This is a genomic window from uncultured Hymenobacter sp., assembly GCF_964243305.1.
Taxonomy (GTDB): Bacteria; Bacteroidota; Bacteroidia; order Cytophagales; family Hymenobacteraceae; genus Hymenobacter.
The window spans coordinates 1-90492 of record NZ_CAXTEF010000005.1 but is presented as its reverse complement, the minus strand read 5'-3'; the positions used below and the strand labels follow the sequence as shown (position 1 = coordinate 90492).

Here is a 90492-nt window from a genome sequence, read left to right as displayed (position 1 = left end):
GATGCGTCGGCCTGAATGCGCGGCAAGTTAGCGCATCGCCGTAGCTCCTACCCCCTCAGATTTCACCAACTCACTGCTTCACCATTTCACCACTCACTATTTCCCCCCGCAGCGCCAGCAGCTCGCGCGCGCTCTGGAAGGCATTTTCGCTGGGCTTGGCGCCCGCAATCATGTGGGCAATTTCCTTGATGCGCTCGTCCTGACTCAGTTCGCGGATGCGGCTGATGGTGCGGTCGGCGCGGTCCTCCTTATACACGAAGTAGTGCACGTCGCCGGCCGCCGCCATCTGCGGCAGGTGCGAGATAGCCACGAGTTGGTGCTTGTGGGCCATCTGCTGCATCATGCGGCCCACTTTCACGGCAATCTCGCCGCTGATGCCAGTATCGATTTCATCGAACACTATCGTGGGCAGGGCGGTCTTATCGGCCAGCATGTACTTGATGCACAGCATCAGGCGCGAAAACTCGCCGCCCGATGCGGCCTTGCTCAGCGTCTGCGGCGCGGCGCCCTTGTTGGCGGTGAAGAGGATGTTGACTACGTCCGTGCCGCTCACGGTCGGCGCGCCGGTGCGGTGCTCGACCACAATGCGGGCGTGGGGCATTCCCAGCTCAGAAAGCAAAGCGCTTAGCTCTTTCTCGAACTTCGGAAACGCCTTGCGCCGGCTCTCCGAAAGCCTACCCCCTTGTTTTGTGACAGCGGCTAATGCGCCGTCGGTGTCCTTGCGCAGGCGGCTGATTTCCTTGTCCAGGTTCAGCACCGAGCCGACTTTCTGGCGCAGCTCCTCGCGCTTTTGCAGTAGCCCGTCCAGGTCGCGTACCTGGTGCTTGCGCTGAAGTGTGTAGAAGGTGTTGAGGCGGCTTTGCAGCTCCTCGGCGCGGGCGGGGTCGCCCTCGGTGCGGCGTTCGGCGGCTTCAACCTCCTCGGCAATGTCGTGCAGCTCAATCAGGCAGGAGTCGAGGCGCTGCTTCAGCTCCTTGAGCGGGCCGGCGTAGCCCGCGACCTGACCCAGCAGCACGGCGGCGTCCTTCATGCTGCCGGCGGCGCAGTACTCGCTTTCGGTCAGGGAGTTGAAGGTCTGGGTGAGCTTGTACTTGATTTCCTCCGCGTGCTCGAGCTGCTTCACTTCCTGCTCCAGCGCGTCCTGGTCTTCATTATCCAAGCTGGCGTCATCCAGCTCGCCGAGCAGGAAGCTGTTGTAGTCCAACTCCTTGCTGGCCTGCGCCACTTGGTCTTCCAGCATTCTCAGGTCGGCTTCCAGCTTGCGGAACTGCCGGTAGGCAGCGCCGTATTGCGTGCGCAGCGGCACGAGCCCGCTGTACAAATCCAGCAGATTAAGCTGAAAAACCGCGTCGCCGAGCAGCAGCGTGTCGTGCTGCGAGTGGATGTCCATCAGGTTCGCCCCAATCTTGCGCAGCGCCTCCAAAGTCACGGGCGTGTCGTTCACGAAGGCGCGCGACTTGCCCGTGGGCGCAATCTCGCGCCGCAGGATGCAGGCCGCGTCGTAATCCAAATCCTCGGCCTCGAAGATGTCCTGCAACTGGTAGTTGGCAATGTCGAACTGTCCCTCAATCACGCACTTGCGCTCGGTGTTGAACAGCATCCGCGAGTCGGCCCGGTTGCCGAGCAGCAGCCCAATAGCGCCCAGCATGATGGACTTGCCGGCCCCGGTTTCGCCAGTGATAATGTTGAGCAGCGGCGAGGGCCGCAGCTCCAGGCGCTCAATCAGGGCGTAATTCTCAATGCGTAAATCGACTAACATGAATCGCAGATGATGCAGATGAAGCCGCCGATGTCGCAGATGACCGCCTGACGGAAGATGCGAACGATGGCATAATGCTAATTTATTTGACAATTAATTGTCCATAAAATTAGCAAACAAAAAGTGTTTGCTTCCAAATTCCGCTTTTCCCTACCCCCCCTTAATAATCAAACCTCAAGTCAAACCTCGCCTATGTGCGGCCTGACCTATGACCTACTTAATCTATACTGGCCTTAGCTTTAATCGCGTTGCCTGTATCCTATCCGTCAGGCGGTATGTGCGTTATCCCTTTTCATCCGCAGCATCTGCGATTCAGCGGGAAAGGACGGACTGATACTTAGCCGCGTTCTGTGTGTCAACTTCTGAGAGCATCGTCACGAGCTGCTGCTTCTGCTGCTGGTTGGGACTGGTGCGGAAGATGTTGGCGATTTCGTCGGCCTTAGCATCGAAAAAATAGCGGGCAAAGGCGGTATTGGGACGCAGCAGCACGGCTTTTTGCACCCCATTGAGGGCCGTGAACACGGCGGTGCGGGCGGCGTCGGGGTTTTCGATGAACGTGTCGAGGCCCAAGCGATAATAATCATAGAGGCCGCTGCGGAAGGCTTCGAGCTGCGGGTCGCTGAGCGTATTGAGCAGCGAGGCGCGGTTGCGCGAGGTGGGGCCGGCATCGCGCCAGCCTTCGTCCGGCTCACCGGTGGTCGAGCTTTGCGAAGCCGAATAGGTGAGCACGTTGCGGGCCTGGTCGTAGTAGGGCGTGCCGCCGAGGCGGGTAAAGGTGTCGCGGTCGAGGCCAATGGCGAGGTAGGCGTAGAAGCCCAGCAGCGACGAGAGGTTGGAAACGAAGCTGTTAGGCGAAAAATCCAGCGGCTGCTGCGGCGTATAGTTGAACGCGAAATTGCGGTCAACCAGGCTGATGACGTTGGTGTCATAGCCCGTGCCATACACCGGCCGGGTCGAAACCAGTCGCATGGTGGCCTTGTAGTAGCCGGTTTGCGGAATCTCGGTGATGCCCACGAACACCTTGAGGCGGATGCGCTCTTCGGGCCGGTAAGCCTGCGTGGTCCAGGAGCGGGTGTTCAGGAACGACTGCATGTCGTTCTGCATCTGGTTGATAAGCGAGGGGTCGGTCACGGTCACATTCTGGGTCGTGACCGTGACCTGGGCCAGCAGCTCCTGGGCGCGGGCGGGGGGGGTGGGGAGCAGCAGCAATAGCGGCAGCAGCAGGCTCCAGGCCCGGCAAAAGCGCCTGAGCGGCGTCGCAAGCAAGATTTTCATCATAATTCAGTTCGGCAAACTGGCCAGCACCAACTGCACCAGCGCGCGGGCCAGGTCGGTTTTGGCCTGCAACTCAAAGTTACGCACCCGGCCGGCGCGGTCCAGCACCTGCACCTTGTTTGTGTCGTGGCCGAAGCCCGCGCCCGCGTCGCGCAGCGAGTTGAGCACCACCAAATCGAAGTTTTTGCGGTGCAGCTTGCCGCGCGCGTGCGCCAGCTCGTCGGTGGTTTCCAACGCGAAACCCACCGAAAATTGTTCGGGCCGCTTGCTCTGGCCGAGCGTGGCGGCAATGTCGACGTTCTTAATCAGTTCCAGCGTGAGCGTGTCGCCAGATTTCTTGATCTTCTCGGCTTCGAGGCGAGCCGGGCGGTAGTCGGCTACGGCGGCGGCAAACACCCATACGTCGGCGCCGGGCGCGGCGGCGGCGGCGGCGGCGAACATCTCGGCGGCCGTCTCCACCCGTTGCGTTTGAATCAGGGGGGTAGGCGGGTCCGGCAACTGGCTGGGCCCGCTGATGAGCGTCACCTCGGCGCCGGCCGCCGCGAAGGCCTCAGCCAGCGCGTAGCCCATCTTGCCCGTCGAGCGGTTGCCCAGAAAGCGCACCGGGTCGAGTGGCTCATAAGTTGGGCCGGCGGTGATGAGAACGCGCATTTTTTAATGAGGAATGAAGAATAAAGAACTGGCACTGATGACGCCGCTGAAGCAATTTCTCATTCTTCATTCTTCATTCTTAATCCAAAAAATCCTTCCAGCTCGCGCACGATTTCTTCCGGCTCCTGCATCCGGCCGGGCCCGGCCAGGCCGCTGGCCAGCTCGCCGCTGGGCGAGTCGAACACGTGGTTGCCGAAGGAGCGCAACCGGGCCAGGTTCTGCGCCACGGCCGGGTGGGCAAACATGTCCAAGTCCATCGCCGGCGCCAGAAAAACCGGACAGCGCGCCGATAAATACACGGCACTCAGCAAGTTGGGGCAGAAGCCGTTAGCCAGTTGCGCGAGCGTATTAGCACTGGCCGGCGCGATGATATAGGCATCAGCCCACAGGCCCAGTTCGACGTGATTGTGCCACTCGCCGGTCGCTGCGTTACGCAAAAAGCCCGTCAAGACGGGCTTTTTGGAGAGCGTGCCCAGCGTGAGGGGCGTGACGAAGGCGGCGGCTGATTCGGTTAGGATGACCTGCACCTCGGCCCCGGCTTTCATCAGCAGCCGCACCAGCGTGGCCGATTTATAAGCAGCGATGCTACCGCTCACGCCCAGCAGCAGGCGGCGGCCGGCAAGAGACGAGGCGTTGGTCATGCCAGAGGGGGTAGGAAATTGAGTACTCTATAGAAAAAGTAAAAACCGTCATGCTGAGCTTGCGAAGCAGCATATCACGTTGGAACGAGGCGGTAATTAACCGTTCTGGCCTCGCTCCAACGTGATATGCTGCTTCGCAAGCTCAGCATGACGGTCTATCTAGTTTACCTCTAGCGCTGCTCGCGCGAGGCCGTGGGCTGCGGCTGCTCTTCTTCGATTTCGGGCGTGTGGAAGTGGATTTCGCCGTTGATAAACTCCTCAATGGCCAGGCTCGTGGGCTTGGGCTGGCGCTCATACTGCTTGGAAATCTCGATTTGCTCGCGGTTCTCGAACACTTCTTCCAGGTTGTCGACGGTGGTAGCGAACTGAGCCAGCTTCTCGTTCAGCTCTTCTTTTAAGGTCACCGAGAGCTGGTTGGCGCGCTTCGAGATGATGGAGATGGCCTCGTATACGTTGTTGCCGCTTTCCGTGGTGATGTCGGCCAGGTTGCGGGTGATAATGGAATTGGAGACGGGAGCTTTCATGGGTCTGATTTGGTGCTGATGCTGAGTTAGTTGCTAGTCGCCGCCGCGGCGGCGGCCGGGGTAGGCTTGAGCTTGTCGAGCTGCCGGCGCGTGTCGTCGTACATGGCCTCGGCGGCCTTGAGGTTCTTGCTTTTGGGATAGCCGTCGAGGAAGCGCTGGTAGAAGCTTACTACCTCCAGGTACCGCTCGCGCTGCTTTTCCTCGATGCTTTCCTGGGACCAGGCATACTGGGCGCTGATGCGCAGAAAGTCGGCCTGCTCGGCGAAGACCGAGGCCGGGTACTGCTGCTGGAAGTTGGTCAGCGCCACCACAGCGGCCTGGTTGTAGCGCAGCTGGTAGTAGAGGCGGGCGCTTTCGAAGGCTTTGTTTTCGAGCTTGCGCTGCAGTTCCTGCGACATGTTCTCGGCCTCGGGCCGGTACTGGCTGGTGGCGTAGCGGTTCAGAAACTCCTGAATCGACTCCAGCGCGGCGGTGGTGTTGGTCTGGTCCAGCTCGAAGCCGGGCGAGTCGCGGAAGAGCGACTTGGCGTGCAGAAACGTGGCCTCCTCGACGTAGGGCGAGTTGGGGTAGGTTTCGGTGAACTGGTTGAAATAGAAGGCGCTCAGCACGTAGTTGCGCTGCTTGTAGTTGGTGTTGGCGAAGTAGAACTGCGCCTTCTCGGCCTCCGGCCGGCCCTTGAGCAAGGGAATCATTTCCTCCAGCAAGGTGCCGGCCCGAAAGTAGTCGCCCTTGTCGTAGTACTTGATGGCGGCCTCGTACTTCTTGTTGACGTCGGTGCTCTTGAGCAGCTTCTGGTAGCTATTAGAGCAGGCGCCCAGCCAAAGCGTGGACACCAGCATGAGCACCAGGGAAAGGCGGGGAAAGGACATAGGAAGGGCAAAGATAAGAGATAGCGCCCACGCTGCCATAGGCCGGCCGGAGGGGGGTAGGAAGCGCTTTGTTCCCTACCCCCTGCCCTACTGATTAGCGTTTGGCGGCGGGGGTTGCACCAGTACCCGGTGTGGTGGCCGTTTTGGCGACGGGCGTCGCGGCGGGCTTAGGTTTGGGAAGGGGGGTAGGGAGTGCCCGGCGGCGCGGCGCGGCTTTGGGCGAGGTCTTTTTTGGGGCCGCTTTCTTTTTGGTTTTGGGCCGGACGGCGCGGCGCAGGTCGCTGGCAAACTGCTGGCCCAACACCGTGCGCCGGCTGGGCCGTTCCGCCAGCCGCCAGCGGAAGCCGCGCAGCTGCTTGTCGGGCTCCTTCAACTCGTGGGGCGGGATGAAGCTCGCGTCAGGATTCGTCAGGAAAGAGATGGTTTGCAGCTTGCTCTCGGCGAAGCGCAGGCGCATGGTAGCCGACACGGCCTTGTTGACGCCGGTGGTGGCCGAGTCGCCCTCGATGGCATAATACAGGCTTTCGGCGTTGCCGAGCACGTCGATGCGGCGCAGCTTGTTATCCTGGAAAAAGGCCGTCATGTTGCGGCCCTTCACCTGGTTGTAGTTCAGCAGCGTGTCCTGACTCACGCTGAAGGCGTTGGCGTAGAGCCGCATCTGGTCGATTTGGCCCTTTCTGGAGCGAATCTCCATGCTGTCGGCCGTGAGCTGATTGCGCTGCTGCCAGAGCACCGGGTCCTTATTCAAATAGATGATGCTATCCTGCCGGTCGTAGGTCAGCGAGTCGCAGCGGCCTTGCAGCGCGCCGCGAAAAATCTGCACTTTGGGGTAGGCATACAGCACCGATTCGCCTTGCCGGCCGCCGCGGGGCTCCACGCTCAGCAGCGTGTCGGCGGCCAGGTAGAGCGTGTCTTTCTGAGAAATGTTGCGCAACACCGGCCGGCCGCCATAGAGCTTGGTGCGGCCCAGCGCCCGCCAGTAGCGGCCCACATCGCCGCGCAGGACCAGGTTATCTTTCTTGGAAATCAGGGTGACGTGGCCGTTGGCGACGCCGTAGAAAGTGGCCTCATCGTACACCAGCCGGTCGCCGCCGAGCAGGTAGTTGGGGGTTTGCAGCTTGGCGTTTTTCTCGAAGTTCGAGACCTTGGTAATCGTATTATACGTGCCCTTTTCGGCGTACAAGTCGCCCTGCCGGCTTTTGATGCGCGTGGGGCCTTCGAAGTAGGCAATCTTGCTGATGGTGTTGAAGCGCAGCGTGTCGTTGGTCAGCTCGGTGCGCTCGCCTTTGGCGTCAATCGTGACGAGGCGCACGGCGCGCCGGAACACGAACACCTTGCTGGCCGTGCTGTAGAAGCCCTCCTGGCTGTCGAGCGTGTTCTGCGGGTCGGTGAGGTGGCCGCCGGTGTTGTAGGAGGCCACCTGCCGGTTGAGGTCGTAGTCCAGCTCGTTGGTGGTCAGGGTCATGCGCGGGTCGCGCATCACCACGTTGCCCCGCATCCGGGCCGTGCGGGCGTCGCCGTTGTAGAAGCCCCGGTCGCCGGTGATGGTCACGGTGTCGTTTTGCACCACGCGCACATTGCTGAAGGCCTCAACCTCATTGCGCTCCAGGTACTGATAAGCCGAGTCGCAGGACAGAAACGTGTCTTCCTGCTTGAAGCGCACCTCGCCAATCACCTTGCGAATCTCGACCCCATTAAAAGTGCCGCCGACCAAACTCTTGGTGAACAACAGCTCGATGCGGGAGCCTTTGGGCGGCGGGGGAGGGGTAGGGGCCGCGGCCGGCGCCTTGGCGGGCCGGGCCGGCGGGCGGGAAGCCGGGCGCTGCGCCAACAGCGTGAGCGGCAGCAACAACCAAAGCAGCAGAGAGGAGACGCGGGCGGCGACGGACATGCGGGGGCCAAAGGTACGGCGGGGTCGGGGCGTAACGCTCATCTTTGCGGGCTAGTGCCCTACCCCCCGCTTGTCATCCTGAGCTTGCGAAGGACCTTCTCCTGTGAGAACAACGCAGTGGCCAATTGATTACTGCAAATTGTTCTTCGGTGAGAAAGTCCTTCGCTGCGCTCAGGATGACAGCGGGGGGTAGGCCTCCTGATTCTCTTATCTACTATGCTCGACCAAGTCCGTGCCTTCATCCAGGAAAACCAGCTTTTTGACCTCGAAAACGACCCCGTATTGGTAGCTGTCAGCGGCGGCCTGGACTCCGTAATCTTGCTCGACGCGCTGCACCGGCTGGGGGCGCAGGTGGCCGTGGCGCACGCTCACTTCGGCCTGCGCGGTGATGAGGCCGATGCTGACGAGCAATTCGTGCGCCAGCTGGCCAAGCGCTACGGCCTGCCCTACTTCGCCGAGTTTTTCCAAACCAAAACTTTCGCTGAGAAGGAAGGCATCTCGACCCAGATGGCGGCCCGCCTGCTGCGCTACGAGTGGTTTGAGCGCGTGCGCCAGGAGCAGGGCCTGGCCGTCATCGCCACCGGCCACCACCAGCGCGACGCCGCCGAAACCATGCTCCTGAACCTGACCCACGGCACCGGCCTGGCCGGCCTGCACGGCATCCGGGCCCGGAATGGCTACGTGGTGCGCCCGTTGCTGGGGGTCGGGAAAGACGAGCTGCACGACTACATGGCCGAGCGCCGCCTGACCTGGCGCGAGGATGACTCCAACGACTCCTCGCTCTACCAGCGCAACCTGCTGCGCCACGAGGTGCTGCCCGTGCTGCGCGAAATCAACCCCAACCTCGATAACACGCTGCAAACCACGGCTGAGCGCGTGAGCGGCGCCGAAGAAATTGTGCGCCAGTACATCGAGCAAACCCGGCAGCAGGCCCGCCGCGACGCGCCCGAAGCGGTGTACCTGAGCATCGCCACGCTGCAAGCCACCACGGCCACGGTGCTGGTCTTGCACGAGCTGCTGCGGCCCTTCCACTTCTCCTACGCCGTGGTGCGCGACATCGCGGCCTCATTCAAGTCCACGGCCGGCCGGCAGTTCGACTCGCCCACCCACCGCCTGGTCAAGGACCGCGACCAGCTGGTTATCACCCCGCGCCGGCTCACGCAGTTCGGCACGTTTCAACTGGCTGAAAACCAGACGGATTTGCTGGCTGACGGCCTGCGCCTGCGGGCCGAAACGCACGCGGCGGCCGGCTTCGAGGTGCCGCGCTCCCGCAGCACGGCCGCGCTCGATGCCGATAAGCTCAAGTTTCCGCTCACGCTGCGCCGCTGGCAGGAAGGCGACTGGTTTATGCCATTAGGTTTAAAAGGCAAGAAGAAGCTCAGCGACTTTCTGATTGACCAGAAAGTGCCGCTCAATTTGAAAGATGACGTGCGGGTGCTCACCTCGGCGGATGGCAAAATCTGCTGGGTGGTCGGCTTCCGGGTCGATGAGCGCTTCAAGGTGAGCGAGGAAACGGCGCAGGTGCTGACCGTGCAGCGGCTGTAACTGGCTGGGCGGAGGCGTCGAATGCAGGTTTTTTCTTACATTCCGGCTGTTCTACTTGCCCGTCAAGCTTGCTTACACATTCCTGCCTATGCGACGCCTCTGTTTTGCTACAATGCTGGCTGGCTTAACTGTTTCGGCTGCCGCTGCTCAAACCACCCCTACCCTGCCCGCCGACCAGTGCCGCATCGAGGCCACGTACCGGCTCACCTACCGGTCGGATTCGACTAATCCGGCAACCCACGCCGAGCCGATGCGGCTGCAAATGGGCAGCAAGCTCTCGCGCTTTGAAAGCCTGAACGCCGTGCGCGAGGACTCGCTGATGGACGCGGCGCTTGCGCGAGCGGAGAAAAAAGCTGGCCCGGACGGCGTGATCCACTTGAATCTGGAGGGCGCCGGGCTGGAAGGCTTACGGACGAACTTCAAGGAAGTCATTTTTAAAGGGCCGGCGGCGGGGCAGCTGGCCGTGTACGACGACATCGGTACCGTGACTTACGTGTATCAGGAACCAGCCGCGGCGCTGGCCTGGACCATTACGCCGGCCACGGCCAGCGTCGCTGGCTACGCCTGCCAGCGGGCCACGGCCGCGTTTGGAGGCAGGAACTGGGAGGTGTGGTTCACCCGCGAAGTGCCCGTAGCCGATGGACCGTATAAGTTCGCCGGCCTACCCGGCCTTATCGTCAAGGTGGGGGATACGCGGGGCCATTACCGCTACGAGCTGCTGAAACTGCGGCGCCTACCGGCGCCGCTGGCTATGGCCCTGCCCAAGCCGGGCGCCCGGCCCATTGCCAAAGCCGAATTCGGGCGGGGCAAGACCGAATACGAGCGCACGGCGTTTGAGCGGTTGCTGGCCAACGGCAACATCCGCTTCGGCAACGGCACGCCCGAGGAAACCGAAGTGGCGCGGCAGCGCGTCAGGGCGCGGGCCAAGAAGCCGACGAATCCGCTGGAGTTGCGGTAAATAGAAGCGCCGCGCTGGTGAGGAGCCGGCAGCCGCCGCAAGCTCAGCCGATATAATTAATCGGGCTACTACTTAGACTATTAGGGGTAAGGACACAATTATTTTGGCCTACCGGTTAGGATAAATCGTTTTTTTTCTAACCTTCACTAGCACCAAAGCTGACCGCGTAACCTTGTGATAATGAGACGTACAGCGGCTGGCGCGGGTGCAAGCCGGTAGCGGGTTGGCAGCCCATTTTTCATGCGACGGCGCTTGGCGGGCTCTGCTCCCCGGCCGTCTGGTAGTGCAGGCCTTTGATGCCGGGGCCTTCGGCGTCACAAGTCACCTTACAACCCAACCAATTACCATGAAGAAGTACCTATTAATGGCTGCGCTGCTGTGCGGCACCTCGTTCGCTAGCATGGCTGGCACAGCAAAAAGCGTCACTCCCAAGGTGCGTAAGCCCAATTACGCAATTCTTTTCTCAATGTGTGGCCAAACCACCATCGCTATCGGAAAAGATAGAGCTGAAGCATTAGAGGTTGTTGCAGCACTCGCTGAGGCCTACTGCTAAACTATAAGACCTCTAGCAGCATTAAAATTAAAGAGCAGATAGTTATTTAAAACTGTCTGCTCTTTTCTTTCTAAGAACTTTCTAACACACTTAATATGAAACTCTCGCTCAGCTTTCTCATTTATTTGGCAGTGATGATTTCCACGACAAAGGCACAACCTGTTAAAGCACCATTTGTAGCCGAGAAAGCTGAAATTCTATGCATTTACAAACTCAGCTATCAACCTGATTCATCAAATACTCAACGAAGGGAGGAGATGATGCGCCTTGTAATTGGCAAATCAACTTCCAGATTCGAGAGTCAAGGAGCTTACCTTTCTGATTCAATACAGCATTCTATGGCTGACTTGCCTGATAATCAGGCAAACACTCAGATGTTGGTAGATAAGTTAGTTGCCGTACCGTATTCCAGATTTGGTTTCAAAATTATCAAAAGTCGTCCCACTAACTTGATTTATTCCTACGATATGATATCGACTAAACTATACACTTATTTGGACGAGTTCCCAATCGCAAAATGGAAGGTCAGCTCGGAAAGAAGCGTCATTGCAGGATATAGCTGCCAAAAAGCTACCATTGCTTTTGCAGGCCGAGTTTTTGAAGCTTGGTTCACGCGAGAAGTTCCAGTTTCAGATGGTCCTCATAAATTTTATGGTTTACCTGGCTTAATAGTGAAGGTCAAGGATGTTAAAAACCATTATATTTTTGAACTAACAAGCTTGAAGAAGCTTAATCAAATCTTGACCACGGCTCTACCTAAACAAGCAGCTCTAACAACTAAAGCAGCACTGCTTCAAGGTAAAAGAAACCACTATGCAAACCTTCACATCACGGCGATGGCTTTGACATCAAAAGGCAGTGCGAATTCACCAGAGCTACGAACGTCCGAACAAAACCGTATAATGAAAAAATTTAACAACTCTTTAGAATTGCGGTAACTTATTTTGCCTTCATTTTTTAGCTTTTCCGAATGACAAAGATTGGAACAGCTCTCAAATGCTTGGTGCTACTACTCAGCCTCTCTCAACGCCTACTTGCCCAAACCATCCTCACCGGCACGGTGCGCGACGCGGCGGGCAAGCCGCTGGAAGGCATCCTGCTGGAAGCCGAAACCAAAGCCCAGCCGCCGGCCACGGCCTTCGTCATCTCCGGCGCGGATGGCAGCTTTACGCTTTCCCTACCCCCCACGCCGGCCAGCGACTCGCTGCAACTCTCGGCCCGCGCCCTGGGCTACGCCGCGCAGCTGCTGCGGCTGGCGAACCGCACGCAGCTGGTGGCGCTGACCCTGCGCGAGGAAGTTACGCAGCTCAAGGAAGTGACGGTGCAGGGCGCGCCCATCACGCGGCAGGGCGACACGCTCAGCTATAAGGTCGCGGCGTTCAGCAACAAGCAGGACCGGGTAATTTCGGACGTGCTCAGGAAGATGCCGGGCATTGAGGTGGCCGGCGACGGGCAGATTTCCTACGAAGGCCGGCCCATCAGCTCCTTTAATATCGAGGGGCAGAACCTGCTGGAAGGCCGCTACACAATGGCCAGCGACAACCTGCCGGCCAATGCGGTGCAGAGCGTGCAGGTGCTGGAAAACCATCAGCCCATCCGGGCGCTGGATGGTAAAATCCGGCCCGAAGCGGCGGCGCTTAATATCAAGCTCAAGAAGAAAGTCACTGCTACCGGGCAGGCGCGGCTGGGCGCGGGAGTAGGCAATACGCCCACCTCGGCGCTCTGGAACGCGAACGTGTCGCCGATGCTGTTCACTAAAAAGCAGCAGCTCATTGATACGTATCAGACCAATAACACCGGCCAGGACGTGGCTACCGAACTGAAGCCGCTGACGTTGTCCGACTTGCAGCAGCGCAGCGAAAGCAGCAATCAGAAACCTGACCTGACCCGCATTCAGGGCTTGGGGCAGCCGCCGGTGGCAGCCAACCGCTACCTGTTCAACCAAGTGCATTTGCTCAGCGCCAACCATCTGGTTTCACTCAGCAAGGATAATCAGCTGCGGGTGAATGCGTCCTATCTGCACGACGCGCAGCGGCAGCGCGGCAGCTCCCGGACGTTCTACTACCTGCCCGACAACCAGACCGTCACGTTGACGGAAGAGAAATTCAACCGTCTATATTTTAATAGCCTGCAAGCGGATTTAGCGTTTATTAAAAACGTCAAAACTTACTATCTGAAAAACACGCTCAGCCTGGATGGTCGCTGGGATTCGCAGCGCGGCGATGTGTTCCGGGCAGAGGAGGGGGTAGAGATTCGGCAGGCGGCGCGCAACCCATTCGGAGCGGTTACGAACCGGCTGGGGCTGGTGCGGCCGTGGGGGGTAGGGCGCACGGTGCAGGCCTCGTCACTAGTTTTTTATACCAACAGTCCGCAGCAACTCGTGGTAAATCCCGGCCCGTTCGCCGAGGCCCTGACGGACGGCGCGGCCTACGACGAAGCTCGGCAGCGGGCGCAGCTGGGGTCGTTTTTCACCAGCAACTCGCTGGGGCTGACTATTAGCCGGCGGCAGTTGGCCTATTCCGGCACGGTGGGCTTCTCGCAGGAAGTTCAACAGCTAGCCGCAACGCTGGAAACTGCGCCGGCTCCGGAGCCGGCCGCGACCGATGCGCTGTTGCGCAACAACCTGCACTGGGCGCGGGGCCGCTACTACCTGCAACCCGAAATCAGCTACAAGGCCGAAAGCTGGAACGCCAGCTTGGAGGTGCCGGTGAGCTATTACGACTTCCGGGCCCGCGACGCGGCGCTGGCGGCCGGGCAGCGCTTGCAAGTGGTGGTAGCCGAGCCGCGCCTGAGCTTGCGGCGCGACCTTGGGGCGCTTTGGTACGCCGCGGCCGGCGCCGGTCTCAGCAACCGTTTCGGCGAAATTGGGCAACTTAACTACGGCTACATTCTGCGCGATTACCGCACCTTGCAGCGCAGCGACGCGCCCTTACCCCGCAGCCAGGGCCAGAGCTACAATGTGGGACTCTACTTCAAGAATCCGCTCAAGTCGCTGTTCTTCAACGCCAGTTACTCGTTTTCCTCTACGCTTAACAACCAGCTTATTAGCAGCGTAGTGGGAACTAATGGCGCGCTTACAACGGTGGCCCTGGACCAGGACAACCGCCGCCTGACGCACTCGCTAGTCAGCAGCGTCAGCAAGTTCATCAGTCCCTGGAAAACCAATCTGAGTCTGCAAATCGTGGGTTCTGCCAGTCAGCAGCCGCAAGTGCTCAACGAGGTATTAGCTCGAACTCGCAGCCAGAGCCTGACGACTAGCTTCAAAGCCAGCGTGTCGGCATTTGAGTGGGGCAGCCTGGAATACAACGCCTCTCTGACAGCTCTGCGCAGCCGCGTGGCTGATGCGCCGGCCCAGCCGCTGGTGCTGCTGCAAGACCACCACGCCGTGCTGAGCGTGTTTCCGGTGGGCCGCCACCAAGTGTCATTGGCCGCTGATTACTACGCCAGTCAGGGCCCGAGCCCGACGGTACGGGCCGTGTTTGCCGACCTAACCTACCGCTACGTGCTGCCCACGGCCCGCAAAATCGACCTGGAAGTGCGCTGGAGCAATGTTTTCGACACCCGGCAGTACCAGTACAGCTACGTGAGCCAGTTCATCCTGGCCCAAAGCACTTACCAGTTACGGCCAGCGCAGGTGCTGGCCTCAGTGCGGCTCTCGCTGTGAAAGGAGGGTAGGGAAATAGGAAAGGCTGGTAAACATGGCCCGCTCTACCCTAAACGCAGGGGGTAGGGCGCGTTGTCTGCCCGAAATTCGGGCTGTAGTTTTACGGCTCTCTCTCTCCCTCTCAACCCATAACCCTACCCCCTCCGATGAAAGTAACCGTAGTCGGCGCCGGCAACGTGGGCGCCACGTGCGCCGACGTGCTCGCCACCCGTGAAATTGCTAACGAAATTGTGCTGGTTGATATCAAGGAAGGTATTGCCGAAGGCAAAGCCCTCGACATCTGGCAGAAAGCGCCGGTCATCGGCTACGACTCCCGCACCGTGGGCGTCACCAGCGACTACGCCCGCACGGCCGGCTCCGAAGTCGTCGTCATCACCTCCGGCCTACCCCGCAAGCCCGGTATGAGCCGCGACGACCTGATTTCGGTCAACGCCGGCATCGTCAAGTCCGTGACCGAGCAGGTCGTTCAGCACTCGCCCGATGCTATTATCATCGTCGTCAGCAACCCGCTCGACGTGATGACCTACCAGGCGCACCTGACGGCCAAGCTGCCGCGCGAGAAAGTGTTCGGCATGGCCGGCATCCTCGACACGGCCCGCTACCGCGCCTTTTTGGCTGAGGCGCTGAACGTCAGCCCCAAGGATATTCAGGCCGTGCTCATGGGCGGCCACGGCGACACGATGGTGCCCCTGCCCCGCTACACCACCGTGGGCGGCATCCCGGTCACCGAACTCATTGGCAAAGCAGAGCTGGATGCCATCGTGCAGCGCACGGCCGTGGGCGGCGGCGAATTGGTCAAGCTCATGGGCACCTCGGCCTGGTACGCGCCCGGCGCGGCAGCGGCCCAGATGGTGGAAGCCATCGTGCGCGACCAGCGGCGGGTGTTTCCGGTGTGTTTGGAGCTGCAGGGCGAGTACGGCATCAACGGCGTCTACCTCGGCGCGCCGGTCATTCTGGGCAAAAACGGCGTGGAGCGCGTGATTGAGTTGCAACTTAACGACGAGGAAAAGCAGCTGCTGGAAACCTCGCGCGGCCACGTCAAAGAGGTAATGGAGGCGCTGGACAAGCTGGGCTAGGCAGCGTAGGTATTTTAAGGTTTGAACAGTAAAAAGCCCTGCCGGAGATTCTGGCGGGGCTTTTTTCGTAATCTTGGTGCGCTGTTAGTTTTGAAAGAAGCCAGATACTTTTACGCTTGTCTTTCTATCGGTTGATGAGTGCAAAATAGAAAATAGCTGGAGGTAAGGCAAACAATATACATACTACCATTTTAGATGAAGCATCAATGGCTGAGAGATATATCAAAACAATTCCAATTAAGAACAAGGGTATAGTAAAAATTAAAAAACAGGGATTAAAGCTCAATACAGACGCAAGTATTAAGCAAGTTAACCCAACAACATGTTTCCTATTTCTAACACTCATTTTCACGCCCGGCTCAGCTTGCGCATCACACTCTCACGGGCAACGCGGGGACTGTTCTTCGCCTCGCGCATCATCAAAGCCAAGCCCAAATCCTCTTTCTCTTTTTCCGAAAGCACTTTCGCCTCGATGCTCATTTTCTTGAACATCGCCGTCAGCAGAGCGAAATCCTCATTAGAGGAAGGCGTAATCAAGAAGAATTCCATAATATGTAGGGTAAGGGCAGTTAGAATACGTAAAAGCTACTGGGACACCGGTGTTTCCTACCCCCCTACTGCTGGCTGGCCCGAAACAGCTTCTGCTTTTCCTCTTTCGACAAACTTTCGTAACCCGAGCGCGAGATTTTATCCAGAATTAAATCAACCTCCTCGGCGGCGGGCAGGCCGGGAATGGCCGCTTTCTTGGGGGTAGGGCCGGCGCTGACCGAGCGGCGAGCGGCTACGGGCTCGGGGTAAGAGGCGCGCATGGTGGGCTTGGGGGCCAGCAGGCGCGCAAACCAGTCGCCCACGGCCTGCACCGGGCGGCCTAAGTCGCGGCCGGCTTGCAGCTGCTTGATGAACACGTAGCCCAGCAGCGCGCCGCCGAGGTGCACGATTTCGCCGCCCGCATTGCCGCCGTTGATGCCCGCCAGCGAAATCAGGACCACTGCCACGGCAATCCACTTAATCTTGACCGGGCCGAGCAGGAGCAGCATGAAGGTGTAATCAGGCAGCAGCGTGGCCGCCGCCACAATGATGGCCGTCACGGCGCCCGAAGCGCCCAGCACGAACTGCCCGGCGGCGGCCGAAGGCTGCAAAACCGGAATCAGGTTGTAGCTGAGCAAATACACGGCGGCCCCCACCATCGCCCCCAGAATGTAGAGACTTACAAGCTTGCGGTCGCCAAGGTATTCCCGGATGAGCTGACCGAACCAGTAGAGATTCAGCATATTAAACAAAATATGAAAGAATCCCTCGTGAACGAAAGCGTAAGTCAGCACCGTCCACGGATGGCGAATCAGCACCCCTAAATTAGCAGAGAGAGCTACCTGCCGCATGATGAGCGCATAAACCGGCTTGGTTTGCGAAAGGGTGGTAATGGCACCCAGCAGCACGACGGCCGCGAACACCAGCACGTTGAGCACGATGAGTTGCTTGAGCGCATTGTCGCGCTGCCCAAATACCTGCCGGATATCCTGAATAATACTCATAATTAACTACGTAAAAAGGCCCGCGGGCCGGTTTGGCAAGCACTCAAAATTAATAAAACTGGCCCCTACCCCGCTCCCACACCTTGAGGATAACAAAGCCGATGACCAGGCCGCCCAGGTGGGCGAAGTGCGCTACGTTGTCGCCGGGCGTGCGGTGCACGCCGGAATACAGCTCGTACATGGCGTAGAAGAACACGAGGTACTTGGCCTTGATGGGAAAGGGAAAGAAGAGCAGAAACAGCTCGGTGTTGGGAAATAGGTAAGCAAAGGCAAACAGAATCCCGAACAACGCGCCTGACGCGCCGAGCATTCCGCCGTTGCGCGAGTCGCGGGTCTGAGTCACGACTTCGTCGATAGTCTGGGTCGTGGAGGCAATCAGCTCCTGGCTTTGCGGATTGCGCTGCAAGGCGGCAGCCACGGATTCATAGCCGTGCGCATCGGGTAGATATTGGCGGAAAAACTCGGCAAAATCGCCGCCCGACGGGTTGCGATGATACTCCTGGCGGGCCTGCTCCATGCGGTTGATTTCGTAAAAGCGCACGCCTTCGTACAGCACGCCCGCCCCGATGCCGCACACCAGCCAGAAGGTCAGAAACCGCTGGGCGCCCCAGCGCTGCTCCAGCAGCGGGCCGAAGGAAATCAGGCCGAACATATTGGAGAGAATGTGGCCCCAGCTGCCGTGCAGAAACATATACGTCACAAACTGCCAGGGCTGCAAGTAAGGCGAGCCGATGGGATACAGACTGCCGAGCTGAGTGAGGCCGGGCAGCAGGCTGGTTTGAATTAAAAACAGTATAACGTTCGCAATGAGCAGGTTGCGAACGGTCGGGGTCAGGTTGAACATGGAAGTGGGGGTGGGCGCGGCGTTATTTTTGCGCCAGGAAATTTAATCTGTCACGCTGAATCCCGCGAAGCATTTTGCCGGGTGAGAACGAGCAGTAATCAAATGGCTACTGCGTCGCTCGGCGGGGATAAGATGCTTCGCGGAACTCAGCATGACAGAGAAGCCAGACGTTAGGAGTAAGGTTTTGCCCTACGCCTTACGGAAAAAGTCGCTGAGCTGCTGCCCATCGAGCAAGACCAGCGTCCGGCGGCCGTCGGGGGTGTAGGCGGGCACCTGGCAGGCGAAGAGGCGGTCGGCCAGCGCGTTCAGCTCAGCTTCGGGCAGGCGCGTGTGGCTGGTGGCAGCGGCCACGCGCCGGGCCAGGGCGCGCGCCAGCTGCTCGCGGCGGTCAAGCTTGAGCGGGCCAGGCCCGGTGCGAAACTGCTCTACCAGGCCCTCGAGCAGCTCTTTTTCGCCCTGCGCGGGCATCCCGGCCGGAATGGCTTCCACGGCCACCGTGAGCTTGCCGAACTCCGAAAACCGGAAGCCCAGCGCGTGCAGCGGCTCGGTCAGCTCCTGGAGCACGGCAAAGTCGGCGGGCGAAAACGAGACGGGCCGCGGAAAAAGCAGCGCCTGCGAAGCGCCGCCGCTCTGCGCCTGGGCCGCGGCGTATTCTTCGTAAAGAATCCGCTCGCGGGCCGCTTCCTGGTCAATCAATAAGACGCCCGACTTGACCGGCACGAGCACGAAGCGGCCCAGCGCCTGCACCGCGCGGCTGCCGGGACCGTGGCTGCCTTCGCGGGCGGGCAGCAGCGGTGGTGCGCCGGCGGGCGCGGCCGGTTCCCTACCCCCCCCTGCCAGCCCAAGGCCCGGCAGGGTTTCCGGCGACAGGTCGTCGCCCGCTTCCAGGCGCGGCGCCAAGGTCTCCGAATCGGGAGCCGGGACAGGCGGCGCGGACTGGCCCAGCTCCTTGTAAAACGCCTCCAGCTCGCGGCGGGCCTGCTCGGTGGGGCGCGGCGGCAGGGACCGGGGGGGGGGGGTAGGAACTTCGCGGCTGCCGGGGCGCAAGCTGCTGGGTTGCGGGATATCATGCCCGGTGCTGCTGCCGGAGCCGCGGCGGCTGTTGGCGGCATCGGCCGAGGTGCGCAGCGGGCGGATGGGGGCAAAATTCACGTCGCCCTCGAAGTCGAGCGAGGGCGCCATATTGTGCAGGCCCAGGGCCTGCTTCACGGCCGCGCGCAGCACGGCGTACACGGTTTTCTCGTCCTCGAACTTGATTTCCGTCTTCGTCGGGTGCACGTTAATGTCGATGGCTTTAGGGTCCAGCTCCAGAAACAGGACGTAGAACGGGTGCGTGTCCTTGGGCAGCAGGCCCTCGTAGGCGGCCAGCACGGCGTGGTTGAGGTAGGCCGAGCGGATGAAGCGGTTGTTGACGAAGAAGAACTGGTCGCCCCGGCTTTTCTTGGCCGCCTCGGGCTTGCCGATGAAACCGCGCACGGTGATGAAGGGCGTGATTTCCTCGCAGGCCGCGAGCTGCTCCTTATACGTGTTGCCCAGCAGGGCCACGATGCGCTGGCTGAGCTTGCCGGCCGGCAAGCTGAACACTTCCAGCTCATTCTGAAACAGCGAAAACGCAATCTGCGGGTTAGCGAGCGCCACGTGCTGAAACTCGTCGAGCACGTGGCGCATCTCCACGGCGTTGCTTTTGAGGAAGTTGCGCCGGGCGGGCACGTTGAAAAACAGGTTCTTGACGCTGATGCTGGTGCCGTCGGGGCCGGCGGCCGGGCCCTGGCTTATCACCTGCGAGCCCTCCACGACGAGTTGCGTGCCGGTGTCGTGCTCTCGCTGCTTGGTTTTGATTTCGACCTGCGCCACGGCCGCAATGCTGGCCAGTGCCTCGCCCCGGAAGCCCAGCGTGCGGATGCGGAACAGGTCCTCCGTGCTGCGGATTTTGCTCGTCGCGTGGCGCTCCAGGCTCATGCGGGCGTCGGTGGGCGTCATGCCCGCGCCGTTGTCTACCACCTGCACGAGCTGCTTGCCAGCCTCTTTCACAATCAGGCGCACGGTGGTAGCGCCGGCGTCCACGGCGTTTTCCAGCAGCTCCTTCACCACCGAGGCCGGGCGCTGCACCACCTCGCCGGCCGCAATCTGGTTGGCCAGGTATTCGGGCAGCAGCTGGATGATGTCGGGCATGGGGGTAGGAAGGTATTGGAAACTGAATCTTACGCTCCGTCCTGTCATGCTTCGCAAGCTCAGCATGACAGAAGAGAAAGGGTAGGAACGGCCTGAAACCGGGCGGCGTGGTTTTTGCCGACGGCCCGCCGCGAGACGGTTTACGCCTTCGGGTCAAAACCTGCCCCTGCCGAAACTGCGTACCTTTACACCACTATTCGGCGGACCAGCGGTAAGCCAACCCGCCGCCTGGCGGCGCGGTTCCAGTGGGCACCGGGCAAAAGTAAGGTCTTTTCCGGTCCTTCATTTTCTTTAAAAAAACCAACCCTCTGGGGCTGATGCAGACCAAATACCGGCTAGGCCTTCTTTCACTTTTAATTGCTGCCACGGGCCTGCTGCTTTCCTTCGCCAAGCCGGCGGCCGGCCGGCGCGGCCTGCTGCCTGACCCACTGCCCGCCTCCCCGACCGAGATGGCCTGGGTGGATAGCGTTTTCAACTCCCTCACGCCCGACCAGCGCCTGGGCCAGCTGTTTATGGTGGCTACCTACTCGAACCGCGAGCGCGCCCACGCCGACCGCATTGAGCGGCTCGTGCGCAGCCAGAACATTGGCGGCGTGATGTTCTTGCAAGGGGGTCCCAAGCGGCAAGCCCTGATAACTAACCGCTTGCAGGCCGCCGCCAAGGTGCCCTTGCTCATTGCCATTGATGCCGAGTGGGGCCTCGACATGCGCCTCGATTCGAGCCTGCACTTCGCCAAGCAGATGACGCTGGGGGCGATGGACGACGAGAAATACGTGTATCAGATGGGCCGCGATATTGCCCGCAAGCTGCGGGCGCTGGGCGTGCACATCAGCTTCGCGCCAGTGATTGATGTGAACTCCAACCCTGACAACCCGGTGATTGGCAACCGCTCGTTTGGCGAAAACCAGGACCGCGTGGGGAAGCTGGGCATTCAGTACGTCAAGGGCTTGCAGGACAATGGGGTGATGGCCGTGGCCAAGCACTTTCCCGGTCACGGCGACACCGACACCGACTCGCACGTGGCTTTGCCGGTCATCAACACCGATATGGCCCGGCTGATGAAGGTCGATTTGGTGCCCTTCCAGCAGTCGTTCGAGGCCGGCGTGATGGGCGTGATGGTGGCCCACCTCTACATGCCGCTCTTCGACACGACCGACGCCAAAACCACGACCCTCTCCAAGGCGCTGGTGACGGATTTGCTCAAGGAGCAAATGGGTTTTAAAGGTCTGGTTTTCACCGATGCGCTCAATATGAAGAGCGTGAGCCGGCTCTACAAGGACGGTGAGCTGGACGCAATGGCCCTGGCCGCCGGCAATGATGTACTCCTATTTTCCGAGGATGTGCCGGCCGCCCTGCTGCGCATCCGCGAGGCGGTGGCGGCGGGCAAGCTTAAGCAAGAGGACATCGACCTGCGGGTGAAAAAGATTCTGCGAGCGAAATACTGGGCGGGCCTGGCCAAGCCCAGGCCGGTGAACCTGAGTACGCTGCGCGACAGCCTCAACCAGCCCGGCAGCCGGGTGCTGGCCCAGCGCATCTTCGAGCACGCCGTGACGGTGGTCAAGAACGACGGCCAGCTCCTGCCCTTTCGCCGCCTCGACACGCTGCGCATCGCGGCCGTCACCATCGGCGAGCCGGCCGAAGGGCCCTACGCCACGATTTTTGGCAAGTACCAGGCCGGGCCCATCGTGGCCGTGCCCAACCGCTACGCCGACGACTCAACCTACAGCCGCATCCTGCGCCGGCTCGGCGACGCCAACGTGGTGGTGGTCAGCCTGCACAATATGAACAACACGCCCGCCCACTCCTACGGGCTGGGCGAGGGCGCGCTCCGGTTTATCAAGCAGCTGCAGGCCGACAAGCGCCGCAAAACGGTGGTCGTAGCAATGGGCAACGCCTACGCCCTGAAGTTTCTGGAAGACGCCCGGACGCTGGTTTGCGCCTACGAGGATCACTATCCGGCGCAAATCGTGGTGCCGCAGGTCTTGTTCGGCGCCCTGCCGGCAGTAGGCAAGCTGCCCGTCACGGTTTCGGCCACGCTGCCCGTGGGCACGGGCATCCCTACCCCCTCGCTGCGCCGCCTACGCTACGGCACGCCGGAAAGTGAGGGGCTCAGCTCCAAGGTGTTGGCGCAGATTGACAACATCGCCCTCGAAAGCCAGACTTATGCCGCCGCGCCCGGCTGCCAGGTGCTGGTGGCCCGCAACGGCACCGTAATCTTCGACCAGAGCTACGGCTACTGCACCTACGACCAGAGCCAGCCCGTGACCAGCAGCACCTTGTACGATTTGGCCTCCGTGACGAAGGTGGCCGGCACACTTCAGGCGGTGATGTATCTGAAGGACCAGGGCAAGCTGAGCCTGGACGAGAAAGTCTCGACCTACCTGCCCGAACTCCAGCGCACCAACAAGCGCGAGATGACCGTGCGCAGCGTGCTGCTGCACCAGGCCGGCCTCAAGCCCGGCATCCCGACCTGGGAGCGCACCGTGACCAGCGGCGGTGCCCTTAAGCCCACCTTCTACGCCAGCACCCGGAGCGACGACTTTCCGAACGAAGTGGCGCCCGGCGAATACTCGACCAAGGCGGCCGACGACTCGGTCTGGGCCTGGACCATGCGCAGCTCGCTGCTGCCCAAAGTGAAGGGCAAGTATCCGGTCGAATATTCGGACCTGAGCTTTCTGGTGATGAAGCGCCTGAGCGAGAAGCTGCTCAAGCAGCCGCTGGAAGAGTTTCTGCAAGCGAGCTTCTACGCGCCGCTGGGCCTGGGCAGCATGACCTACAATCCCTTGCAGCGCTTTCCCAAGAGCTGCATTGCGCCCACGGAAAACGACACCTACTATCGCCGTGAGCAGCTGCAAGGCTCGGTGCACGACCAGATGGCGGCGCTGGTGGGGGGGGTAGGCGGCCACGCCGGCCTCTTCGCCACGGCCAACGACCTGGCCGTGCTCATGCAGATGAACCTGCAAAACGGCCGCTACGGCGGCATCACGTACTTCCAGACCCCGGTCGTGACCGAGTTTGCCCGGCCCGCCGCCGGTAGCCGCCGCGGCCTGGGCTGGGACCACGGCACCCCCGAGCAAGGCGAAGGCCACGGCCCCACCAGCAGCCGCTCGCCAGCCAGCACCTTCGGCCACACCGGCTTCACCGGCACTTGCGTGTGGATGGACCCCGAGAACGGGATTCTCTACATCTTCCTCTCCAACCGGGTGTACCCCGACGCAGGCAACAACAAGCTGCGGCAGTACAACATCCGCACCCGCATCCACGACGTGATTTATAAGGCGCTGGCGGCGGAGCAGAAGTAAGGAAGCAATTGGGTTTGTCAGAAATCCCTACCCCCCGGTCATGCTGAGCCTAAGCGAAGCATCCTATCGCCGCTGAACGAGACAGTAATCACCTTATTAGTACTCGTTGGGACGTGATAAGATGCTTCGCAGGCTCAGCATGACAGAGGGAGGGTAGGGATGCAACTATGCAGCGCAGCTATTCCTATTCCCTGACCGCCCAACATCGGCCGCTCTACGTAGTTAGCCAGAACAGCCGAGCTTTTATCCGTTGCGGCCACTTCCCCCATGAACATCGGCATTGTTTGCTACCCCACGTTTGGCGGCTCCGGCGTGGTGGCCACGGAACTGGGCAAGGCCCTGGCCCAGCGCGGGCACCGGGTGCACTTTATCACCTACAACCAGCCCGTAAGACTCGACTTTTTTAACGAAAACCTCTTCTACCACGAGGTCTACATCCCGACCTATCCGCTGTTTCAGTTTCCGCCCTACGAGTCGGCGCTGGCTAGTAAGATGGTCGATATTACGCAGAACGAGAAGCTCGACGTGCTGCACGTGCACTACGCCATTCCGCACGCCTCGGCCGCGTTCATGGCCAAGCAGATTCTGCGCGCCCGCGGCGTGCACGTGCCGGTCGTAACGACCCTGCACGGCACTGATATCACCCTCGTCGGCAAAGACGCCAGCTACGAGCCGGTCGTCACGTTCAGCATCAACCAGAGCGACGGCGTGACGGCGGTGTCGGACGATTTGCGCCGCGAAACCTACGAGTATTTCACCATTGAGAAGGAGATTGATGTCATTCCCAACTTCATCGATTTAACTCGGTTCAAGAAGCAGGATAAAGGCCATTTCCGCGCCGCCATCGCGCCGGAGGGCGAGAAGCTGCTCATCCACACCTCTAACTTCCGGGCCGTGAAGCGCGTCGAGGACGTGCTGCGCATCTTCGCCGGCGTGCGCGAGCAGATTCCGGCCAAGCTGCTGCTCATCGGCGACGGCCCCGACCGCACGCGCATGGAAAAGCTGGCCCGCGACCTCAACTGTCAGCGCGACATCCGCTTCCTGGGCAAGCTCGAAGCCGTGGAGGAAGTACTCAGTGTCAGCGACTTATTTTTAATGCCTTCGGAAAACGAGAGCTTTGGCCTGGCTGCCCTGGAGGCTATGGCCTGCGAAATCCCGGTTGTGAGCACCAACGCCGGCGGCATCCCGGAGCTGAACGTGCACGGCGTGACGGGCATGATGAGCGACATCGGTGACGTGGCCGACATGGTGAGAAACGCCCTTTTCGTGCTCGACGATGCGAATCTACCCCGCTTCAAGCAAGCGGCGCGGGCGCGGGCCGAGGAGTTTGCGGTGGAGAATATCGTGCCCCGCTATGAGGCCTGCTACCAGCGGGCCATTGATGCGGTGCTTAATGAAGAATTAAGAATGAAGAATGAGGAGTTGTCGCCAAGTTAATTCTTCCCTCTTCATTCCTAATTCTTCATTAAGCGCTGGCGTCTAAAACAGCCCCGCCGCCTCTTTTTTCACCACGAACAGCGCCTGCGCGGTGGGCTCGGCCGCGTCGGTCATCAGGCCTTCCAGGATGCGCTTAGCCAGTTCGGGGCCGCGGGCCTGCTGCTGGTTGGGCGTGGCGTGGTAAGCGCGGTTCACCATCGTGAGCACGCTTTCTTTGGCCTGCTTGACCAGCTCCCAGGCGTCGGCCGACACGTAGAGCTGCTGGGAGAGGTTGTGCTCGTACTCGGCCCGGATTTCCTGCTGCAAAACGCGGTGGTAGTCGGCCACGGTTTGGCCGGCGCTGCTCAGGCGCACGAGGATGTTGTTGGGCGAGATGCGCTCCAGAAATAGCACGATGCGCTCGTAGGCTTGCAGGCGGATAGGCAGCGTGGTTTTGGAGCTTTCTAACCGCAACTCAATCAGGCGGCGCTGCTGCTCGCGCTCCAGAAATTGCCGGAACAGCAGAAAGATGGCGCCGGCCACGATGAGGGCGGGCAGGATGATTTTGAGCAGGTCGAAGAGGTAGGTAGTTGAATCCATGCGTAATGCTAATTTTTAAGTGGCGGATGTAGCGATAAAATGAAGTGATGAAGTGATAAGGGAGTGCAATCGAAAATAAGAACGGTATGGTCCGGCGTGCCAGCCAGGTGAGCGGCGGGCAGTCTGACGCAAACTTACGCCGTGAACTGCCGGCCCCCAAGCGCTGTTTTACTCCCGACCGCAGGCTTCGAGCCGCGTCGTATATTTGTTTCTCTCTTCGCTCTAAATCTACTTTTCCTATGGCCGCCGTTGCCACGCTCGCCCCCATCAGCCTCACCGACCGCGCCGTGGTCGAGGTGAAAAATATCATTAATGAGAAGAACGTTCCGGCCGACTACGGCCTGCGCATCGGCGTGCAGGGCGGCGGCTGCTCGGGCATGAGCTACCTGCTCGGCTTCGACAAGGCCAAGGACGCCGATGAAATCTATGACCTCGATGGCCTCAAGCTCATCATGGATAAAAAGCACGCCATGTACGTGCTGGGCATGGAAGTCGACTTTCAGGACGGTCTCAACGCCCGCGGCTTCGTCTTCAACAACCCGCAGGCCAAGAGCACCTGCGGCTGCGGCTCGTCGTTCTCGGCTTAAAATCGCAGATGGTGCTGATTAACCGAGATGCCGCTGATGCCGGCGTCAGCACGAAGCCTCGACCTTGCGGTTGGGGCTTTTTCTTTTACTTCACGGCCGCCCATTCCCTACCCCCCTCTCACCCGTAAAGCCCACCGGGTGCTGGCGGGCGGAGTTACGGGCGCGATTCCCTACCCCCCTCTTCTGTCTCAGACCCCTGACCGATGCGCCCATTGTTTTCACTGTTGCTTCTGCTTATTGGCTATGGCGCGTCAGCGCAGGCGTTCACCAAAGTAGAAATAGCGCGCTGGCAGCAACAGGCGCGGCAGGTGCAAATTACGCGCGACAACTGGGGCGTACCGCATATCTCCGGGCCAACTGACGCCGATGCCGTGTTTGGCCTGCTCTACTCGCAGTGCGAAGACGATTTCGACCGCGTGGAGATGAACTACCTCGACGCCATCGGCCGGCTGGCTGAAGTCGAAGGGGAAGCGGCCCTTTATCACGATTTGCGCGCCCGGCTCTTTCTGGATTCGACGCAGGCGCTGGCAGTCTATAAAAAAAGCCCGGCCTGGATGAAAAATCTGCTCAACGCCTTTGCCGACGGCACCAACTACTACCTCTACTCGCACCCGACGGTGCAGCCCCGGCTGCTGCGCCGCTTTCAGCCCTGGATGCCGCTCATGTTCAGCGAGGGCAGCATTGGCGGCAACATCAGCGTGGTGCCGCTCGACCGGATTAAGGCGTTTTACAGCCAGAAAAAGTCGACCTCCTGGCAGCGGCCACAGCTGGAAGAGCTGGACCGGGAGCCCGTCGGCTCCAACGGCTTTGCCATCGCGCCGGCCCGCAGCGCCAGCGGCCACGCGCTGCTGCTCATCAACCCGCACACATCCTTTTATTTCCGCTCCGAAGTGCAGATGACCAGCCAGGCCGGGCTGAATGCCTACGGCGCCGTCACCTGGGGCCAGTTCTTTATCTACCAGGGATTTAATGAGCACTGCGGCTGGATGCACACTTCCAGCCAGGCCGATTCAATGGATGAATATCTGGAGACCATCGTCCAGAAAAACGGCAAGTTTTACTACCAGTACGGCGGCAAGCAGCGGCCCGTGCAAACCGAAATCCTGGCCCTACCCTATCGCCAGAACGGCCAGCTGCTACGCAAGGAGTTCACCATTTACCGCACCCATCACGGCCCCATCGTGGGGCAGCAGGCGGCGGGCAAGTGGGTCGCGGTGCGCATGATGAATGAGCCGCTGGCGGCGCTCTCGCAATCGTATTTGCGCACCAAGGCCCGGGACTACGCCAGCTTTAGAAAGGTGATGAAGCTCAACGGCAACGCTTCCAACAACACCGTTTTTGCCGATTCCAAAGGCACCATCGCCTACTGGCACGGCAACTTCATGCCCCGGCGCGACCCGAAGTTTGACTGGAGCCAGCCTGTGGACGGCGCCAACCCCGCGACCGAGTGGCGCGGCCTGCACGGCGTGGACGAGTTGGTACAAGTACGCAATCCGGCCAGCTGCTTTATTCAGAATTGCAACTCGACGCCCTTCACGGTATCTGGCCCGGCCAGCAGCCCGGTTAAGGGAAAATATTCTGCCTACATGGCGCCCGACGCCGAAAACTACCGCGGCCTGAACGCCGTGCGCGTGCTCAGCCAGAAGAAAACTTTCACCCTCGACACGCTCATCGCCGCCGCCAACGACCCGCACCTGACCGCCTTCGACGAGCTGCTGCCGCCCCTGCTCAGCGCCTACGACGCCCAAGCCGCCAGCGCCGCCCCCGCCGACGACCGGCCGTTGCCGGCCGTGAGCGAAGCAATTGAATTCCTGCGCGCCTGGGACCACAACTACGCCCAAAACTCCGTAGCCCAAACCGTGGCCATTTACTGGGCCGAAAAGCTGCAAGTCCTGGCCCGCGCCCGCGTGCCGGCTGAGCAGCGCCCTGACTACCTGAGCTTCACCGCCTTCACCATCAGGCAAACTACGCCGCAGGAGAAGCTGATGGCCCTGACCGAAACCCTCGCCGACCTCACCCGCGACTTTGGCACTTGGCGTATCGCCTGGGGCGCGATAAACCGCTACCAGCGCCTCACGGGCAAGGTTCAGGAGACTTACGACGACCAGCAGCCCAGCCTGCCGGTCGCCTTCACGTCCTCGGCCTGGGGCTCGCTGGCCGCCTTCGGGGCTAAAGCCTACCCCCCGGCCACGAAGAAACGCTACGGCTACGTCGGCAACAGCTTCGTGGCCGTAGTCGAGTTTGGCCCGCGCGTACGGGCCCGCTCCGTGGTGACCGGCGGCCAAAGCAGCCGGCCCGGCACCCCGCACTTCACCGACCAGGCCGAGCTGTACACCGCTGGCCGATTTAAAGACGTATTATTTTACCCCGAAGACCTGCGCGCCCACACCGAAAACACGTATCACCCCGGCGAGTAGCCTTGCCGTTAGCGCACTGCGAGACCCTGCGTTTAACCCTGCAAAACACTGCGTGAAATAACGCCCGCACCTATTCCCTACCCCCTCATGGAAATCAAATACCTCTCCGACGCCAAGGGCAACCTCACTGGCGTATTCATCGAAATTGAGGAATGGCGCCGCCTGCAAAAGCAGTATAATATCAGCGAGGAAACTCCGGCCGACTCCAGCACCCGGCTCCAGCAGGAGCTGGCCGAAGCGCTGAAAAAAGCCAAGCTCGGCGAATAGCCCTACCCCCCTCTTACCGCCCGAAGTCATCCTGCACCCGCACGATGTCATCCTCATCCGAGGGCTGCTGGGCGTCGGTGTGCTGCCAGATTTCGGCCAGCACGCCCCAGTTGTGCAGGCCCACGAGCCGGTGCCGCTCGCCCTGCCGCAAAATTACGCGCTCGCCCACTTGGTAGCTTTTCACCTCGCCCTGCTCGTCGGTGTCGCTGATGGCCACGCCCACCGGGCCCTGCACTACCTGCCAGATTTCGGCCCGGCGATGATGGTACTGCCACGAGAGCCGCTGCTGCGGCGCCACGAGCAATACCTTGGGGCTCAGCTTGCCCGAGATGCGCAACTGGTCCACGGACAGGCCATTAAAATACGTATCGGCAAACTGCTGGGCCTGGTTTTCGTCAATTACGAAAAAGCCGCCCCAGGGCCGCGTTTGGTCTTGCTGGGCGATGGTGAAGCCCTGCTGCTGAAGCTGCGCGGCGACTTGCTGGAACAGGGCTTGCTTTTGGGTGTCAGAGTTGGACATTAAATGTACTGTGAAAAGTAATACTTAGGTGTTTTTAGCCGGCAATTTACACTTGCGTACGCCAAACGCGTTCCAATTGCTTCTTCGATTGTTCCACGGCAAACCAAGTTGATTGGTCAGATTCATCAGGGTAATCAACTGATTGGTGATACGGATTTTCAGCCATGATGTAATGAAAATAAAATTGCTCACCCATTTTCAACTTGGGTATTTGAGTAACTAATCCGCACGTGGTAATACTGGTCACTTCTATCTCGAAATTTAACAGAGGTGACTTGAATCGTTCAGGCATGTAATCTTGAATAGAAGCTCTATAGGCCATTGATTCCTCATCTTCTGTTCCCAAATGCATTTGCCGAATGCTATTTTCAAATTCAATTGCAATTAGGTTTTGACCTGTTGCCTGACTGCGTTGCACTGTCGAATCCTTGTCAATCAATGTCATGCTAATAGCTAGCTGTTCTTCATTAGCATTGTGTTTAGTAATATAGAATAGCCACGCAGTGGCTGATTCAACCTGCATCTTATTTGGCAACCAATCTAGTAAAGGAGAACATTATTTAATGAGTATTTCATGTCCTACGGTAGTGAGTACTCCGCTTTTGTGCCCTTTCTGCAACAATTGCTTGCTTGAACTCACTAGCAATTCTAGTAGTCCAAGCTGAGAACAATAGATTTCTTTAAACACACTTGAATAGTTCATTTAATGCACCTTAAGCACTACCCTTGTGATTCCTTAGTACGTCTTGGCCGCATCTTCTGGCACGACGACCACAAAGTCGGCCACGTCGGCGTTTTCCTTAGCCAGCGTCTGCAACTGCGCCTGCGTCACCACGCTCAAGGTTTTTACATGAAGTTTGGGCGCATACTGGCGCAGGTAGGCCACGATACCGTCGTGACGGTCGGAGTGGTAGGAGCCATTGAAGTGGAGCAGGGTTTGGCCCGGCTGGCGGCTGGCCCCCCGGATAAAATGGGCCATTGTGGCATCTTTCAGGGCCTGCGCCTGGATGATGTTCTGGGCGCCCCCGCCGCCGTGGGCCGCGCTGCCGCCAAACATGGCGGCCATGTTTTTATAGCCGGGCAGGTCGTAGTCTACTTTGAGGGGTAGGGGCGCGAGCAGGGCGCGGTCGGCGGCGGGCAGCTTGTCCAAAGCTTTCAAGCTGCCCTGGGCCACAGTGCGGGCGAAGGGGCGCGGGGCGTTGGTGCCAACGACCGGAATGCGGCTGGCGCGCGCGAATTGCAGCAGCGGACGATAATCAGTTTCGTAGTTGGGCCAGGGCCGCGACTGGCGCTCGAAAGCCGTATCGGCCAGCGTGCCGGCGGCGTACTGCGCCACCAGCGGCTGCACGTCGCGCTCAAACATCTCCATCCCCAGCACCAGCTGGCCAGGCTTTTTCAGCTTCTGCAAGTCCTTGGCGACTTGCAATTCCAGCCAGTGCGTCAAAGCGTCATTGTGTTGCTCGCCGAAAAGCACCACGTCGGCCTGAGTCAGTTCGGTCAGCATCTGGTCGTAGTCGGCCGCCTGGCCTTGGGCCGTAAAGAGGCGGTAGGCGGGCCGGTCAGCAGCCATCGTGAAGCTGAGCAGGGGTAGGAAAAACAGCCAGCGAAGGGGTCGGAGGAAAGGAGGCATAGAATCAATCCGCGGGCAAAGCAACGCCAGGCCGTCGCTCGCTCGCTTCCTGAAGAACGACGCCCTAACGTAATCGTTCCGCCGGGGGTGGACGCCTGGCTTTGCCCAGCCCGACCGACGCATTCCCTACCCCTTATAGAACAGCCACTTCGACAGTTCGCCGTAAGTGATTTTCTTACCGTACATCAGGATGCCGACCCGGTAGATACGCCCCGCCAGCCAGGTCGTGAACACGAAGCCACCGATGAGCAGCGCCATCGACAAGGCCAGCTGCCAGGCTGGCACGCCGCCAAAAGGCAGCCGCATCATCATGGCAATGGGCGAAGTGAATGGTATCATCGACATCCAGACGGCCACCGAGCCGTTCGGATTGGTTGTCAGTACGGCCTGGCACACCACGAACGTGAGCACAAGCGGCATCGTGACGGGCAGCATAAACTGCTGCGAATCCGTCTCATTATCGACGGCCGAGCCGATGGCGCCAAACAGCGCCCCGTAGAATAGATAGCCGCCCACGAAGTAAAACAGAAAGCAGCCCAGCACCAACGGCAGGTTCAAATCGCCCATGCTCTTGCTGAACTTGGTCAGCAGCGTGGCCTGCTCCTGCTGCACCTTGGCTTTTTCCGCCTGGCTCAGCACGGCGCCCGTGCTCATGGCGGTGGTCTGGCTCAGGCGCTGCTGCGTCATCTTGGCCGGGCTCATTGAGCCGGCAAAAACCGCCGTGATGGCCGACGAAAGCAAAATCCAGAGCCCGAGCTGCGTGAAGCCCACGGCCGCAATGCCCAGAATCTTGCCCATCAGGAGCTGAAACGGCTTAACCGTCGAGATGACGACCTCGACAATGCGGTTGGTTTTTTCCTCCATCACGCCGCGCATAATCTGGATGCCGTACATGAAAATGAAAATATAAATCAGGAAGCCGGCCGCGTAGGCCACGCCGGTGCTCGCGCCGGTGCTGGCGGCCCGCTCGCCCTGCTCGCTCAGGCTGATGGTTTCCAGCTCCACGTTGGCCTCGAGGCGGTCGAGGGTTTCGCGCTTGATGCCAGCCTCCGTCAGGCGCGCGCCCTCAATCTGCTTGTTGATGGCCCGGCGCACGTCGCGCTCCAGCGAGAGCCCTACCCCCTGCCGCGAAAACAGCTGAAACCCCGCCGGCTGGTCCAGCCTGAACGGCGGCACATACAGCAGCGCATCGTACTTGCTGGCTTTGTAGGCGGCCTTGGCCCGGCTTAGCTCCGCCGGCACGGCTACGTAGCGGACTTCCGACTGCGGCGCCGGCAGTTCCCCCTTGAAAATGTTGCCCGCGTCGGCCACAGCCACCACTTTGTCGTTGTCCGACAGGCGGGCAATGAGCACCGGCACCGCAAACAAAGCCACCGTGAGCAGCGGCCCAATCAGCGACATGATGATAAAGCTTTTCTTGCGCACCCGCGTCAGGTATTCGCGCTGAGCAATGAGTAGAAATTTGGAGGCCATGAGTTGATAATTTTCTGTTTATTAAACACTTCTTTATTTCCTGTCATGCTGAGCCTGCGAAGCATTTTATCTCCACAGAACGACGTAGTAACTACTTAATCAATGCTCATCTAAGCGTGGGAGAATGCTTCGCAAGCTCAGCATGACAGGATTTCTCGTTTCGATTAAAAATCAAACCGCCTCCTCTACCAGCGTTTCCGGCATCGTTTCCTTCACGCGCCGAATAAATATTTCATTAATACTCGGAATTTGCTCCCGAAAAGCGTGCACTTCCACCTGGCCAATTAAATAGCGCAGCAAGTCGTTGGGCGTTGTGCTGGCGTGCAGCCGGATGCGGTCATAGAAAAAGCCGTTCTCCCGCTCCTGGTGCTCAATAACCTCGAAGTCAGGATGAAACACGATTAGCCGGCCCTTGCCCTCTACCTCGTACGTATCGGTTTTAAACTGATTGCGAATTTGCTTCACCGGCCCATCCAGCACTTTGCGGGCGCGATTAATCAAGGCAATATTGTCGCACAGCTCCTCCACCGACTCCATGCGGTGCGTCGAAAAAATAATGGTGGCGCCCTGCCGCCGCAATTCCAGGATTTCGTCTTTAATTAAGTTAGCATTAATCGGGTCGAAACCGGAAAAAGGCTCGTCCAGAATAATTAATCTGGGGTCGTGCAGCACGGCGGCAATAAACTGCACCTTCTGCTGCATTCCCTTGCTTAAATCCTCGACGTTTTTATTCGCCCATTCTTTAAGCTCAAACCTATCGAGCCAGGCGCGAATGCGCTGCGTGGCGTCGGCGCGCGTGAGGCCGCGCAGCCGCGCCAGATAGAGCAGCTGCTCGCCCACTTTCATCTTTTTATACAGCCCGCGCTCTTCGGGCAAATAGCCGATTTGGGCAATGTGCTCCGGGTTCAGCTTCTGCCCGCGAAACCGGATTTCACCCGAATCCGCCCCCGTAATCTGAGTGATGATGCGGATGAGCGAAGTTTTGCCCGCCCCGTTGGGGCCGAGCAGGCCGAAGATGCTGCCCTCCGGAATGCTCAAACTCAGGTCTTCGAGAGCGACGTGGGCGGCGTACACCTTGCGCACGTGGATGGCTTCGAGCAGGGGGGGTAGGGAATTGTTCAACACGGGAAAGACGAGTTTGGAGCAGAGAAGAGAGGCCGATAAAAGCGGTTAAATGTAGCGGGTTGGCGCCGGCAAATTGCAACAGGTCAGCGCGAAACGCTCGGTGCCGACTCGTCCAACTCAGCCAAGCTTTGTTCGAGGCGGTCGAGGTGCTGGCCGTAGAGCTTTTGCAGCCACCGGCTTGTCACCCAGCGCATTACAAAATACATTGCAACGCCAATCACGGCATGAACAGCACCCAAAATGCCTAGGCTTGCCCATAGTTTCGGCCCCGACGGCTGCCGCATAATGCTCCCTATCATGAAATATAAGCCGATTCCAAATGGCACGGGCCAACTCCACATGGAAAGCAAATAGTAGAGCTGCATCAACGCCCGAATATTCTCGATTTGGCGCCGGACGTTCTGGCTAACTGAATTAGCAGTATCACGCAAGCGCCTGATTATCTGCATCTGGCGCGTGTAGTAAGGCAACAGCAGCAAACAGAGTAGCAGCAGCCAACTCAGCATGATGCGGACGTAGCTATCCTTTGTTAAGAGCAAGACAGCGAGGCCAATCAGCATGAATAGCACCGTCAGGCCGGATTCCAGCCACACGCTGCGCTCCAGGCGGGCAATGGGGCTGCCGGAGCGGCGGGATATTAGCTCGCGCAGGGCCGTCTCACTAAGGGTTGGCGCGCCGGGCGGGGGTAGGGCCTGCTGCCAGCGGGCGCGGAGTTCATCGAGTTCCATCAGGCGGCGTGGGGGATGAGATGGCGAAGTTTTTCCTGCACGCGGTGCATTTTCACGCGCACGTTATTCTGCGTAATGCCGAGGATGTCGGCCATTTCCTCGTAGCTGCGGTCTTCCAAGTAGAGCAGCACAAAGGCTTTGTCCACGGCCGAGAGGTGCTCGATGGCGCGGTAGAGCCAGGCCAGCTCGTCGGGGCCGTAGGCCGAGTCGGGGCCGGTTTCGGGCAGCTCCGGCAGGTGTTCGCCCAGGCGAAGGGGGGTAGGGCACCGGCGGCGGCGGCGCAAGCTGCTGATGGCCACGTTCAGGGCCACGCGGTAGAGCCAGGTGCTGATTTTCACGTCGGGCCGCGGCACGTAGCGCGGCCAGGCGCGCCAGAGCTGTACCGCAATTTCCTGGAGCAAGTCCTGCCGGTCGTCGGCGTCCTGCTCGTAGAGGCGGGCCACGCGGCGCAACAGCGGCTGGTGCTGCTGAAGGGTGCTCAGGAAGTCGGCGGTCGGCGCGGGGGTACTCATGCGGGGCGGCGGGTTCGGCTGCTTTATCGGCGGGGGTTGGCGGGCATTACAGGGAGTAGGGATTTTTTTGTTCTGGCGACTTTAGCCCGCAGAGGGCGCAGAGGGTTGCGCAGCTGACGCAGAAGCAGACGGCATGAAAAAGCCCGCCGAAGCTAATCGGCGGGCTTTTGTAATACACTGAAGGGACGTCATGCTGAGCTTGCCGAAGCATCTCGCGTGGTGGGCTAACCCAATCGTTCAGTGATGCAAGCGAGATACTTCGCAAGCTCAGCATGACATTCTAATGACTACTGGAAATACTCCTTCACTTTCTCGAAAAAGCCTTTCTCATTCTTGCCCGGATGCGGCGTGAAATTATCCGAGTCGCGCAGCTTTTCCAGCAGCTCGCGCTCCTGGCTGGTCACGTTCTTGGGGGTCCAGACATTAAGATGAATGAGCTGGTCGCCTCTGCCATAACCATTTAAGTCCTTGATGCCCTTGCCGCGCAGGCGCAGGATTTTGCCGGGTTGCGTACCGGGGTCCACCTTGATTTTGACCTTGCCCTCGATGGTCGGCACCTCCAGGCTCGCGCCCAAGGCAGCATCGACGAACGAGATGTACTGCTCGAACATGATGTTGTTGCCGTCACGCTTGAGGAATTCGTGCGGCTCTTCCTCAATCTGGATGAGCAGGTCGCCGGGCACGCCGCCGCGCTCCGGGAAGTTACCCTTGCCGCCCATGCTGAGCTGCATATCGTTGGCCACGCCAGCTGGAATGTTAATTGGAATGACTTCTTCGTGCAGCTGCCGGCCTTCGCCCTTGCACACCTCGCACTCGGCGGTCACGGTTTTGCCCTCGCCGTTGCAGGTCGGGCAGGTGCTGCTGCTCACCATCTGGCCGAGCATGGTGTTCACCACGCGCTTCACCTGGCCCTGGCCCTGGCAGGTGCCGCAGGTTTTGAGGTCGGTGCCGTTTTTGGCGCCGGTGCCGGCGCAGGTGTTGCAAGCTACGTAGCGCTTCACCTTGATTTTCTTCTCCACGCCGTTGGCGATTTCCTCCAGGTCGAGCTTGAGCTTGATGCGCAGGTTCGAGCCCTTGCGCACGCGCCTACCCCCCTGCCCGCGCCCACCGCCGCCGAAGAAGCCATCGAAGCCACCGCCTCCGAAGATATCGCCGAACTGCGAGAAGATGTCCTCCATGTTCTGCGGCCCGCCCCCGCCACTGGCCTGGTGGCCAAACCGGTCGTAGCGCGCCCGCTTGTCGGCGTCGCTGAGCACCTCGTAGGCCTCAGCCGCCTCCTTGAACTTGTCCTCGGCCGAGGGGTCGTCGGGGTTTTTATCGGGGTGGTATTTAATCGCCATTTTGCGGTAGGCCGACTTTATCTCGTCGCCCTGCGCCGTTTTAGCGATGCCTAATACTTCGTAATAATCACGCTTGGTTGCCATTGTCTATTCGTTATGTAGGGTGCGGGGCTGGCCCCCGCCCGGCGTCCGTGCCGCTTAGTTATTCCCACGATTAATGTTCATGCGCCGGGCGGGGACCAGCCCCGCACCCTACTGCCCCAACACCACTTTCGCGTGGCGAATCACTTTCTCACCTAAATAATATCCTTGCTCCACGGTATCAACAATCTTGCCCTTCAAGTCCTCACTGGGCGCCGGAATCTGGGTAATGGCCTCGTGCAGCTCCGGGTCGAAGGCAGCGCCCTGGGCCTCCATCGCCGTCAAACCCTTCTGCTGAAGCGTTTTGTTAAGCTTGTTATAGATAATGGCAATGCTCTCGCGCACGGTGTCGGCGTCCTGCGTGTCGCGCACGGCGGCGCGGGCGCGGTCGAAGTCGTCGAGCACCGGCAGCAGGGCGGCCATTAGCTCCTGGTTGGCGGTTTTGTAAAGGTCCATCCGCTCCTTGGTAGTGCGGCGCTTGTAGTTCTCAAACTCGGCGGCCTGGCGCAGGTATTTATCTTTCAACTCGGCCAACTCGGTGTTGGCGCTGTCGGCTTCGGGCTGCGGAGCGGCGCCGGTGGCCGTCATGTTCGGGTCGGTAAGTTCGTCGGCCATTTCGCCAGCTACGTGGGTGGCGTCGGCGGTCAGGTTGTCGTCCTGGGGCAGGTTGTTCTCGGGCGTCATATCGGGAAAGAATCGTCGGAAAGGGTTTTTCACGGGGTTTGCCGTTGCGTAGGAGCGCGGGCGCAAGGAGTTTGCCAAAGGGCAGGCGGCTGCCAGTTTGGCGGTGTAGCGTGGAGTTTCACTTCGCGACGAGTGTAGTTACTATCTTCCGACTATAATTCCATCATTGCTCTAGTCATGAACTCAGACCTCTACCCGCGCTGGCACAATGAGCTACTTGCCAAAAAACAATTGCCCGCGCCGCCTAAGGCACAATCAGGCCTCCATGTTCTAGCCATTATAGGTTTATTGTATGTAGGATTTGTATTTACAATCTCATTATGGGAATGGCTTACTATCGGAGTTATAAAAGACAAAGCCAAGATTCAAGATTACCACTTTGGTACTGAAGTAATGATGAGTGAAGGCGGCCAACACTACGCCTCGGCAGAAGTTTATGCGCAGTCAACTTTTGAAACGGCTATCATTACACTTCCTATTCTATTGCTTTTTATCCTAGCTATCAAAAAGCCAATAAGAATGCACCAAGTACTTGCTGTGGGTTCAATTCCAGCAGTTATGTTAATAGTCAGGCTATTTAATTTGTAGTTCGACGCGAGAAATAGAATTTCGCATTACTCGTGCAATGCCCCCCAAATCATATCCTTTAGCTGCGTGATTCCCTTATTTGCCAGGCTGGAAATGAAAATAGCCGGCACATCCGGCGGCAGCGCCGGGCGCATCTCGGATTCCAGTTCCTCGTCTATCATATCGGCCTTGGTGATGGCGAGCAGGCGTTTTTTGTCCAGCAGCTCGGGGTTGAACTGCTCCAGCTCGCCGAGCAGAATCTGGTATTCGGCGGCAATGTCCTTGCTGTCGCAGCTTATCATGAACAAGAGCATGGAGTTGCGCTCGATGTGGCGCAGGAAGCGCGTGCCCAGGCCGCGGCCCTCGGCGGCGCCCTCGATGATGCCGGGAATGTCGGCCATCACGAAGGATTTGTAGTCGCGGTAGGCCACGACGCCCAGGTTGGGCACCAGGGTCGTGAAAGCGTAATCGGCAATCTTAGGCTTGGCGGCCGACACGACCGAGAGCAGCGTGCTTTTGCCGGCGTTGGGGAAGCCCACAAGGCCCACGTCGGCCAGCAGCTTCAGCTCCAGGATGACCTGCTCCTCAATGGCGTCCTCACCAGGCTGCGCGTACTGCGGCGTCTGGTTCGTAGCCGATTTGAAATGGTCGTTGCCGAGGCCGCCGCGCCCGCCGGGCACCAGAATCAGGCGCTGCCCGTGCTCGGTGATTTCGAGCTTCTGCTCGCCAGTCTCGACGCTTTTGGCCACGGTGCCCAGCGGTACTTGGATGACAATATCCTCACCCTGCTTGCCGGAGCGCAGGTTTTCGCCGCCGCCCTCGCCGTCCTGGGCGAAGAGGTGCTTTTTGTATTGCAGGTGCAGCAGGGTCCAGAGCTGCTCGTTGCCTTCCAGGATGATGTGGCCGCCCCTACCCCCGTCGCCGCCGTCGGGACCGCCGTTGGGCAGGCCCTTGGCGCGGAAAAAGTGGTGCGAGCCAGCGCCGCCCTTGCCGGAGCGGCAGTTTATTTTAACGTAGTCGATGAAGTTGTTGCTGGCCAAGGGGGGTAGGGATTAAAATTAAATAAGTCATCCTGAGCAAAGCGAAGGACCTTATCTTGCTAGAACATTTTGCCGGAACGAATGAATCGTTCTGACGCATGTTGTTCTGAGGTGATAAGGTCCTTCGCTTTGCTCAGGATGACAGACGATTATAGATTATAACGTACGCTACGCTTTTACTTCGTCGGTTGCCGCTATCGGCGACTCAATCACGGGCCGCTGGTGCTGGTCGATTATCTGACAAATCTGCCCGAAGATGCTTTCAATCTCGCCGATACCGTTGAGGGCGTGGAACTTGTGCTGGTTGGCGTAGTAGCCGGCGACTTGGGCGGTTTCGGTGTTATAGACGTTCACGCGGCGGCGGATTTTGCTTTCGTCCTGGTCGTCGGGGCGGTTGCTGGTTTTGCCGCGCTCCAGCAGGCGCTTTACCAGTTCTTCTTCGCCTACTTCGAGCGCCACCATGCACGAGACCCGGGTCTGGTGCTGGGCCAGGAGCTGGTCGAGGCTCTCGGCTTGCGGGACGGTGCGCGGGAAGCCATCGAAGATGAAGCCGGCAGCTTCTTTTTTTTCCTGCAAGGCGCTGTCAATCATGCCAATCACTACCTCGTCGGGCACCAGCAGGCCCTCGTCCATCAGCTTTTTCGCCTTCAGGCCCAAGACTGTACCCTGCGTGATTTGGGCCCGCAGCAAGTCGCCGGTGCTCAAATGAACCAGATGATAGTGGGCAATCAGCTTCTGGCTTTGCGTTCCTTTGCCGGCGCCGGGCGGGCCGAAGAGCACGATGTTGAGCATGAACAGAGAGGGTTAGCGCGGTGAAGGGGGGTAGGGAAGCAAGTTACTGATTCGGCCGCAAAGCTACGCCCGGTCGGGCGGAGCCGTATAGCGTGGACTCTGTTAGTCCGCGAGTGCGCCTGAAACGCTGTTCTATTGTATCGTTCGACTCGCGGACTACAAAGTCCACGCTACTTCACACGGCCACGTACACGTCGGGCAGGTTGCGGCCCAGCCCATCGTAATCAAGACCGTAGCCGACGATGAAATCATTCGGAATTTCCCGGCCCACGTAGCGCAGGTGCAGCTCGTGCTGCAAGCTGGCAGGCTTGAAAAACAGCGTGGCCACTTCCAGCGAGGCCGGCGCTTTCTCTGTCAGTTGCGTCAGCAGCGCCTGCATGGTGTGGCCTGTATCCACAATGTCTTCGAGGATGATGACGTGGCGGTCGCGCACGTCCTCGTGCAGGCCCAGCAGCTCCTTCAGCTGGCCGGTGCTCTGGGTGCCCTCGTAGGACGCGACGCGGATGAAGGCAATTTCGCAGTCCACGGTGACGTGCTTGAGCAGGTCGGCGGCAAACATGAACGCGCCGTTGAGCACGGCCACGAACAGCGGGCAGCGCCCAGCGTAGTCCGCATTGATGCGGGCGGCCACGGCTTGCACGGCGGCGGTTAGCTCGTCGGCGGGCAGGTAGGAGGTAAATTCTTTCTCGTGCAGCGAAACTGTCTGAACCACGGATTTATCGGATTAGGCGGATTGGTCGGATTTCGAGGACGATTCGGGCTGAGCGGACGCCAGGCGGGCATAGGCGGCGTTGGCGCCGGCAAGGGGGGGTAGGGATTGGGAGAAGCACAAAGGCCGCCCGCTAGGGCAGCAGGCGGCCTTTCAGAACTCTGCAAAACTAATCTAATCGGATTGTATCGAACAATGAATTAATTTCTGAAACCGATTCCCAAAGCCAACTCGTCCTCAAAATCCGATTAATCCTTCTAATCCGATAAATCCGTGGTTCAGACAGCGGACAAGAACCTTTGGCTCGCGGGAGGGGGGTAGGGAATTCTCAGCGCACCTCGCGCAAGAGCGTAAAAATAACCCGCGCGGCCGGCGGGGCCGGCGTTTCAGCGTAGCGCGCGCGAGGCCGGGTGGGCAGCTCCTGCTGCACCTTGCCGGTGGCGGGGGCCTCCACCACGCGGCCGGGCACGGCAATATGGGGCGCAATCACCAGGCTCACGATGCTCATCAGCTTGATGAGAATGTTCATGCTCGGGCCCGACGTATCCTTGAACGGGTCGCCCACGGTGTCGCCGGTCACGGACGCTTTGTGGGCGTCGGAGCCCTTGTACTCCATCTTGCCATTGACGAGCACACCTTTTTCAAACGATTTCTTGGCGTTGTCCCAGGCGCCGCCGGCGTTGCTTTGGAAGATAGCCATCAGCACGCCGCTCACCGTGACGCCGGCCAGCAGGCCGCCGAGCACCTTGGGGCCAAACAAAAAGCCAAAAAAGATAGGCGTGAGCAGGGCAATGGCGCCGGGCAGCAGCATCTCGCGGATGGCCGCGTTGGTCGAAATAGCGACGCACTTCTCGTACTCCGGGCGGGCAGTGCCTTCCATGATGCCCGGAATCTCGCGGAACTGCCGGCGCACTTCCTGCACCATCGCCATCGCGGCGCGGCCCACAGCGGCGATAGCCAGGCCCGAGAAGATGAACGGAATCATGGCGCCCACGAACAAGCCGGCCAGCACGTCGGCGTTGCTGATGTCGATGGTGTCGATGTTAGCCGTGCCCATGAAGGCCGCGAACAAGGCCAGCGAGGTAAGCGCGGCCGAGGCGATGGCGAAGCCCTTGCCGGTGGCGGCGGTGGTGTTGCCCACGGCGTCGAGAATGTCGGTGCGCTCGCGCACTTCCTTGGGCAGTTCGCTCATCTCGGCGATGCCGCCGGCGTTGTCGGCAATGGGGCCGAAGGCATCAATGGCCAGCTGCATGGCGGTGGTGGCCATCATGCCGGCGGCGGCAATGGCCACGCCGTAGAGGCCCGCCGCCTTGAAGCTCAGCACAATGCCGGCCGCCAACACCAGAATCGGCAGCACCGTCGATTCCATCCCCACGGCGATGCCGCCGATGACGGTGGTGGCGTGGCCCGTGCTGCTCTGCTGCACAATGCTGTTCACCGGGCGCTTGCCCATCGCGGTGTAATACTCCGTGATGATGCTGATGAGCGTGCCCACGACGAGGCCGACGACCACGGCGTAGAACACGTGCAGCGCATCAAACGACACGCCGCGAATGGTGAAGTTGCCGGCCGGCAAAATCCACATAATCAGGAAATAAGACGCGATGCCTGACACGATGACGGCAATGTAGTTGCCCAGATTCAGGGCCGCCTGCACGTTGCCGCCCTCTTTCACCCGCACGCACAGAATACCGATGAGCGAGGCCATAATGCCCATGCCGGCAATGGCCAGGGGTAGGAAAATCGGCGACAAGCCGCCGAAGTTATCGTTGAGCTGCGTGAGACTGGTGCCGGCCAGATTCACCTCGCGGCCCAGCACCATCGTGGCCAGAATCGTGGCCACGTAGGAGCCGAACAGGTCGGCGCCCATGCCGGCTACGTCACCCACGTTGTCGCCCACGTTGTCGGCGATGGTGGCCGGGTTGCGCGGGTCATCCTCCGGGATACCGGCCTCGACTTTGCCCACGAGGTCGGCACCCACATCGGCGGCCTTAGTGTAGATACCGCCGCCCACGCGGGCAAACAGGGCGATGCTTTCGGCGCCGAGCGAGAAGCCAGTGAGCACCTCCAGAGCGCGTTCCATCTCGATGCCGTTGGCGCCGCCCTTACCTTCAACAAACAGCTTATAGAATACAATAAACAAGGAGCCCAAACCCAGCACGGCCAGGCCCGCTACGCCCATGCCCATCACCGAGCCGCCCGAAAACGACACGTTCAGTGCCCGGCTCAGGCTGGTTTTGGCGGCTTGGGCGGTGCGCACGTTGGCCTTGGTGGCAATCCGCATCCCGATGTAGCCGGCCAGAGCCGAGAACACTGCCCCAATCAGAAAGGCGATGACGATGATAGGACTGGAGTTGGCACTCGTGCTGCCCAGGTAAAACAAAAAGGCGCCGGCAATCAAGCCAAACAGCGCCAGCACTTTATACTCGGCCCGCAGAAAGGCAATGGCTCCGTCGGCGATGTAGCCGGCGATGGTGCGCATCTTCTCGTCGCCCGCGTCCTGCCGGCTCACCCAGCCGGCGCGCAGCCAGGTGTAAATCAGCGCAAAAATGCCCAGGGCGGGCACAGCGTAAAGAAAATTCGGCATAGAAGGGCGAAAAGGAATTTGGTTAAAAGAAGAAAAAATGGTTTTGCCCCGGCAAAATAGCCGATTGGGCGCGGAATCCCGCACGCCGGTCAGATTCCGCGCAGAAAACGCACCGCCAACCGCTCCGTGCCCAGGTAGAGCAGGTAGCTGCCGGCCGTGACCAGCGGCACCGCCAGCCAGTAATACCGCTCGTAGACCACCGGCGCCGGCACGAAATGGGCTAGTCCGGCCAGGCACAGCAGCAGCAGCGGATAATGATAGAGGTAGAGCGAAAAGCTGAAGATGCCCAGCTCGTGCAGAACCCGAATCAGCGGGTTGCGGCGCGGCACCCAGCCAGCCAGCAGCACCGACACGCTCAGCACCGCCAGCAGTGCGGCCAGGGGGTAGGAAACCGACCTGATTTGCAGCGCCGCGGTTTGGACCAGGGCCAATGCGGTGGCGCCCAGAATAACTACCGCCGCCAGTTTGCTGCGCCCGTGCAGCCGGCGAAAAAACGCCAGCCAGGCGGGCTGCTTCACCACTAGGTCGTAGAGGCCGACGCCCAAGGCAAAGAAAGCATTGTAAGTCAGGGCGTAGGTTAGCAGCCGGCCCAGCTCCCAGCCCGCCAGCGCCGCAGTCACGCCCCCGGCGTACAAGCCCACGGAAACCAGGAAGTAAAGCCGCACGGAGCGAAATGCCAGCGGCACTGACAGGTAGAAGAGCGCCTCGGGCAGCAGTGACCAGTACACGGGGTTGTAGCTAAAAAACCCGCGCTGAAGGGGTAGGAAAGCCAGCACCCGGCTCCACTCCGGCGGACTGAACGGCCGCAAATCAGCCCAGGCGGCCCGCAGCACCGGCGCCAGCTCCCGCCCCGAAGCCGCTCCCATCAGCGCCGGGTGCTGGTGCATCAGGTAAGCCAGCACCCCGAAGCTGAGCAGCAGCGAAACCAGGTAGGGCGGGTAAATGCGCGCCACGCGGTTGAGGTAGAACTGCCCCGCCGGCCGGGGCCGGCGCAGCTGGGCGTGCCGAATGAAAAAGCCCGACAGCACGAAAAAGAACATCACCATCTCCTGCCCGGCCGAGCTGAGCACATCAGCGCCGAAGGCCATGTACTCCCCTACCCCCCACCCAGCCCACGGATGCGCCGCCAAGTAGGCCCTACCCCCCGCCCAGAGAATGCCCTTGGCATGAAAGACGACGACGTAGAAGGCACAAAAGCCCCGCAGGGCGTGCAGAATATCCAGTTCCTGATAGCTGAGGAGCTTGAAATCGACAGGGTCGGCGCGGCGGGCTTCTAAGATTGAGCTGATGACGGGGGGGCGGGAGGGTGGTCCCGTGGTGGCCCGTTTAACGGCAGAATTGCACCAGAGATTATAATTTTTCCAGCAAAACCCGGTAGAGCGCCAGCATACTCTCGATGTCGCGCTTGTCTACCAGCTCGTTAGGTGAGTGCACATTATCTTCCGGCGCACCCACAAAACACCAGTCCCAGGGCTGGGCCGCGCGCTGCAGCTCCTTGGCGTCGGAGCCGCCGCCGCCCTCTACTTCCAGCTGAAACGGGATGCCAGACTGCTCGGCGATGCGGCGGATGCGCTCGACGTAGGCGCGGCGCGGAATGAGCGAGTCGCGCAGGGAGATGGCGCAGCCCCGGCCGGGCCGCACGCCTTCGCTCACCCAGGTAATATCCGAAATCAGCGCCTGGCGCACGCCGTAGTTTTCATATATATACTGAGCCAGGTAAGCTACCGAGCCGCCGCCGTGCTCTTCCCAGCACGAAAACGCCACAATACCATTTTCCAGCGTCTCGCACAGGCGCAGGGCATTCCACACCCCGAGGCGATTGTCGAGGTAGCAGCTTTGCACGGTAGTTGCGGTGGCGCGGAAGTCGCAGCGGAACGTCAGCTCCGTGCCGCGCTCAATTTCGCGGCTGAACTCATAGCCCAGGGCGCCGGTTTCGGCATCTACCGTCAACTCACAGTCAATTTCGCCTTGTCCGTCCCGTCCCACCAGCCGATAGCCGGCCTCCGCCCGCGGCCCGCCAATCGGCACCAGCTCGCGCCCGTAGCGCACCATGAAGCCGATGCTGTCGAGGTGGGCAAATACGGCCGTGCGCGGCTCGCCGAACACCAGCAGAATACAATCCTGAAACCGGGCATCGTCGGCCAGCACCTGGGGCTGCACGCGCCAGCCGGCCTGCTCGCGGCGCACGTAGTCGAGGAGGAAGGCGGCCAGGGCAGCCTCGTTGCCGGAGGGCGCCGGAAACTGGCAGAGCGTGCGCAGCAGTTGCATGAAAGTCGGAAAGGGGGGCCGCCAAAGCTAGGGCAAAGTCCGTACTTTTGCCGCTCTATCTCTATTATGCGTCGATTTATAAGCTCTGGTTTGCTGCTATTCGTACCCCGCCCTACCCCCTCCCCGCTGGGCGTTGTGCTGCTGGTCAGTTTGCTGCTGGCGCTCGCGCCCCGGCCCGGCCGCGCGCAGGTGCTGGACACCACGCGCCAGGTGCCGCCCATGCGCACGGTCGAGATTGACAATGTGGACGTGCTGCCCGGCGCCGTCGATACCAAAGGCTGGCTGCTGCTCGACCAGGACATCCAGACCGAGCTGGAGGGTGCCGTGCATAACCTCTACAACTTCAAGTACGACAAGGCCGAGAAGCAGTTCCGCTCCCTGCGCCGCCGCTACCCGCAGCACCCGATGCCGTATTTCCTGATGGGCCTGAGCACGTGGTGGAAGATTCAGCCCACCAGCTTCGGCACCAAGCAGTACGACAACATCTTCTACGCCTACATGGACACGGCCATCACCAAGGCCGAAATCCTGCACAAGGCCGATGACAAGAACTACGAGGCCAGCTTCTTCCTGGCCGCGGCCTACGGCTTCACGGCCCGCCTGCATTCGGAGCGCCGCGACTGGCGCAAGGCTACGGTGAGCAGCAAACGCTCGCTGGAGTATTTGCAAAAAAGTCAGGAAGCCAACGGGCTGAGTCCGGAGTTTTTGTTTGGGCAGGCCTTGTTCAACTACTACGCCGTCTGGATTCCTGATAATTATCCGCTGCTCAAGCCCGTGCTCCTGTTTTTTCCCAAGGGCAATAAGGCATTGGGCCTGAACCAACTACGCACGGTGGCCGCCAGGGGCTTCTACACCAGCGTCGAGGCCAAGATATTCCTCACCCGCATTCTCAACAACGAGGAAGGCAATTCAGCTGAAGCCATGCCCGTGGCCCGGCAGCTGGCCCAGGAATACCCCGACAACGCTTATTTCCAGCGCTTCTACGCCCTGCTTACCTTCCGCGAGGGCGAGTTTGTGGACTGCGAGCGCACGAGCCGCAAGATTATCGACAATCTCAACCTGGGAATGCCGGGCTACGAGGGCATCAGCGGGCGCTACGCCACGTACTTCCTGGGCTACTTCATGGAAAACAAGTACCGCGACTTGGCCAAGGCCAAGGACTACTACCAGCGGTGCATTGTCTTTTCCGAAAGCACCGGCGACACCAAAGGCGGCTTCTATTTGTTTGCCCACACCAACCTGGCCCGCATCGCCGTGCGCGAAAAGGACATGGCCGCTGCCCGCCGCTACTACGACGTGGTGGCCGACAAAGCCGAGCGCAAATCCGAGCAGGCCCGCGAGGCCAAGGCATTTCTGAAGAAAAAGTCCTAAGCTAGCTGCGTTGCCAGGTTAGCTATTTCCCTACCCCCTCCAAAGCCGTGGAGCTGAAAGACCTGTTTCTGACGCCGTTCTACCTGGTCCTGCTCTACCTGCTGGCGTATGCCGTGCGGCCCAGGGTAACCAACAAGTACACCCGGCCCTACTTCATTCCGGCCCTGACGCTCAAGTTTGTGGGCGCCATCGGGCTGGGCCTGATTTACCAGTTCTACTACGGCGGCGGCGACACGTTCAACTTTTTCTCCGGCGCCAAGGGCATTCATCTGGCCTTCGACAAGTCGTTTCAGGCTGGCCTCAAGCTGCTGCTCACCAGCGGCAAAGTCTATGACCCCGTGACGGCGCCTTACACGGCGGGCATCCTCTGGTATCAGACCGGCGGGGCCGAGTACCTGCTGATTCGCATTGCCGCGACGCTGGGCTTTCTGTGCTTCAACACTTACACCGTCGTGGGGCTGCTCTTCGCCTGCCTCAGCTTTTCGGGCGTGTGGATGATGTACATCACATTCGTCAAGTACCGCCCGCAGCTCTACCAGCAGCTGGCCTGGGCGGTGTTCTACCTGCCGTCGGTGTTCTTCTGGGGCTCTGGGCTGCTCAAGGACTCGCTGTGCCTGGGTGCGCTGGGCTGGGTGTTCTATGCCTTCTACAAGGGGGCCATCCAGAAGCGCAGCATTGTGCAGTGCGTCATCATCGGGCTGCTGGCGGCTTACCTGCTGGCGGGGCTCAAAATCTACATTTTGCTCTGCTTTGTGCCCGCAGCCCTGCTCTGGGTATTTAATGAAAATAATGCCCGCATCAAAAACCCCACGGCGCGGCTGCTGGCCAAGCCCGTGTTTTTTGGGCTGGGGCTGGCCGTGGCTTTTGTCGCCGTCACCAACCTCACCAAGGGCAACGACCAGTACGACCTCAACAAAATCGGGGAGCGCAGCAAGATTAACTCCGACTACCTCTACCGGGTGAGCGTAAGCCAGAACGGCTCGGCTTACAACCTGGGCGCGCAGGACGGCACCGTCGGCGGCATGGTCAAGCTGGCGCCCAAGGCCATCGGCACGTCCTTGTTCCGGCCCTTTTTGTGGGAAGCCCGCAACCCGGTCATGCTGCTCTCGGCCCTGGAAGCCGCCTTTTTCCTGGTTTTCACGCTGCGCATCTTCTTCCGCACGGGCGTCATCGCCACCATCCGGCTGGTGGCCCAGACGCCGCTGCTCACGCTGTGCTTCGTGTTCGCGCTGGCCTTTTCGGCGTCGGTGGCCATTTCCAGCTCCAACTTCGGCACCCTGGTGCGCTACAAGATTCCGATGATGCCCTTCTACCTGGCGGGCCTGTACATCCTCGAAAGCCTGGCCCGCACCCCGGCCCGGCCGCGGCCAGCCGCCGCGACTGCTGCCGCTCGCCCCAGCCGCCCGCAGCTGGTGCCGGCCGGCTGATTGGCCGGCTGAGGTGGGGGCGCCTACCGGGTGGCGGCCGGCCAGTGCCAGCCCCGGCCCAGTGCCCGCAGCACGCCCCGCTGCCAGCGCGGCCGGGCCTCCCAGCGGTCTTTCTGCTGCGAGGCCGCCACCACCGGCAGCGCGGCAAACTCCGTCAGCACCTGGCCAAGGGGCTGACCGGCAACGCGAGTAAAGAACGCCGCCAGCACCGGCCGAATATCTTTCATGTGCCAGTAGTGCAGCACGTAGGGCGCCACCTCCAGCACTGGCCCGGCCCCGGCCAGGCAGTAGCTGAACGCGAACTGCTCCACCACGTGCGACGGATTCACGCGGTAGAGCGTGTCGGTCAGGTGCAGCACCTGCGTCAGCAGGGCGGCGTGGCCGGCACTCAGGCCAATGGCGCCGGCATTGTACATGGCCGTGGCCGGCGACACGGCCGCCCATTCCGGCGCCGGATGCGCCATCAGGTAAGCATACACTGCCTGGTGCAGCGGCACTCTGGATTGGGAAAGCACGCCCTCGCGCACGTGCATCACGCTCTGCCCCCGCGCCAGCGCCGCGAAGAGAGGCGCCTCATCCCGCAAAAAGTACGTGTCGGAATCGAGATAGAGCACGTTGCCGCCGTAGTTGGTCAGCGCGTGTTGCAGCAGCTCGATTTTAACCCGGTGCACGAAGTCGATATCGCCCCGCCAGGCCCGCCACTCGGCGGCCCGGATTTCCTCGTAGATAACGCCGGGCGCCTCGCCCAGCACCCGCTGAAAATAAATGGATTGATCGGTATAAATCAGCACCGTAGCCCGCTGCTCAGCGGGCTGACTCTGCTTGCGCAGCAGATACGACAGCACGCTGCCCAACACCTCATTCTTGAAGGTATGGTCGCCGTGCGCCATGTAAAGCAGGTAGTTAGGCTGACTCATGGGGCGTTGGTATGCTAATGCTTAAAAACTAGGCTGAAATTCCCTACCCCCCTCCCCTCCCGCAAGGCCCCGGACGGCGCCGCCCGCGTCAGCTGAACAAGGCCAGAAAATTCGCCGCGTTGGCCTTCACCGAATAGTGCTGCTCGATGGTGGCGCGGGCGGCCTGGCCCAGGCGCTGCCGCAGGTCCGGGCCGGTTTGGGGGGCCAGCAGCTCGCGCAGGCGGGCATCCCAATCGGCGGCACTCGCGCAGACGTAGCCGTTCTCGCCGTCCCGCACGACTTCGGTGTTCATGCCGACCGGCGAGACCAGCGCCGGAATGCCCAGCGCCATGTACTGCAAGGCCTTAAAGGCGCACTTGCCCTGGGCCCAGGGGTCATCCTCCAGCGGCATGAGCCCGACGTGGAAGCTGAGCAAATCGGCGATTTCGGTGGCCTTGCGCCAGGGCACGAAGCGCGCCGAGCGCAGCGGCAGCTCGGGGTCCTGGTTGGAGATAACCCGAAACTCAAATTCCAGTCCTTCGGCCTCCAGCCGGGCCAGCACCGGCACCACCGGCGCCAGGTATTTGAGGGTGGAGTGGGTGCCGGTCCAGCCGATAACGAGCGGGCCGGGCGCGGCCTGCTCGCGCACCTGGTTGTGCAGGAACTCGGTGTCGATGGTGGTAGGATTCACCACCACGCTCGGGTTGAACTGCCGGGCGTAGGCGGCCAGGTAGGCATTGCCGCAGGAGTTGCGGTAGGCCCAGCGGCAAATGCCGGCCACTTTGCCGTGCCACTTCAGCCCGGCGGCCAGGCTGTTCACGGCCGAGGTATTGGCAATCCAGATGGCGTCGTCGAAGTCATAGATAACCTTCTTTTTCAGCACCTTGGCCAGCAGCCACTCGAACACGGGCGGCCCCAGCGGCGCAGCTTCGCGGTGAATGAACACGAAATCATACGGCCCGGCGCCTAGCACCTGCCTCAGCCGCCGGCCCAGCCCGCGAGCTATGCCCCAGGCCTTGGCCACAGCCTGACCGGGTTGGTACAGGATGCGCCAGGTGGCCTCGTCCAGAAACGGCGCCAGCTCATAGGTGTGTCCGTGCGCCCGCAGCCGGTCGAGGTACTGCTCGAAGCGGAAGCGCTGGGATGGCGCCTGACCGGGGGGGTAGGGAATCAGAAACAGGATGCGCACGGTGGGCTGCTTGCGGGGAGTAGAGCTGATTAAAGCTGCTGAAAAATGCCGTCGGCCACGCTCACGAACTGGTCGAGGCCGCGGTAGGCGATGCCGGCGGCGCGGCAGCGGGCGCGTAGCGCGGCCTTGTCTTCGGCCAGAAAGGCGGCTACCTGCGGCGCCACGCGCCGGGCCTCGGCCGGCGTAAAGGCCTCTACCACTACGCCCACGTGGTCGCGCACGGCCACCAAATCATCCTCCGACACGCCCCGGCATACTAAGTAAGGCAGGCCGCAGCACAGATACTCGCCCACCTTGATGGGCGAGCGAAAGCGCTGCGAGGGCAGCGGCGGCACGGCCACAATGCCCAAGTCAGCCGCCGAAATGTAGGCCGGTACCTCCTCGTAGGCGCTGCGGGTGATGGTGACGCGCTCAGCGGGCAGGCCAGCCGTCGCCATGAGCGTAGCGATGCGGGCGGGCGGGTCGGGCGTGGCGACGAGGAAGTGCAAATCCGGCAGCTCGTCGAGCAGGGCCCGGAACAGCTCGCCGATTTCCCGGTCGTAGTACAGGTCGCCAAACTTGCCCAGGTAGAGCACCACGGGTTGGTCGGTGGGCAGGCTGTGGCGGGCGCGAATGGCGGCCCTACCCCCCTCCGTGAACTCAAACCGGCTCTCATCGACGCCGGTAGGCAGGCGGTAGGCGCGGGCCGGCGACTGCCAGGCATCGAGCCGGTCTATCATGTGCGAGGTGCCGGTGGAAAGCAAGTCGGCGTGGCGGCCCACCAGCCCCTCCACGTAGTGCAGGCCGCGGTAGGCCAGGCTCCGCTCGCTCCAGATGCCGCAGTCGAGCATAAACTCGCTGTGCGGCTCATATTGATAGCCGAAATACTTCAGGCCCAGCGCTTTGGCAATGATAAAGGCGAAGGAGCCCGCCACGGTGCACATGGCCAGAATGCTGCGTGAGCCACTCAGGCGCAGCTTGGCGCAAAGCAGCATCCCCAACGTGAGGTCGTAGGATTTCTTGAGCAGCTTGAAGCTCCCGGAGTGCCAGGTCAGTGGGTGCCAGTGGATGTTGGCCGCCGCCCAGGTCTGCTGGCGCTCCGCGCGTTGCGCGGCCGTGAGCGGGTACTGCTCCTGCTCGTAGGTAATCAGCTCGAAGCGTAAATCGGGCTGGCGGGCGGTCATCTGCACCAGCAAGGGCAGCAGATTGCCCTTGAAGAGTGGGTCGTCGGCACTATTATAGACGTAGACGATAACCGAACGGATACTTTTTTCTGGACTATTCATAACGCTGATAAAACCTATAAAACGGCCGCCGAGTCTTGCAGCAGCGCCTCCCAGCGCGCCATCGCCGGTTCGGGGCCAAAGTCGGCGGCGCGGCGCCGGGCCTGCGCCACGTAGTGCGCCCGGCGCTCCGGGTTGCCAAGCAGCTCGCCCAGGCCGGCCACCCAGGCTTCAAGGCCGGCTTCAAAGTCGGGGGCGCCGGGCCGCAGCACCGGCAGCAGCAGCCCGAACTCGGCCCACTCGGCCTCGGCGGCGTACTGCGTGGCGGGCGTAGCGGGCGCCAGAATCTCGCGCGGGCCGGTGGGACAGTCGGCGCTGGCCACGGGCAGGCCGCAGGTCAGGGCCTCGCACAAACCCATCGGGAAGCCCTCAGTCAGCGAGGGCAGCACGCTCACCGCCGCCCGACGCAAATACTGAAACGGGTTGCTCCGAAAGCCCAGCAGCACCACGTCGCAGTCGGCCAGGGCGGGTTGGCCGGCCGGGGGGGGGGTAGGGACTCTAGATTCTGCCGGCGCGGTGCCATCCCAGACCTTCAGGCCCAGCGCCTGCGCCTCGGCTACCAGCGCGGCGCGCTGCGTGCCGTTGCCGAGCAGCAGCAGCCGCAGATTGGGCTGGCCGCCGGCGCGCAGACGGGCGAGCACGGGCAAGAGCACGAGCGGGTTTTTCTCGGCGTCGAGCCGGCCCACGGCCAGCAGCACCGGCCCGGCCCGGAACAAGGCTTCCTCGGACGGATCGGGCAGCGGCTCGGCGGCTTGCGCCAGCACCTTGTCGGGCTCCAGGAAGTTGTTGATGGTGGTCACCTGCCGGGGGGGTAGGCCCAGGTAGTCTATCATTTCCTGGCCTAAATCGCGGCTCACTGTCACCACACGGTCGGCCCAGCGGTAAAGCGTGGGCATGAGCCAGCGCCGCCGCAGCCAGCCCACGGCGCCCCGGTAGCCGGGGTCGTGGCGCTTGGAGTTGTGGATGCAGAGCATGATTTTGCCTGTCCCCCGGCTGAGCAGATTTACGTAATCGGCGCCTTCCAAATGACTGATGCACACGTCGATGCGTAAGTCGTGCTTGAGCTGCCGCACCTGCGCCACCCGGCGCCGCAGGGCTTGCAGCTTGCTCAGCGGCGAGGCGCCCGCGGCGGGCGCCTCCAGGATAATCAGCTCGTGCTGGGTGGGGAAGGCCACGGCGCGGGTGCGGGTCTGGAACACGCACTCGCGCACGTGGTGGCCGGCGCGGGTCAGCTCGCGGGCCTGGTCGTGGAACACCCGCTCGGCCCCGCCGAAGCTGAGCTGGGGGATGAGCAGAAGGATATTTTTGGGCGAATTGGTCTTCAAAATCAAATTTAAAAATGCCGCAGCACCCTATTTTTCAGCCAGAACTTGAGCTGGAGCGGCGCCGACAGCGGGTAGGCGCGGCCCAGCGCGTGGCGCCCGAACTGGGCGTAGCTATCGACCTGGCGGTCGGCGTTGTGGTAGCAGATCCAGAACCAGCGCTGGGCCAGCACCTGGCGCAGGGCGGCCGGCTCGGCGTAGCTCAGCCGCTCGTTCTGGGCGGCCAGGCTCAGCAGCCAGGCGTGAGCCTCGGCCAGAGTAATATCGCCCAGCACGAAGGGGTAGTGGGCGATGGTGTTGTGCACGTGCAGCTCGCGCGCCGACACCACGAAGCCGGCCCGCGCCAGCACCTGCGCCCGGATAAGGCTGGCCTTGGCCGTCCGGCGGGCGTGCACGTCGGCTTTGTGGGCGTCGGGAAAGGTGCGGTAGCGCAGCAGAATCTCGGGCTGATTCTCGATGACGGCCACCTGCGCTACCCGCGCAATCCACTCGTAGTCTTCGCCGAAGGTGTCCTGAATCTGCTCATCATAAGGCAGCTCGTGCTCTCTGAGCAGCCGGCGCCGGAAAAACACCGTCGGGTTGCCCACCGGCATGTTGAAAAGCAGCGCGCTGCGCACCTCGGCTGGGCTCACCGGGTACTGATAGACAAGGTCAGTAGCGCCGAAGGTTTGGAGAAAGCCGCTGGTCAAATCCACGTCGGGGCGATGTTCCAGAAAGTTTACCTGGGTTTGCAGGCGGTGAGGCAGGGCCACGTCGTCGGCGTCCATCTTGGCGATGTAGCGGCCCCGGGCCAGGGCGTGGCCGCGGTTGTCGGAGTGGGCCCGGCTGCGGTTGCGCTCGTTGACAAGCACAGTCAGGCGGGCGTCGCAGGCGGCGTAGCGACGGGCGATGGCCGCGCTCTCATCCGTCGAGCAGTTATCGATAACCAGCAGCTCAAAGTCCCGGAAGGTCTGGCTCAAAATGCTTTCGATGGCCTCGCCCAGATAAGGGCCGCCGTTGAAGACGGGCAGAATCACCGAAACCAGCGGCGCGGCGGGCGATGACGACGGGTGGGTCATGGCGCGGGGGGTAGGGCGATGGGGGCCGGGTGAGCTTGCAGGCGGACCTGCAGGGCCTTGGCATGGGCAAAGATGCGAAACGCTTCCCGGCGGCGGCTCCAGCCGGCCCGCAGCCGGTAGAGCAGGCGCATGGTCTCGAAGGCAGCCGGGTGGGCCGGGTCGTGCAGGTGGCGGCGGTACTCCACCAGGCGGCCGGGCGGGTTCATCAGCTGCCTCAGGGCCCAGGCCAGCCAGCGGTAGTAGCGGCGCCGGAAGCCCGCCGCGTCGAGCGTGGGCTCGCGCTGCAAAAAGTAGGACACCGTGCTGTGCAGGCTGGAGAGGGCCGTGCCCTGCCCAATGCGCAGCAGGTACTCCCAGGTCAGGCGCTCCCGGAACATGAAGTGGCGCAGGCGCAGCCGCGGGTCGTACCAGAGGGCGTAGCCGGCCAGACGCATGGCGTCGCCCAGCTCCACATCCTCGCCGCTGACGATGATTTTGCCGCGCTTGGTGGAGGTAGTGAAGGCGAAATCATGGGCCCGCAGGTGGCGCCAGGCCGCGCGCCGCACCACCGAACCCGCCCCGTAGAGGTAGGCGCCGGGCTCGCGCAACGGGCCCGGCTGCGGGGCCTGCGGCCCCACCGCAAACACAGCCCGGAACTGCTCGAACCAAGCGGGCGGCGCCACCTCAAACTCGGCTTCGGCGCAGGCGCCGAGAATGCCGATTTCGGGGTGGGCATCCATCACGGCCTCCACCTGGCCCAGGTAGTCGGGGTAGAGCCAGTTGTCATCATCCACGATGCAGACGTACTCGTGGCCGGCCTCATCGAAGCCGCGGGTCAGGGCGTTCTCCTTGCCGGAGCGCGGCTCATTGAGCACACGCAGCGGGGCCGGGGCGCCAAGTTCGGTCCAAAGCGGCGAGGCCGCGGCCAGCGTGTCGTCGGTGCTGGCGTTGCTGACCAGCAGCACCTCCCAGGCCAGGCCGGCTGGCGCCTGCTGCTCGGCCACGTGGCGCAGCGTCTCGGGCAGGCGCGCCGCGCCGTTGTAGGTGCAGATAAGGATGGTGACACCGGGACGGGCAGGGCTCTCCAACATAGTGATAGTAGGCGCTTGGGCTGCTAGTGACCGCTGAGAGGGGGGTAGGGGCCGGCGGCTTCAACGCAAGTCAGTGGTTAAAGATGCTGGATGGCGCGGGCCCCGAACTTGAGCCACTGCGCGGCGGTGAGGGAGAAATGCGCGGCTAGCGCGCTGCTCCTAAACTGCCGGATGCTGCCCAGCCCCGGCTGGGCATGAGTGTAGCACACCTCAAACCAGCGCTCACCCAGGCCCCGCCGCAGGGCTGCCGTCTCAAACCAGGGCTGCTCGGTGTTGTGGTGCAGCAGCTTGCGCAGCCAGGCGTCCACTTCGGCCAGCGTGATGTCGCCCAAGGGGCGGTCGAGCAGGGAAATGGCGTTGTGCACCTGCAGCTCGCGGGCGGTGTGGGGCAGGTTCCAGGCGCTGAGCAGTTGGGCCCGCACCTGGTCGGCCACGGCGGCCCGCTCGGTCAGAATCTGGGTTTTACTCACGCTGGGCGGCACCCGGTAGCGGACCAGGGCGGCTGGCAGCGTGGCCACGTGCAGCTGGCGCAGGTAGCGGGCAAAAAAGTCGTAGTCCTCGGTTTGGCGCAAGGTCGCGTCGTAGCGCAGGCCCTGCTGCTCAAACAAGCCGGTGCGCAGCATCACCGTGGGGTTGCCGGTGGGCAGCGTGAACAGGGTCATCACCCGCGCCGCGGCGGGCGTAGTGGGGTAGCGGGCCAGGTAACGGCTGCTCTCGAAGTTTTGCAGCCAGGTGCCCACCACGTTCACGGCCGGGTTCTGGTCCAGAAATGCCACCTGCCGGGCCAGCCGCTCGGGGTGGCAGAGGTCGTCGCCGTCCATTTTGGCCACGAACTCGCCCCGCACGTGAGCCAGGGCCGCGTTATCGGTGCCGGCCCGGCCCAGGTTGCGCGGGTTCTGAATAAAGCGCAGCCGCGGGTCGCGGATGGCTTGCACTTTCGCGGCCGTCTCATCAGTCGAGCAGTCGTCGAGGACCAGCAGCTCAAAATTCGCATACGTCTGGCCCAGCAGGCTCCCGATGGTTTCGGTGATGTGAGCGGCCACATTGTATACGGGCAGCACCACACTCACCCTGGGCGGCGGAGACGGCGGCGGGGCGGCGGACAACGAGGCGGACACGAGCAGGCTTGGAAGCAAAATAGCGGGCGCCGGAAAAAAGTCCGGGACGGTTGGAAGTACAAAATTGGCGATAAATGCGGGAGCCGGCGCGCCGCCCGCCGCCGGGGGCAGCTGCACATTCAGGGCCAGTTGCGGCGCGGGCGGCCCCTACCCCCCCGCAAAAAACAGAGCGTTATTTATTCGCCGTGCCCAGGACAGGGCCACGCGCTGCTCATTGAACCACCCGATCAGGTCATAATAGGGCAGCGAGCGGCCGAACTGCACCAGCCCGTCGGTAGAATACTGCGGCACGACCACCGCCGAGCCAATGCCTGCCTGGGGCCGGGGCAGCAGCGTGAGCCGCGGATAAGGCAGGGCCTCGAAGCGCTGCACCAGTTCGGGCGTGGCGTAGTCCTTGCCGCCGTCGAACTTGAGAAACAGGTTGTCCCAGTTGACGCGCCCGGCCCGGCGGGTCCATTTTTCCCGCGCTTCGGCTTCGGAATGGTAGTGCAGAAACTGAATCTCCACTTCCTGGCCCTCCTCCCCCAGCGTGGCCAGTGGAAAGGGTTCCGGCCGGCGCGCCCGCAGCTCGTTGACGAAGGAGTAGCGCGATTCGGTCACAAACCGCAGCGGCAGGGCCAGGTAGTGCTGGGGCCGCGCCAGCAGGCGCAGGTAGCAGGGCGCCATCAGCATCAGCCCGATGAAGGGCGTGTTGAAGGGCAGGTTGAAGTGCTTATACACCTCGGCGCCCCAGCAGTCGTTCGAGAACAGCGTGAAGCCGCGGTTGCGCAGCCGGCGCCGGTCCAGCAGCTGGCCCAGACGCCGCCGACGGGTGGCTAGGGCCGTCGCAATAGTTCTAGGTGACATAGCTTATGAGCATCAGATGGCTTGTTCGTTGAGGGCGGTGCTTCGGGCCGGCTGGCGCGAGCGCAGCCCGTTAACATAGCGCGCGGCCAACTCGAAGCCCTGGTCGCCGTGCAGCTGCCGGAGCAGATAGCCTTTGAACGACTGCCAGTAGTAAAGTACGCGCAGCGAGTCGGCGCTGCCTTCCTGGTTCAGCTCGCCGTGGCGCAGGGCCCGCCCCAGCACGGGCAGCATATAGCGCAGAATATATACCCCGCTGCGCAGCCACCCCAGGGCCGGCGCCCGGGCCGGCCGCGCCGCGCCCAGCTCCAGGTAGTAGGTCCAGGGCCGCAGCTCGACGTGGGCCACGGCGTTGACGCGGTAGGTGTTGCGCAGGTACTGCCACGTCAAGCGCTGGGCCGGAATCAGGTGCCGGAAGCGCAGCCCCTCATCGTACCAGATGCGGTAGCCCCCCAGGGTCAGGGCGTAGCACATTTCATTGTCTTCGCCGCTGGGCTTGTTGCCGCGCACCTCCGTCAGCAGCGAGGAAAAATCCTGCTCACTAACCTCCATCCAGGCCTGCTTGCGCAGCACCATGCCGGCGCCGTAGAGGTAGCGATTGGACTGGGTCACGTCCCCGGATTTGAGTGCCTGGGGCGCGGCGGCGTAGTCGATGGCAAACTCCGGAAACCAGGCCGGAGGCGCCACCTCACACACGGGCTCGCCTACCCCCCCCAAGGCGCCAATGGTGGGGTTGGCCTCCAGCACGGCCCAGGCCCGGTTGAGGTAGTCCGGGGCCAGCCAGTTGTCATCGTCCACGATGCACACGTACTCATAGCGGGCCTGGGCCAGCCCCAGGGCCAGCGCGTAGCTTTTGCCCGGCTGGGGCTCCGTCAGCACCTGGTAGGCCAGGTGCCAGTCCCTACCCCCCCCCGCCAGCCCGGCCAGCACCTGCCCGGCCACCAGGGCCGTGTCATCAGTCGAGGCGTTGTCGATGACGAGCACCTCCACGCCGTAGCCGCCGGTGGGCGCCTGCAGCCGGCCCAGCGCGGCCAGCGTGGCCGGCAGGCGCGCCGCGCTGTTGTAGCCGCAGATGAGCACGCTAATTCCCCTGCCCCCTACCCCCCCCGCGGGCACAGAAGCCTCGTGAGCTACAAGATTAGTACCGGTGGAGAAATTCATCAGGGGCGTGAGTTAGGGGGCGGGCACGGCGGCCGGCGCCGCGCGGGGCACCGGCGCGGCGCCGGCCGCGGGCCGCGGGGGATGCGTGCCGCGGTACTGGCGCAAGCGTTGTCCCAGGGCGTTGAGCGCGGCTACAAAGCTAGGGTACTCGGCCCGGAACCGCAGATGCATCCGCCAAAGCTCGATATTGAAAAAGGCTTCCACGGCGGCCTCGTTGCCTTCGCGCTGCTGGGCCCGGCGCGCATAGAGCCCTCCCCAGCGCAGCAGCCGGCGCAGCGCGGGCATCCCGCCACCCAGGCCGGGCGCCGACTTGAAGTATGCCAGCCAGTCGGGGTTGAGCTGGCCTTGGGTGTAGAGCTGCTTGTAGAGCGCCAGCTTGTAGTAGGACTGGGCGTGGCCGCGGTTGAGCTTGAGAAAATACGACCAGCGCAGGCGCGCGGGCTCCATATAGTGCTTCAGCACCAGGCGCGAGCTGTACACGAGCCGGTAGCCCAGCAGCGCCGTCACAATCGAAAACTCGGTGTCTTCGCCCGACGACAAACTCGCGCCAGTGCGCCCGGTCAGGTAAGAGCGGAAGCCCAGCTCGGCCAGGGCCCGGTACACGGCGTGGCGCGTGACCATGCCGGCCCCGGCGATATAGAGCCGCGCCGAACTCACGTCGCCATCGTGGGCGGCCTGCGGCCCGCAGGCATAGGCCTGCTCGAAGCCCGCAAACCAGGCCGGCAGGGGCGCGTCGGCGACCGCCACGTTGCGCCCGCCCAAGATGCCGATTGTCCCATCCTGCATCAGGACGCAGGCCTCGCGCAGGTAGTCCGGGGCCAGCCAATTGTCGTCGTCGCAAAACAGAATCAGCTCGTGGGCGATGCTGGCCAGGCCCCGCTCGCGGGCGTAGAGCAGCCCCGGCCGGGGCTCCGCCACCACCCGCAGCGGAGCGGGCGCCCCGTGGCGCTGCCATTCGCGCTCGGCCACGGCGGCCGTGCCGTCGCTGGAGTTATTATCAACCAGAATCACTTCCCAGGCAAAGCCGGCTCCTTGCTGGGCCGCTAGGTGTGCCAGCGTGACCGGCAGGCGCGCCGCGCTGTTGTAGCAGCAGATAATAATGGATAGTCCGGACTGTAAAGTAGAGGTTGCGTTCATAATGCCCCGAGGCGAGCGTAGCGATTGGTAGTTTTTAATAATTAGGATAAAGTAGCTAAACTGAAAACACAAGCTCCTGAGTTGCCTATCAAAGCCGGCAGGCCAGTCAGTTAGTCAGCCGGATGGCTGAAGCTGCTCAAAGGCCGCTGCGCACAATGAGTGTGCCAGGCCACGGGTAGTTGCTGCCAACACGCCACAAGTTAGTGTTCAGTTCCCGGCACTGCTGGCTGGCACCTAGTGCTCAACCTGACTCAACACTAGCTTAACGCCCAAATCGGAGGCCAATTTTTTCTAACAGAGGATAATCAAGAGCCAGTTCAGCTAGCCGGATTTCGAGCATCTCGCGCAAGCGGTGCCGGTTCCAGACAAAGTCGGCGTAGCGGGTGCGGTGCTGGCGCGGCACCAGGCTCAGGTAGCTATGATAGAGGTTGCGCAGGCGGTTCTGTCCAATCATTGACCAGGGCTTGTGCTGGGAAGTAAAATGCAGAATAACCGTGTCGCGCAGGAACGCGGCCTGTCCCTGCCGGGTCAGGTCGGCTGGCACATCTTGGTACATCAGGTTGAAGCGGCCGTCGAGCCGCGCCCAGTTATCTACCAGCACGGCATTCAGGGCATCCTGGTCGGGATTGATGAGCTTGTCGCTGTGAGTTTTCAGAAAAGCGATGGCGTGGCTGGTTACGTCCTGTTGGAGCCAGGCGGCTTTATCAATTAGCAGCACCCCTGAGTTAAAATAATTGCCTGGCTCTAGGATGCCCAACTCGGGCCGGCGCCCAATATGGTCGGACGCCGCCGCCAAGGGCCTACCCCCCAAGTCGGTGGCAAACAGCGGCGCCAGCGACTTGAGCACAACAATGTCGGTGTCAAGGTACAAAAACCGGGTGATGCCAGCCGGCAATAGTTGGGCAAACAGCAGCCGGTAGTAAATAGACTTGGTCCACCACAGCGTTTTAGGCAGCAGAAAGTCGGTCCCAAAGTTTTCGTCGATGGCGTAGAAGCTGATGTGGCTATCGTGCCGGGCCGCGTAGGCCTGCAAGTCAGCCTGTTGCGCGGGGCTGAGGGTAGGCGCGATGGCATGAAAGGCTACTCTACCCCGCTCGTTGTTGGCGAAGATGGAGGCAAGCAGTACGTACACCGGTGATAAGTAGTTCTTATCAAATGCAATAGCGATGTGAAAGGTCATGCTGGCCAAAATCATTTCTCGTGCCGGTGGCCGGCCCCGGCCGGCCGTCCCGAACGAGTCCGCCCTGCAAACTTAGCGTATTGCCTCAACAGCCAGAGCGTATCGCGGCTGAAAGGCTTTAACGCGAGGCAGCGAGCCAGGTAGGGGTAACCCAGGCGCGGGGGTAATTGGCGCTTCATGATTTCCAGCACGAAGCCCAGGCACCCCAGGTAGTCCCGCTCCCGGCCTGCTGGCCCACTGACCGCCACCGTTCCCAGCGGCAGCCGGTGGGCGTGCTTGCGGTAGAAGCGGTCCGCGTTAACGTACCAGGAGTCGTTAAAATTGCCTCGCGAAAAATGAGTGATATCCACTCTAAACGTAACGCAAACCCGGTAGCGGGCCAGCACGCTGGCGCAGAAGTCCACGTCGTAGAAGTGGAAATCAGGAAAGGTGTGGGCGTCGAACGGAAACTGCGCCCACACTTGCTTGCGCGTACACAGCCACAAGCCATCCACCGCCGCCACGTCAGCCAGGGGCTGGCCTTCGGGCTGCGAGAAGGTTGTTTTGCTGAACTGCCCGTCGCGGCTGGCGTCGTGCAGATTGATGCTCAGGTGCTCGGGGCCGCAGCCCCACCAACTGCTGGGCACCTTGGCCAGCCACTTGCCGCCGGCTGTGCCCAGCACCCCAATAGAGGTGTCGCGCAGTATCTCAGCCACGATGGCGCCCCAGCCCGGCGTACGGAACTCAATGTCCTCGTGCGCAAAGCACAGCACTTCGTACCGGCTGCGGGCCGCGCCCTCGTTGTAGGCCGCACAGATGCCGTACTGGTTGGCGCTATTGTCGACCACGACCAGTTCGTAGGGCACACCGATGGTAGCGGCAATGTTGTCCGTGACTTCTGCTCGGTAAGCGGGGCCGCGTGAACAGATAATAACTGAAATCATTCTCGGTACCCCAAATTACAACTATCTGGGCGCATCATAAACGAATATAGTCCCACTTGTGACAACCGAGTTGCTTACTTGATGAGACTTTGCGCAAGTTTCCTGGCTAGCCACCACGACTCGCGCTTAAAGCGGCTGCGACTGACAGACTCCCAAACTAGAAATAAACTATCAGCGTAACTGATGCGGCGGTCAATGTAGTCACTTGTGAATTGCCGCAGGGTGTTCAGGCTGAGCGTTGCCACCACTTCGGCGGGAGCAGGTAGCGTTCCAAAGGGTAGGTAGGCACGCCGCTTGCGGTAGTATTGTAACGCCGTCGCGTACCAGACATCGTTAAAGGAACCACGGGAAAAGTGCTTGATGAGCACATCGAACGTGACGCAGATGCGGCAAAGCCGAAACGCGCGCGTACAAAAGTCTACGTCGTAGAAGTGGAAGCCGGGGAAGGCCTGCTCATCAAACCGGACCTGCTCCCACACTGCGCGGCGGGCGCAAATCCACACCCCATCAACGCAAGCTACGTCAATCAGCCGCGCGTCTGACGGATTATTCCAGTCCAGGGTGGGCTCCTTTTCACCCTTGATGTCATGCATGACATTCATAAAAACGCTGTCCTTTCCACCCCCGGCCCAGCCCGCCGGCGCATCGACTTGCTGTGTCCCGCCCGCCACGCCCAGCACGCCAATAGTCTCATCCTGGAAAATGTCACTTATAATTTCCCCCCAATTCCGAGTTTGAAATTCAATGTCTTCGTGGGCAAAACACAACAGGTCATACTTACTTCGGCGGGCTCCCTCATTGTACGCCGCGCAGATACCATACCTATTTGTGCTGTTATCGATAGTTATTATTTCGTATGGCACGCCGATGGTTGCGGCAATATTCCCCGCTACTAATTGTCGAGTTTCAGCACTCCGAGAACAAATTATTACTGAAATCATGCAGGCATCATAGCTTTAACTAACACAAAAAATTAAAATATATAATTACTTATAGTCTTTCGTCTCTCTCCAAATGATTTTTCACTTCTCTTTTAACGAACATGTCCTTTATAATAAGCTTGGTGTCGTAGTATAGAAAGGAGAGAAAATATTTGTCAAGTCCTCTGTACAACAAAGACCTAAAGTATATTTGCCTAAGTAAAAACCTCTTCTTTGAAGTAGGTATCTCATAGTACTTTGGTTGTTCTAATAATTCATATATGTCACTAGGTGATTTAACATGTGTAAGCACATGGTTTGCAAACATGTTCCTAGTACGCTCCGATATATCTAAGGGAATCTCAAAGAGAATTGGAAAACACAAACTCAAGCTTATCCAAGACCAACTCTCCTCAGCGGAAGTGTTATGCAAAGAAGCATCATGAATCCTTCTAGCAAGGAAACCCACCTTTGTGTTTGAGCTTATTGCTGAAAGCAAATACACTAGATGAGGAGCTAAACAATAAGATAATTGATGAGTTAACCGTATATCAGCTTTTAGTGTATGAAGATTATATACTCCGACTGAAATGAAAAGTAGATTGCCAAAGTGGTCTACTTTATTAATTAGTTCCTCTATTCCGACAGTGTAGAAGCTCTCGTTTCTATTGCTGGTCATAGCAGACTTATAATTTAGGAATGAGCAATCTTTATTTAAATGTAGATCATTAAGAATTCCGTCTATCGCATCAGTACTTGGCGGGTCATCATCACCTAACAACCACATCCATTCAGTATCACAACTTTCGAAGCATTTAATTAGATTAGTAGAAACTCCAACATTGTATTGATTTCTAATAATTTCAACACTCGGGTTTTTAGCATGATGGTCCAGCGTTTCGCGGACAGGTGTTAGAGAGGCATTATCAATTACCTTGATTATAACATGTTCATTCAGCTGCGGCACAAGAATATCTATCGAATGTCTTAGCTTCTCATTTCTGTTGTATGTTGGAATAACAACAGTCAGAAGTGGGCGATTATAATTTACAGTTGGCATAATCAGTGAAAAGTCACGCTTCTAGAATTTGTGGAGGTCATTGGATAATAATTACTAAAAAAAATTTAAACTAATTTAATAATATTTTTAATATAGCCGGTTAGCACTTAATAGGTTCTGCCTACCCTGATTTTAATAAGCCGCTGGAGGAGTTTGTTGACGACAGGAATGTAGAGCACATAAGCCAGAGCGGAGACAAAGATAGCTCTCGTCAGAAATCGGTGGTCATGTTCTATCTGACATCTGCTTGCTAAGGCATCTTTACCACGTAACTAACCAAGCTTCACCCGGCCAATAATTTCCTATCCTACCCCCTCCGGCTCCTTATTGCCTCCGCGTACTTCGCCTCTACCAACGGCCCAATAACGTCGCTGGTATAGCTGGTGAGCACTTTTTGCCGGGCGGTTTCGCCCAGTTTCCGCCGTAGCGGTGGGTTGTTGAGCAGAGTGATGACGGCTTCGGCAATGGCGGCGGCATTGGTCGGCGGCACCAGCAGACCAGCCTGGGGCGAGGTCAGCATGTCCTTCATGCCGCCCTGCTCGCTCCCCACAATGGCCCGGCCCGCGCTCATGGCTTCCAGGCACACGTTCGGAAAATTCTCCCACAGGCTCGGATATACGCACACGTCGGTTTGGGCCAGCACTGCCGGAATTTCCTGGGGCCGGACCTCCCGAAAATCCAGCCGGTCGCGATACTCGCGTAGCTGCTGCTCGATGTAGGCACGCATGTCCAGGCCCGGAATATGGGACTGCTGACTGCGCCCGATGATGATGAAGCGCGCCGCCGGCACCGCCTGAAAAATCAGCCGTGCGGCCTCGACCAGCGCCACAATGCCCTTGCGCACTTCCAGCCGCCCGATATAGGCAAACGTCTGGCAGTCGGTGCCCAGCGGAACGGCCAGAAACTCCTGGTTGGGAATGAAGGGGTAGGGAACGTGGTGAATCTTGCTTTTGGCAATATCCCAGCGCCGGGCCACTAGCTGCCCCAGCGAGACGGAGGGCGTATGAATCTGGTCGGCCAGCCGGCACAGCTGATACTCCATATCCTGGCTTTTCCGCTTCCATTGCCAATGCGGCTGCCGCAGCTGCCCCCGCAATAATCCCCCAACCAGATACCGCAGCTTGACCAGCAGCGGCGTCACCTGGTAATAAGTCGTCAGGTCGTAGAGCAGGAAGCTGGGCGTGTGCAGCTTCACTACCAGGGGCAGGGCCGGGTAGGCCCGCTTGATATCGTAACCATCGGCCCCGTACTCCGGCGACTCCATAATGTCGAAAGCCTGCTGCGCGTGCTGCTCCCCAAATACCGCCACTACTTTAGTCCGAAAATCCTCGCGCCCCGCCTGCACCCGGTGCACCATCACGCCCTCAAATACTTCCGAAACTGTCCGGGTCGGCGAGGCGCAGAACACTTCCACGTCGTGGCCCCGGTCGCGCAGCATGTGCGACACCTGATGGACGTAGGTGGCAATGCCGCCATCCGCTGTATCTGGCGGGTATTCAAAACTGACGTGCGCAATTCTCATTTCTCCTGATAAACAACGGCAACCCAGGGCAAAATGGCGACCAGGCAACTCTGCTGAAGTTGTTACGGCCGCCCAAGGATTTGTTTGATTTGCATCTTCAAGGGCATGTATTTCCAGGCCTTGCGCCATAGAGGGGGGGTAGGCGCCACTGTCTCTGGGTGGAGTATTAGGTTCGCTTGAGCAATTTGCTTATCGATTGCATCTGATAATTCCATGACTTTAGCACGTCCGTTATTGTCTTTATCGTGAAGCGTTAAAAGCGATAACTTCATCAAGAATATCTCCTTAAAATATAAGTTTGTATTCATCCGAGCAGATTCGTTACTAGAATGAATTCGGTACTTGACTAATGGTACCTTAATATAGTAAAAACTAGCGTGTTTGGATATTTTTAACCATAAATCCCAATCTATCAAATACCCTAACTGATTATTAAATTCAAGTTGATGAATGGCCAATATGCTCCTGCGTACCAGCACGGAGGGCATACAAATGAAATTCCAGCCTTCATAAAGTAGGTCATACGCTTCCTGAGCTGCCATAAGCTCATCACCGTTCAGCCGCTCACCCGCGCTGGTTTTTTTTGCCCATTGCTCCGTCGAAACGACCGTACCCATCTCATTGATGGTGTGAATCATGGAGTGTACCAGGCCTACTTGCGGATGTTGGTCCAGGATTGCCACTTTAGCGGCTAGGTTATCAGGCAGCATCACGTCATCATCCGAGAACGTGCAGATGTAATGACCCGTCGCCAGGCGTAGCGCCCGGTTGTGGTTATTGACGGGACCGACATTGAGCGCATTTCTATGAAACTTGATGCGTGGGTTTCCAAGAGCCGCCACTACTGCCTCGGTGTCATCAGGCGAACAGTTATCGACTACTATTATTTCATAGTCAGTGTAGCTTTGGGCTAGAATACTAATCAATGCCTCTCTCAGCATTGCGCTCCTGTTGTAGGTTGGTACCAGAATGCTTAGCATTGGAGCCATAATGTTTCTGATTCTAACGCTACAAGCGATAATCTTTATTAAACAAGAAATATCTATTATAATAAAATATCCTTTTGCTAGGTCGAGTTCGTATGAAGAACTTCGCCGCAGTATTTACAAAAGGCGAATGCAAAAAAGCTATCAGAAATGATATTGTCGCTGATCTGAGCAAAAAGCTGCGAGTAGACGCATTTTCAGCCCAATATGTAAAAACAGAAGTACTCAGGTATTCTGCCACCATATTATGTTCCTGCTTGTCGTCCTTAGCAAGTATAATAGCTTTAATCACTGCCTTTAAATTAGAGGAGGCGAAAGGTCCTTTGTAGAAATGACCATAAGAGTCTATTTTATTAAACAACATTTTTCTTTCCTCAGTGTCTTTGACAACGTGTATTATATCAGCCAACGATTTATATACCAGCATCTCATTCCACGTGGCATGGCCAGGGGTGTCCCATCTTCTAAGACTAACGATGCTTAACGGAGAAAATAGAACTTTAGCTGTCGGGTTAGCTGCTAGATACGAGAATATGAAAACAAGATGTGGCGCTAAACCTTGCGTGAAGTAATAAGCATCTTTAACCAGTTTTCTCATCTCGCTTACTTTGCAAACCGTAGAGGATATAAAAAGCAAATTGCTAAAGTTAGTAATCTTGCTAATAAAATCCTTTTGTCCGGTTGCTATTACTTCCTCCTTAACGTTGTGTTCCAGTGAGCCCGTATTTGAACTGTATTTTATGACTGAGACATGGGGGTGTTTTGCTATAGTAGCCAAGATAGTGCTGATAGCATCGCTAGCTGGGGCATCATCATCAGACAAGAGCCACATCCAATCGGTATCGCAATGCTCAAAACACTTTATAATATTACCAGACACTCCAACATTCGCACTATTCCTAACAATGTGAATTTTATCGGTGAGGTGTCCTTTAAGAATAGTTGAAACGGGTATATCTGAGCAATTGTCAAATATTTTTATTGAAACATTCTCGGTTAATTGAGGGGTTATAGCTATTACGGTGTCGAGAATTGTCGCCCGATTGTACGTGGGAATACAGATAGTTAGAAATACAGGGACATTAGTTATACCACCTGCTTTTTCCTCTTCAATAATTTCCCCTGCTTTGTCGATTGTTTCTAGCATATTTCTTACTAAGTCGGTTCACACAAGCTTAAATAAAACGGTGTTGCTTCAAGTTACGAGCAGCCTGAAGCAACACCGTTTTATTATTTAACGATCAACATGACTAAACTCAATTAATTCTCCAGCATCCCACTTACCCTTCATTGCTGCTATCCTGCACCACGGTTGCCGCAACCGGCTTGCTTAAAAAGTCCTTGATGACCTCCACAATGTAGTCGTAGTGCTCTTCCTGCAAGCCGGGCCACACGCCCAGCCAGAACGAGCGGTTCATGATAGTGTCAGTGTTGCTGAGGTCGCCCACCACGCGGTGCTCGATACCCTGGTAGGCGGGCTGCCGCAGCAGGTTGCCGGCGAAGAGCAGGCGGGTGCCAATTTTGTGGTCTTCGAGGTGCTGCACCAGCTCGTGGCGGCTGATGGGACTATCGTCGCGCAAGGTGAGTAGGAAGCCAAACCAGCTCGGCTCCGAGCCGGGCGTGGCCTCTGGCAGGATAAAGTGCTCCTCAAACTGCTTAAGCTTCTGATACAGCATCGCGTGATTTTCGCGGCGGCGCTGCACGAAAAAGTCAGCTTTGTTGAGCTGGCTCAGGCCGATGGCGGCCTGCATGTCGGTCACCTTGAGGTTGAAGCCAATGTGAGAGTAGCTATACTTGTGGTCGTAGCCGTAGGGCAGTTCGCCGAGCTGCTGGCAGAAGCGCTTGTTGCAGGTGTTGTCCTTGCCCGGCTCGCAGTAGCAGTCGCGGCCCCAGTCGCGGAAGCTCTCGGCGATAATCTTGAGGCGGATGTTGTTGATGAGCACTGCGCCGCCCTCGCCCATCGTGATGTGGTGGGCGGGGTAGAAGGAGAGCGTAGCCAGGTCGCCGAAGGTGCCAGTTTTCTGGCCCTCAAACGTAGCGCCGAGCGAATCGCAGTCGTCCTCAATCACCCAGAGGTTGTACTTCTTCGCCACCCGCATCACCTCGGCGATGTTGAAGGGGTTGCCCAGCGTGTGGGCCATCATGATGGCCTTGGTCTTGGGCGTCACGGCCTGCTCCAACAGCTCGGCCTTAATGTTATAGGTCGGAATATCAACGTCGATAAATACGGGCACGCAGCCAAACTGTATCATCGGGTTCACGGTAGTAGGAAAGCCAGCGGCTACGGTAATTACTTCGTCGCCGGGCTTGATGGCGCGCTCGCCGAGCTTGGGCGAAGTAAGCGTATAAAAGGCCACTAGGTTGGCCGACGAGCCGGAGTTAACGACCAGCGAGGACTTGCAGCCCATGTACTTGGCCAGCTTCTGCTCGAACTTAGGGCCGAAGCGACCAGTGGTAAGCCAACCGTCGATGGTAGCATCGACACCGAACATGAGGTCGTCCACATCCAGCACCTTGCCTGTCACAGGAATATAATCCTGACCCGGCACAATGGTTTTGGTCACGTTAGGCCGGATAACTTCCTCCAGGTGGGCTTCCAGCTCGGAGTTGATATTCTTAAACTTCTGGTCGATTTTAAACATAAATAATGGGTCGGGTTGCAGCGGGCAAAGATAAGACGGTTTGGGGAGGCGAAGAGGGGTAGGGAACGTAGAGACCTATCGGAACGACCAATAAAGAACGTCATGCTGAGCAAAGCGAAGCATCTCTACCTCGTGAGCAATCAAGCTGATTGAACAACGACTGGATTACTGCTGCGGTAGAGATGCTTCGCGCTGCTCAGCATGACCGCCTGTTAGCGCTCAGCACTGCTCACGTCCCTTCCATTTCCAGCGGCTTGGCAAACGGCTCCATCTCCGTGATGGGCCGGCCAAACGCCAGCTTAGGGTAGCAGTTGGTGTGCGAGTCGACCATGACTTGCAGCAGGGCCGGCTCGTCGGGGTTGGCCCAGAGCCAAGCGGCGGCATCGTCCAGGTCGTTGGGCTCGCTCACGGTGCGGGCGCTGATGCCATAAGCGGCAGCGATTTTGGTGAAGTCGGGCGCGCTATAGCCCCAGAACGTACTTTGGTAGCGCCCCTCAAAGTAGGAGTCCTGAAACTGCCGAATCATGCCCAAGCAGTTGTTATTGAGCACCACGAGCTTGACGGGCAGCTGATGGTGGGCGATGGTTTGCAGCTCCTGCACGTTCATCTGGAAGCCGCCGTCGCCGGCAATGACGACGACCGGGCGCCGGTTCGTGGCGAAGCACAAGCCCAGCGCGGCCGGCAACGCGTAGCCCATGCTACCCAGCCCGCCGGAGGTGAAAAACACTTGGTCGGGACCCAGCTCCAGGCTTTGGGCGGCCCACTGCTGGTGGTTGCCAACGTCGGCCACGTAGCCCGCCGCCACCCGCGCTGCACCGCGCGAAAGACTGTGCATGAACTCGTTGGGGTTGATACCCACCACATCGGGCTGTTCCTTGATGTCGGCCCACTGCGTTTGCAGGGCTTGCAGCTCGGCCACCCACTCGGGGCGCGGCGCGAAGTCGGCGGGGTTGTAGTAGCGGTGGGCCAGGGCGAAGAAATCGGCTAAATCGGCGACGACGGGGCGACAGCCGAGCACGCGGTTGTTGATTTCGCCGGGGTCGCAGTCCACGTGCCAGATGGTGCGGCCTTCCTGGAAATACTTGGTGTCGGCGCCGGTCTGCCGGATGTCGAGCCGAGCGCCGAGCACCAAGATGAAGTCGCTGTGACCGAGTGCCATATTGGCCCAGCGGTTGCCATACGAGCCGATGTAGCCCACGCGCAAGGGGTCGTCATACGCCATCGCATCGACGGCCAGCAGCGAGGCCACCACCGGCACCTGCACTAGGTGGGCAAAGCGGCGGAACTCTTCGGCCACGAAGGCGGCCCGCACGCCGCGCCCGACCAGAATCAGGGGCTTGCGGGCGGCGGCCAGCGCCTGGGCCAGCTCGTCGAACAGGGCGGGTGTCAGGTCGTGCGGCACCCGCTCACGCGCGACGCGCTTGAAGCCGCCGGGGGGGGTAGGGATGTCGCCGCGCTGCACGTTCATTGGAATGTCAATCAGCACCGGGCCGGGGCGGCCTTCCAGCGCCGTGCGAAAGGCCTCTTCCAATAGCTGCGGCAACTCGCTGGCATCGGTCACGTCGTAGCAGGCCTTGCACACCGGCCGGGCCATACTGATGATGTCAGTCTCCTGAAAGCCGAGCTGCCGGATGGGTCGCTCGCCCTTCTGCTCGAAGGTATTAACCTGCCCGGTAATGAACACGCCGGGCGCCGAGTCGAAGTAGCAGGAGGCAATACCGGTGAGCAGGTTGGTTGCGCCCGGCCCGCTGGTGGCCATCGCGACGCCCGGCACGCCCGTAGCGCGGGCGTAGGCATCGGCGGCGAATGACGCCGACTGCTCGTGGTGCATACTAACAATATTGATTTTCGTAAGCTGGTGCAGTGAGTCGAGCATGTGAGTAATCATGCCGCCCGACATCTCAAACACGGTAGTCACGCCTTGAGCTTCCAGGAAGTGGGCAATGTAATCGGATGCTTTCATAAGAATACTGAATAAGGCATTAATAGCGCAAGCAGCCGACTACAAACTTTGTTCGGCGCGCCAGTAGGCAATGGTTTCGGCCAGCGCTGGCCGCAGCGGGGTGCGAACAATCGGGCCAAAGACGTGCTCAAAATGGTGGGAGTTCCCCTCCAGATGCATTACCTGCCCCTCACGGTAGGGGACTGCACCGAGGCGGACTTCGCCTTGGGTGGCCGTCAGTTCTTGCACTATTCCGACCAGCTCGCGTAGGGAAATGGCCGCGTTGGCTCCGATATTATACACGCCGCTCTGCTGCACCCCAGCGCCCAGCACCTGGCAGACTGCCCCAGCCAGGTCGCGGACATGGGAGTAATCGTAGCGCTGCTCGCCGGGCGTCATTTCCAAAGGCTTCTCGGCCGCCAACAGACTAGTGATGATATGGGAGACAAACCAGTGCCGATCCTCCCGCGGCCCGAAGGCGGCGAAAATGCGCAGCCACTGCCAGCTCAGGCCGCGAGTTTCGCAGAAGGTACGCACTACTTGCAAGGCGGCCAGCTTCACGGCGCCATAGGCGCTCGTGGGTCGAGGGGGGTAGGCCTCATCCACGCGGCCCTCGAAAGCGCCGTATTCAGCCTGCGAGCCCAGGGCCACCACCTGCCGCAGGGGGCCTTGCGCCAGCAGTTCCAGCAGGCGCAACAGAAAATCAAGGTTGGTAAGCTGAGCGAGCCAATCGTCGCGCTGCCCGGCGCTCACGCCACCTAGCCAGGCGGCGTGCACCAGGATTCCGGGCTGCCAGGCCAGAAGCTGAGTTTCCCAGCTTGGGTCGTCACTATTGATCCAGACTAGCTGGTCCTGGACTGCGGCCAGCCGCCGCAAATCAGAACTGCTTCGCCGCAGGGCTCCCACCTCGTAGCCTGCCGCCAGCAGCACCTCCGCCAGGTGCGAGCCAATAAAGCCGGTCGCGCCGGTGAGCAGAACCCGGCCGCCGCTCATACAACAGCGTTGATAAAGGAGTTGATATCCGCCTGCACTAAGGCGGGCACCGACTGTCCGTCCTGCCACGCCTTATACCAGGCAATGGATTTTTGAATCGACGTAGCAGCATCATACTTCGGCTCCCAACCCAACTCATTGTAGGCCTTGCTGATATCGAGCTTAAGCAAGCCGGCTTCGTGCGGCTGATTGGCCAGTTCGGGCGTCTCGTAGGTGCCGGCGCCCCAGGCACGTAGGGCCGTATCGGCCAGGACTGCTACCGGCAGCGCATCCTGAATGTGAGGCCCAAAATTCCAGGCGCCACCATAAAGCTGGGGCTCCCGAGCCAGCTGGGCTCCTAGTAGCAAGTAGCCGCCGAGCGGTTCCAGCACGTGCTGCCAGGGGCGCACGGCGTGGGGGTTGCGCACCTGCACCGGCTCGCCTGCCTCCAGCGCCCGCACAATATCGGGCACGATGCGGTCCAGGGCCCAGTCACCGCCGCCAATTACGTTGCCGGCCCGGCCCACGGCAATGCCCTTGTGGTGCCGACCATAGTCCGCCGGGTTGAAAAATGACTGCACGTAGGAATTTATCACCAGCTCGGCGCAGGCTTTGCTGGCACTGTAGGGGTCGTAGCCACCCAGGCGGTCGGTTTCGCGGTACGGATACACCCATTCCTGATTCTCGTACACCTTATCGGTTGTGATAAGCACCACGGTGCAGGGCTGGTCCAGCTGCCGTAGCGCATCGAGCAGGTAGGCTGTGCCGATGGCATTCGTCTGGAAGGTTTCGACCGGAATCTGGTAGCTCAGGCGCACCAGTGGCTGGGCGGCTAGGTGAAACACGAAGTCGGGCGCGAAGTCCAGCAAGGCTTGCGTCAGGGTCGAACGGTCGTTGAGGTCCGCGAAAACCGAGTTGCACAGCTGGCCCCCATTGACTAGCTCGTAGAGACTGGGCGTGGTGTCGGGGGGTAGGGCGTAGCCTTTGACCTCGGCGCCGAGCGAATGCAGCCAGTACAGCAGCCAGCTACCCTTAAAGCCAGTGTGGCCGGTCAGGAAGACCTTTTTGCCGGCGTAGGTTTCGCGCAGCAGCGCTTCGCTCAGACCTTTAACTCTTGCGGGGGGGGTAGGAACTGCTACCATATTTTCCAGGCGGCTTGGTTACGGGTCCAGGCGCCGTCCAGCTCGGTTTTGTCGCGCAGCGTATCCATAGGCTTCCAGAAGCCGTGGTGCTTGTAGGCCTGCATCTGGCCGGCCCGGGCCAGTTCCTCCATCGGCTCCCGCTCCCAAACTACGTCGGAGCCGGTGCCAATGTAGTCGAGCACGCCCGGCTCGCACACGAAAAAACCGCCGTTAATCCAGGCCCCATCACCTTTAGGCTTCTCCAAAAAAGAGTTTATCGCATCTTCTGCACCCAAGTCCAAGGCGCCGAAGCGGCCACTGGGCTGCACGGCCGTCACGGTGCAGAGCCGACCGTGCGCTTTGTGAAAAGCTACCTCCTCGGCAATGTTCACGTTTGATACCCCGTCGCCATAGGTGAGCAGAAAAGGTTCGTTGTTCAGGTGCTGGGCCACGCGCTTGATACGGCCACCGGTCATGGTTTCGAGCCCTGTATCAACGAGCGTGATATTCCAAGGCTCAGCGAAAGAATCGTGGACTTGCAGCTTGTTCTCCTTCAGATTAACCGTGACGTCGGACTTATGCAGGAAGTAGTTAGCAAAGTACTCTTTGATAACATAGCCTTTGTAGCCCAGGCAGATAATAAAGTCGTTGAAGCCATGCGCTGAGTAAATCTTCATGATGTGCCACAGAATGGGCATATCCCCGATTTCAACCATCGGCTTGGGCTTGAGCACGGTTTCTTCGGAGAGCCGGGTACCGAGGCCGCCCGCGAGAATAATAACTTTCATGTGGGGAAATAGGGTTTACGGCCCCCTAGCGGGCCAGAGTCAAAAATAGCGGGGCTAGCAGGCCCTACCCTATGAGTTGAGTACGCCACATCATGCGAGGCCGAATTAGGCCTGTCCAGTCACCGCCGTACTCCTTGCGCATTTCGCCAGTATCGGTTACACTGAAGGAAAGCGTTTCGGTAGCGATGGCCATGTCGTTCGTATCGAGCGGAACCAGGAAGGCGCTGACAGTGTAAGTTTTCTCATTGAGAAAACTGCCTGGAATCACCATTCTGGAGCGGTAGCGCCCTTTTCTGAGCGGCTGCCCGAAAAACTCATCCACGCCCAGGTTGGCCGACTCGCCGTTGAAACTAGCGAAGATGCAGGTGCCCATGTTGTCCAGCAAATGCACGCTTGGGTACACCACAGCCGCATCCTCCGTAATAGTATAGTCCACATCCACGGCCACTTCACTGCGGATGCTCACGCTGCTGGTCACTTCCCCGTTGGAGACGATGCTGATGGCGTTAAAATAACCCTTGGAGCTACGGTGAGCATACTCAATATCGGCCTCCATTACCTGTCCTGAGTTTTGCTTGCCGAAGGCAATATATTCCTCGATAATCTGCTCGGTTGGGCCCTGGCTTTGCAGCGTGCCATTGCGCAAGAACAGCGAGGTGTTGCACAAGTTGGACACGGCCGCCATGTTGTGCGAGACGAACAGCACGGTGCGCCCGTCGTTGTGACTCACGTCCTGCATCCGGCCCAGACATTTTTTCTGGAACTCGGCGTCGCCGACGGCCAGCACCTCGTCCACAATCAGGATTTCGGGCTCCAGGAAGGCGGCCACGGCGAAGGCCAAGCGCACGTACATGCCGGAGCTATAGCGCTTAACGGGCGTATCGATGTAGCGCTCCACGCCCGAGAAATCCACAATCTCGTCAAACTTGCTGCGGATTTCGGCCTTGGTCATGCCCAGGATGGCGCCGTTGAGAAATACGTTTTCCCTACCCGTCAGCTCAGGGTGGAAGCCAGTGCCCACTTCCAGCAGCGAGGCAATGCGGCCCTGCACCTTGATGCGGCCGGTCGTCGGCGAGGTCACTTTGGAGAGCAGCTTGAGCAGGGTAGATTTGCCGGCCCCGTTGCGGCCGATGATGCCGAGCACCTCGCCCTGCTTAACCTCGAAGCTCACGTCGCGCAAGGACCAGACGTAGTCGCTGCTGCCCTTCACCGTGCGGTCGTTGACCTCGCCAACCGTGGCAAACGGGTCTTCCTTGCCTCGCATCCGGGCCCACCAGCGGTTCAAGTCGTGGCTTAGCGTGCCGGTTCCAATCTCGCCCAGCCGGTACTGCTTCCCTAAATTCTCAACCCGTATCGCAACGTCGCTCATAGTCTGATAATACCGCCCGGATTTCGCTTATTTAATTATTTAGCCGCTGTAGCGCGAGCTTTAGTAGCCCGCTGGTGCGTGGTTAAGATGTTCGACTCGCGGACTACAAAGTCCGCGCTACCACACCCTACACCGTATCGGTAAAGCTCTTCTGCACCTTATTGAAAATCAGCGCCCCCACCAGCAAAAGCACTACTGTAACCAGCGTGCTGTAGCCCAGGGCGCCCCAGCTGAACTCGCCCCGGCCGAGGAAACCGTAGCGGAAGGTTTCGACGATGGACGTCATCGGGTTGGCCAGAATCAGCCACCTGAACTTGGGCGAGAGCGTGGAGAGCGGGTAGATAATGGGCGTGGCGTACATGAGCAGCTGCACGCCGAAGGTCAGCAGCATAGCCAGGTCGCGGTACTTGGTGGTCAGGGAGCTGAAAATCATGCCCAGACCCAGCGAGAGCAGGCCCATGAGCACCAGCAGCACTGGCAGCAGCAGCATGGCCCAGTTGGGGTGCACTACGTCGGTCGTGACGAGGTAGAAGACCCAGGCCGTCAGAAACAGCAGAAACTGCACTCCAAAGCGAATCAGGTTGGAAACGACGATGGAGAGCGGCAAAGTCAGGCGCGGGAAATACACCTTGCCGAAAATGGCCGCGTTGGAGGTGAATACCGTGGAAGTAGCCGTCAGCGTCTGCGAGAAGTAGTTCCAGACCGTGATGCCGGCTAGGTAGAAGAGAAGGCCCGGCAGGCCATCGGTCCCGATTTTGGCGATGTTGCCGAAAATAATAATGTAAGTGAGGGTGGTAAGCAGGGGTTGGAGAAAAAACCAGATGGGCCCCAGCACCGTCTGCTTGTAAGTCGAGACGAAGTCGCGGCGCACGAAGAGCAGAATCAGGTCGCGGTAGCGCCAGACCTCGCGCAGCCCCAGACTCAGCAGTTCGGTGCGGGGCTGGATAACTTCGGTCCACTGCTCCTCCTCGCGTGGGGCAGTGGCCGCGGCGGGCGGGGTAGTGGTAGTTGGCAGGGCCTCAGCAGTTTGCATGAATAGAAACTAAATTTCGTCCGGTGGGCTCCAATCAAGCTGACCCACCGTTCCACACTTCTATCGAACGACTAGTACAAGGGCCACGGGCTTTCCAATGGCCCGAAGCGCGGCGGCAAAGATACCTCAAATACCCGGCCGAGCACGGCTGTTTTGCTCAGCTGCGGTCAAATACCCGTCTTTTACTACGTGGCGTGAGTGTCCCTCCGCACACCTGCCCGCCGTGCGAAACGTTGATTATCACAAGCGTAGCTTTCTCACTGCCTGCAAGAAACAGCTTCGCAAGCTCACAAGTCCGGGTGGCTCGCTCTATCCTGGCTTCCGGCCACCACTCCCGCGAAGCGCTAGTGGCCCACGGCCCGCTTCGAGCATAGTCCGAGTAGGGCGGGGAGCCCGGATAAAATATAATTGCAGCACAAGTGACATTGCTTATTTATTCCCCTAAAGCGCAATTTGCCGGCCGGGCCGGCGGGCCGGGAAGAAGCCCCGCCCTACCTCCTCCCGTCCGTCAATGCCTTGGGCACCAGCCAGGCCAGGCACTCACTCGAACGGGAAAGCGCGGTGCGTAAACAGGGCAACCCTTCTAGCAGCAGCTTATTATTCCCTACCCCCCAACCCGCGAAACCCGCGAATAGCGGCCGTTACGGCCGCCACGTGGGCCTCGGTCATGCCCGGCCACAGCGGCAGGCTCAAGCAGGTGGCGGCCAGCTCGTTGGTAATGGGAAAGGCAGCCACTGGCCAGCGCAGGTGGGCGTAGGCCGGCTGCCGGTGCGGTGGCACGGGGTAGTGAATCAGCGTTCCGATGCCCTGTGCGGCCAAGTGGGCCTGCAAAGCATCGCGCCGGGCCGTATGCACCACGTAGAGGTGATAGACGTGGGTGGCGCCCGGCGCCGTAGCGGGCAGGCGCAAGCCGTCGATGCCGGCCAAGTGCTGGTCGTACCAGGCGGCTAGCTGCCGCCGCTGGGCGGTCCAGGCATTCAGGTGGGGCAGCTTCACTTGCAGCACGGCCGCCTGCAGCTCGTCGAGGCGGGAGTTGTAGCCGATTACCTCGTTGTGGTACTTCTCGGCCGAGCCGTAGTTGCGCAGCACCCGCAGCCGCCGGGCTAAGTCAGCGTCGTCGGTGGTCAGGGCGCCGGCATCGCCGAGGGCGCCCAGGTTTTTGCTGGGGTAAAAGCTGGTGGCGTTGACGTCGCCGAAGCTGCCGGTTAGCTGCCCGGCGTAGGCGGCGCCCTGGGCCTGGGCATTGTCTTCCACCACCAGCAAGCCGTGCTGCCGGGTGAAGGCCATAATGGGCGCCATCTCGCAGGCCTGCCCATACAGATGCACCGGCAGAATGGCGCGGGTGCGTGCGCTGAGCGCGGCGGCCAGCCCGGCCGGGTCGAGGTTGCTGGTTAGCGGGTTGGGCTCGACGGGTACGGGCGTGGCACCAGCCTGCGTCACGGCCAGCCAGGTAGCGATGTAGGTATTGGCGGGCACCAGCACCTCGTCGCCAGGACCGATTCCTAGCACCCGCAGCGCCAGCACGAGCGCATCGAGGCCATTGGCCACGCCCACGCAGTGCGCCGTACCGCTGAAGGCCGCATAGGCCATCTCAAACTGCCGTACCTCCTCACCCAGCACGTACCAGTACGAATCGTACACGCGCCCCACGGCTGCCATTATCTCGGCCCGCAGCGGCGCGTGCTGCAACTCAATCGAGAAAAACGGCACGGGCAGGCTCATGCCGGTAAAGGTAAATGGCCGGCACCGGGGTAGGCTACTCTTCTCCCCTACCCCTGCTCCGGCTTGCAATGCCCCCGCGGTACCTGATAGCCTGGCCATAGCGGCGAACCCAATTCGTAATTAGAGGCCGGAACCAGTGTCCCGAGGTCAGCCGCCGGTCCCAGGCTCCTCACTGCGGCACCCGCCACACCTGCCGGAACTGCGCGTGACTGCGGATGTAATCAGCTTCCTCATAGGGCGTGGAGGCCAGAATCAGCTGCACGGCGGCGTGCGAGTATTGCATGGTGTGCCAGGCGCAGGGCGGTACATACAGCCCCACGAAAGGGTCTTCGAGCCGGAACGATTGCAGGGTGCCATCAGCCAGCTCGGTGGTGACAATGATGCGGCCGGCCACGGCCACCAGCACCTGCTCGGTGCGGAAATGAGCGTGGCGCCCCCGCACGATGCTCTCGGGCGTGTAGTAGGTCCAGACCACGCGCTGCACGGCAAACGGCAGCGACGGGCTCGGCGGCTCGGCCACCGAGAGGTAGCCGATGTCGGGCGCGCCGAGCTTGGCGAATTCGAGCAGGTAAGGCGGCGCGTATTCGCGCATATAGGGGGGTAGGGAACTGGTGGGCTAATCAAAAAGGCGGTCATGCTAAGCAACGCAAAGCATCTTGCCGGGGGAAGTAATTCAATCGTTGTGAGCCATTGATTACTTCCCCCGGCAAGATGCTTCGCGTTGCTTAGCATGACCGCCTTTGCTGAATGCGAATCAGACGAAACTCAAACCTGCACGTGCTCCTTAAAATATTCCAGGGTGCGGCGCAGGCCCTCGGCGCGGTCTACCTTGGGCTCCCAGCCCAGAATCTCCTTGGCCTTGGTGATGTCGGGCTTGCGCTTCATCGGGTCGTTTTCGGGCAGGGCCTGATATGTGGGCTTGAACTCAACGCCCGTGAGACGGGCAATTTCTTCGCCGAACTCTTTGATAGTGATTTCCGAGGGGTTGCCGATGTTCACGGGCAGGTGGTAGTCGCTGAGCAGCAGGCGGTAAATGCCTTCCACGAGGTCATCGACGTAGCAGAACGAGCGGGTTTGCGAGCCGTCGCCGAACACAGTCAGGTTCTCGCCGCGCAGGGCCTGCGAGAGAAACGCCGGCAGCACGCGGCCGTCGTCGAGGCGCATCCGTGGGCCGTAGGTGTTGAAGATGCGGATGATGCGCGTCTCCAGGCCGTGGTGGTTATGGTAGGCCATCGTGATGGCCTCCTGAAAGCGCTTGGCCTCGTCGTAGCAGCCGCGCGGCCCCACGGGGTTCACGTTGCCGAAATACTCCTCTACCTGCGGGTGAACCTCGGGGTCGCCGTACACCTCGGAGGTGCTGGCAATCAGCATCCGGGCATTTTTGACCCGCGCTAACCCCAGCAGGTTGTGGGTGCCCAAAGAGCCGACTTTCAGGGTTTGAATCGGAATCTTGAGGTAGTCAATCGGCGAAGCGGGCGAGGCAAAATGCAGGATATAATCCAGCTTGCCCGGCACGAACACGAATTTGCTCACGTCGGCGTGGTGGAACTCGAAGTCAGGCTTGCCGAACAGGTGCTCGATGTTCTGGAGGGAGCCCGTCACGAGGTTGTCCATCGCAATCACGTGGTAGCCTTCGGCCAGAAACCGGTCGCAGAGGTGGGAGCCCAGAAAACCGGCGCCGCCGGTAATGAGAACCCGCTTTTTTTCTTCAGTCATAAGGGTAATGGAACGTCATGCTGAGCTTGCCGAAGCATCTCGCGTGGGGTGCTAACTCTTTTAATTGGATTACTACCCCACGCGAGATGCTTCGGCAAGCTCAGCATGACGTGCTGTTGCTGTTTTAGAAACAAAAGTTACGATACGGCCGGCTCCAGGTGCTCGGTCTTCACGCCGATGCAGTGGTAAGCGAAACCGGCCTGATTCAGCTCCTCGGCCTCGTAGATGTTACGGCCATCGAAGATGACTTTCTGCTTCATCAAGCGGCCAATCACCTCGAAGTTGGGGGCGCGGAAGTCGGGCCACTCCGTCACCACGAGCAGGGCGTCGGCGTCGATGAGGGCGGCGAACTCGTCCTTGGCGTAGGCAATCCGGTCGCCGAGGTCGTGGCGGGCTTCGGGCATGGCCACCGGGTCGTAGGCGGTCACGGTGCAACCGGCGGCCAGCAGCTTCTCGATGATGACCAGCGAGGGCGCCTCGCGCATATCATCGGTCTTGGGCTTGAACGAGAGACCCCACACAGCCATTTTCAGCCCGCGCAGCTCGCCGCCGAAGTGTTTGAGCACCTTGTTGAAGAGCACCGACTTCTGGTTTTCGTTTACTGACTCCACGGCCTTGAGTACTTGCATCTCATAGCCATTCTCCGAAGCGGTTTTAATCAGGGCCTTGACATCTTTCGGAAAGCACGAGCCGCCGTAGCCAATGCCGGGATAGATGAATTTGGTGCCGATGCGGGCATCGGAGCCAATGCCCTGCCGCACCTTGTTGACGTCGGCGCCCATGATTTCGCACAGGTTGGCCACGTCGTTCATAAACGAGATTTTCGTGGCCAGCATCGAGTTGGCGGCGTACTTCGTCATCTCGGCCGACGGAATATCCATGAAGATAATGGGGTGGCCGTTGAGCAGGAAGGGCTTGTAAAGGCGGCGCATCACTTCCTCGGCGCGCTCCGACGAGACGCCTACCACAATGCGGTCGGGCTTGAGGAAGTCGTCGATGGCAGCACCCTCCTTCAGAAACTCGGGGTTGGAGGCCACGTCGAACTCAACGTCGGCGCCGCGCTTGGCCAGGGCCTGCTCAATCTCCCTGCGCACCTTGGCGGCCGTGCCCACCGGCACGGTGCTTTTAGTGACGATGACGCCGTAGGCGTTCATGTTCTCACCGATGCCGCGGGCCACGGCCAGCACGTACTTGAGGTCGGCTGAGCCGTCTTCGCCGGGAGGCGTGCCAACGGCGATAAAGGCGACGTCGGCGTCCTTGATGCCGTCGGCCAGCGAGGTCGAGAAGCTCAGGCGGCCTTTGCTCACGTTGCGGGCCACCATCTCGTCCAGGCCCGGCTCGTAGATGGGCAGGATGCCGTTGTGCAGGTTATCAATCTTTTTCTGGTCGATGTCGATGCAGGTCACGTCGATGCCGACTTCGGCAAAGCAGGTGCCCGTAACCAGCCCGACGTAGCCGGTGCCAACAATTGCAATTTTCATAAGCGGTGAAGTATGGGTTTTTTCAGTTTAATAAGTTGGGAGTTGCGCCGGGAACTGGCTTTCAAAGCGGCGCGGGCTAACCAAAATTAAGCCACTCTTTGGTCAAGCGCGGCTATATTATGATTTTGTTTCCGCTTAGCTCATCCATTGCTTCCACCAATACTGGAACACAATCAGGCCCCAGATACGGGCGTGCACGTCGCCGGGGCTACGCGAAAATAGCTGCTGTTTAAGCTTGCGCACTTCCTCAACCGCGAAAATACCTTGAGCTGCAATAAAATCATCGGCTAGCAAGTCATCTTCAATCAATGGGCGCAGCTCACCGCGAAACCACTTGAGCAAGGGCACCTCAAAACCGTGCTTGGGGCGATTGTATAATTCCTCGGGCAGCTCCGAGCGAAAGGCATCCTGCACGATTTTCTTCTTGCGCTGCCCGTCTATTTTCGAGTTGACGGGGAGGGAAAACGCGAAGTTGACGACGTGGTAATCCAGGAATGGCGTGCGCACTTCCAGCGAGTTGGCCATGCTCATCAGGTCCACCTTGGTGAGCATATCGTAGGGCAAAACCAGGTTCATGTCCGTGAGCAGCACCTCGTTGAGGTCGCCCCCCGGCGTCAGGTTTTCCAGAATGTCCTTGCGGCGCTTGGCGGCGGCTTTGCGGGCCACCTTGCGGCGGCTGGCCTCGCTGAGCAGGTTGCGCGCATCGGTGGCCGAGGCGAACGAGGCCCAGTCCCAGTAGCGGTCTTTGGTGCCGGCCAGCATTCCGCGCGAGAAGCGTTGAAGCTGCCGCACCCGATTGCCGAAGAAGCCGTTGCGCGACTTGGGCAGCGCATCCCACAGGAAGCTCAGGCCCGTGACGGCCTCGGCCTTGAAGCCGCCGGCCCGCACCTTGAACTCGCCCATGTGCTTATTGTAGCCGGCGAACATCTCATCGGCGCCGTCGCCGCTCAGGGCCACCGTGACGTGCTGCCGGGTGCGCTGGCTCAGGATGTACACGGCCAGGGCCGAGGAGTCGGCGAACGGCTCATCGAAATAGTCGAGCATCTGGAAGATGTGCTCGTACAAGTCATTGTTGGTGAGCGAGAAAACCGTGTGGTTGGTCTTGTGCCGGGCCGCGACGAGGTTGGCATACTTGGTCTCGTCAAAAAACGGCTCGTCCCGGAAGCCGATGCTGAACGTGTTGAGGTGCGGCGTGTGGCGGGCGGCCAGGGCGGTGATGACGCTGGAGTCGATGCCGCCGCTCAGGAAGGCGCCCAGCGGCACGTCGGCCACCAGGCGGCGCTGCACGGCGGCATCCATCAGGCCCACCAGCTCTTTTTGCTGGGCCTCGTAGTTAGTCTTGTTCCGGGCAACCTTCTTCGGGTCATAGGGAATCTTGTACCAGCGCTTGCGCACCACTTTCCCACCCTTGACGAAAAGATAATGGCCGGGTAATAATTTCTTGACGCCCTTGAAGATGGTGGCCGGGCCGGGGATGTAGTTAAGCTGCAAATAGTGGCTCAGGGCAGCGTAGTCGAGCTTACGGGGCACGCCGAGCGCCAGCAGCGACTTCATCTCGGAGGCGAAGAACAGCTGATCCTCGTCGCGGTAAATCAGCAGCGGCTTGACGCCCATCCGGTCGCGGGCAATGAAGAGCGAATCTTCCTCACGGTCATAGATGGCGAGGCCGAAAAAGCCGTTGAGCTTCTTCAGAAAGCCGCGGCCCTCGCTGATGTAGAGCTGCAAGATGACTTCCGTGTCGGTCTGCGATGCGAAGGTGTAGCCCCGGCGCTCCAGCCGGCTGCGCAGCTCGCGGAAGTTAAAAATCTCCCCGTTGAAGACGATGGTGTAGCGGCCCGAGACGTCGGTCATGGGCTGATTGCCGTCGGCACTCAGGTCCAGGATGGCGAGGCGCCGAAAGCCCAGACCCACGTTATCATATACGTAGTGGCCCTGCGAGTCGGGGCCGCGGCGGCTGATGGCGTCCGTTGCCGCCTGCAAGCCTGACAGGGCGAGGCGGCCCTGGTCGCTGAACGCAAATAATCCGGTTATTCCACACATAGCAAGGCTGCAAAACTACGAACCAGCCGCCGCCCGCCGGCAAGGACCGGGCCAGCTGGCAACCCGGCTGGGGCTTATTTAGTACAGCCAGCTACTAATTCAGACTGCCGATTCATCTCTTTTTTGCTTTTCTTATGGATTTAGAACAGGAATTTCAGGCCGCCGCCGAGCGGGTGAATAATTTGCCCGAAAGCACCGCCGCCCAGCACATGACCGAACTGTACGGCCTCTTCAAGCAGGCCACCGACGGCGACGTGAACATGAACACCGACGAGGTAGACGCCAACGAAGCCGACAACCCCAACGGCCCGGCCGGCCTCTCGCAGGGTCAGTGGGAGTCGTGGAATCAGTTTAAGGGAATGCCGGAGGAAGAAGCCAAGCGTCGCTACGTGCAGCGGGCCAACGAGATAGCCGGCCCGCAAGGTACGGCCGCAGGTGGCGACGAGCTGTCGTCGGCCCCTACCCCCCCCGCCGCCACTGAAGCCACCGAGAACACGACCACCTCGCAGCAGCCGGCCAGCGGGCCGGGCATCTCGCAGGGCGGCCTGCGCGGCGACATCACGGCCGGCGCGCCATATGGCGGCGAGGATTTGCTCAAGGGCGCGCAGGAAGGACTTTAGGTTAATGAAGAATGAGGAATGAAGAATTATTACTGCGATAATTCCTCATTCTTCATTAAGCAAAGCGTTATTATTGTCGGCCAGCGCGCTTTGCGTCGACCGACTTTTTTACGCCTGCTCCTATGAACCGCCGCCTGTTTCTGAACCACGGCACCCGCGCCGCGTTGGCTGCCACGCTGCTGCCCGCCGTGGCCTGCCAGTCTACTACCAAGCCTGCTGACGAAGCCGCGGCGGATTCGGGAGGGGTTGTGGCCAGCGAGGGGGGTAGGGAATCGGCGGCGCCATTTGCCTTGCAGGAATTGACTATCGCCGATTTGCAAGACCGCATGAGCAAAGGCACCGAAACCGCCCGCAGCCTTAGCCAGAAGTACTTAGACCGCATCGAAGCCCTGAATGCGAAAGGGCCGATGCTGGGCGCCGTCATCGAAACCAACCCCGACGCGCTGACCATTGCCGACGCGCTGGACCGGGAACGCAAGACCAGCCGGGTACGCGGGCCGCTGCACGGCATTCCGGTGCTGATAAAGGATAACATTGACTCCGGCGACCAGATGATGACCACGGCCGGCGCGCTGGCCCTGGCCGGCCACCGGGCGGCGCAGGATGCGTTTATCGTGCAGAAGCTGCGGGCCGCCGGCGCCGTGCTGCTGGGCAAAACCAACCTCAGCGAGTGGGCCAACTTCCGCTCGACGCACGCGGCCAGCGGCTGGAGCAGCCGCGGCGGCCAGGCCCGCAACCCCTACGTGCTGGGGCGCACGGCCAGCGGCTCCAGCTCCGGGTCGGGCGTGGCGGTGGCGGCCAATTTTTGCGCCGTGGCTATTGGCACGGAGACGGATGGCTCGGTGGTGTCGCCGGCCTCATGCAGCGGGCTGGTCGGGCTCAAGCCCACGGTGGGCTTGCTCAGCCGCACGGGCATCATCCCGATTTCCAGCACTCAGGACACGGCCGGCCCAATGGCGCGCACCGTGCGCGACGCGGCCCTGCTGCTCGGCGCCCTCGCCGGCCCCGACCCGGCCGACGCTGCCACGCGCCCTACCCCCCCTGTTGCGGCCGACTACACGGCAGGCCTGAAAAATGACGCCCTGCGGGGCCAGCGCCTGGGCGTGGAGAAGTCGCACTTGCAAGGCCCGCCCGGCGCCACGGCCCTGCTTAAAGCGGCGCTCGACGTGCTGCGGGCGCAGGGCGCGACCATCGTGGAAGTGGACGTGGTGAAGGAGGTCAATCCACTGGGCCAGGCCGAGTTCGACGTGCTGTTATATGAGTTCAAGGACGGCGTAAACCGCTACCTGGCCAGCGCCAATGCCCAAGTGAAAACCCTGGCCGACGTCATCGCCTTCAATCGCCAAAACGCGCCCAGGGCCATGCCTTTTTTCCAGCAGGAAATTCTGGAAATGGCCGAGAAAACTGACGGCCTGAGCAGCGCTAAGTACCGCGCCGCGGTGCAGAAGACCGTGGCCGGCGCCCGCAAGGCGCTGGATGGCGCTTTGCAGAAAAACCAGTTGGCGGCCATCGTGGGCATCACGACCGGCCCGGCCGGCTGCATCGATTTAGTGAACGGCGACTATGGCACCGGCGTGGACTTTTCCTCGCCCGCCGCGATGGCCGGCTACCCCCACCTGACCGTGCCGATGGGCCAGGTGTACGGGCTGCCCGTGGGGCTATCATTCGTGGGGCCGGCGTATGGTGAAGCCCGGCTGTTGGCGTTGGGCTACGGCTACGAGCAGGCGTCGAAGAAGCGGGCGGCACCGGCGTTTCGGACGGAGATTACCAGCTAAAAAGCCGGTCATGCTGAGCCCCGCGAAGCATCCTATCACGTAGGAACGAGCAGCATCTCATTGGTTACTGCGTCGTTCCAACGTGATAAGATGCTTCGCGGGGCTTAGCATGACATGGTTTAAAATATCTTCCCCGGATTCAGAATGCTGTGCGGGTCGAATACCTGCTTGATGCCGCGCATCAGGTTAAGATTGGCGTCGGGCAGGGCGATGCCGATGTAGCCTTTCTGCACCAGCCCGATACCGTGCTCGCCGGAGATAGTGCCGCCGAGCTTCACGCACAGCTCGAAAATCTCAGAAATGGGCCGGCGCAAGTCCACGTTCCACTGCTCGTCGCTCAGCTCGCCGCGGATGATGTTGACGTGCAGGTTGCCGTCGCCGGCGTGGCCGTAGCACACGCTCTTGAAGCCGTAGCGGCGGCCTATTTCCTTGACGCCCCTGAGCAGCGTGGGCAGCTCGGCGCGGGGCACTACGGTATCTTCTTCCTTATAAACCGAGTTGTAGCGCACAGCATTGCCGATGTTGCGCCGAATGCGCCACAGCTCGTCTTTCTGGGTGGCGTTGTCAGCCAGCAGGATGTCGCCCACGTCGTAGCTTTCCAGCACGGCGTACACCTGCTCGGCTTCCTTGTAGAGCTGGTCTAAATCCTGGCCGTCCAGCTCGATGAGCAGGTGGGCGGTGATGTCGTCGGGCAGCGTGAGCGGGATTTTGAGGTAATCCGACGACCAGGCAATGGCCTCGCGCTCCATAAACTCCATACCCGACGGAATGATGCCGGCCCGGAACACTGCCGACACCGCCTCGGCCGCCTGCGCCTCCTGGCGGAAGGGCACCAGCATCAGGATGTTTTGCTGGGGGTAGGGAAGCAAGCGAAACACCACCCGCGTGATGATGCCCAGCGTGCCCTCCGAGCCGACCATGAGCTGCGTCAGGTTGTAGCCGGTGGCATTTTTGAGGGTGTTGGCGCCGGTCCAGATAATTTCGCCGTTGGGCAGCACGACCTGTAAGTTCAGCACGTAGTCTTTGGTGGTGCCATATTTCACGGCCTTAGGGCCGCCGCTGCTCTGGCTCAGGTTACCACCCAGAAAGCACGAGCCCTTACTAGCTGGGTCGGGCGGATAGAACAGGCCCTTTTCCTTTACCGCGTTCTGAAACGCCTCGGTGATAACGCCCGGCTCGACGGTAGCCTGGAGGTTGCGCTCGTCGATGTCGATGATTTTGTTGAAGCGCTCCATGCTCAGCACTACCCCCTTGTGGATGGGCAAGGCCCCGCCGCTCAGGCCGGTGCCGGCGCCGCGGGCCGTGACGGGCACGTGGCCTTCATGGCAGAGGCGCATAATCTGGCTGACTTCCGCCGCCGTGCCGGGGCGCAGCACGGCATCGGGGGCGAAGTGCAGGTCCTCGGTGTGGTCGTGGCCATAGGCATGGTAGGCGTCGGCGGTAGCGGCCACCTCGGCGCGCTGGGCCGTGAGCACGTGAGCAGGCCCCACGATGGCCTCAAAGGCCACCAACAAGTCGGGTGTGAGTGATTGGTACGTCATGGGAAATCTTCAATAAAAGCGGGTCAGCGGCGTTGCGGGTATATTTGCCCCCGAATGCGCGACGTGAAAACGAAGATACGGCCCGCCGCCAGCCCCGCGCCGACACCCCGGCGCCGGGCCGGGTTGGCCAGCCTAGCCTTGCTCCTCTTGCTGCTGGCCGCCAGCTGCCAGCAGAAGCTCAACTACCGCGACGGCCGCTATCACTCGGCCCGCGACATGGTGCGGCTCAAGAAGGCTGGCCGCGGCAGGGGGGGTAGGGAAAGCCGCCCGGTGGTGCGCAGCAAAGTCAAAACCCGCTACGACCGGCCCAGCGGCCAGGTCGTGACCCGCAGCCGGACCCGAATTGAGGCGCGCCGCCCGCGCCCGGCCAATACCTCCGACGCCATCGCGGCTGTCATCGAAGAAGCCCGCTCCTACGAGGGCACACCCTACCTATACGGCGGCACCACCCGCTTGGGCGTCGACTGCTCCGGGCTCTTGCAGCTCTCGTTCGGGGCCGTGGACATCGCCATTCCGCGCTCCTCCAACGAGCAGGCCGGGTGGGGCGAGCCCGTACGCCCGAACGAGCTGCAGCCCGGCGACCTCCTCTTCTTTGGGCCCTCGCCGGGCAGCGGCACCATCACCCACGTAGGTCTGGTGACCGAGGCCAGCCAGGAGGAAATCCGCTTTATCCACGCCTCCACCTCGCTGGGCGTGGTCGAGAACAGCCTCGAAACCGACTACTACCTCAGCCGGTTCGTGCGGGCCGTGCGGCCCCGCCTCTGAGCGGCGTGCCGGACGGCCAGCGGTTTTTCAGTTTGATTATGAGATGATTAAATTGGTTTTTATCATCTTAACGAATCGGTAACACCTGAGCGGGTCCAGCCGGCTTTACCTTTGTGGTGTCTTTAGCCTGCCTTCTTTTTTTACTTTACCCCTTAGTATGAATCTCATACGCCTACCCCGCCTTTTCCTTTTGGCGACTTTCCTTCTCCTGCTACCGCGCCTAGGTTGGAGTCAGGGCGCTACCACGGCCGCCATGAGCGGCGTCATTGCCGATGCCAAAGGGGAGGGCTTACCCGGTGCCACGGTCATTGCCGTGCATACGCCCACCAACACGCAATATGTAGCTCCCACTAATAGCGACGGCCGCTTCAACATTCAGAATATGCGCGTCGGTGGGCCCTACACGGTGAAGGTGACGTTCGTGGGCTATCAGGATGTGACCCGCGAGGGCATCAATCTGTCGTTGGGACAGAACCAGCGCATTGATATTCAGCTTAATGATGCCAATACCCAACTAAGCGAAGTAACTGTTAGTGGCCGCCGCGACCCAGTTATTAATGCAGGCCGTACCGGCGCCGCCACCACGGTGCAGCGCGAAACTATTGAGCGCCTGCCCACGCTGAACCGCTCACTGAATGATTTTACCCGTCTCACGCCTCAGGCCAACGGCCAGAGCTTTGGCGGCCGTAGCGGCAGCTTTAACAACATCACCGTCGACGGCGCCATCTTTAATAATGCTTTTGGCTTGTCGCCAACTGTAGGTGGGCAGGCGGGCGCGCAGCCTATCTCGCTTGATGCCATCGACCAGATTCAGGTGAGTATCGCCCCCTTCGACGTGCGGCAGGGCTCGTTTACGGGCGCGGGCATCAACGTCGTGACTCGCTCGGGCTCCAATAAGGTATCTGCTTCCATTTATGGATTTGGTCGCAACCAGGGCTTTGTGGGTGACCAGGTGGGCGATATTAAATCTGCCTACCCCAAGTTTGACCTTTACAACGTCGGCTTCCGCGTGGGCGGTCCAATCATTAAAGACAAGCTCTTTTTCTTTGTTAATGCCGAGTCGGAGCGCCGCAATGACCCGCCTACGGGCAACTTCACAGCCAACCGCGAGACGACGGCCCCGACGCCCGGCGGTACCATCTCGAACGCTTCGGCCCGCGACCTTGGCATTCTGAGCAACTTCCTGCGGGAGCAGTATGGCTACGATGCCGGTTCCTTTGAAAATTACAACTTGCGCTCGAACAGTGACAAGGCCACCGTGAAGTTAGATTGGAACATCAACTCTAATAACCGCTTCAATATCAAATACAATATTCTCAAATCATACGGTGACATTTCGCCGAGCACGTCGGGCGCCATTGCCGGCCAACGTTCGCAGTCGCAGTTTGGCTTGCCTTTCAGTTCCTCGTACTACACCATTAATAACAACCTTAACTCGCTCATCGCGGAGTTGAATAGCACCTTCGGGGGCGGCAAGTTCTCGAACAACCTGACGGCTGGCTACACCGCCTTCCGCGACTTCCGCGAGAGCAGCGGCGGCATCTTCCCGCTCGTTGACATTGGTACCAGCGTGGGCCTTAGCACCGGCACCGCCCTGAACGGCATCAACGCCCAGAACTCGCTGACTTCGTTTGGCTACGAGCCTTTCTCGGCCTTCAACATCCTCAACTCAGACGTGTACCAGTTTGGCGACAACTTCACCGCCTACCTGGGCAAGCACAACGTGACGGTCGGCACTTACAACGAGTACTACAAGTTCCGCAATGGCTTCGCTCCGAACTACTACGGCAACTACTCTTTTAACTCGCTGGAGGACTTTTACGCCTCGGCCGGATTTAATTACAACCGGACCGCAGGAACGCTAAGTCCTTTCGCGTCCACCGTCACCCGGCCCGGCCCGCAGCGCTACAACCTGCAATACTCGGCTCTGCCTGACGGCGAGTTTCCCTTCGCCGACATTACGGCCGTGCAGCTCGGCCTCTACGCCCAGGATGAGTGGTCGCCACTCAACAACCTACGCGTGACCTACGGCCTCCGGGCCGACCTGCCCTACCTCACGTCGGACCTGGCTCAGAATACGAGCGCGGCCAACCTCACCTTCCGCGACGGCGTGAAGATTAATACCGGCTCGGTGCCGGAGAAAAACGTGCTCTTCTCGCCCCGCGTGGGCTTTAATTGGGACGTAAACGACGATCGCAAAACGCAGCTGCGCGGCGGCACAGGCATTTTCACAGGCCGGGTACCCTTCGTGTGGCTTTCTAACCAAGCCAGCAACAACGGCGTGCAATTCGGCTCGTTCAGCACCTCGGGCGCCGTGGCCACTACTACTACCGTCAATGGCCAACCAGTAACCAACCCGAATGCTTCCATTTATCCCTTCAGCCCCAACGTGGACGCCTACCGGCCGCAGAATGCCGCCGCCAATACGGCCTACAACTTGGCCGTAACGGATCGGGATTTCAAATTTCCGCAGGTGTGGCGCACGAACTTGGCCGTGGACCAGGAGCTACCCGGCGGCGTTATCGGCACGTTGGAAGCATTCTACACCCAGGACATTAACGCTGTCTATCACCAAAATGTGAACCTGCCCGGCAGTGAATCGGCGCCGTTTGCCCGCTCGGTAGGCGCCGACAGTCGGCCTATTTTCTACTCGCTGGGCGCGCCGCTGACTGGGGCCAATGCGGGCCTAGTATCAACTACCCGCAACTACCAAATTTATGGCCCAGTGTCAGCAGCCCAGGGTGGCAATACGGCTGCCCGCCCAAACATTAGCGATGCCATTCTGATGCGGAATACAAACAAGGGCTATTCTTACGCCGTGACGGGTCAGCTACAGAAAACGTTCAACACTGGCCTCTACGCCAGCGTGGCGTACACTTACTCAGATGCGCGCTCGGTGAACGACGGCGGCTCGATTGCTCAGTCCATCTGGCGTGACCGCTCGGTATCGGGCGACCCCAACGCCGAGGCCCTGAGCTATTCTAACTTCCTGCAGCAGCACCGTGTCATTGTGTCGGCCTCTTATCGTCGGGAATACCTGAACCACTTGGGCACGACCCTTTCGCTGTTCTATGAAGCGGCCCCAGCTGGCCGCTTCTCCTATGTGTACTCCGGCGACATGAATGGCGATAACCAGACCTCGAACGACCTGATGTACGTGCCACGCAACCAGAGCGAAATCAATCTGCGCGACATTACGCTCACGACCGCTCAGGGTGGGGGTATCTACTCGGCCGCCGACCAGTGGACCGACCTAAACAACTACATCAACCAGGACAGCTACCTCAGCAAGCGCCGCGGGGAGTATGCGGAGCGCAACGGCGCTACCCGGCCTTGGCAAAATCGGTTAGACTTACGCTTGTTACAAGACGTGTTCACGAATCTGGGCGATAATCGCAACACGCTGCAATTCAGCATTGACATCTTCAATATCGGCAACCTGCTCAACACTAACTGGGGCACTTCCCAAACCGCCAATCGTACTAACCCGCTGACCTTTGACGGCTATAACGCGCAGGGCCAACCCGTTTTCGAGTACCGCTATCTTGTTAATCCGGCGCGCAATACCGATAACACCGTAGCGGCTGGTACTAAGCTCACCAACACTTTCCGCGACGATACTGGGGGAATCGGCTCACGTTGGCAGGGACAGGTTGGCGTCCGCTACATCTTCAACTAATTTCCTATTTCCCTTAGGCAGTTAATGCTTAAAGCTGCCAAAAGCGGCTGGGCGCAGAGCCCAGCCGCTTTTTTGCGCCTGATAATCTGGCCTTAACCAGTTTTTTCGCTTTTATACCTTGCGCCGTTGATTTCCCGCCGTACTTTTGCACAACCAAAACGCAATTGACGCGGCGGGAAACAACCAAGGGGGATTAGCTCAGCTGGCTAGAGCGCTTGCATGGCATGCAAGAGGTCATCGGT

The 90492-nt window shown here is 60.2% G+C and carries 75 protein-coding genes; 18 read left to right on the top strand and 57 right to left on the bottom strand.

Annotated elements, in window-relative coordinates:
* Window positions 1–70: 70 nt before the first annotated feature.
* From recN to ACFE70_RS05030, 7 genes are all read right to left on the bottom strand, one after another.
* Entirely contained in the window at window positions 71–1759 is a 1689-nt protein-coding gene (gene recN, locus ACFE70_RS05060; protein WP_375416634.1) for a DNA repair protein RecN, read from the bottom strand.
* 312 nt (window positions 1760–2071) lie between these two features.
* Entirely contained in the window at window positions 2072–3034 is a 963-nt protein-coding gene (locus ACFE70_RS05055) for a DUF4835 family protein (protein ID WP_375416633.1), read from the bottom strand.
* A 6-nt stretch (window positions 3035–3040) separates the two neighbouring features.
* Window positions 3041–3685, bottom strand: coding sequence for a phosphopantothenoylcysteine decarboxylase (locus tag ACFE70_RS05050; RefSeq protein WP_375416632.1), 645 nt, complete (start codon window positions 3683–3685; stop codon window positions 3041–3043).
* 59 nt (window positions 3686–3744) lie between these two features.
* Window positions 3745–4326: a flavoprotein gene (locus ACFE70_RS05045; RefSeq protein ID WP_375416631.1), complete on the bottom strand. Its 582-nt coding sequence runs from the start codon at window positions 4324–4326 to the stop codon at window positions 3745–3747.
* 170 nt (window positions 4327–4496) lie between these two features.
* Entirely contained in the window at window positions 4497–4850 is a 354-nt protein-coding gene (locus ACFE70_RS05040) for a DNA-directed RNA polymerase subunit omega (RefSeq protein WP_375416630.1), read from the bottom strand.
* Between the two features lie 26 nt (window positions 4851–4876).
* Window positions 4877–5719 (bottom strand): outer membrane protein assembly factor BamD, encoded by an 843-nt coding sequence (locus ACFE70_RS05035; protein WP_375416629.1) that lies wholly within the window; start codon window positions 5717–5719, stop codon window positions 4877–4879.
* Window positions 5720–5813: 94 nt separating this feature from the next.
* Window positions 5814–7610, bottom strand: coding sequence for an OstA-like protein (locus ACFE70_RS05030; protein WP_375416628.1), 1797 nt, complete (start codon window positions 7608–7610; stop codon window positions 5814–5816).
* Window positions 7611–7826: 216 nt separating this feature from the next.
* Between ACFE70_RS05030 and tilS the strand changes: the two genes are divergently transcribed.
* The 6 genes from tilS (at window position 7827) to mdh (ending at window position 15406) form a co-directional block, all read left to right on the top strand.
* Entirely contained in the window at window positions 7827–9155 is a 1329-nt protein-coding gene (tilS, locus tag ACFE70_RS05025) for a tRNA lysidine(34) synthetase TilS (RefSeq protein ID WP_375416627.1), read from the top strand.
* Window positions 9156–9243: 88 nt separating this feature from the next.
* Entirely contained in the window at window positions 9244–10113 is an 870-nt protein-coding gene (locus tag ACFE70_RS05020; protein WP_375416626.1) for a GLPGLI family protein, read from the top strand.
* A gap of 346 nt (window positions 10114–10459) precedes the next feature.
* Window positions 10460–10666, top strand: a complete 207-nt coding sequence (locus ACFE70_RS05015; protein WP_375416625.1) for a hypothetical protein — start codon at window positions 10460–10462, stop codon at window positions 10664–10666.
* Window positions 10667–10761: 95 nt separating this feature from the next.
* On the top strand, window positions 10762–11604 hold the full coding sequence (locus tag ACFE70_RS05010; RefSeq protein WP_375416624.1) for a GLPGLI family protein: 843 nt from the start codon (window positions 10762–10764) through the stop codon (window positions 11602–11604).
* A gap of 62 nt (window positions 11605–11666) precedes the next feature.
* On the top strand, window positions 11667–14330 hold the full coding sequence (locus ACFE70_RS05005; protein WP_375416623.1) for a hypothetical protein: 2664 nt from the start codon (window positions 11667–11669) through the stop codon (window positions 14328–14330).
* Between the two features lie 146 nt (window positions 14331–14476).
* Complete coding sequence (gene mdh, locus ACFE70_RS05000) at window positions 14477–15406, top strand: malate dehydrogenase (protein WP_375416622.1); 930 nt, start codon at window positions 14477–14479, stop codon at window positions 15404–15406.
* 348 nt (window positions 15407–15754) lie between these two features.
* Here mdh and ACFE70_RS04995 read toward each other — a convergent pair whose 3' ends face one another.
* The 4 genes from ACFE70_RS04995 to mutL all read right to left on the bottom strand — a co-directional run bounded on the left by ACFE70_RS04995 (window position 15755) and on the right by mutL (window position 19954).
* Window positions 15755–15955, bottom strand: coding sequence for a hypothetical protein (locus ACFE70_RS04995; protein ID WP_375416621.1), 201 nt, complete (start codon window positions 15953–15955; stop codon window positions 15755–15757).
* A 65-nt stretch (window positions 15956–16020) separates the two neighbouring features.
* Window positions 16021–16938: a rhomboid family intramembrane serine protease gene (locus ACFE70_RS04990; protein WP_375416620.1), complete on the bottom strand. Its 918-nt coding sequence runs from the start codon at window positions 16936–16938 to the stop codon at window positions 16021–16023.
* Window positions 16939–16987: 49 nt separating this feature from the next.
* Window positions 16988–17782, bottom strand: coding sequence for a rhomboid family intramembrane serine protease (locus ACFE70_RS04985; RefSeq protein ID WP_375416619.1), 795 nt, complete (start codon window positions 17780–17782; stop codon window positions 16988–16990).
* A 189-nt stretch (window positions 17783–17971) separates the two neighbouring features.
* A complete protein-coding gene (gene mutL / locus ACFE70_RS04980; RefSeq protein ID WP_375416618.1) occupies window positions 17972–19954 on the bottom strand; it encodes a DNA mismatch repair endonuclease MutL in 1983 nt (660 codons plus the stop codon).
* A 317-nt stretch (window positions 19955–20271) separates the two neighbouring features.
* On the opposite strand from mutL, the gene ACFE70_RS04975 reads away from it, so the two are divergent.
* Both ACFE70_RS04975 and bshA read left to right on the top strand, forming a co-directional pair.
* Window positions 20272–23256 (top strand): glycoside hydrolase family 3 N-terminal domain-containing protein, encoded by a 2985-nt coding sequence (locus tag ACFE70_RS04975; protein ID WP_375416617.1) that lies wholly within the window; start codon window positions 20272–20274, stop codon window positions 23254–23256.
* A gap of 267 nt (window positions 23257–23523) precedes the next feature.
* Window positions 23524–24693 (top strand): N-acetyl-alpha-D-glucosaminyl L-malate synthase BshA, encoded by a 1170-nt coding sequence (bshA, locus tag ACFE70_RS04970; protein WP_375416616.1) that lies wholly within the window; start codon window positions 23524–23526, stop codon window positions 24691–24693.
* Between the two features lie 42 nt (window positions 24694–24735).
* Here bshA and ACFE70_RS04965 read toward each other — a convergent pair whose 3' ends face one another.
* Complete coding sequence (locus tag ACFE70_RS04965; RefSeq protein ID WP_375416615.1) at window positions 24736–25272, bottom strand: hypothetical protein; 537 nt, start codon at window positions 25270–25272, stop codon at window positions 24736–24738.
* A gap of 239 nt (window positions 25273–25511) precedes the next feature.
* On the opposite strand from ACFE70_RS04965, the gene ACFE70_RS04960 reads away from it, so the two are divergent.
* The 3 genes from ACFE70_RS04960 (at window position 25512) to ACFE70_RS04950 (ending at window position 28543) form a co-directional block, all read left to right on the top strand.
* Window positions 25512–25859, top strand: coding sequence for a HesB/IscA family protein (locus ACFE70_RS04960; RefSeq protein WP_375416614.1), 348 nt, complete (start codon window positions 25512–25514; stop codon window positions 25857–25859).
* Window positions 25860–26062: 203 nt separating this feature from the next.
* Window positions 26063–28276: a penicillin acylase family protein gene (locus ACFE70_RS04955; protein ID WP_375416613.1), complete on the top strand. Its 2214-nt coding sequence runs from the start codon at window positions 26063–26065 to the stop codon at window positions 28274–28276.
* 87 nt (window positions 28277–28363) lie between these two features.
* The gene (locus ACFE70_RS04950; protein WP_375416612.1) at window positions 28364–28543 is read left to right on the top strand and encodes a hypothetical protein; all 180 of its coding nucleotides are present in this window, start codon (window positions 28364–28366) and stop codon (window positions 28541–28543) included.
* A 13-nt stretch (window positions 28544–28556) separates the two neighbouring features.
* On the opposite strand, the gene ACFE70_RS04945 is transcribed toward ACFE70_RS04950, so the two are convergent.
* The 9 genes from ACFE70_RS04945 to ACFE70_RS04905 form a co-directional block, all read right to left on the bottom strand.
* Window positions 28557–29063: a phosphoheptose isomerase gene (locus tag ACFE70_RS04945; protein WP_375416611.1), complete on the bottom strand. Its 507-nt coding sequence runs from the start codon at window positions 29061–29063 to the stop codon at window positions 28557–28559.
* 46 nt (window positions 29064–29109) lie between these two features.
* Entirely contained in the window at window positions 29110–29598 is a 489-nt protein-coding gene (locus ACFE70_RS04940) for a hypothetical protein (RefSeq protein WP_375416610.1), read from the bottom strand.
* A 201-nt stretch (window positions 29599–29799) separates the two neighbouring features.
* Window positions 29800–30693 carry a ChaN family lipoprotein gene (locus ACFE70_RS04935; protein WP_375416609.1) on the bottom strand — a complete coding sequence of 298 codons (894 nt, stop codon included), beginning with the start codon at window positions 30691–30693 and terminating at the stop codon, window positions 29800–29802.
* A gap of 126 nt (window positions 30694–30819) precedes the next feature.
* Window positions 30820–32166 carry an ABC transporter permease gene (locus tag ACFE70_RS04930; RefSeq protein WP_375416608.1) on the bottom strand — a complete coding sequence of 449 codons (1347 nt, stop codon included), beginning with the start codon at window positions 32164–32166 and terminating at the stop codon, window positions 30820–30822.
* Between the two features lie 171 nt (window positions 32167–32337).
* Window positions 32338–33291 (bottom strand): ABC transporter ATP-binding protein, encoded by a 954-nt coding sequence (locus tag ACFE70_RS04925; protein WP_375416607.1) that lies wholly within the window; start codon window positions 33289–33291, stop codon window positions 32338–32340.
* An 83-nt stretch (window positions 33292–33374) separates the two neighbouring features.
* Window positions 33375–34019: a hypothetical protein gene (locus ACFE70_RS04920; RefSeq protein WP_375416606.1), complete on the bottom strand. Its 645-nt coding sequence runs from the start codon at window positions 34017–34019 to the stop codon at window positions 33375–33377.
* Window positions 34019–34531: an RNA polymerase sigma factor gene (locus ACFE70_RS04915; protein WP_375416605.1), complete on the bottom strand. Its 513-nt coding sequence runs from the start codon at window positions 34529–34531 to the stop codon at window positions 34019–34021. Before ACFE70_RS04915 ends, ACFE70_RS04920 begins: the two co-directional genes overlap by 1 nt.
* Window positions 34532–34818: 287 nt before the next feature.
* Window positions 34819–35955, bottom strand: coding sequence for a molecular chaperone DnaJ (gene dnaJ, locus ACFE70_RS04910; RefSeq protein WP_375416604.1), 1137 nt, complete (start codon window positions 35953–35955; stop codon window positions 34819–34821).
* 108 nt (window positions 35956–36063) lie between these two features.
* Window positions 36064–36669 (bottom strand): nucleotide exchange factor GrpE, encoded by a 606-nt coding sequence (locus tag ACFE70_RS04905; protein WP_375416603.1) that lies wholly within the window; start codon window positions 36667–36669, stop codon window positions 36064–36066.
* Between the two features lie 144 nt (window positions 36670–36813).
* Between ACFE70_RS04905 and ACFE70_RS04900 the strand changes: the two genes are divergently transcribed.
* Entirely contained in the window at window positions 36814–37224 is a 411-nt protein-coding gene (locus tag ACFE70_RS04900) for a hypothetical protein (RefSeq protein ID WP_375416602.1), read from the top strand.
* Between the two features lie 26 nt (window positions 37225–37250).
* On the opposite strand, the gene obgE is transcribed toward ACFE70_RS04900, so the two are convergent.
* The 6 genes from obgE to ACFE70_RS04870 form a co-directional block, all read right to left on the bottom strand.
* The gene (gene obgE / locus ACFE70_RS04895) at window positions 37251–38243 is read right to left on the bottom strand and encodes a GTPase ObgE (RefSeq protein ID WP_375416601.1); all 993 of its coding nucleotides are present in this window, start codon (window positions 38241–38243) and stop codon (window positions 37251–37253) included.
* Between the two features lie 168 nt (window positions 38244–38411).
* The gene (locus ACFE70_RS04890; protein ID WP_375416600.1) at window positions 38412–39035 is read right to left on the bottom strand and encodes an adenylate kinase; all 624 of its coding nucleotides are present in this window, start codon (window positions 39033–39035) and stop codon (window positions 38412–38414) included.
* Between the two features lie 175 nt (window positions 39036–39210).
* Window positions 39211–39747: a hypoxanthine phosphoribosyltransferase gene (gene hpt, locus ACFE70_RS04885; protein ID WP_375416599.1), complete on the bottom strand. Its 537-nt coding sequence runs from the start codon at window positions 39745–39747 to the stop codon at window positions 39211–39213.
* A gap of 325 nt (window positions 39748–40072) precedes the next feature.
* Entirely contained in the window at window positions 40073–42331 is a 2259-nt protein-coding gene (locus ACFE70_RS04880) for a sodium-translocating pyrophosphatase (RefSeq protein ID WP_375416598.1), read from the bottom strand.
* An 89-nt stretch (window positions 42332–42420) separates the two neighbouring features.
* Entirely contained in the window at window positions 42421–43488 is a 1068-nt protein-coding gene (locus ACFE70_RS04875) for an acyltransferase family protein (RefSeq protein ID WP_375416730.1), read from the bottom strand.
* A 193-nt stretch (window positions 43489–43681) separates the two neighbouring features.
* Window positions 43682–44599, bottom strand: a complete 918-nt coding sequence (locus ACFE70_RS04870; protein ID WP_375416597.1) for a M20/M25/M40 family metallo-hydrolase — start codon at window positions 44597–44599, stop codon at window positions 43682–43684.
* 66 nt (window positions 44600–44665) lie between these two features.
* Between ACFE70_RS04870 and ACFE70_RS04865 the strand changes: the two genes are divergently transcribed.
* Window positions 44666–45970: a tol-pal system protein YbgF gene (locus ACFE70_RS04865; RefSeq protein ID WP_375416596.1), complete on the top strand. Its 1305-nt coding sequence runs from the start codon at window positions 44666–44668 to the stop codon at window positions 45968–45970.
* Window positions 45971–46017: 47 nt separating this feature from the next.
* A complete protein-coding gene (locus ACFE70_RS04860; RefSeq protein ID WP_375416595.1) occupies window positions 46018–47397 on the top strand; it encodes a hypothetical protein in 1380 nt (459 codons plus the stop codon).
* Window positions 47398–47420: 23 nt separating this feature from the next.
* On the opposite strand, the gene ACFE70_RS04855 is transcribed toward ACFE70_RS04860, so the two are convergent.
* The 29 genes from ACFE70_RS04855 to asnB all read right to left on the bottom strand — a co-directional run bounded on the left by ACFE70_RS04855 (window position 47421) and on the right by asnB (window position 81870).
* Window positions 47421–48314: a hypothetical protein gene (locus ACFE70_RS04855; RefSeq protein WP_375416594.1), complete on the bottom strand. Its 894-nt coding sequence runs from the start codon at window positions 48312–48314 to the stop codon at window positions 47421–47423.
* Window positions 48315–48402: 88 nt separating this feature from the next.
* Window positions 48403–49482 carry a glycosyltransferase family 4 protein gene (locus tag ACFE70_RS04850; RefSeq protein WP_375416593.1) on the bottom strand — a complete coding sequence of 360 codons (1080 nt, stop codon included), beginning with the start codon at window positions 49480–49482 and terminating at the stop codon, window positions 48403–48405.
* A gap of 29 nt (window positions 49483–49511) precedes the next feature.
* On the bottom strand, window positions 49512–50747 hold the full coding sequence (locus ACFE70_RS04845; protein ID WP_375416592.1) for a hypothetical protein: 1236 nt from the start codon (window positions 50745–50747) through the stop codon (window positions 49512–49514).
* 14 nt (window positions 50748–50761) lie between these two features.
* Window positions 50762–52069, bottom strand: coding sequence for a glycosyltransferase (locus ACFE70_RS04840; protein WP_375416591.1), 1308 nt, complete (start codon window positions 52067–52069; stop codon window positions 50762–50764).
* 8 nt (window positions 52070–52077) lie between these two features.
* Window positions 52078–53124, bottom strand: a complete 1047-nt coding sequence (locus ACFE70_RS04835) for a glycosyltransferase family 2 protein (RefSeq protein ID WP_375416590.1) — start codon at window positions 53122–53124, stop codon at window positions 52078–52080.
* Window positions 53121–54194: a glycosyltransferase gene (locus ACFE70_RS04830; RefSeq protein WP_375416589.1), complete on the bottom strand. Its 1074-nt coding sequence runs from the start codon at window positions 54192–54194 to the stop codon at window positions 53121–53123. Before ACFE70_RS04830 ends, ACFE70_RS04835 begins: the two co-directional genes overlap by 4 nt.
* A 77-nt stretch (window positions 54195–54271) precedes the next feature.
* A complete protein-coding gene (locus ACFE70_RS04825; protein ID WP_375416588.1) occupies window positions 54272–55312 on the bottom strand; it encodes a glycosyltransferase family 2 protein in 1041 nt (346 codons plus the stop codon).
* A gap of 147 nt (window positions 55313–55459) precedes the next feature.
* Complete coding sequence (locus ACFE70_RS04820; protein WP_375416587.1) at window positions 55460–56158, bottom strand: DUF1919 domain-containing protein; 699 nt, start codon at window positions 56156–56158, stop codon at window positions 55460–55462.
* 12 nt (window positions 56159–56170) lie between these two features.
* The gene (locus ACFE70_RS04815; RefSeq protein ID WP_375416586.1) at window positions 56171–57316 is read right to left on the bottom strand and encodes a glycosyltransferase; all 1146 of its coding nucleotides are present in this window, start codon (window positions 57314–57316) and stop codon (window positions 56171–56173) included.
* Between the two features lie 12 nt (window positions 57317–57328).
* Window positions 57329–58453, bottom strand: coding sequence for a glycosyltransferase (locus ACFE70_RS04810; protein WP_375416585.1), 1125 nt, complete (start codon window positions 58451–58453; stop codon window positions 57329–57331).
* 262 nt (window positions 58454–58715) lie between these two features.
* Complete coding sequence (locus tag ACFE70_RS04805; protein WP_375416584.1) at window positions 58716–59633, bottom strand: glycosyltransferase family 8 protein; 918 nt, start codon at window positions 59631–59633, stop codon at window positions 58716–58718.
* Window positions 59634–59644: 11 nt separating this feature from the next.
* The gene (locus ACFE70_RS04800; protein ID WP_375416583.1) at window positions 59645–60556 is read right to left on the bottom strand and encodes a glycosyltransferase; all 912 of its coding nucleotides are present in this window, start codon (window positions 60554–60556) and stop codon (window positions 59645–59647) included.
* 74 nt (window positions 60557–60630) lie between these two features.
* On the bottom strand, window positions 60631–61497 hold the full coding sequence (locus tag ACFE70_RS04795) for a glycosyltransferase (RefSeq protein ID WP_375416582.1): 867 nt from the start codon (window positions 61495–61497) through the stop codon (window positions 60631–60633).
* Between the two features lie 49 nt (window positions 61498–61546).
* Window positions 61547–62536 carry a glycosyltransferase family 2 protein gene (locus ACFE70_RS04790; RefSeq protein WP_375416581.1) on the bottom strand — a complete coding sequence of 330 codons (990 nt, stop codon included), beginning with the start codon at window positions 62534–62536 and terminating at the stop codon, window positions 61547–61549.
* 307 nt (window positions 62537–62843) lie between these two features.
* Window positions 62844–64058 carry a glycosyltransferase family 4 protein gene (locus tag ACFE70_RS04785; RefSeq protein WP_375416580.1) on the bottom strand — a complete coding sequence of 405 codons (1215 nt, stop codon included), beginning with the start codon at window positions 64056–64058 and terminating at the stop codon, window positions 62844–62846.
* 62 nt (window positions 64059–64120) lie between these two features.
* Window positions 64121–65038 (bottom strand): glycosyltransferase family 2 protein, encoded by a 918-nt coding sequence (locus tag ACFE70_RS04780; protein WP_375416579.1) that lies wholly within the window; start codon window positions 65036–65038, stop codon window positions 64121–64123.
* A gap of 28 nt (window positions 65039–65066) precedes the next feature.
* Window positions 65067–66191: a glycosyltransferase family 2 protein gene (locus ACFE70_RS04775; RefSeq protein WP_375416578.1), complete on the bottom strand. Its 1125-nt coding sequence runs from the start codon at window positions 66189–66191 to the stop codon at window positions 65067–65069.
* Between the two features lie 133 nt (window positions 66192–66324).
* Window positions 66325–67686, bottom strand: a complete 1362-nt coding sequence (gene rfbH / locus ACFE70_RS04770) for a lipopolysaccharide biosynthesis protein RfbH (protein ID WP_375416577.1) — start codon at window positions 67684–67686, stop codon at window positions 66325–66327.
* Between the two features lie 229 nt (window positions 67687–67915).
* Window positions 67916–69649, bottom strand: a complete 1734-nt coding sequence (locus ACFE70_RS04765; protein WP_375416576.1) for a thiamine pyrophosphate-binding protein — start codon at window positions 69647–69649, stop codon at window positions 67916–67918.
* 39 nt (window positions 69650–69688) lie between these two features.
* Window positions 69689–70621, bottom strand: a complete 933-nt coding sequence (locus ACFE70_RS04760) for an NAD-dependent epimerase/dehydratase family protein (protein WP_375416575.1) — start codon at window positions 70619–70621, stop codon at window positions 69689–69691.
* Window positions 70618–71742 (bottom strand): CDP-glucose 4,6-dehydratase, encoded by a 1125-nt coding sequence (rfbG, locus tag ACFE70_RS04755; RefSeq protein ID WP_375416574.1) that lies wholly within the window; start codon window positions 71740–71742, stop codon window positions 70618–70620. Before rfbG ends, ACFE70_RS04760 begins: the two co-directional genes overlap by 4 nt.
* A complete protein-coding gene (gene rfbF / locus ACFE70_RS04750) occupies window positions 71736–72509 on the bottom strand; it encodes a glucose-1-phosphate cytidylyltransferase (RefSeq protein ID WP_375416573.1) in 774 nt (257 codons plus the stop codon). The genes rfbG and rfbF overlap by 7 nt, the downstream gene beginning before the upstream one ends.
* A 64-nt stretch (window positions 72510–72573) precedes the next feature.
* Complete coding sequence (locus tag ACFE70_RS04745; RefSeq protein ID WP_375416572.1) at window positions 72574–73878, bottom strand: polysaccharide ABC transporter ATP-binding protein; 1305 nt, start codon at window positions 73876–73878, stop codon at window positions 72574–72576.
* A 127-nt stretch (window positions 73879–74005) separates the two neighbouring features.
* Window positions 74006–74911, bottom strand: coding sequence for an ABC transporter permease (locus ACFE70_RS04740; protein WP_375416571.1), 906 nt, complete (start codon window positions 74909–74911; stop codon window positions 74006–74008).
* A gap of 597 nt (window positions 74912–75508) precedes the next feature.
* Complete coding sequence (locus ACFE70_RS04735) at window positions 75509–76633, bottom strand: DegT/DnrJ/EryC1/StrS family aminotransferase (RefSeq protein ID WP_375416570.1); 1125 nt, start codon at window positions 76631–76633, stop codon at window positions 75509–75511.
* A 169-nt stretch (window positions 76634–76802) separates the two neighbouring features.
* On the bottom strand, window positions 76803–77225 hold the full coding sequence (locus tag ACFE70_RS04730) for an FdtA/QdtA family cupin domain-containing protein (RefSeq protein WP_375416569.1): 423 nt from the start codon (window positions 77223–77225) through the stop codon (window positions 76803–76805).
* Window positions 77226–77398: 173 nt separating this feature from the next.
* On the bottom strand, window positions 77399–78349 hold the full coding sequence (locus ACFE70_RS04725; RefSeq protein WP_375416568.1) for a UDP-glucuronic acid decarboxylase family protein: 951 nt from the start codon (window positions 78347–78349) through the stop codon (window positions 77399–77401).
* A 137-nt stretch (window positions 78350–78486) separates the two neighbouring features.
* Window positions 78487–79830: a UDP-glucose dehydrogenase family protein gene (locus ACFE70_RS04720; protein ID WP_375416567.1), complete on the bottom strand. Its 1344-nt coding sequence runs from the start codon at window positions 79828–79830 to the stop codon at window positions 78487–78489.
* A gap of 135 nt (window positions 79831–79965) precedes the next feature.
* Complete coding sequence (gene asnB / locus ACFE70_RS04715) at window positions 79966–81870, bottom strand: asparagine synthase (glutamine-hydrolyzing) (RefSeq protein ID WP_375416566.1); 1905 nt, start codon at window positions 81868–81870, stop codon at window positions 79966–79968.
* A gap of 134 nt (window positions 81871–82004) precedes the next feature.
* On the opposite strand from asnB, the gene ACFE70_RS04710 reads away from it, so the two are divergent.
* Both ACFE70_RS04710 and ACFE70_RS04705 read left to right on the top strand, forming a co-directional pair.
* On the top strand, window positions 82005–82490 hold the full coding sequence (locus tag ACFE70_RS04710) for an acyl-CoA-binding protein (protein ID WP_375416565.1): 486 nt from the start codon (window positions 82005–82007) through the stop codon (window positions 82488–82490).
* 122 nt (window positions 82491–82612) lie between these two features.
* A complete protein-coding gene (locus tag ACFE70_RS04705; protein WP_375416564.1) occupies window positions 82613–84265 on the top strand; it encodes an amidase in 1653 nt (550 codons plus the stop codon).
* Window positions 84266–84384: 119 nt separating this feature from the next.
* On the opposite strand, the gene ACFE70_RS04700 is transcribed toward ACFE70_RS04705, so the two are convergent.
* Window positions 84385–85806, bottom strand: a complete 1422-nt coding sequence (locus ACFE70_RS04700) for an FAD-binding oxidoreductase (protein WP_375416563.1) — start codon at window positions 85804–85806, stop codon at window positions 84385–84387.
* 63 nt (window positions 85807–85869) lie between these two features.
* On the opposite strand from ACFE70_RS04700, the gene ACFE70_RS04695 reads away from it, so the two are divergent.
* On the top strand, window positions 85870–86571 hold the full coding sequence (locus ACFE70_RS04695; protein ID WP_375416562.1) for a C40 family peptidase: 702 nt from the start codon (window positions 85870–85872) through the stop codon (window positions 86569–86571).
* A 190-nt stretch (window positions 86572–86761) separates the two neighbouring features.
* Complete coding sequence (locus ACFE70_RS04690; protein WP_375416561.1) at window positions 86762–90250, top strand: carboxypeptidase regulatory-like domain-containing protein; 3489 nt, start codon at window positions 86762–86764, stop codon at window positions 90248–90250.
* Window positions 90251–90492: the final 242 nt, after the last annotated feature.

Bases quoted from the DNA above. Each gene is read 5' to 3' on its own strand.
- recN (WP_375416634.1), bottom strand. From the start codon at position 1,759: ATGTTAGTCGATTTACGCATTGAGAATTACGCCCTGATTGAGCGCCTG.
- ACFE70_RS05055 (WP_375416633.1), bottom strand. From the start codon at position 3,034: ATGAAAATCTTGCTTGCGACGCCGCTCAGGCGCTTTTGCCGGGCCTGG.
- ACFE70_RS05050 (WP_375416632.1), bottom strand. From the start codon at position 3,685: ATGCGCGTTCTCATCACCGCCGGCCCAACTTATGAGCCACTCGACCCG.
- ACFE70_RS05045 (WP_375416631.1), bottom strand. From the start codon at position 4,326: ATGACCAACGCCTCGTCTCTTGCCGGCCGCCGCCTGCTGCTGGGCGTG.
- ACFE70_RS05040 (WP_375416630.1), bottom strand. From the start codon at position 4,850: ATGAAAGCTCCCGTCTCCAATTCCATTATCACCCGCAACCTGGCCGAC.
- ACFE70_RS05035 (WP_375416629.1), bottom strand. From the start codon at position 5,719: ATGTCCTTTCCCCGCCTTTCCCTGGTGCTCATGCTGGTGTCCACGCTT.
- ACFE70_RS05030 (WP_375416628.1), bottom strand. From the start codon at position 7,610: ATGTCCGTCGCCGCCCGCGTCTCCTCTCTGCTGCTTTGGTTGTTGCTG.
- tilS (WP_375416627.1), top strand. From the start codon at position 7,827: ATGCTCGACCAAGTCCGTGCCTTCATCCAGGAAAACCAGCTTTTTGAC.
- ACFE70_RS05020 (WP_375416626.1), top strand. From the start codon at position 9,244: ATGCGACGCCTCTGTTTTGCTACAATGCTGGCTGGCTTAACTGTTTCG.
- ACFE70_RS05015 (WP_375416625.1), top strand. From the start codon at position 10,460: ATGAAGAAGTACCTATTAATGGCTGCGCTGCTGTGCGGCACCTCGTTC.
- ACFE70_RS05010 (WP_375416624.1), top strand. From the start codon at position 10,762: ATGAAACTCTCGCTCAGCTTTCTCATTTATTTGGCAGTGATGATTTCC.
- mdh (WP_375416622.1), top strand. From the start codon at position 14,477: ATGAAAGTAACCGTAGTCGGCGCCGGCAACGTGGGCGCCACGTGCGCC.
- ACFE70_RS04995 (WP_375416621.1), bottom strand. From the start codon at position 15,955: ATGGAATTCTTCTTGATTACGCCTTCCTCTAATGAGGATTTCGCTCTG.
- ACFE70_RS04990 (WP_375416620.1), bottom strand. From the start codon at position 16,938: ATGAGTATTATTCAGGATATCCGGCAGGTATTTGGGCAGCGCGACAAT.
- ACFE70_RS04985 (WP_375416619.1), bottom strand. From the start codon at position 17,782: ATGTTCAACCTGACCCCGACCGTTCGCAACCTGCTCATTGCGAACGTT.
- mutL (WP_375416618.1), bottom strand. From the start codon at position 19,954: ATGCCCGACATCATCCAGCTGCTGCCCGAATACCTGGCCAACCAGATT.
- ACFE70_RS04975 (WP_375416617.1), top strand. From the start codon at position 20,272: ATGCAGACCAAATACCGGCTAGGCCTTCTTTCACTTTTAATTGCTGCC.
- bshA (WP_375416616.1), top strand. From the start codon at position 23,524: ATGAACATCGGCATTGTTTGCTACCCCACGTTTGGCGGCTCCGGCGTG.
- ACFE70_RS04965 (WP_375416615.1), bottom strand. From the start codon at position 25,272: ATGGATTCAACTACCTACCTCTTCGACCTGCTCAAAATCATCCTGCCC.
- ACFE70_RS04960 (WP_375416614.1), top strand. From the start codon at position 25,512: ATGGCCGCCGTTGCCACGCTCGCCCCCATCAGCCTCACCGACCGCGCC.
- ACFE70_RS04955 (WP_375416613.1), top strand. From the start codon at position 26,063: ATGCGCCCATTGTTTTCACTGTTGCTTCTGCTTATTGGCTATGGCGCG.
- ACFE70_RS04950 (WP_375416612.1), top strand. From the start codon at position 28,364: ATGGAAATCAAATACCTCTCCGACGCCAAGGGCAACCTCACTGGCGTA.
- ACFE70_RS04945 (WP_375416611.1), bottom strand. From the start codon at position 29,063: ATGTCCAACTCTGACACCCAAAAGCAAGCCCTGTTCCAGCAAGTCGCC.
- ACFE70_RS04935 (WP_375416609.1), bottom strand. From the start codon at position 30,693: ATGCCTCCTTTCCTCCGACCCCTTCGCTGGCTGTTTTTCCTACCCCTG.
- ACFE70_RS04930 (WP_375416608.1), bottom strand. From the start codon at position 32,166: ATGGCCTCCAAATTTCTACTCATTGCTCAGCGCGAATACCTGACGCGG.
- ACFE70_RS04920 (WP_375416606.1), bottom strand. From the start codon at position 34,019: ATGGAACTCGATGAACTCCGCGCCCGCTGGCAGCAGGCCCTACCCCCG.
- ACFE70_RS04915 (WP_375416605.1), bottom strand. From the start codon at position 34,531: ATGAGTACCCCCGCGCCGACCGCCGACTTCCTGAGCACCCTTCAGCAG.
- dnaJ (WP_375416604.1), bottom strand. From the start codon at position 35,955: ATGGCAACCAAGCGTGATTATTACGAAGTATTAGGCATCGCTAAAACG.
- ACFE70_RS04900 (WP_375416602.1), top strand. From the start codon at position 36,814: ATGAACTCAGACCTCTACCCGCGCTGGCACAATGAGCTACTTGCCAAA.
- ACFE70_RS04890 (WP_375416600.1), bottom strand. From the start codon at position 39,035: ATGCTCAACATCGTGCTCTTCGGCCCGCCCGGCGCCGGCAAAGGAACG.
- ACFE70_RS04880 (WP_375416598.1), bottom strand. From the start codon at position 42,331: ATGCCGAATTTTCTTTACGCTGTGCCCGCCCTGGGCATTTTTGCGCTG.
- ACFE70_RS04870 (WP_375416597.1), bottom strand. From the start codon at position 44,599: ATGCAACTGCTGCGCACGCTCTGCCAGTTTCCGGCGCCCTCCGGCAAC.
- ACFE70_RS04865 (WP_375416596.1), top strand. From the start codon at position 44,666: ATGCGTCGATTTATAAGCTCTGGTTTGCTGCTATTCGTACCCCGCCCT.
- ACFE70_RS04855 (WP_375416594.1), bottom strand. From the start codon at position 48,314: ATGAGTCAGCCTAACTACCTGCTTTACATGGCGCACGGCGACCATACC.
- ACFE70_RS04845 (WP_375416592.1), bottom strand. From the start codon at position 50,747: ATGAATAGTCCAGAAAAAAGTATCCGTTCGGTTATCGTCTACGTCTAT.
- ACFE70_RS04835 (WP_375416590.1), bottom strand. From the start codon at position 53,124: ATGACCCACCCGTCGTCATCGCCCGCCGCGCCGCTGGTTTCGGTGATT.
- ACFE70_RS04830 (WP_375416589.1), bottom strand. From the start codon at position 54,194: ATGTTGGAGAGCCCTGCCCGTCCCGGTGTCACCATCCTTATCTGCACC.
- ACFE70_RS04820 (WP_375416587.1), bottom strand. From the start codon at position 56,158: ATGTCACCTAGAACTATTGCGACGGCCCTAGCCACCCGTCGGCGGCGT.
- ACFE70_RS04815 (WP_375416586.1), bottom strand. From the start codon at position 57,316: ATGAATTTCTCCACCGGTACTAATCTTGTAGCTCACGAGGCTTCTGTG.
- ACFE70_RS04810 (WP_375416585.1), bottom strand. From the start codon at position 58,453: ATGAACGCAACCTCTACTTTACAGTCCGGACTATCCATTATTATCTGC.
- ACFE70_RS04805 (WP_375416584.1), bottom strand. From the start codon at position 59,633: ATGACCTTTCACATCGCTATTGCATTTGATAAGAACTACTTATCACCG.
- ACFE70_RS04800 (WP_375416583.1), bottom strand. From the start codon at position 60,556: ATGATTTCAGTTATTATCTGTTCACGCGGCCCCGCTTACCGAGCAGAA.
- ACFE70_RS04795 (WP_375416582.1), bottom strand. From the start codon at position 61,497: ATGATTTCAGTAATAATTTGTTCTCGGAGTGCTGAAACTCGACAATTA.
- ACFE70_RS04790 (WP_375416581.1), bottom strand. From the start codon at position 62,536: ATGCCAACTGTAAATTATAATCGCCCACTTCTGACTGTTGTTATTCCA.
- ACFE70_RS04785 (WP_375416580.1), bottom strand. From the start codon at position 64,058: ATGAGAATTGCGCACGTCAGTTTTGAATACCCGCCAGATACAGCGGAT.
- ACFE70_RS04780 (WP_375416579.1), bottom strand. From the start codon at position 65,038: ATGCTAAGCATTCTGGTACCAACCTACAACAGGAGCGCAATGCTGAGA.
- ACFE70_RS04775 (WP_375416578.1), bottom strand. From the start codon at position 66,191: ATGCTAGAAACAATCGACAAAGCAGGGGAAATTATTGAAGAGGAAAAA.
- rfbH (WP_375416577.1), bottom strand. From the start codon at position 67,686: ATGTTTAAAATCGACCAGAAGTTTAAGAATATCAACTCCGAGCTGGAA.
- ACFE70_RS04765 (WP_375416576.1), bottom strand. From the start codon at position 69,649: ATGAAAGCATCCGATTACATTGCCCACTTCCTGGAAGCTCAAGGCGTG.
- ACFE70_RS04760 (WP_375416575.1), bottom strand. From the start codon at position 70,621: ATGAGCGGCGGCCGGGTTCTGCTCACCGGCGCGACCGGCTTTATTGGC.
- rfbG (WP_375416574.1), bottom strand. From the start codon at position 71,742: ATGGTAGCAGTTCCTACCCCCCCCGCAAGAGTTAAAGGTCTGAGCGAA.
- rfbF (WP_375416573.1), bottom strand. From the start codon at position 72,509: ATGAAAGTTATTATTCTCGCGGGCGGCCTCGGTACCCGGCTCTCCGAA.
- ACFE70_RS04745 (WP_375416572.1), bottom strand. From the start codon at position 73,878: ATGAGCGACGTTGCGATACGGGTTGAGAATTTAGGGAAGCAGTACCGG.
- ACFE70_RS04740 (WP_375416571.1), bottom strand. From the start codon at position 74,911: ATGCAAACTGCTGAGGCCCTGCCAACTACCACTACCCCGCCCGCCGCG.
- ACFE70_RS04735 (WP_375416570.1), bottom strand. From the start codon at position 76,633: ATGAGCCTGCCCGTGCCGTTTTTCTCGATTGAGTTGCAGCACGCGCCG.
- ACFE70_RS04730 (WP_375416569.1), bottom strand. From the start codon at position 77,225: ATGCGCGAATACGCGCCGCCTTACCTGCTCGAATTCGCCAAGCTCGGC.
- ACFE70_RS04725 (WP_375416568.1), bottom strand. From the start codon at position 78,349: ATGACTGAAGAAAAAAAGCGGGTTCTCATTACCGGCGGCGCCGGTTTT.
- ACFE70_RS04720 (WP_375416567.1), bottom strand. From the start codon at position 79,830: ATGAAAATTGCAATTGTTGGCACCGGCTACGTCGGGCTGGTTACGGGC.
- asnB (WP_375416566.1), bottom strand. From the start codon at position 81,870: ATGTGTGGAATAACCGGATTATTTGCGTTCAGCGACCAGGGCCGCCTC.
- ACFE70_RS04710 (WP_375416565.1), top strand. From the start codon at position 82,005: ATGGATTTAGAACAGGAATTTCAGGCCGCCGCCGAGCGGGTGAATAAT.
- ACFE70_RS04705 (WP_375416564.1), top strand. From the start codon at position 82,613: ATGAACCGCCGCCTGTTTCTGAACCACGGCACCCGCGCCGCGTTGGCT.
- ACFE70_RS04700 (WP_375416563.1), bottom strand. From the start codon at position 85,806: ATGACGTACCAATCACTCACACCCGACTTGTTGGTGGCCTTTGAGGCC.